Annotated in this window: 111 protein-coding genes and 2 riboswitches (2 of these 113 running past the window's edge); of the genes, 41 read left to right on the top strand and 70 right to left on the bottom strand. The window is 62.4% G+C overall.

The genetic code is table 11. The features are described 5' to 3' along the window. The 18 genes from era to AC0Z42_RS07885 all read right to left on the bottom strand — a co-directional run. Nucleotides 1-167, bottom strand: partial view of a GTPase Era gene (gene era / locus AC0Z42_RS07970; protein WP_485467689.1) — the start only. It extends 736 nt beyond the left edge of the window; 167 of the gene's 903 nt are visible here — the first part of the coding sequence; the start codon lies at nt 165-167; its stop codon lies beyond the left edge, outside the window. Further along, entirely contained in the window at nt 164-967 is an 804-nt protein-coding gene (rnc, locus tag AC0Z42_RS07965; RefSeq protein WP_485467688.1) for a ribonuclease III, read from the bottom strand. Before rnc ends, era begins: the two co-directional genes overlap by 4 nt. A 90-nt stretch (nt 968-1,057) precedes the next feature. After that, complete coding sequence (gene lepB / locus AC0Z42_RS07960; RefSeq protein WP_485467687.1) at nt 1,058-1,975, bottom strand: signal peptidase I; 918 nt, start codon at nt 1,973-1,975, stop codon at nt 1,058-1,060. A 3-nt stretch (nt 1,976-1,978) separates the two neighbouring features. Then, nucleotides 1,979-3,769, bottom strand: coding sequence for a translation elongation factor 4 (gene lepA, locus AC0Z42_RS07955; protein ID WP_485467686.1), 1,791 nt, complete (start codon nt 3,767-3,769; stop codon nt 1,979-1,981). Between the two features lie 261 nt (nt 3,770-4,030). Beyond that, on the bottom strand, nt 4,031-4,276 hold the full coding sequence (locus tag AC0Z42_RS07950; protein WP_485467685.1) for a glutaredoxin family protein: 246 nt from the start codon (nt 4,274-4,276) through the stop codon (nt 4,031-4,033). Between the two features lie 53 nt (nt 4,277-4,329). Next, complete coding sequence (locus AC0Z42_RS07945; protein WP_485467684.1) at nt 4,330-5,832, bottom strand: DegQ family serine endoprotease; 1,503 nt, start codon at nt 5,830-5,832, stop codon at nt 4,330-4,332. 213 nt (nt 5,833-6,045) lie between these two features. Then, the gene (locus AC0Z42_RS07940) at nt 6,046-6,366 is read right to left on the bottom strand and encodes a sigma-E factor negative regulatory protein (RefSeq protein WP_485467683.1); all 321 of its coding nucleotides are present in this window, start codon (nt 6,364-6,366) and stop codon (nt 6,046-6,048) included. Between the two features lie 61 nt (nt 6,367-6,427). After that, nucleotides 6,428-7,051: an RNA polymerase sigma factor RpoE gene (gene rpoE / locus AC0Z42_RS07935; protein WP_485467682.1), complete on the bottom strand. Its 624-nt coding sequence runs from the start codon at nt 7,049-7,051 to the stop codon at nt 6,428-6,430. Nucleotides 7,052-7,118: 67 nt separating this feature from the next. After that, nucleotides 7,119-7,574 carry a hypothetical protein gene (locus AC0Z42_RS07930; RefSeq protein ID WP_485467681.1) on the bottom strand — a complete coding sequence of 152 codons (456 nt, stop codon included), beginning with the start codon at nt 7,572-7,574 and terminating at the stop codon, nt 7,119-7,121. A gap of 134 nt (nt 7,575-7,708) precedes the next feature. After that, on the bottom strand, nt 7,709-8,959 hold the full coding sequence (gene fabF / locus AC0Z42_RS07925) for a beta-ketoacyl-ACP synthase II (protein WP_485467680.1): 1,251 nt from the start codon (nt 8,957-8,959) through the stop codon (nt 7,709-7,711). Between the two features lie 29 nt (nt 8,960-8,988). Beyond that, entirely contained in the window at nt 8,989-9,228 is a 240-nt protein-coding gene (acpP, locus tag AC0Z42_RS07920) for an acyl carrier protein (RefSeq protein ID WP_008449912.1), read from the bottom strand. 178 nt (nt 9,229-9,406) lie between these two features. Next, entirely contained in the window at nt 9,407-10,150 is a 744-nt protein-coding gene (gene fabG / locus AC0Z42_RS07915; RefSeq protein ID WP_485467679.1) for a 3-oxoacyl-ACP reductase FabG, read from the bottom strand. A gap of 55 nt (nt 10,151-10,205) precedes the next feature. Next, nucleotides 10,206-11,147, bottom strand: a complete 942-nt coding sequence (fabD, locus tag AC0Z42_RS07910; protein WP_485467678.1) for an ACP S-malonyltransferase — start codon at nt 11,145-11,147, stop codon at nt 10,206-10,208. Between the two features lie 31 nt (nt 11,148-11,178). Next, on the bottom strand, nt 11,179-12,177 hold the full coding sequence (locus AC0Z42_RS07905) for a beta-ketoacyl-ACP synthase III (protein ID WP_485467677.1): 999 nt from the start codon (nt 12,175-12,177) through the stop codon (nt 11,179-11,181). A 13-nt stretch (nt 12,178-12,190) separates the two neighbouring features. Beyond that, the gene (gene plsX, locus AC0Z42_RS07900; protein ID WP_485467676.1) at nt 12,191-13,258 is read right to left on the bottom strand and encodes a phosphate acyltransferase PlsX; all 1,068 of its coding nucleotides are present in this window, start codon (nt 13,256-13,258) and stop codon (nt 12,191-12,193) included. Between the two features lie 10 nt (nt 13,259-13,268). Continuing rightward, entirely contained in the window at nt 13,269-13,433 is a 165-nt protein-coding gene (locus AC0Z42_RS07895) for a hypothetical protein (RefSeq protein ID WP_485467675.1), read from the bottom strand. Between the two features lie 20 nt (nt 13,434-13,453). After that, nucleotides 13,454-13,636 carry a 50S ribosomal protein L32 gene (gene rpmF, locus AC0Z42_RS07890; protein WP_034749653.1) on the bottom strand — a complete coding sequence of 61 codons (183 nt, stop codon included), beginning with the start codon at nt 13,634-13,636 and terminating at the stop codon, nt 13,454-13,456. A 189-nt stretch (nt 13,637-13,825) separates the two neighbouring features. Beyond that, complete coding sequence (locus tag AC0Z42_RS07885; protein ID WP_485467836.1) at nt 13,826-14,323, bottom strand: YceD family protein; 498 nt, start codon at nt 14,321-14,323, stop codon at nt 13,826-13,828. Nucleotides 14,324-14,515: 192 nt separating this feature from the next. Between AC0Z42_RS07885 and AC0Z42_RS07880 the strand changes: the two genes are divergently transcribed. After that, nucleotides 14,516-15,124 carry a Maf-like protein gene (locus AC0Z42_RS07880; protein WP_485467674.1) on the top strand — a complete coding sequence of 203 codons (609 nt, stop codon included), beginning with the start codon at nt 14,516-14,518 and terminating at the stop codon, nt 15,122-15,124. A gap of 13 nt (nt 15,125-15,137) precedes the next feature. Next, a complete protein-coding gene (locus AC0Z42_RS07875) occupies nt 15,138-15,887 on the top strand; it encodes an SAM-dependent methyltransferase (RefSeq protein WP_485467673.1) in 750 nt (249 codons plus the stop codon). A 2-nt stretch (nt 15,888-15,889) separates the two neighbouring features. On the opposite strand, the gene AC0Z42_RS07870 is transcribed toward AC0Z42_RS07875, so the two are convergent. Beyond that, nucleotides 15,890-17,170: an EAL and HDOD domain-containing protein gene (locus AC0Z42_RS07870; RefSeq protein ID WP_485467672.1), complete on the bottom strand. Its 1,281-nt coding sequence runs from the start codon at nt 17,168-17,170 to the stop codon at nt 15,890-15,892. Between the two features lie 133 nt (nt 17,171-17,303). Continuing rightward, nucleotides 17,304-18,221 carry a 23S rRNA (adenine(2030)-N(6))-methyltransferase RlmJ gene (locus tag AC0Z42_RS07865; protein WP_485467671.1) on the bottom strand — a complete coding sequence of 306 codons (918 nt, stop codon included), beginning with the start codon at nt 18,219-18,221 and terminating at the stop codon, nt 17,304-17,306. A gap of 270 nt (nt 18,222-18,491) precedes the next feature. Between AC0Z42_RS07865 and AC0Z42_RS07860 the strand changes: the two genes are divergently transcribed. Further along, the gene (locus AC0Z42_RS07860) at nt 18,492-18,914 is read left to right on the top strand and encodes a thioredoxin family protein (RefSeq protein ID WP_485467670.1); all 423 of its coding nucleotides are present in this window, start codon (nt 18,492-18,494) and stop codon (nt 18,912-18,914) included. Nucleotides 18,915-18,920: 6 nt separating this feature from the next. Here AC0Z42_RS07860 and AC0Z42_RS07855 read toward each other — a convergent pair whose 3' ends face one another. Next, a complete protein-coding gene (locus AC0Z42_RS07855; protein ID WP_485467669.1) occupies nt 18,921-21,194 on the bottom strand; it encodes a xanthine dehydrogenase family protein molybdopterin-binding subunit in 2,274 nt (757 codons plus the stop codon). A gap of 31 nt (nt 21,195-21,225) precedes the next feature. After that, nucleotides 21,226-24,342, bottom strand: coding sequence for a bifunctional diguanylate cyclase/phosphodiesterase (locus tag AC0Z42_RS07850; protein ID WP_485467668.1), 3,117 nt, complete (start codon nt 24,340-24,342; stop codon nt 21,226-21,228). Between the two features lie 248 nt (nt 24,343-24,590). Between AC0Z42_RS07850 and AC0Z42_RS07845 the strand changes: the two genes are divergently transcribed. Beyond that, complete coding sequence (locus AC0Z42_RS07845) at nt 24,591-25,097, top strand: DUF1993 domain-containing protein (RefSeq protein ID WP_312434231.1); 507 nt, start codon at nt 24,591-24,593, stop codon at nt 25,095-25,097. 11 nt (nt 25,098-25,108) lie between these two features. On the opposite strand, the gene AC0Z42_RS07840 is transcribed toward AC0Z42_RS07845, so the two are convergent. Continuing rightward, nucleotides 25,109-25,300 (bottom strand): DUF1289 domain-containing protein, encoded by a 192-nt coding sequence (locus tag AC0Z42_RS07840; protein WP_485467667.1) that lies wholly within the window; start codon nt 25,298-25,300, stop codon nt 25,109-25,111. Between the two features lies 1 nt (nt 25,301). Then, nucleotides 25,302-25,874, bottom strand: coding sequence for a DUF1415 domain-containing protein (locus AC0Z42_RS07835; protein WP_485467666.1), 573 nt, complete (start codon nt 25,872-25,874; stop codon nt 25,302-25,304). Between the two features lie 317 nt (nt 25,875-26,191). On the opposite strand from AC0Z42_RS07835, the gene AC0Z42_RS07830 reads away from it, so the two are divergent. The 4 genes from AC0Z42_RS07830 to AC0Z42_RS07815 all read left to right on the top strand — a co-directional run bounded on the left by AC0Z42_RS07830 (nt 26,192) and on the right by AC0Z42_RS07815 (nt 30,366). After that, a complete protein-coding gene (locus AC0Z42_RS07830) occupies nt 26,192-27,604 on the top strand; it encodes a transglycosylase SLT domain-containing protein (protein WP_485467665.1) in 1,413 nt (470 codons plus the stop codon). Between the two features lie 202 nt (nt 27,605-27,806). After that, on the top strand, nt 27,807-28,085 hold the full coding sequence (locus AC0Z42_RS07825; protein WP_485467664.1) for a hypothetical protein: 279 nt from the start codon (nt 27,807-27,809) through the stop codon (nt 28,083-28,085). Between the two features lie 4 nt (nt 28,086-28,089). Next, nucleotides 28,090-28,611: a helix-turn-helix transcriptional regulator gene (locus AC0Z42_RS07820; protein WP_485467663.1), complete on the top strand. Its 522-nt coding sequence runs from the start codon at nt 28,090-28,092 to the stop codon at nt 28,609-28,611. Between the two features lie 348 nt (nt 28,612-28,959). Then, nucleotides 28,960-30,366 (top strand): DEAD/DEAH box helicase, encoded by a 1,407-nt coding sequence (locus AC0Z42_RS07815; RefSeq protein ID WP_485467662.1) that lies wholly within the window; start codon nt 28,960-28,962, stop codon nt 30,364-30,366. 86 nt (nt 30,367-30,452) lie between these two features. On the opposite strand, the gene AC0Z42_RS07810 is transcribed toward AC0Z42_RS07815, so the two are convergent. From AC0Z42_RS07810 to AC0Z42_RS07800, 3 genes are all read right to left on the bottom strand, one after another. Next, the gene (locus AC0Z42_RS07810; protein WP_485467661.1) at nt 30,453-30,911 is read right to left on the bottom strand and encodes an acyl-CoA thioesterase; all 459 of its coding nucleotides are present in this window, start codon (nt 30,909-30,911) and stop codon (nt 30,453-30,455) included. 85 nt (nt 30,912-30,996) lie between these two features. Beyond that, nucleotides 30,997-31,365 (bottom strand): hypothetical protein, encoded by a 369-nt coding sequence (locus tag AC0Z42_RS07805; protein WP_485467660.1) that lies wholly within the window; start codon nt 31,363-31,365, stop codon nt 30,997-30,999. Nucleotides 31,366-31,495: 130 nt separating this feature from the next. Then, a complete protein-coding gene (locus tag AC0Z42_RS07800) occupies nt 31,496-31,633 on the bottom strand; it encodes a hypothetical protein (protein WP_485467659.1) in 138 nt (45 codons plus the stop codon). A 455-nt stretch (nt 31,634-32,088) separates the two neighbouring features. On the opposite strand from AC0Z42_RS07800, the gene AC0Z42_RS07795 reads away from it, so the two are divergent. The 3 genes from AC0Z42_RS07795 to AC0Z42_RS07785 all read left to right on the top strand — a co-directional run bounded on the left by AC0Z42_RS07795 (nt 32,089) and on the right by AC0Z42_RS07785 (nt 35,600). Continuing rightward, on the top strand, nt 32,089-33,297 hold the full coding sequence (locus AC0Z42_RS07795) for a glycosyltransferase (protein ID WP_485467658.1): 1,209 nt from the start codon (nt 32,089-32,091) through the stop codon (nt 33,295-33,297). A gap of 221 nt (nt 33,298-33,518) precedes the next feature. After that, on the top strand, nt 33,519-34,505 hold the full coding sequence (locus AC0Z42_RS07790) for an EDSAP-1 family PEP-CTERM protein (protein ID WP_485467657.1): 987 nt from the start codon (nt 33,519-33,521) through the stop codon (nt 34,503-34,505). A 102-nt stretch (nt 34,506-34,607) separates the two neighbouring features. Further along, the gene (locus AC0Z42_RS07785; protein WP_485467656.1) at nt 34,608-35,600 is read left to right on the top strand and encodes an EDSAP-1 family PEP-CTERM protein; all 993 of its coding nucleotides are present in this window, start codon (nt 34,608-34,610) and stop codon (nt 35,598-35,600) included. Between the two features lie 16 nt (nt 35,601-35,616). Here AC0Z42_RS07785 and AC0Z42_RS07780 read toward each other — a convergent pair whose 3' ends face one another. The 6 genes from AC0Z42_RS07780 to AC0Z42_RS07755 form a co-directional block, all read right to left on the bottom strand. Further along, nucleotides 35,617-36,297, bottom strand: a complete 681-nt coding sequence (locus tag AC0Z42_RS07780; RefSeq protein ID WP_485467655.1) for an acyltransferase — start codon at nt 36,295-36,297, stop codon at nt 35,617-35,619. A gap of 2 nt (nt 36,298-36,299) precedes the next feature. Continuing rightward, a complete protein-coding gene (locus AC0Z42_RS07775) occupies nt 36,300-37,406 on the bottom strand; it encodes a nitroreductase family protein (RefSeq protein WP_485467654.1) in 1,107 nt (368 codons plus the stop codon). After that, entirely contained in the window at nt 37,406-38,275 is an 870-nt protein-coding gene (locus AC0Z42_RS07770) for a ThiF family adenylyltransferase (RefSeq protein ID WP_485467653.1), read from the bottom strand. The genes AC0Z42_RS07775 and AC0Z42_RS07770 overlap by 1 nt, the downstream gene beginning before the upstream one ends. A 104-nt stretch (nt 38,276-38,379) precedes the next feature. Then, entirely contained in the window at nt 38,380-39,921 is a 1,542-nt protein-coding gene (locus AC0Z42_RS07765) for a methyl-accepting chemotaxis protein (protein WP_485467652.1), read from the bottom strand. A 142-nt stretch (nt 39,922-40,063) separates the two neighbouring features. Continuing rightward, on the bottom strand, nt 40,064-40,261 hold the full coding sequence (locus AC0Z42_RS07760; RefSeq protein ID WP_308925517.1) for a hypothetical protein: 198 nt from the start codon (nt 40,259-40,261) through the stop codon (nt 40,064-40,066). 82 nt (nt 40,262-40,343) lie between these two features. Beyond that, the gene (locus AC0Z42_RS07755; protein WP_485467651.1) at nt 40,344-43,190 is read right to left on the bottom strand and encodes a M16 family metallopeptidase; all 2,847 of its coding nucleotides are present in this window, start codon (nt 43,188-43,190) and stop codon (nt 40,344-40,346) included. Between the two features lie 162 nt (nt 43,191-43,352). Then, a riboswitch (FMN riboswitch) is annotated at nt 43,353-43,503 on the top strand. 96 nt (nt 43,504-43,599) lie between these two features. Here AC0Z42_RS07755 and ribB point away from each other — a divergent pair. Continuing rightward, nucleotides 43,600-44,244: a 3,4-dihydroxy-2-butanone-4-phosphate synthase gene (ribB, locus tag AC0Z42_RS07750; RefSeq protein ID WP_485467650.1), complete on the top strand. Its 645-nt coding sequence runs from the start codon at nt 43,600-43,602 to the stop codon at nt 44,242-44,244. Between the two features lies 1 nt (nt 44,245). Here the strand turns inward: ribB and AC0Z42_RS07745 are convergent, their stop codons facing one another. Next, the gene (locus tag AC0Z42_RS07745; protein ID WP_485467649.1) at nt 44,246-45,616 is read right to left on the bottom strand and encodes an MFS transporter; all 1,371 of its coding nucleotides are present in this window, start codon (nt 45,614-45,616) and stop codon (nt 44,246-44,248) included. A 123-nt stretch (nt 45,617-45,739) separates the two neighbouring features. On the opposite strand from AC0Z42_RS07745, the gene AC0Z42_RS07740 reads away from it, so the two are divergent. The 5 genes from AC0Z42_RS07740 (at nt 45,740) to AC0Z42_RS07720 (ending at nt 50,583) form a co-directional block, all read left to right on the top strand. Further along, entirely contained in the window at nt 45,740-46,639 is a 900-nt protein-coding gene (locus tag AC0Z42_RS07740) for a LysR family transcriptional regulator (protein WP_485467648.1), read from the top strand. Then, nucleotides 46,636-47,454: an MlaE family ABC transporter permease gene (locus AC0Z42_RS07735; RefSeq protein ID WP_485467647.1), complete on the top strand. Its 819-nt coding sequence runs from the start codon at nt 46,636-46,638 to the stop codon at nt 47,452-47,454. The genes AC0Z42_RS07740 and AC0Z42_RS07735 overlap by 4 nt, the downstream gene beginning before the upstream one ends. 31 nt (nt 47,455-47,485) lie before the next feature. Beyond that, on the top strand, nt 47,486-48,496 hold the full coding sequence (locus tag AC0Z42_RS07730; protein WP_485467646.1) for an MlaD family protein: 1,011 nt from the start codon (nt 47,486-47,488) through the stop codon (nt 48,494-48,496). Between the two features lie 26 nt (nt 48,497-48,522). Beyond that, complete coding sequence (locus AC0Z42_RS07725) at nt 48,523-49,161, top strand: hypothetical protein (RefSeq protein WP_485467645.1); 639 nt, start codon at nt 48,523-48,525, stop codon at nt 49,159-49,161. Nucleotides 49,162-49,242: 81 nt separating this feature from the next. Next, nucleotides 49,243-50,583, top strand: coding sequence for an ATP-binding protein (locus AC0Z42_RS07720; RefSeq protein ID WP_485467644.1), 1,341 nt, complete (start codon nt 49,243-49,245; stop codon nt 50,581-50,583). Here the strand turns inward: AC0Z42_RS07720 and nosR are convergent. The 8 genes from nosR to AC0Z42_RS07680 form a co-directional block, all read right to left on the bottom strand. After that, the gene (gene nosR / locus AC0Z42_RS07715; RefSeq protein ID WP_485467643.1) at nt 50,559-51,869 is read right to left on the bottom strand and encodes a response regulator c-di-GMP phosphodiesterase, NosR family; all 1,311 of its coding nucleotides are present in this window, start codon (nt 51,867-51,869) and stop codon (nt 50,559-50,561) included. The genes AC0Z42_RS07720 and nosR overlap by 25 nt on opposite strands. Nucleotides 51,870-51,889: 20 nt before the next feature. Then, complete coding sequence (locus AC0Z42_RS07710) at nt 51,890-53,326, bottom strand: ATP-binding protein (RefSeq protein WP_485467642.1); 1,437 nt, start codon at nt 53,324-53,326, stop codon at nt 51,890-51,892. Nucleotides 53,327-53,348: 22 nt separating this feature from the next. Continuing rightward, nucleotides 53,349-54,182, bottom strand: coding sequence for an HDOD domain-containing protein (locus AC0Z42_RS07705; protein ID WP_485467641.1), 834 nt, complete (start codon nt 54,180-54,182; stop codon nt 53,349-53,351). Next, a complete protein-coding gene (locus AC0Z42_RS07700) occupies nt 54,179-54,511 on the bottom strand; it encodes a hypothetical protein (protein ID WP_485467640.1) in 333 nt (110 codons plus the stop codon). The genes AC0Z42_RS07705 and AC0Z42_RS07700 overlap by 4 nt, the downstream gene beginning before the upstream one ends. Then, nucleotides 54,508-55,380, bottom strand: a complete 873-nt coding sequence (locus AC0Z42_RS07695; RefSeq protein WP_485467639.1) for a response regulator — start codon at nt 55,378-55,380, stop codon at nt 54,508-54,510. Before AC0Z42_RS07695 ends, AC0Z42_RS07700 begins: the two co-directional genes overlap by 4 nt. Before the next feature lie 84 nt (nt 55,381-55,464). Next, on the bottom strand, nt 55,465-55,932 hold the full coding sequence (locus tag AC0Z42_RS07690; protein ID WP_485467638.1) for a hypothetical protein: 468 nt from the start codon (nt 55,930-55,932) through the stop codon (nt 55,465-55,467). 84 nt (nt 55,933-56,016) lie between these two features. Beyond that, nucleotides 56,017-57,270 carry a DEAD/DEAH box helicase gene (locus tag AC0Z42_RS07685; protein ID WP_485467637.1) on the bottom strand — a complete coding sequence of 418 codons (1,254 nt, stop codon included), beginning with the start codon at nt 57,268-57,270 and terminating at the stop codon, nt 56,017-56,019. A 47-nt stretch (nt 57,271-57,317) separates the two neighbouring features. Continuing rightward, nucleotides 57,318-58,376: an Lnb N-terminal periplasmic domain-containing protein gene (locus tag AC0Z42_RS07680; RefSeq protein WP_485467636.1), complete on the bottom strand. Its 1,059-nt coding sequence runs from the start codon at nt 58,374-58,376 to the stop codon at nt 57,318-57,320. A gap of 79 nt (nt 58,377-58,455) precedes the next feature. Here AC0Z42_RS07680 and AC0Z42_RS07675 point away from each other — a divergent pair, with 79 nt between their 5' ends. The 4 genes from AC0Z42_RS07675 to motA all read left to right on the top strand — a co-directional run bounded on the left by AC0Z42_RS07675 (nt 58,456) and on the right by motA (nt 60,829). Beyond that, nucleotides 58,456-58,773 (top strand): hypothetical protein, encoded by a 318-nt coding sequence (locus AC0Z42_RS07675; protein WP_485467635.1) that lies wholly within the window; start codon nt 58,456-58,458, stop codon nt 58,771-58,773. A 6-nt stretch (nt 58,774-58,779) separates the two neighbouring features. Beyond that, on the top strand, nt 58,780-59,463 hold the full coding sequence (locus AC0Z42_RS07670) for a hypothetical protein (protein WP_485467634.1): 684 nt from the start codon (nt 58,780-58,782) through the stop codon (nt 59,461-59,463). Between the two features lie 10 nt (nt 59,464-59,473). Further along, nucleotides 59,474-59,836: a glyoxalase superfamily protein gene (locus tag AC0Z42_RS07665; RefSeq protein WP_485467633.1), complete on the top strand. Its 363-nt coding sequence runs from the start codon at nt 59,474-59,476 to the stop codon at nt 59,834-59,836. A gap of 129 nt (nt 59,837-59,965) precedes the next feature. Continuing rightward, nucleotides 59,966-60,829 carry a flagellar motor stator protein MotA gene (gene motA, locus AC0Z42_RS07660; RefSeq protein WP_485467632.1) on the top strand — a complete coding sequence of 288 codons (864 nt, stop codon included), beginning with the start codon at nt 59,966-59,968 and terminating at the stop codon, nt 60,827-60,829. A gap of 10 nt (nt 60,830-60,839) precedes the next feature. Here the strand turns inward: motA and AC0Z42_RS07655 are convergent, their stop codons facing one another. Then, nucleotides 60,840-62,660, bottom strand: coding sequence for a DUF4153 domain-containing protein (locus tag AC0Z42_RS07655; protein ID WP_485467631.1), 1,821 nt, complete (start codon nt 62,658-62,660; stop codon nt 60,840-60,842). Nucleotides 62,661-62,711: 51 nt separating this feature from the next. Further along, entirely contained in the window at nt 62,712-63,122 is a 411-nt protein-coding gene (locus AC0Z42_RS07650; RefSeq protein ID WP_485467630.1) for a hypothetical protein, read from the bottom strand. 81 nt (nt 63,123-63,203) lie between these two features. On the opposite strand from AC0Z42_RS07650, the gene AC0Z42_RS07645 reads away from it, so the two are divergent. Continuing rightward, complete coding sequence (locus tag AC0Z42_RS07645; RefSeq protein ID WP_485467629.1) at nt 63,204-63,587, top strand: MerR family transcriptional regulator; 384 nt, start codon at nt 63,204-63,206, stop codon at nt 63,585-63,587. Further along, nucleotides 63,571-63,990, top strand: coding sequence for a DUF4952 domain-containing protein (locus AC0Z42_RS07640; RefSeq protein WP_485467628.1), 420 nt, complete (start codon nt 63,571-63,573; stop codon nt 63,988-63,990). Before AC0Z42_RS07645 ends, AC0Z42_RS07640 begins: the two co-directional genes overlap by 17 nt. 5 nt (nt 63,991-63,995) lie before the next feature. Here the strand turns inward: AC0Z42_RS07640 and rraA are convergent, their stop codons facing one another. The 7 genes from rraA to AC0Z42_RS07605 form a co-directional block, all read right to left on the bottom strand. Next, nucleotides 63,996-64,490, bottom strand: coding sequence for a ribonuclease E activity regulator RraA (gene rraA / locus AC0Z42_RS07635; protein ID WP_485467627.1), 495 nt, complete (start codon nt 64,488-64,490; stop codon nt 63,996-63,998). 156 nt (nt 64,491-64,646) lie between these two features. Further along, nucleotides 64,647-65,594 (bottom strand): ABC transporter permease, encoded by a 948-nt coding sequence (locus tag AC0Z42_RS07630; RefSeq protein WP_485467626.1) that lies wholly within the window; start codon nt 65,592-65,594, stop codon nt 64,647-64,649. A 44-nt stretch (nt 65,595-65,638) separates the two neighbouring features. Then, nucleotides 65,639-66,616 (bottom strand): ABC transporter permease, encoded by a 978-nt coding sequence (locus AC0Z42_RS07625; protein ID WP_485467625.1) that lies wholly within the window; start codon nt 66,614-66,616, stop codon nt 65,639-65,641. Nucleotides 66,617-66,624: 8 nt separating this feature from the next. Beyond that, on the bottom strand, nt 66,625-68,178 hold the full coding sequence (locus AC0Z42_RS07620) for a sugar ABC transporter ATP-binding protein (RefSeq protein ID WP_485467624.1): 1,554 nt from the start codon (nt 68,176-68,178) through the stop codon (nt 66,625-66,627). A 133-nt stretch (nt 68,179-68,311) separates the two neighbouring features. After that, nucleotides 68,312-69,310 (bottom strand): ABC transporter substrate-binding protein, encoded by a 999-nt coding sequence (locus tag AC0Z42_RS07615; RefSeq protein ID WP_485467623.1) that lies wholly within the window; start codon nt 69,308-69,310, stop codon nt 68,312-68,314. Nucleotides 69,311-69,510: 200 nt separating this feature from the next. Next, entirely contained in the window at nt 69,511-70,509 is a 999-nt protein-coding gene (locus tag AC0Z42_RS07610) for an IS1595 family transposase (protein ID WP_485467622.1), read from the bottom strand. Nucleotides 70,510-70,648: 139 nt separating this feature from the next. Continuing rightward, nucleotides 70,649-71,713 (bottom strand): LacI family DNA-binding transcriptional regulator, encoded by a 1,065-nt coding sequence (locus tag AC0Z42_RS07605; RefSeq protein WP_485467621.1) that lies wholly within the window; start codon nt 71,711-71,713, stop codon nt 70,649-70,651. 197 nt (nt 71,714-71,910) lie between these two features. Between AC0Z42_RS07605 and AC0Z42_RS07600 the strand changes: the two genes are divergently transcribed. Continuing rightward, nucleotides 71,911-72,705 carry a phytanoyl-CoA dioxygenase family protein gene (locus AC0Z42_RS07600; protein ID WP_485467620.1) on the top strand — a complete coding sequence of 265 codons (795 nt, stop codon included), beginning with the start codon at nt 71,911-71,913 and terminating at the stop codon, nt 72,703-72,705. A gap of 110 nt (nt 72,706-72,815) precedes the next feature. Further along, nucleotides 72,816-73,736: an SMP-30/gluconolactonase/LRE family protein gene (locus tag AC0Z42_RS07595; protein WP_485467619.1), complete on the top strand. Its 921-nt coding sequence runs from the start codon at nt 72,816-72,818 to the stop codon at nt 73,734-73,736. An 18-nt stretch (nt 73,737-73,754) separates the two neighbouring features. On the opposite strand, the gene AC0Z42_RS07590 is transcribed toward AC0Z42_RS07595, so the two are convergent. Beyond that, entirely contained in the window at nt 73,755-74,972 is a 1,218-nt protein-coding gene (locus AC0Z42_RS07590) for an MFS transporter (protein ID WP_485467618.1), read from the bottom strand. A 100-nt stretch (nt 74,973-75,072) separates the two neighbouring features. Between AC0Z42_RS07590 and AC0Z42_RS07585 the strand changes: the two genes are divergently transcribed. Continuing rightward, nucleotides 75,073-75,882, top strand: coding sequence for an AraC family transcriptional regulator (locus AC0Z42_RS07585; protein ID WP_485467617.1), 810 nt, complete (start codon nt 75,073-75,075; stop codon nt 75,880-75,882). A 39-nt stretch (nt 75,883-75,921) separates the two neighbouring features. On the opposite strand, the gene fliD is transcribed toward AC0Z42_RS07585, so the two are convergent. From fliD to radA, 3 genes are all read right to left on the bottom strand, one after another. Next, nucleotides 75,922-77,298: a flagellar filament capping protein FliD gene (gene fliD, locus AC0Z42_RS07580; RefSeq protein WP_485467616.1), complete on the bottom strand. Its 1,377-nt coding sequence runs from the start codon at nt 77,296-77,298 to the stop codon at nt 75,922-75,924. A gap of 181 nt (nt 77,299-77,479) precedes the next feature. Further along, complete coding sequence (locus tag AC0Z42_RS07575) at nt 77,480-77,800, bottom strand: PilZ domain-containing protein (protein ID WP_485467615.1); 321 nt, start codon at nt 77,798-77,800, stop codon at nt 77,480-77,482. A gap of 128 nt (nt 77,801-77,928) precedes the next feature. Continuing rightward, nucleotides 77,929-79,308 (bottom strand): DNA repair protein RadA, encoded by a 1,380-nt coding sequence (gene radA, locus AC0Z42_RS07570; RefSeq protein WP_308925494.1) that lies wholly within the window; start codon nt 79,306-79,308, stop codon nt 77,929-77,931. 271 nt (nt 79,309-79,579) lie between these two features. On the opposite strand from radA, the gene lplT reads away from it, so the two are divergent. Further along, complete coding sequence (lplT, locus tag AC0Z42_RS07565) at nt 79,580-80,842, top strand: lysophospholipid transporter LplT (RefSeq protein WP_485467614.1); 1,263 nt, start codon at nt 79,580-79,582, stop codon at nt 80,840-80,842. 2 nt (nt 80,843-80,844) lie between these two features. On the opposite strand, the gene AC0Z42_RS07560 is transcribed toward lplT, so the two are convergent. Genes AC0Z42_RS07560 through tsaB form a run of 4 tightly spaced genes read right to left on the bottom strand, consistent with a single transcriptional unit; the run spans nt 80,845 to nt 83,804 of the window. Next, the gene (locus AC0Z42_RS07560; RefSeq protein ID WP_485467613.1) at nt 80,845-81,780 is read right to left on the bottom strand and encodes a DUF1853 family protein; all 936 of its coding nucleotides are present in this window, start codon (nt 81,778-81,780) and stop codon (nt 80,845-80,847) included. Beyond that, nucleotides 81,764-82,627, bottom strand: coding sequence for a uracil-DNA glycosylase (locus AC0Z42_RS07555; RefSeq protein WP_485467612.1), 864 nt, complete (start codon nt 82,625-82,627; stop codon nt 81,764-81,766). Before AC0Z42_RS07555 ends, AC0Z42_RS07560 begins: the two co-directional genes overlap by 17 nt. After that, complete coding sequence (gene rimI / locus AC0Z42_RS07550; protein WP_485467611.1) at nt 82,624-83,097, bottom strand: ribosomal protein S18-alanine N-acetyltransferase; 474 nt, start codon at nt 83,095-83,097, stop codon at nt 82,624-82,626. The genes AC0Z42_RS07555 and rimI overlap by 4 nt, the downstream gene beginning before the upstream one ends. Further along, nucleotides 83,094-83,804 carry a tRNA (adenosine(37)-N6)-threonylcarbamoyltransferase complex dimerization subunit type 1 TsaB gene (tsaB, locus tag AC0Z42_RS07545; RefSeq protein WP_485467610.1) on the bottom strand — a complete coding sequence of 237 codons (711 nt, stop codon included), beginning with the start codon at nt 83,802-83,804 and terminating at the stop codon, nt 83,094-83,096. Before tsaB ends, rimI begins: the two co-directional genes overlap by 4 nt. Before the next feature lie 136 nt (nt 83,805-83,940). Between tsaB and dapC the strand changes: the two genes are divergently transcribed. The 8 genes from dapC to arfB all read left to right on the top strand — a co-directional run bounded on the left by dapC (nt 83,941) and on the right by arfB (nt 92,845). After that, entirely contained in the window at nt 83,941-85,170 is a 1,230-nt protein-coding gene (gene dapC / locus AC0Z42_RS07540) for a succinyldiaminopimelate transaminase (protein WP_485467609.1), read from the top strand. A 14-nt stretch (nt 85,171-85,184) separates the two neighbouring features. Continuing rightward, nucleotides 85,185-86,012: a 2,3,4,5-tetrahydropyridine-2,6-dicarboxylate N-succinyltransferase gene (gene dapD / locus AC0Z42_RS07535; protein ID WP_312434296.1), complete on the top strand. Its 828-nt coding sequence runs from the start codon at nt 85,185-85,187 to the stop codon at nt 86,010-86,012. A gap of 115 nt (nt 86,013-86,127) precedes the next feature. Further along, nucleotides 86,128-87,684, top strand: a complete 1,557-nt coding sequence (locus AC0Z42_RS07530) for an FAD-dependent monooxygenase (RefSeq protein ID WP_485467608.1) — start codon at nt 86,128-86,130, stop codon at nt 87,682-87,684. 127 nt (nt 87,685-87,811) lie between these two features. Continuing rightward, entirely contained in the window at nt 87,812-88,165 is a 354-nt protein-coding gene (locus tag AC0Z42_RS07525; RefSeq protein ID WP_485467607.1) for an ArsC family reductase, read from the top strand. A 3-nt stretch (nt 88,166-88,168) separates the two neighbouring features. After that, nucleotides 88,169-89,305: a succinyl-diaminopimelate desuccinylase gene (gene dapE, locus AC0Z42_RS07520; protein ID WP_485467606.1), complete on the top strand. Its 1,137-nt coding sequence runs from the start codon at nt 88,169-88,171 to the stop codon at nt 89,303-89,305. Nucleotides 89,306-89,359: 54 nt separating this feature from the next. Further along, entirely contained in the window at nt 89,360-90,247 is an 888-nt protein-coding gene (prmB, locus tag AC0Z42_RS07515) for a 50S ribosomal protein L3 N(5)-glutamine methyltransferase (RefSeq protein ID WP_485467605.1), read from the top strand. A gap of 71 nt (nt 90,248-90,318) precedes the next feature. After that, nucleotides 90,319-92,307, top strand: coding sequence for an ATP-binding cassette domain-containing protein (locus AC0Z42_RS07510; protein WP_485467604.1), 1,989 nt, complete (start codon nt 90,319-90,321; stop codon nt 92,305-92,307). 139 nt (nt 92,308-92,446) lie between these two features. Next, nucleotides 92,447-92,845, top strand: a complete 399-nt coding sequence (gene arfB, locus AC0Z42_RS07505; protein ID WP_485467603.1) for an alternative ribosome rescue aminoacyl-tRNA hydrolase ArfB — start codon at nt 92,447-92,449, stop codon at nt 92,843-92,845. Here arfB and AC0Z42_RS07500 read toward each other — a convergent pair. Beyond that, nucleotides 92,842-94,713 (bottom strand): flagellar assembly protein A, encoded by a 1,872-nt coding sequence (locus tag AC0Z42_RS07500; protein WP_485467602.1) that lies wholly within the window; start codon nt 94,711-94,713, stop codon nt 92,842-92,844. The genes arfB and AC0Z42_RS07500 overlap by 4 nt on opposite strands. 150 nt (nt 94,714-94,863) lie before the next feature. Further along, entirely contained in the window at nt 94,864-95,250 is a 387-nt protein-coding gene (locus AC0Z42_RS07495) for a hypothetical protein (RefSeq protein ID WP_485467601.1), read from the bottom strand. Nucleotides 95,251-95,481: 231 nt separating this feature from the next. On the opposite strand from AC0Z42_RS07495, the gene ompR reads away from it, so the two are divergent. Then, nucleotides 95,482-96,216: an osmolarity response regulator transcription factor OmpR gene (gene ompR / locus AC0Z42_RS07490; protein WP_485467835.1), complete on the top strand. Its 735-nt coding sequence runs from the start codon at nt 95,482-95,484 to the stop codon at nt 96,214-96,216. A gap of 16 nt (nt 96,217-96,232) precedes the next feature. After that, a complete protein-coding gene (locus tag AC0Z42_RS07485; protein ID WP_485467600.1) occupies nt 96,233-97,588 on the top strand; it encodes a sensor histidine kinase in 1,356 nt (451 codons plus the stop codon). On the opposite strand, the gene AC0Z42_RS07480 is transcribed toward AC0Z42_RS07485, so the two are convergent. Beyond that, the gene (locus AC0Z42_RS07480) at nt 97,569-98,045 is read right to left on the bottom strand and encodes an Imm26 family immunity protein (protein WP_485467599.1); all 477 of its coding nucleotides are present in this window, start codon (nt 98,043-98,045) and stop codon (nt 97,569-97,571) included. The two genes, AC0Z42_RS07485 and AC0Z42_RS07480, sit on opposite strands and share 20 nt — an antisense overlap. An 84-nt stretch (nt 98,046-98,129) precedes the next feature. Continuing rightward, entirely contained in the window at nt 98,130-98,435 is a 306-nt protein-coding gene (locus AC0Z42_RS07475) for a ferritin family protein (protein WP_485467598.1), read from the bottom strand. A gap of 131 nt (nt 98,436-98,566) precedes the next feature. On the opposite strand from AC0Z42_RS07475, the gene AC0Z42_RS07470 reads away from it, so the two are divergent. Continuing rightward, a complete protein-coding gene (locus AC0Z42_RS07470) occupies nt 98,567-99,724 on the top strand; it encodes an iron-containing alcohol dehydrogenase (protein ID WP_485467597.1) in 1,158 nt (385 codons plus the stop codon). A gap of 55 nt (nt 99,725-99,779) precedes the next feature. After that, nucleotides 99,780-99,877, top strand: a riboswitch (TPP riboswitch). Between the two features lie 85 nt (nt 99,878-99,962). Continuing rightward, nucleotides 99,963-102,128: a TonB-dependent siderophore receptor gene (locus AC0Z42_RS07465; protein WP_485467596.1), complete on the top strand. Its 2,166-nt coding sequence runs from the start codon at nt 99,963-99,965 to the stop codon at nt 102,126-102,128. Here the strand turns inward: AC0Z42_RS07465 and AC0Z42_RS07460 are convergent. The 3 genes from AC0Z42_RS07460 to AC0Z42_RS07450 form a co-directional block, all read right to left on the bottom strand. Beyond that, nucleotides 102,125-102,655 (bottom strand): AAA family ATPase, encoded by a 531-nt coding sequence (locus AC0Z42_RS07460; protein ID WP_485467595.1) that lies wholly within the window; start codon nt 102,653-102,655, stop codon nt 102,125-102,127. The two genes, AC0Z42_RS07465 and AC0Z42_RS07460, sit on opposite strands and share 4 nt — an antisense overlap. Further along, entirely contained in the window at nt 102,655-103,266 is a 612-nt protein-coding gene (pnuC, locus tag AC0Z42_RS07455; RefSeq protein ID WP_485467594.1) for a nicotinamide riboside transporter PnuC, read from the bottom strand. Before pnuC ends, AC0Z42_RS07460 begins: the two co-directional genes overlap by 1 nt. 95 nt (nt 103,267-103,361) lie before the next feature. Beyond that, on the bottom strand, nt 103,362-103,880 hold the full coding sequence (locus AC0Z42_RS07450) for a DUF2867 domain-containing protein (RefSeq protein WP_485467593.1): 519 nt from the start codon (nt 103,878-103,880) through the stop codon (nt 103,362-103,364). A 72-nt stretch (nt 103,881-103,952) separates the two neighbouring features. On the opposite strand from AC0Z42_RS07450, the gene AC0Z42_RS07445 reads away from it, so the two are divergent. Together AC0Z42_RS07445 and AC0Z42_RS07440 are read left to right on the top strand one after the other, a co-directional pair. Further along, nucleotides 103,953-104,579 (top strand): TetR/AcrR family transcriptional regulator, encoded by a 627-nt coding sequence (locus tag AC0Z42_RS07445; protein WP_485467592.1) that lies wholly within the window; start codon nt 103,953-103,955, stop codon nt 104,577-104,579. Then, on the top strand, nt 104,576-105,022 hold the full coding sequence (locus AC0Z42_RS07440) for a hypothetical protein (protein WP_485467591.1): 447 nt from the start codon (nt 104,576-104,578) through the stop codon (nt 105,020-105,022). Before AC0Z42_RS07445 ends, AC0Z42_RS07440 begins: the two co-directional genes overlap by 4 nt. A 100-nt stretch (nt 105,023-105,122) precedes the next feature. On the opposite strand, the gene AC0Z42_RS07435 is transcribed toward AC0Z42_RS07440, so the two are convergent. The 4 genes from AC0Z42_RS07435 to AC0Z42_RS07420 all read right to left on the bottom strand — a co-directional run. Next, nucleotides 105,123-105,920, bottom strand: a complete 798-nt coding sequence (locus AC0Z42_RS07435; protein WP_485467590.1) for a DUF6396 domain-containing protein — start codon at nt 105,918-105,920, stop codon at nt 105,123-105,125. A 111-nt stretch (nt 105,921-106,031) separates the two neighbouring features. Further along, entirely contained in the window at nt 106,032-108,197 is a 2,166-nt protein-coding gene (locus AC0Z42_RS07430; RefSeq protein ID WP_485467589.1) for a S46 family peptidase, read from the bottom strand. Nucleotides 108,198-108,284: 87 nt separating this feature from the next. Continuing rightward, entirely contained in the window at nt 108,285-110,417 is a 2,133-nt protein-coding gene (locus AC0Z42_RS07425) for a sensor histidine kinase (protein ID WP_485467588.1), read from the bottom strand. After that, a protein-coding gene (locus tag AC0Z42_RS07420; RefSeq protein WP_485467587.1) for a chemotaxis protein CheB crosses the window boundary here: on the bottom strand, nt 110,414-112,881 show its 3' portion. It continues 145 nt past the right edge of the window; the window shows 2,468 of its 2,613 coding nt (coding positions 146-2,613); the start codon falls outside the window, past its right edge — the gene reads right to left on this strand; its stop codon occupies nt 110,414-110,416. Before AC0Z42_RS07420 ends, AC0Z42_RS07425 begins: the two co-directional genes overlap by 4 nt.

Genomic DNA, 112,881 nt, shown 5'->3' with positions numbered 1-112,881 from the left:
GTCTGGATGCCGGTGATGCGGTGGCGCGTGGTTTGCGCCTTGCGCGAAGTGATGCTGACCTTCGCGCCGATCAGCACGTTCATCAGGGTCGATTTGCCCACGTTCGGGCGGCCCACGATGGCGATATAGCCGCAGCGGAAGTTGTCGGGCATTTTGGTGGCTGTCATGCTGGTGTCGATTTCTGTTGAGTGTGAGCGGCGACAGCGGTGTCGTCGCTCTGGATGGTGGCAATGCCGGCCAGCTTGAGCTGGGCGGCGCGCGGTTTGGGCTTGCGGCTGGCGGCAGGCGACTTCAGCAGCGCCTGCTCGGCCACCTCCAGCGCCAGTTTGGCGGCGGCTTGCTCACCGGCGCGGCGGCTTCCGCCACGACCGTAGACCTGAATATTCAATTTCGGCACCAGGCATTCGATCTCGAATTCCTGGCTGTGGGCGGCGCCGTGGGTAGCCACCACATTGTATTGTGGCAGCGAGATTTTTTTGCTCTGCAAAAATTCCTGCAGCAGCGTCTTGGCATCCTTGCCCAAGGTTTGCGGATCGACCGAGTCGAGGATGGGGATGTAAAAAGCGCGGATCACGGTGCTGGCGGCATCGAAACCGGTGTCGAGGAAAATTGCCCCCAGCAACGCTTCGAGGGTATCGGCCAGGATCGACGGACGGCGGAAGCCGCCCGACTTCAGTTCGCCTTCGCCCAGGCGCAGGAACTGCGACAGTTCCAGCTTTTGCGCGATTTCATACAGCGACTGCTGCTTGACCAGGTTGGCGCGCAGGCGCGACAGATCGCCCTCGTCGATGGCCTTGAAGCGCTCGTACAGGATCGAGGCGACCACGCAGTTGAGTATCGAGTCGCCGAGGAATTCCAGCCGCTCATTATGCAAACTGCTGTGGCTACGATGCGTCAAGGCTTGCTGCAACAGGCCAGCATCCTGGAACGTATAGCCTAGACGGGTTTGCAATAGCTGAAGATTCATTGTTGGTTCTGTGTCATCTGATTGAGTCGGCATGCCGGCGCGGGTATCGGGCGCACGGCATGCGGGTGGGCCCCGAAGGACCAGGACGGCTTAGTGGATGCCGCCCACGCGTTTCGGATTGCTGAAATTCATCCACACCAGGAAGGCCTTGCCGACGATGTTCTCGTTCGGCACGAAACCCCAGTAGCGGCTGTCCGCGCTATTGTCGCGGTTATCGCCCATCATGAAATAATTTCCTGCTGGTACTGTGCAGGTAAAGCCGTCTTCGTTATAGTCGCACGCATCCTTGTGCGGGAAGTCGTTCACCTGGCCCAGGTTCAGGGTCGGCGCCGGATCGTCGTTGAGGATGCGGTGGCTGACGCCCGTCAGGTTCTCTTCCAGCTGCTTGTGGTACACGGTGCTTTCGTCGTCGAGGTAGTCATCGAGCGGCGTGTAGGTGACCGGCTTGCCATTCACGGTCAGGCGCTTGTTGTCATAGGTGATTTTATCACCGGGCACGCCGATCACGCGCTTGATATAGTCCTGCGACATGTCCTTCGGATACTTGAACACCATCACATCGCCGCGCTGCGGGTCGTTCACTTCAATGATGCGCTTGTTGACGATCGGCAGACGGATGCCGTAGGTGAACTTGTTTACCAGGATCAGGTCGCCCACCAGCAAGGTCGGCACCATCGAGCTCGACGGGATCTTGAACGGCTCGTACAGGAACGAGCGCAGGCAGAACACCATCGCGATCACCGGGAAGAAGCTGCCCGAATACTCGACCCAGGTCGGCTGGCGCAGCAGCGCCGCTTCGATCGTGGCGCGGCTGCCGCCGTGCTCGGACTTGATGCCTTCGGCGGCCAGCTTGGACTGGCGCGCGTCGAAGTCAGCCAGCGCGCGGTCGGCCGCCAGGCGGCGCTGTTTCGACAGATAAAACACGTCCAGGCACCAGACAAAACCAGTGATGACCATCAACACGAACAAAATCAGCGCGAAATTTCCTAAAATCACTTGCAGGTTCATTGATTAACCGTCCACTTGTAAGATTGCCAGGAAGGCTTCTTGTGGAATCTCCACGGAACCCACTTGTTTCATGCGCTTCTTGCCGGCCTTTTGTTTTTCCAGCAATTTTTTCTTGCGGCTGATATCGCCGCCATAGCACTTGGCCAGCACGTTCTTGCGCAGCGCTTTCACGTTCTCGCGCGAAATGATGTTGGCGCCAATGGTGGCCTGGATGGCCACGTCGAACATCTGGCGCGGGATCAGTTCGCGCATCTTGGCGGCCACCTGGCGGCCACGGTACTGGCTGTTCGAACGGTGGACGATAATCGCCAGCGCATCGACTTTTTCGCTGTTGATCAGCATGTCGACCTTGACCACGTCGGCGGCGCGGTATTCCTTGAACTCGTAATCCATCGAGGCATAGCCGCGCGAAGTCGATTTCAGGCGGTCGAAGAAGTCCAGCACGATCTCGGCCATCGGCATTTCATAGATCAGCTTGACCTGGCGGCCGTGGTAGCTCATGTCCATCTGGATGCCGCGCTTGGCGATACACAGGGTGATCACCGAGCCCACGTATTCTTGTGGCATGTACAGGTTGACCGTGACGATAGGCTCGCGTACTTCCTCGATGCGCGACGGATCGGGCATCTTCGACGGATTGTCGACGTTGATCAGGCTGCCATCGCGCTGCACCACCTCGTACACCACCGTCGGCGCCGTGGTGATCAGGTCCATGTCGAATTCGCGCTCCAGGCGCTCCTGCACGATTTCCATGTGCAGCAGGCCCAGGAAGCCGCAGCGGAAGCCGAAGCCCAGCGCCTGTGACACTTCCGGCTCGTACATCAATGCGGCGTCGTTCAGTTTCAGTTTTTCCAGCGAGTCGCGCAGCGCATCGTACTGGTTCGCTTCGACCGGGAACAGGCCGGCAAACACTTGCGGCTGCACTTCCTTGAAGCCTGGCAATGGCTCGCTGGCAGGACGGCTGACCAGTGTGACGGTATCGCCCACCTTGGCCGCTTTGAGTTCCTTGATGCCGGCGATGATGAAGCCCACTTGCCCGGCCGACAATTGCGGCAAGGATTGCGAACGTGGCGAAAACACGCCGATGTCTTCCACCAGTTGCACCGAATCGGTGGCCATCAGGCGGATCTTGTCTTTCGGCTTCAGGGTGCCGTTGACCACGCGCACCAGCATTACCACGCCGACATAGGCGTCGTACCAGGAGTCGACGATCAGCGCCTGCAACGGCGCATCCGGGTCGCCCTTCGGTGGCGGCACCTTGACGATCAATTGCTCCAGTACATCGAGCACGCCAAAGCCGGTCTTGGCCGAGCAATGCACGGCGTCGCCGGCATCGATGCCGATCACGTCTTCGATCTCGGCAATCGCGTTCGGTGGATCGGCGTTCGGCAAGTCGATTTTATTCAGAACCGGCACCACTTCCACGCCCAGGTCCAGCGCCGTGTAGCAATTGGCGACGGTTTGCGCTTCCACGCCTTGCGAGGCGTCGACCACCAGCAATGCGCCTTCGCAGGCGGACAGCGAGCGCGACACTTCATAGCTGAAGTCGACGTGGCCGGGCGTATCGATCAGGTTCAGGTTGTAGATCTGGCCATCGCGTGCCTTGTAGTGCAGGGCCGCCGTTTGCGCCTTGATGGTAATGCCGCGTTCGCGCTCCAGATCCATCGAATCGAGCACCTGCGCCTCCATCTCGCGGTCGGACAAGCCGCCGCACAATTGAATGATGCGGTCAGCCAGGGTCGATTTACCGTGGTCAATATGGGCGATGATGGAGAAATTGCGTATGTTATTCATTAACTAATATGTGTGCGAGTGACAACACTGCTTAACAGGAATCAAGGGGATCATGCCCGGGCCAAACCCGGCACCCCGCTCATGATGAAAAAAGCGCTCCGGGCAGGACATTTGCATGTCCAGGCGAGCGCTTTTGAAGCGACATAAGCTGCTGCTGCGGACAGGAGCTTTTTCGACCTCCCCATTTTACCGGATTTCAGAGTAGAAAGCCCGTCTTTCAGCGGCCAGCTGCCGGGCAACGATGCAAATCAGCCATTAAATTCATGCCAGATGGCGGCGTACGGCGGCTTCATCAAGGAAATAATGGCATAGCTCGGGCTGCGCCAGGTCGCCGTACAGCACCGGCACCAGTTCGTCGAAACGCGCCAGCAACGACGGATCGGGCGACGCATCGATATCGATTACCTCGACCGTGAAGGGCTTTTCGGGGGTTTGCATGGCCTGCAGGGCCTCAAACATGTCCTGGCAAAGGTGGCAATAACTGCGGGAGTAGAGGGTGAAGTGCATGGCGGCGGGGATAGCGCGCCCCGGCCAACACCGGGACGCGAATGAAGGAACGATTACTTGGCAGATGGACGCAAAGGCACGAACTGCGTCGTCTCGCCGCGGCGCACCAGCAGTGCCGAGGCTTTCTTCGGATCGAGCTTGGCGACCAGCGCATTGAACTGCTTGGCGTCGCGCACGGCAACGTTGTTCAGTTGCAGGATCACGTCACCGGGCTGCAGGCCTGCTGCGGCAGCGACGCCATCGGCGTCATCGACCAGCACGCCCGCATCGATTTTGAGTTCCTGTTTTTTGGCGGCCGGTACGTCGCTGACCTTCAGGCCCAGCGCGTTGCTGGCTTGGGCTTCGGGCTGCTTGGGTGTCGCCTTGCCAGCGCTTTTCTCGCCTTCCAGCTCGGCTACCGTCACCGGCAGTTCCTGCTGCGCGCCCTTGCGCCAGACAGTGATGGTGGCCTTGCCGTTGACGGCCGAGCCGCCCACCAGGCGCGGCAGGTCGGAGGAGCGCTCGATCTGGGCACCATTGAATTTCAGGATAATGTCGCCCGGCTTGACACCGGCCTTGTCGGCCGGGCCACCGGACTCGACCATCGACACTTGCGCACCCTTGGCGTTTGGCAAGCCCAGCGATTCTGCCACTTCCTTGCTCACCTCGCCGATCTGCACGCCGATGCGCCCGCGTACCACCTTGCCGGTCTTTTTCAGCTGCTCGCCCACGCGCATGGCTTCATCGATGGGCACGGCAAACGAAATGCCGTTATAGGCGCCGGACAGGGTGGCGATCTGCGAGTTGATGCCGATCACTTCGCCCCGCAGATTGATCAGCGGGCCGCCCGAATTACCGGGATTGACGGCCACGTCGCTCTGGATCAGCGGCAAGTAGTCGCCCGTATCGCGCGACTTGGCCGAGATGATGCCGGCCGTCACCGTGTTTTCCAGGTTGAACGGCGAGCCGATGGCGATCACCCATTCGCCGACGCGGATCTTTTCCGAGTCGCCGATGGTCACGCGCGGCAGGTTGGCGCCTTCGATTTTCAGCAGGGCCACGTCGGTGCGTGCGTCGGCACCGATCACCTTGGCCTTGAATTCGCGCTTGTCGGTCAGCGTCACATAGACTTCGTCGGCGCCATCGACCACATGCGCATTGCTCAGCACATAGCCATCGGCGGAAATGATGAAGCCCGAGCCGACGCCGCGCTGCACCTCCTGCTCCTGCGGCGCGCGGCCTTTGCGCGGATCCTGCTGGCGCGGCGTGGGCATGGCGCCACCAAAGAAGCGGCGCAGGAATTCCTGCATTTCCTGCTCATCGCTGCCGCCGGCGGCGCCGCCGCCCATTTTCAGGCGTTCGGTGGTGCGGATATTGACGACGGCCGGACCGACGGCGTCGACCAGGTCTGCAAAATCAGGCAATTGGACAGAGCGCACGGCGGGTGCGGCGGCATGCGCCGGCGCGACGACGCCCAGCATGGCGGGCGCAAAGAAGACGCCAGCGGTCCCCAGACACAAGGCGGAAAGCGTCTTCGCTGAAAACGTTTTGCTGTGTTCACAAATATTTTTTTTCATGGAGTTATCTTTTCGAATGTTAGTCGGAGCTAGCTGCCTGCCTGACGCGCACGCCAGCGGCAACGATCACTGCCTTGCAAGGCTGCTCATGGCAAACCGTACAACAATATATCGCATAAGCAAGATATCGCTTGCAGGTAGTGTCAACCGTGCAGAAGGCAGGTGTCAAGAGGGAGTGGCCGGCATTAAGCCAGGCGTAAGCAGGCTGGCTGGCTAGCGCTGGGGAACGGCACCAGCGCCTGGCTGCTCGGTGACGGTGCCGCTGGCGACCGCCGCCGCCACCGGCGCCAGGGCCGGTGCGGACACAGTCTCGGCCGCCAGGCGGCTGGCCAGCCGGGCATCAAAGCCGGCGCTTGGAACAAGACCGTCCTGCCCGGCGCGCAGCGTCTCGCCGATCACCCGGTAGGCATGCCAGGCCTGCCGCCCTGCATCGGTGTCGAGCGCGGCAAAGGCCAGCTCGACTTCGCTGGCCGCCAGTTCGCCATCGGCCAAGGCCGAAATATGCTCTTGCAATCCTGGGTATGTGTCCATCATGGGTCCTGCCAAAGTAATGAAGTGCTGCGTAAAGTGGTACAGCTTGCTCATGGTCAATGCATTACCAGCGCTTGTCAATCGGCATGTCCAGCAAGGGTTTGAGTTTTTCCGCAATCACCTCGCGCGCCCGGAAGATACGGCTGCGCACGGTGCCGATCGGGCAAGCCATGATTTCCGAAATTTCTTCATAGCTCAGTCCTTCGATTTCGCGCAGTACGATGGCGGTGCGCAATTCGATCGGCAGCACATCCATGGCCGCGTTGACGGTGGCGGCGATCTGCTTGCTGGCAAGCACCGACTCAGGCGTGTTGTTGTCACGCAGCCGGCTGCCGTCATCAAACGACTCGGCCTGCTCGGCATCGGTCTCGCTGGACGTGGGCGTGCGCCTGCTCTGCGTGACCAGGTAGTTTTTTGCCGTATTGATGCCGATGCGATAGAGCCAGGTATAGAAGGCTGCGTCGCCGCGAAAATGCCGCAGCGCCCGATAGGCCTTGATAAAGGTTTCTTGCACCACATCCTCAGCCTCCGCCGGATCATGCACCAGCCGCGACACCAGCCGCATCAAACGCCGCTGGTATTTCGATACCAGCACGTCGAATGCCCGCCTGTCGCCAGCCTGGACCCGCTCGACCAATAATTGATCACCTTCGCGTTCTGTCCTCACGCCCTGTATCCCTGGTAGCATGCAGCGCGGGCGCCTGTATGGTTATAGAGTTGGCCCGCTGCAAGAAGTTCAGTATTTGCCGCACTTTTTATGACACCCTCCCCCGCGCCGCGATGGCGCGGCATGCCACGGCCAGTTCGCGGAACGCCAGCGTGGCCGGCAAAGCACGCTGGACTATCACGGTGACGCTGCGCCCCTCGTCACTGGCCAGGCGCAGCACCAGCAGCGCGGGCCATAAAGTCGAACCGGGCAGCAAGCGCAACGGTAGTGCGGCCGGCACCGGCTCGCCGCCATATTCATCATGTTCCGTCAGCCGAAACTGGCCGACCGGTGAAATATCAAGCGTGCGTGGCTTTCCGTTGCAACACGGTGCAGCGAGCAGCAACACGCCGCCAGCGACACTGGCCAGCGCGGCAGCCCAGCCCAGGGAGTAGGCACCCGTTGCCAGTGGCCAGGCCGCCAGCAAGGCGCAAAGACCCAGGCACGCTTGCAGCAGACGCAAACCGACAGGCGTGCGCAGGACAGCCGATATGGCAATCGACATAGATACTCAATGGGAAATATCAGGCGCGCCGGCACCATGCCGGGCAAATTCAGGCGCCAACGAACGTTGGCGCCGAATCAGCGCTCACTACGGTTTGACCGCAGCGAGCGCTAGAAAGTTCAAGCTGTTAGAGCTTATTTCGCTTTGCCGAAAACCAGCGTGCCATTCGTTCCGCCGAAGCCGAAGGAATTTTTCACTGCATAATCGATCTTCATGTCCCGTGCCGTATTGGCGCAGAAATCGAGATCGCAAGCCGGATCCTGGTTGAAGATGTTGATGGTCGGTGGCGACACCTGATGGTGGATCGCCAGGACCGTAAACACCGCTTCCAGACCGCCCGCACCGCCCAGCAAATGGCCGGTCATCGATTTGGTCGAGTTCACCACCAGGTTTTTCGCATGGTCGCCGAAGGTGCGCTTGATGCCCATCACTTCAGCCACGTCGCCTTGCGGGGTCGACGTGCCATGCGCGTTCAGGTATTGAATCTGGTCGGGGTTCAAGCCTGCGTTGTTAAGTGCCGCGATCACCGATTTGCTGCCGCCGCTACCATCCTCCAGCGGCGAGGTCATGTGATAAGCATCTGCGCTCATCCCGAAACCATGCACTTCGGCATAGATCTTGGCACCGCGGGCCACCGCGTGCTCGTACTCTTCCAGCACCATCACGCCGGCGCCTTCGCCCAGCACAAAACCGTCGCGGTCGGTATCCCACGGACGCGACGCCGTTGCCGGGTCATCGTTGCGGGTCGACAAGGCGCGTGCCGAGGCGAAACCGCCCAGGCCCAGCGGCGAAACGGTCGATTCGGCACCGCCGGCTATCATGACGTCGGCATCGCCGTACTCGATCATGCGCGCGGCTGCGCCGATGCTGTGCAAACCGGTAGTGCATGCCGTGACGATGGCCAGGTTCGGGCCTTTCAGACCATATTTGATCGAAAGGTTGCCAGAGATCATGTTGATGATCGAGGCAGGCACGAAAAAGGGCGAGATGCGGCGCGGGCCACGTTTTTCGTACTCGGACTTGGTTTCTTCAATCAGCGGCAAGCCACCGATGCCGGAGCCGATGATCACGCCGATACGCTCGGCGTTTTCTTCGGTGACCTCCAGGCCACAGTCCTGCATCGCCTGGATGCCGGCAGCCATGCCGTAATGGATGAAGGTATCCATATGGCGGGCTTCCTTACCGGAGATGTAATCTTCGATATTGAAACCTTTGACTTCACCGGCAAAATGCGTGGTGAATGGCTGCGCATCGAACTTGGTAATCGTGGCGATGCCCGATTTCCCTTCGATGATTGCGCTCCACGCCTCGGCAATAGTATTGCCGACAGGTGAAACGCAGCCCAGGCCGGTGACAACAACACGACGGTTTTTAGAACGGCTCAAGCGATTCTCCTGAAGTCGGTCAGACAGGCTTAGGCCTTGACGTGTGCAGTGGCGTAATCGATAGCCTGTTGCACGGTGGTGATTTTTTCAGCTTGTTCGTCAGGGATTTCCATTTCGAATTCGTCTTCCAGGGCCATCACCAGTTCCACGGTGTCCAGGGAATCGGCACCCAGGTCGTCGACGAAGGAGGATTCGATTTTGATGTCTGCTTCTGCAACGCCCAGTTGCTCAGCGACGATTTTCTTAACGCGTTGTTCGATATCCGACATGTTATGGCTCCAAAGTGTGTGTTACGGAAAGTGCGCGCATTTTATCAGGTTTGCGCGTCCGAATACTAATTTCGGTGTCTGCTGCTAATTCGACCGAAGCTGCTGCTAAAAGATGCGATTATAGACAAAAACAATCGTTGAATCACGCCACAAACGACTGTTTCGTCCAGCCCGCATCTCAATTCATGTACATGCCGCCATTCACGTGCAAGGTGGTGCCCGTGATATAGGCCGCTTGCGGCGACGCCAGGAAAGCCACGGCGGCGGCCACGTCTTCCGGCTTGCCCAGGCGCGACAGCGGAATTTGCGTCAGCAAGGCCGCGTGCTGCTCTTCGCTCAGCGCCTTGGTCATGTCGGTGTCGATAAAGCCGGGGGCGATGCAATTGACGGTAATGTTGCGGCTGCCGATTTCACGCGCCAGCGCGCGGCTCATGCCTTCCACGCCAGCCTTGGCCGCCGCGTAATTCATCTGGCCCGGATTGCCCGACGAGGCCACCACCGAGGTGATGTTGATGATACGCCCGGCCTTCGCTTTCATCATGCCGCGCAACACGGCGCGCGACAAGCGGCCAACGGCCGACAGATTGGTGGAGATCACGTTATCCCACTCTTCATCCTTCATGCGCATGGCCAACTGGTCTTGCGTGATGCCCGCATTGTTGACCAGGATCGACAGGCTGCCATAGGTTTTCTGCACTTCATCGACTACCGCTGCGCAGCGCGCCGCATCGGTCACGTTCAGGACCACGCCCTTGCCGGCCACGCCTTCGGCAGCCAGGTAATCGGTGATCGCCTGCGCGCCGGCGTCCGAGGTAGCGGTGCCGACCACGGTGGCGCCCTGCTTGCCCAGTTCGGTGGCGATGGCGCGGCCGATGCCGCGCGAGGCGCCCGTGACCAGCACGACTTGATTCGTTAAATTCATGAGTATCCTTAAAAATGGCTGGCGGCAGCGGAGCAAGCCCGCTGCCGCGTGCTGTTTATTTGAGCTGCGTCAAAATGCGGTCAAGCGATGCCTGGTCGACGATGGCGTCGCCCACCAGCACCGGATCGATGCGCTTGGCCAGGCCCATCAGGACCTTGCCCGGACCGCATTCGATCACCTGGGTGATGCCGTCCGCCGCGACCTTCTGCATGGTTTCCACCCAGCGCACGGGGCTCGCTGCCTGGCGCACCAGCGCATCCTTGATGCCAGCCGGATCGTTGACAATGGCAACATCGACGTTGTTGATCAGGGCGATCTGCGGCGCATTGAATTGCAGCTCGGCCATATAGTCGCGCAAGCGGTCCGAAGCGGGCTTCAGCAGCGAGGAATGGAATGGTGCCGATACCGGCAGCTTCATGGCGCGCTTGGCGCCCTTGGCCTTGGCCAGTTCGCAGGCGCGCTCGACCGCAGCCGTATGGCCGGCGATCACCACTTGCGCCGGCGCATTGAAGTTGACGGGCTCGACCACCAGGGCCGGGTTTTCGGCCACCGCTTCCGCACAGGCGGCGCGTACGTCGTCGTCCGACAGGCCCAGCACCACGGCCATCGTGCCCTGCCCGACCGGCACGGCTTCCTGCATCGCCTGGGCGCGGAAGCGCACCAACGGCACGGCGTCCTTGAAGGCGATCACGCCGGCGGCGACCAGTGCCGAATATTCGCCGAGGCTGTGGCCGGCGACAACGGTGGGCAGCGGGCCGCCGGCCGCCAGCCAGGCGCGGTAAAACGCCACGGCCGCCGTCAGCATGACAGGCTGGGTGTTGGTGGTCAGGTCCAGTTCTTCCTTCGGACCTTCGGCGATCAGCTTGCCCAGGTCGAACTGCAGCGCCTCGGACGCTTCGGCCACGGTCTGTGCCACTACCGGGTTGCCGGCGAAACCGTCGAGCATCGCGATCGCTTGCGAACCTTGACCTGGGAAAACAAATGCAAATTGTGTCATTGGGACTCCGTTTTTTTAATCGTGTTGCAGCTTACATGCGCGCCAGCACGGCGCCCCAGGTAAAGCCGCCGCCAACGCCTTCCATCATCACATTGTCGCCCTTTTTGACGCGGCCATCGCGCACGGCGATGTCGAGCGCCAGCGGGATCGAAGCGGCCGAGGTGTTGCCGTGCTGGTCGACGGTAACAACCATCTTTTCCAACGGCAAGCCGAGCTTCTTGGCGGTACTGTTCATGATGCGAATGTTGGCCTGGTGCGGGATCAGCCAGTCGATCTGGTCCTGTGTCATGTTGGCGTGTTCCAGGGCCTCATGCGCCACTTTTTCCAGTACCGACACGGCCAGCTTGAACACGGCCGGGCCATCCATGTACAGGAAGGCACTGCCGGCCAGGGCGCCGCCGGCCACGCTGCCCGGCACGCTGAGGATATTCGAATGACGACCGTCGGCATGCAGCTTGGTGGCCAGGATGCCAGGCTCTTCCGATGCCGTCAGCACAATCGCGCCGGCGCCGTCGCCGAACAGCACGCAGGTGCCGCGGTCCTCGAAATTGAGGATGCGCGAAAACACTTCGGCACCAATCACCAGCACGTTTTTATGCATGCCCGACTGGATGAAGCTGTCGGCGGTGGCGACCGCATAGACGAAGCCGCTGCAGACGGCCTGCACGTCGACCGCCGCGCAGTTGTTGGTGATGCCCAGCTTGTTTTGCACGATGCAGGCGGTGCTGGGGAAGCTGCCGAAAAAGTCGGGAGTCGAGCTGGCAACGATGATCAGGTCCAGCTCGTTGCCGTCGAGACCGGCCATCTCGAGCGCCTTTTTGGCCGCTTCGACACCGAGGTCCGAGGAATTTTGCATTGGTGCCGCGTAATGGCGCGCCGAGATGCCGCTGCGCGAGACGATCCATTCATCCGAGGTCTCGATGCCCTTGGCGGCGAGCTGTTCCGTCAGATCCTGGTTGGTCACGCGCTTCTCCGGCAGGTAGCTGCCGGTACCGATGATTTTGCTGTAGATTTTACGTACGATAGTCATGCGAACACATCCACTAAATGGTAGGGCTTGTCGATTGAGCGTCAGGCGCCACTGGCGTGCGCGGCATCAGCTCGGCGATCATGCTGGCCAGGTGGGCCTGCACGTCATTCTTTGCCGCTTCATAGGCGCGGCGCAAGGCCCATTCAAACGAATAGGCATCGGCGCCGCCATGGCTCTTGATGACCAGGCCACGCAAGCCCAGCAGGCTGGCGCCGTTATAACGCGAGGGATTCAGGCGGTTGGTGATGGCTTTCAGGGCACCGCGCGCGATCAGGGCACCCAACATGGTAACCGGGTTGCGCTTGAATTCCGAGGTCAGCACGTCTTTCATGAAACGCGCCAGGCCTTCGATGGCTTTCAGGGTAACGTTGCCGACAAAGCCGTCGCAGACGACGATATCGGTGGTGCCCTTGAAGATGTCATTGCCTTCCACGTTGCCGTAGAAGTTCAGCGCGCCGCGCTCGTGGTCGGCCTGCAGCAGCTTGGCGGTCAGCTTCACCACCTCATTGCCCTTGATGTCTTCCGTGCCGACGTTCAACAGGCCGATGGTCGGCCGTGCGATGTTTTCCATGGCCGACACCAGCACCGAGCCCATGATGGCGAACTGGTGCAAATGATGCGGCTCGCAATCGACGTTGGCGCCCAGGTCCAGCATGTAGGTCGGACCGTTCTTTTGATTGGGAAGGATGCTGCAGATGGCCGGGCGGTCGACGCCCGACATGGTTTTCAATACATAACGCGAGACGGCCATCAGGGCGCCGGTGTTGCCAGCGGAAACGCAGGCTTGCGCCGCGCCGCTCTTGACCTGCTCGATGGCCACGCGCATCGACGAATCCTTCTTGCGGCGCAGCGCCACTTCAAGCGGATCGTCCATGGTAACTTGTTCGGAAGCATGCAATATCGACAGGCGCGGATGCGTCTCTGCCTTGTGCTTTTTCAGCTCGGCACGGATCACGTCTTCCAATCCTACCAGGATCAGTTCGGCGTCAGGCTCGTGTTCAATAAAGGAAATTGCTGCGGGGATAGTAACTGAGGGACCGTGATCTCCGCCCATGCAGTCGATAGAAATTTTGATTGTCATTTGGTGTGATTCAGTACCGCTGCGGGCTTGCGGCAAGATGTGAATCGGACTGTTGCTGCAGGAACGCACAGGCCTGGTCAGCGTGATTCAAAATGACGGTGCGCAAGATGAATTGCAGCCGATAAAAAAGAAGAAGCGGCGCCACGCCGAAAAACCAACGCAACACCGCTTTCATCTTACCCAACAAAACGTCGATTACTCGTCGTTTTTGGTCTTCAACACTTTACGGCCACGATAGAAGCCGTTAGGGCTGATATGGTGACGCATGTGTGTTTCGCCGGTAACTGGCTCGACGCTCAATTGCGGCGCGACCAGGAAGTCGTGCGAACGGTGCATGCCGCGCTTGGAAGGGGTTTTCTTGTTCTGTTGAACTGCCATGATGACTCCTAATACATAAGTTCTAAAATTTTAGCACAATCGATTGGCAAATACATGCTAATCGAGTATCCCAGCGGCAAAGACCATCCGAAAACAGGCCGTACCGACATCGTTTATTTCATGCTACGTTTCACTACACATTGCCATACTCGATTACTACACGCGTTTGACACGTCTTTTACTTACTGCTTATTCTGGCTTCAAGTCTTTCAGTGCCGCAAACGGCGACTTCTTTTCAGTCTTGAGAGCATCGAGCTGCGCCGTATCGGGGCAGACGTCATGTTTGGGTACCTGCGGCAAGGCCAGCAAGGCTTCATCTTCGATCAGGGCCGCGGCATCCATGCTGCGGCTGCCGACGATCACGTCGATCGACTCATCGTCGATGATTTCTTCGATCTCGTCCGCATGCTCGTCATCCTTGCCGAGCATCAATACTGTCGAAGAATCGATATCGTAAGCAAACGGGGCCAGGCAGCGCTGGCATTCCAGCTGAACCGTGCCGTTGACCGACAAGGTCAGTTGCGGGTAGCCCAGCTTGCTGGTGCCGCCGACGATTTTCCAGGCGATCTCACCGGAAGTATCTGCGCAATCCTTGGTCAACCGGGTCATTTCAGCGACAGGAGTGACACCCTCGCGGCTCCCGCTGATACGACAAAAATCAAAGGCGTCGATCACAAAAGCATTCATTGGTAGAAAATTTCCCCGGAAAACCAGCGATGATAGCAGGGTTTTGAAGCCGGAGTCAAAGCCTGCTTGCATTTTTTTGATATCAAGCAGGCTACTGTCAGGCTGCGAAGGCGCGCCGCTGCAAGCAAGATTTGCCCGGCAGCGCTGCGGCAGACTACACTGGCGGCCTTGCCAGCCGCTTTCCAGATCCGAATGATACCAACTTCCACCCCATCGCGCTTGATACTTGCATCGAGTTCCGCCTACCGCAAGGAACTTTTATCGCGTTTGCGCCTGCCGTTCGAGGTGGCCGTGCCCGACCTCGATGAAAGCCCCCTGCCCCATGAAAGCCCCAGCGCCACCGCACTGCGCCTGGCGCGGGCCAAGGCGCAGGCCGTGCTCGACCGCTTTCCCGGCAGCCTGGTGATCGGCTCCGACCAGGTCGCCACACTGGACGGCGCGCAGATCGGCAAGCCGGGCAACCATGCCAACGCCCTGCGCCAGCTGCAAACCATGCGCGGGCGCGAGGTGATCTTCCATACGGCGCTGTGCCTGCTCGACGGCCGCCAGGCGGTCGCCACGGCGGAGGTAGAAGATATCCGGACCCTGGTCACCGTGCGCGACCTGCCGGACGCCGAGCTGGACGCGTATCTGCGCATCGAACAGCCGTACGACTGCGCCGGCAGCGCCAAGAACGAGGGGCTGGGCATCGCCATCCTTGAAAGCATCAACACCACCGATCCGACCGCCCTCACCGGCCTGCCGCTGATCGCCCTGACGGGCATGCTGCGCCGCGCGGGCGTGGCGTTTTTCACCATTTAAACCAGAACACACCATGACCGGCACTCTTTATCTGATCCCCAACCACCTTGGCTTGTCCGACGGCCCCGACGACGCGCTGGACCATATCATTCCCGAACGGGTGCGGCACATCACCTCGCAGCTCGATTATTTCGTCGCCGAAAACGCCAAGACGGCGCGCGCCTTTCTGAAACTGATCAACACAAAGCATCCGCTGGCAAAACCCTTGCAGGAAATCACCATTTCCGAGCTGAACGTGAATACCCCGGCCCAGGCGCTGGCCGGCCTGCTGGCGCCGCTGCTGGCCGGGCGCGACGCGGGCCTGGTGTCGGAAGCGGGCGTGCCGGCGGTGGCCGATCCCGGCGCCGACCTGGTGCGCCTGGCGCATCAGCACGGCGTCAAAGTGCGTCCGCTGGTGGGGCCATCGTCGATTTTGCTGGCGGTCATGGCAAGCGGCCTGAACGGCCAGAGCTTTGCCTTCAACGGCTATTTGCCGACCGACGCCGCGCTGCGCGCCAAGCGCATCAAGGAACTGGAAAGCCGTTCGCGCGCCGAAAAGCAGACCCAGCTGTTCATCGAAACGCCGTACCGCAACGCCGCCATGCTCGAAGCACTGGTGGCGCAATGCCAGCCGTCAACCCTGATCTGCGTGGCAACCGACCTCAGCCTGGATACGGAATCGATCCAGACACTGAATGGCGGGCAATGGAAAAAACAGCTGGCAGCCGGAAAGGCGCCGGACTTCCACAAGAAGCCGACCGTGTTCCTGCTGCTGGGGCAGTAAGACTAGTGTACCGTCCTTGAAATACCGTGCACATAATCGTTGACCCAGGCATAGGCGGCCAGCTGGATCGCCGTCAGCTCGTGCTCAGACAATTGCAAATGCGCCAGCATGGCGGCCATGGCCGGGCCGCCATCGGCTTGCTCGACTTGCTCGACCAGCGCCAGCATGCTGCCCAGTTCGCCATGACGAAACAGCAGCGCGTCGCTGACCTTGCTGTTCACGCGCACGCTGCTGACCACTTCGCTCATCTGCATGGAAAACAGCGTATCCATCAGTGACATGATGCCCACCGTAAAGCCGATATCGGCATATTGATGCTGGCCCGGCCGCAGCTTTTCGGTCATCAGTTCCAGCAGCTTGCCGCGCGTGGTGGCCAGTTGCAGCAAGGGAGAGGTGAACTGCGCCGAAGTGCCGGGCCGCACATACAGTAAAATCTGCAGCCAGCGCTGCAGCTGGCGCCGCCCCAGCAGCAACAAGGCCTGGCCCAGGGTGTCGATGCGCACGCCGGCGCTGACGGCAGGCGTATTGACCAGTCGCAACAGGTTCAGGCCGATCAGGGCGTCATGCTTGATGCAGCGCTCGAGCTCGCGGTTGTCGGCATTGGCTTGTATCAATTCGAGCAAATGCAGGATGGCCAGTTCCGAGGCCGACAAGCGCTTGCCGCTGAGAATCACGGGACGCGCAAAATAATAGCCCTGGAAAAAATCAAAGCCCAGCGCCAGACATTGCTCGAACTGGGCCACGGTTTCCACTTTTTCGGCCAGCAATTTTTTTCGCGACACGGCCAGCACCTGCGCCAGGCGCGGCAATTCGTCGGGCGTCAGCTGGGCGATATCGACCTTGATCACGTCGACCAGTGGCAGCAGTTGCTGCACGTCGGGCGTATCGAGCACCACATCGTCAAGCGCAAAGCGGAAACCGGCCTGGCGCAGCTCGCTGATACGGGCCAGCAGGGCCGGCGTCGGGCGCACCGTTTCCAGGATTTCCAGCACCACGCGGTGATGCGGCAAGAAGCCGATGAAGTCGCTCATCAGCGCCACCGCGTCGACATTGATGAAGGCCAGCTGCAAGCCCACCACCTTCTCCATGCCCAGCTCGGACGCATGGGCAATCACGGTGGCGGTGGCCGATACGGCGTCGCCGCTGATCACGGCCTGGTTTTCGGCGCTGCTGCGAAACAGCAATTCGTAGGCCACCAGGCGCTGGTCGCGGTTCAGGATGGGCTGGCGGGCAAGAAAGAAATCCTGCAGCGCGGGGTTGTCAGATTGCAAGTAATTAGTCATGGAACAGCCCACGAACAAGGGCCGCTTTCAGGCTGCGGCAGGGCCCGGGCCGGCGCCTGCCGACCCGCACCCAGTATAGCTCCAGCCTGTTATCTTGCCATGTACCGCAGCGCACGCAGTGCGCACATCAGGCTCAAACGCGGCGCGTACCGGTGTTCCTGACGCCGCCCTTGCCGGTTTCCAGCACGAATTTGGCGCCGTCGTCGCGGCCCAGCACCTTGACCAGGTAGGGCATCACTTCGCGCAGCATCGGTTCGAGCGTGTACGGCGGGTTGAGGATGAACATGCCGCTGCTGTGCAGGCCGAAGCCGTCCGGCGACGGCGTGTTGACTGTCAAGGTCACGTGCAGCCATTCGGTCGCCGGCAACTGCTTGAGCTTGTCGGCAAACTGGCGCGACTCCATGCGCTGCAGCACCGGGTACCAGACGGCGTAGATGCCGGACGGAAAACGCACCAGCGCATCGGCCAGGGTATCCTTGACCTTGCGGTAATCCATCTTGTCTTCGTACGGCGGGTCGATCAGCACCAGTGCGCGGCGCGATGGCGGCGGCAGCAGCGCTTTCAGGCTCTGGAAGCCGTCGGCCTTGGTGATGATCACGCGCTTGCCGCGTACGCTCGGGCGTTCGCCCTGGGCCTGCGCATGCGCTTCGACCTTGCGGAAATTATCGGCAAGAATCTTCGCATCGGCCGGATGCAGTTCGAACAGGCGCAAACGGTCTTGCTCGCGGCTGACCTGGTCGGCGCAGTAGGGCGAACCCGGGTAGTAGCGCATCTTGCCGCTCGGATTCATTTCCTTGATCAGTTTCAAGTACTCGGCCAGCGAGGCCGGCAGGTCGGTGCGGTCCCACAGCGGGGCGATGCCGGTTTCGTATTCGGCGTTTTTCGACGCATAGCCGCCGTCGAGCGCATACACGCCAGCGCCCGAATGGGTATCTATATAACTGTAGGCGGTATCTTTTTGATTCAGGTACTGCAACAACTGAATCTGCACATAATGCTTCAACACATCGGCGTGATTACCCGCATGAAAGGCGTGGCGGTAACTCAACATAAGCTGTCAATTCCATAAAATAAAGTGAAGGTGGGGCTGCGCTTACACCGGGCAGAGCATGGGAACAGACTGGAAGGGTCAGGCTGCCGGACCAGGAAACAGCATGGACCAGCGTAATCAGCGCGCAATTTACCGCATTATCCACTAGAAACCGCCTCGGCATCAAAAAACCGCTTCAACGGACTGGGCCGTTGCCAGGCCAGCTTGGTCCTGGCGCGGTAGAATACGCCCATCGGCGCGAGCGCCATCTGCCCACAATGCCACAACGACATGCATAGCCTGACCCTGACAACTGACAACCGCGCCGACATCGCTGCCACCCTGGCCGGCCCGCGCTGGATCGTCGCCTGCCTGTGCGCGCAATGGTGCGGCACCTGCACCACCTACCGCGCCACGTTCGAGGAACTGGCCGCGCGCCACCCCGACGCGGTGTTCGTGTGGGTCGATATCGAGGACCAGGCCGACGTGGTGGGCGAGCTCGACATTGAAAACTTCCCGACCCTGCTGATCCAGCAGGACGACCAGGTGGCGTTTTTTGGCACCGTGCTGCCCGACGGCGGCCTGGCGCACCGCATGGTGCAGGCGCAGCAAGCGCTCACGCCGGCCGAACTGGCGGCCTTGTCGCTCAGCAACGAGGAACGGCGCGGCTGGCAGCGCGACTGCAATCTGCGCACCATGCTGGCAGCGGCCTGAGGCTTTTCACCCCAGCCGCAAGGGCAGGCTGCGCAGCCGTTTTCCCGTCAGCTTAAACACCGCATTGGCCACTGCCGGCGCAATCGGTGGCGTGCCCGGCTCGCCCACGCCTTCCGGGTGCGCGGCGCTGGCGATGATGATGGTCTCGACGTGGGGCGCCTGGCCCATGCGCAGCACCGGGTAGTCGTGGAAGTTGCCCTGCTCTACCCTGCCGTCCTTGAAGGTGATCTCGCCGCCCAGCGCCGCCGACAGGCCGAACAGCACGCCCGATTCCATCTGCTGGGCGATGATATTGGGGTTGACGGCCAGGCCGCAATCGATGGCGCACACCACCCGGTGCACGCGGATCTCGCCGTTTTCCACCGACACCTGCGCCACTTGCGCCACGATGCTGCCGAACGACTGGTGCAGCGCCACGCCGTGCGCATGGCCGGGCGGCGCACTGCCGGCTCTGGCCACGGCGGCGTCCAATACGGCCAGGTGGCGCGGATGCTGTTGCAGCATGGCGCGCCGGCAGGCCACGCCATCCTGCCCTGCCGCATGCGCCAGCTCGTCGATAAAGCTTTCCTTGAAAAACGCATTGTGCGAGTGACCAACCGAACGCCAGTAGCCGACCGGCACGCTACTGTCGGCAATCACATGGGCGATGCGCTGGTTGGCAATCTCGTACGGCAGGTCGAATTCGCCTTCGGCGGTGGTCTTGTCGGGCCCCATGCCAGGCAGGCCGAAGTTGCGCTGCAAATACTGGTGCGTGATCGAGGCGCTGACCGATTTGTTGTCCCATGACGCGATGCGGCCCTGCGCGTCGAGCCGCGCGGAAAAACGCGCCAGCGCGGCCGGCCGGTACATATCGTGCGCGGTATCCTGCTCGCGCGTCCAGATCAGCTGTACCGGCGCGCCGCCGCACTGCAGCGCGATGGCCACCGCCTGCGCCACCATGTCCACTTCCAGGCGGCGGCCAAAGCCGCCACCGAGCAGCAGCACCTCGATGCTGACGTCGCGACTGGCCACGCCGGCCACCCTGGCCGCCACGTCGACGGCGATGCCCGGCGCCTGGGTCGAGAGCCACAGGTGCACCTTGCCGTCTTTTACCTGCGCGGTACAGTTGACCGGCTCCATCGCCGCATGCGCCAGGAACGGCGCGCGATATTCGGCGCTGACCTGCGTCAGCGCCTGCAGGTCAGCGCCGTCGACCTTGCCGCTGGCATGGTAGACATGGCCCGCTTCCGTATCGAGCAGGTGTGCAAAACCGGCATGCACATCACGGCTCGACAAGTTCGACTGTTCGCCGGCCTGCCACTGCGTCGGCAAGGCGGCTGCGGCCTGTCTGGCGCGCCACCATGTGTCGGCCACCACGGCCGCGCACGACAGCCGGTGCTGGCCCAGGACCGGCGTCAGGTCCAGTACTTTTTTCACGCCCGGCATGGCCAGCGCCACGCGCGCATCGAACGACGACAAGGTATCGCCCAGGCGGCGCGGCAGGTGCAGCGCCGCATACAGCATGCCGGCTGGCCGTGCATCGATGCCGAACACGGCGCTGCCATTGACTTTTGACGGCGTATCGCGACGCGCGGTGGCCTTGCCGATCAGCTTGAAGTCCAACGGCGATTTCAGCACCGGCGTGCCCGGGTCCAGCGCGCTGGCGCGTTGCGCCAGGCTGGTGTAGCTGGCGCGCCGGCCGTCAGGGTGCAGCACTTCACCATCCTGCGTGCGGCATTGCGCCGCCGGGGTTTGCCACTGCGCCGCAGCGGCCGCCACCAGCATGGCGCGCGCACAAGCACCCGCCTCGCGCATCGGTTGCCAGCCGTCCTTGACGCTGGACGAACCACCGGTGACGACCACGCCCAGTTCGCGCGCGGCCTTGGCCACCGTCCACTGCGCCAGTTTTTTGACACGGCCCTGGTCGTCCGGGTGAAACGGCAGGCTGTCGACCAGCATGGCGACATTGCCGAAGATCTTGTCGATGGGCGCTTGCACCAGGCTGATGGACGCCAAAGGCACGTCGAGCTCCTCGGCCACCAGCATCGCCAGCGCGGTATGTACGCCCTGCCCCATTTCGCTGCGCGGCATGGCCAGCAGCACGCTGCCGTCAGGCTGGATCGCCAGCCAGCCGTTCAGGGCCACGGCGCCATCCTTGACCGGCAAAGGGTCGCTGCCATGCAGGCGCTGGCGCGGCGGCAGCACGCCCCAGCCGACGACCAGCGCACCGACGCCGGCCACGCCCAGCCCCAGGCCTTTCAACAGGAAGCGTCGGCGCGAGGTCGGTAGGGTTGCAGCCATGGGATTCATCCAGTCAGGTTCCGCGCAGTGCTCAGTGATCGCGCCAGCGCTCGACTATATCCTGTGCCAGCACCGGCCGGCTATAAAAATAGCCTTGCGCCAGCCGGCAGCCATGGCGCAACAGGAAGGCGGCCTGCTCCTGCGTCTCCACGCCTTCGGCAATCACCGACAGCTGCATGCTCTTGCCCAGCTGGATAATGGCAATCGCGATGGCTTCGTCGTTGGCGTCGCGCGAGATGTCCTTGATGAAGGAGCGGTCGATTTTCAAGGTCTGCACCGGCAATTGCTTCAGGTAAGCGAGCGAGGAATAACCGGTGCCGAAGTCGTCGATGGCCAGGCCCACGCCGATGGCGTGCAGGTCGTTGATGTAGCCAAGCGCGTCGCCAGTGTTCATGATCACCGATTCCGTCACTTCCAGCTGCAGCCGCTGCGGCGCCAGCCCCGTTTCGCGCAGGATGTCGGCCACCACGCCGGCCATGCTGCCGCGCTCGAACTGCTTGACCGACAGGTTGACGGCCATCTTCGGCACATGCAGTCCCTGCGCCTGCCAGCGCATCATCTGGCGGCAGGCTTCGTCGAGCACCCATTTGCCCAGCTGGTTGATATAGCCGCTGTCCTCGGCCAGCGGAATGAAGCGGGCCGGCGCAATCAAGCCCAGTTCAGGGTGGTTCCAGCGCACCAGCGCCTCGACGCCGATCAAACGGCCTGTGTCGATTTCCACCTGCGGCTGGTAATTGAGGAAGATCTCGTTCTTTTCGATCGAGCGGCGCAAGAATGTTTCCAGGCGCAGCCGTTCGATCCCTTCGCCGGTCATCGACGGCGCATAGAAACGGTAACCGTTGCGCCCGCGCGCCTTGGCCTGGTACATGGCCACGTCGGCATTGCGGATCAACATGTTCAGGTCCTGCGCATCATCCGGGAACAGGCTCACGCCCACGCTGCAGGTGACGAACAACTCGTGGCTGGCTACCAGGAACGGCTGCTCGAACATGCTGACCAGTTTTTCCGCCACTTGGGTCGCGCCGTACTGGCCGCCGACGTTTTCCAGCAGCACGATGAATTCATCGCCGCCCAGGCGCGCCAGGGTATCGCCTTCGCGCAGCCGCGCCGACAGTTGCGCCGCCACCTGCTGCAGCAATTCATCGCCGATATGGTGGCCCAGGGTGTCGTTCACATTCTTGAAGCGGTCCAGGTCGATGAACAGGATGGCCAGCTGCTCGCCATCGCGCGTCGCGCGCAGCAGGGCGTGCTGCAAGCGGTCATGGAACAGCAGGCGGTTCGGCAGCGCCGTGAGCGGATCGTGGTGCGCCAGATGATCGAGCTTTTCCTGCGCCTGCTTGACCTGGGTGATATCGCTGCACACGCCGACGTAATGGGTGGTCAGTGCATGCGTGTCGCGCACCGCGCTGATGGTCAGCCATTCCAGGTATATCTCGCCATTCTTGCGCCGGCGCCATACCTCGCCGCGCCAGAAGCCGGTAGCGATCAGCTCATCCCACATGGCCTGGTAGAACGCTTCGTCGTGGCGTTCTGAGCGCGTCAGCGAAGAATGCTTGCCGATCGCTTCGGCCTCGGTATAGCCGGTGATCTGCGTGAAGGCGGGATTGACGGCAACGATCACGTCCTCGACATCGACCACCATCACGGCGTCGGCGATATGTTCGAGCACGGTGGCCGACAGGCGCAGCTTTTCCTCGGCTTCCTTGCGCGCGGTAATGTCGGCATAGACCCAGATGCTGCCTTCGCCGGGGCGCAGCGGATCGAGCGCGCAGCCGCTCACCAGCGCCCAGAACAGGCTGCCGTCCTGGCGCCGGTAGTGGCGTTCTTCGCTGAAGTCGCCGCCTTCCGCCAGTGCCGGATACTGGCGCTCGCCGGCTTTTTCGAAATCGTACAGGGTCGGAAACACGATGGCCGTCGAGCTGCCCGTCATGCCGTCATGACCATAGCCGAACAGCTCTTCGCAGCGGCGGTTGACGGAAACGATGCGGCGGTGACGCACGAACATCACGCCGAACATCACATTATCGAGAATCGCGCTTTGCTCGGTCAGCAGCGCCTCGATGCGCATTTCGTGGTGCTTGCGCTGGCTGATGTCGGCAATGATGCCGTCGACCCAGACCTGCCCTGCGCTGCCGGCCTGCGGCTGGCCATTTTCCGCCACCCAGCGCTCGGTGCCGGTGGCGTCGATGATGCGGTATTCCAGCGCATACGCGCGCATCTCGCCGACCGCCTGCTTGACAGCGCGGCGGTGCGTGCGGCGATCCTCCGGGCAGATCAGGTCGACCCAGGCATGGGTGTTGCCGCGCATCAATTGCACCGCCGTATAGCCGGCGATGTCTTCGATGGCGTCGCTGATGAACTCGATGGGTCCATCGGGACGATAGCGGAACACGGCGCCCGGCACTTGCGTGACGATGGTGCGGAAGCGCTCCTCGCGCTGGCCGACGTCTTCGAACAGCTGGCGGATAGCGGCGCGCATCTGTTCCAGCTGGGCGGCCAGCCGGCCCAGCTCATCGTTGCCGCCCGCTTCCAGGCGCGTATCGAAGTCGCCATGCGACAGGCGGTCGGAAAAACGCATCAGACGGCGCAGCGGCACCAGCAGGCGGCGGTTCATGAACAGCACGATCAGCGCCGTCGAGATGGCCAGCTGGGCGCCCAGCACGAACACATAGGCGATCTGCTTTTCGCGCAATTCCTGCTGGCTGCGCGCATCGTCCATTTCCACCACCACATGGCCGATGCGCTCGCCGCGCACGGCAATATCGCGTTCGGCGCGGTAGACATTGCCGACCGGGCGCTGCGGCGCCTGCAGGCGCATGAATTCGGTGTCGGCCTGGCCCACCACCTGCACCAGCAGCACGGCGCGGTCGCGCATCACCGATTCGACCAGCGACTGGGCCGATTCGGCATTCATGTTCCACAAGGACTCCTGCATGCCCAGCGCCAGGATATCGGCATTGCGCTGCAGCGCTTCATTGAGGCTGGTGCGCGCCGACTGGCGCTCGTGCACGCCGACCAGCAGATAGCTGCCGATCAGGGCCGGTATCACCAGCCCGCCCAGCACCACCAGCAGCAAAGCGCCATAGATCGAGGAGCCATACAGGGTGCGAAGGCTGGCCAGCCAGCGGCGATGGGGGGAATTAGCCATGCAGGCGCAGGCCAGGGTAAGTCTTGCAAACGGTCATCGGATGGTAGCGGGAGGTTACGGGAAGCGAACGGCGGGAGGAATTTTCCAAAGGCAATTATGCATGGAAAAAGCGCACAAAGTCACATCTGACGGCACAAGCGCCCGGAATATGTACCAGAAAACACACGCCGCGCCGACGTTTGCCTGCATGGCCAGCAGAAAAGACCGCGCCTTGCTATCATCGCGCCACTTTACCTAGAGGAACCACCATGACCTTCTCCATCCATTCCGCATCGATTCCCGTCTTCAAGCAAATCCTGGGCAGCCTGGCCGCCATCCTGGACAAGGCCGAAACGCATGCGCAAGACAAGAAAATCGATCCGAACGCGCTGCTGCAGTTCCGCCTGTTCCCGGACATGCTGCCGTTCGTGCGCCAGATCCAGATCGCCACCGATTTTGCCAAAGGCTGCGGCGCACGCCTGGCCGGCGTCGCCGTCCCTCCTTATGAAGATACGGAACAGAGCTTTGCCGAACTGAAGGCGCGCATCGTGAAAACCATTGCATTCCTGGAAAGCCTGCCGCAAGCGGACATCGAAGGCAGCGAAACGCGCGCCATTACCACTGGCAGCGGCGAGAAGACCAAGCACTTCACGGGCCAGACCTATCTGTTCCACTACGCGCTGCCGCATTTCTTCTTCCACGCCACCACCGCCTACGACATCCTGCGCCATAACGGTGTTGAAGTGGGCAAGAAAGATTTTATCGGCAGTTATTAATAGTAGAGGCGTCAGGTATTGCGGCGCGGGTAGCCCTGCGCCAATATCCGCACCCACACGGCTTCCTTCTGTTCCGGCGTCATCGACACCCAGTGCGCCACTTCCACCACGCTGCGGCCACAGCCGCGGCAGATTTCGTCAAAAGTGGTGGAACAGACGGCCACGCACGGCGTGTCGGGGCGCTCGGGCAACTCATCAGCCATCTCAAGCCACCTTCGCGATGCCGAGCTTTTCCCAGCCTTCCAGGCCCAGCTTTTCCAGGGTGGCGATATTCTTGTCGAAAATCTCGGACGCTTCCGGGAATGCTTCGACCGCGCGCTCGATACTGTCTTCGCGCAGCAGGTGCAGGGTCGGATAAGGCGAACGGTTGGTGAAGTTGCTGATATCGTCTTCGAACGTTTCGGCAAACTGGTAGTGCGGGTGGAAGCTGGCCACCTGCAACTCGCCGGCCAGGTGCATGTCTTCCACCGCCGCGTCGGCTACATCCAGAAATTCGTTGTAGTCGAGGAAATCATTCAGCGTGTACGGGTGGATCAGCAAGGTCGTGTCGATCTGCTCGGCACTGGTGTCGGCCAGGGTTTGCAGCTCGTCCATCAGCATCGCCAGCAGGTCTTCCGGATTGCTCGAATCGCACACGACATAGCGGATCTGTTTCTTCACGTGCACGGCCTTGGCAAACGGGCACAGATTCAGGCCGATCACGGCCTTTTCCAGCCAGTCGACGGTGTTGGCGATAATGACGGCGTGGTCGTCGTCGTGGCGTGGCGGGGTATTCATAAGCAGCACTCTCTATATCATGGGTGACCGGCAGGCACGGGCCGGCCAAAGCCAAATTGTACGCACTCTTTGCGCAGTCTCATACTTGGGTGCTGTCACGCTTGCGCCAAGCCATGGCCCAACTATGCTATAACAGCGGCCGAACACCCCATTGGGCAAATTTTATTGGTAATAATTGCATTATTTGCGAATGGAAACTTCCTTTCATGCTGTCATCAGGCTGACATAATTCTTGACTCCGGGATATGGATATACGTACACTCGCTGCTTGATCATGGGTCAGTCCGATGTTTCTTCGACGACAACAATGGAACACTATGCACGAAAACTCCTTTAAATCGACCGCGCTGGCGGCATTGGTCCTGGCCCTGGCGCCAGCCCTGAGCCAGGCGTACGAAGCCGGTGTTGAGAGCGATAACGCGCCAGTCGCCGCCACCGCAACGGCTTTGATTCCGATGACCGCCCAGGTCACGGCAAAACTCCCCACCCTCGACAACCGCCTGCAAAAGACCGATCGCCTGATGAAAAATCTCAGCGACAGTTCCGATCCGCTGCGCGAAGCCGATGTCTGGGGCCGCATCCGCAGCGGCTATGCGATTCCCGACCTGAACAACCAGCTGGTTGCCAACCACGTCAACTGGTACGCCACCCGCCCCGACCACCTGGCCCGCACCACGGCGCGCGCCTCGCGTTATATCTTCCACGTGGTGCAGGAACTGGAAAAGCGCGGCATGCCGACCGAACTGGCCTTGCTGCCGTTTATCGAGTCCGCCTTCAACCCGCAGGCCTTCTCCAGCGCCAGTGCAGCAGGCCTGTGGCAATTCGTGCCGGCCACCGGCCGCGATTTCAACCTCAAGCAAACCATGTTCAAGGACGACCGCCGCGGCGTGATCGCCTCGACCGATGCGGCGCTGACCTATCTGCAGCGCCTGTATGACATGTTTGGCGACTGGCAACTGGCGCTGGCCGCCTACAACTGGGGCGAAGGCTCGGTGCAGCGCGCCATCAAGAAAAACCAGTCGCTGGGCAAACCGACCGACTTCGAAAGCCTGGCCGACCTGATGCCGGCCGAAACCCGCAACTATGTACCCAAGCTGCAGGCGGTCAAGAACATCATCGCCAACCCGGCCCAGTATGGCCTGAGCCTGCCGGTGGTCGACAACCAGCCTTACTTCACGGCGATCGACAAGACCAGCGACATCGATATTACCGTCGCGGCCCAGCTGGCGGAACTGTCGACCGACGAATTCAAGGCCTTGAATCCGCAATTCAACCGCCCTGTGATCATCGGCGGCGAAAAGACCAAGATCCTGCTGCCGCAGGAAAACGCCGCCAAGTTCACCACCAATCTGGCGCAATGGGGCCATGCCCTGTCGAGCTGGACCACGCACAAGATCACCAATGCGCGTGAACGCATCGAAACGCTGGCGTCGAAATTCGGCACCACGGCCGACGTGCTGCGCCAGGCGAACAATATTCCCCAGCGCATGCGCCTGCGCGCCGGCTCGACCATCCTGGTGCCCAAGACCTCGGCAACGATGAACATGAACATCACCCAGGAAATCGCCGACAACGCCACCATGCTGTTCGAAGCGGATCGTCCGGAACGTGCATTGAAGAATGCCCGCCGCGCCGTCAAGGGTGGCAAGGTGCAGGCGGCGCCGATCTCGCTGGTCAAGCCGCGCATCCAGCGTGGCGGCGGCAACAGCCGTGCCAAGGCACGCCACTGACCCTGCTTGCTTTACCGCTGAAGCCACCGGCCGCCACAGCCTAGCTGTCGCGGCCGGTTTTGCATTGTCCACCCCATTTACATTTGGCGGCTTTTCGCAAGTGATGGCGGTCATTCCAGCAGTAGGCTGAGGCAGTGGCGGCCGGCATATCGCGGTTGTCACTTGACAACCACAATCATTTCGACTACCTTGGAGACATGCCATGGCGCGCTCCTCGCACCCCAAAAAGGACATCGAAGCAGCGCTGCGTCACGCGGAAAGCCAGGGCTGGCGCGTGGAGATGGGCGGCAGCCATGCCTGGGGCAAGATGTACTGCCCCTGGAACGATGCCGAATGCCGCTGCGGCGAGTTTTGCATCGCCTGCATCTGGAGCACGCCGAAAAACGCCACCAACCACGCGCGGGCGTTGCGCCGGGTAGTCGATCACTGTATCGCGCAAAAAGTGATCCTCGATATCATGTACAAGAAACCGCAAAGGTGAAAGCATGGACTATATCTTCACCCTCAAATACCGCTTGCCGGAGCAGGAAACCGACCTTGATGCGCTGGCCGAACGGCTGGGCAGCGGCGGCTGCGATGACGCCCTGCTGGGCCTGGGCCAGCCAGCCCGGCTGGCGCTGGAATTCACGCGCGACGCCGGCAGCGCCCGGCTAGCGTTGCTGAGCGCCATGGCCGACGTCAAGGCCGCCATTCCCGGCGCCACGCTGGTCGAGGCGGCGCCCGATTTCGTCGGCCTGAGTGACGTGGCGCACGTGCTGGGACTGACCCGGCAGAACATGCATAAGCTGATGAACAAATACCGCCACAGTTTCCCCGCCCCCGTGCACGAAGGCAGCACTTCCATCTGGCGCCTGGCGCAAGTTCTGTCCTGGCTGCAGGCCAAGGGCGGTTATGCGTTGGAAGACAGCCTGGTCGAACTGGCGCAGGCTACCATGCAGGTCAATCTCGCCAGGGATGCGGCAATCGCCTCTGCGTTGCCAGCCGATATCGTGGTCATGCTGCGCTAGTGCGGCTTTTTACTACAGGAATGACACAAATCCCGGTATCTGCCGCAGGCCTGTCCATTTAGAACGTGCAGAACCGTGGAAAATACGGTATAGTGTCGTTGTGCGCTGCAATATATTCCCTGCCGCAGCAAGATGCACTATAAATTTAGCAGCTTCGCAAGCCTTAGCGCATCCTCAGGATGCCGCTTATTAAAGCCCTCCCGCCTTGTGTGTCGCACCTGACACCGTCCCGGCGCAAAGCTTTTGTGCCGAAATTTCTTTTTAGTTGAGTCATTTCGTTTTGGTTGGCGTTGCTATTTTGCGTTCTGCTTTTTGCAAGAACGCTGATTTTCACGAAAGAAAAAAAGAATGACATTTGAATCCTTAGGCCTGCATCCGTCCATCATCGCCGCTCTGACCGAATCGGGCTATACCGCGCCAACCGCGGTACAGTTGCAAGCGATTCCTGCCGCGATCGAAGGCCGTGACCTGCTGGTCTCGTCGCAGACCGGTTCGGGCAAGACCGCAGCATTCATGCTGCCGTCGCTGCACAAACTGGCCAGCGCCGAACAAAGCGCCGCCGGCAAGACGCCGAACCAGGAAATGCAAGCTTCGCGCGCCCGTGGCGAGCGTCCACGCTTCAAGGCTGCCCAGCCAAAAATGCTGGTGCTGACCCCGACCCGCGAACTGGCCCTGCAGGTAACCACCAATACCGACAAATACAGCACCGGCATCCGCCGCATCAAGGCTGTGTCGATCCTGGGCGGCATGCCTTACCCGAAACAGATGCAATTGCTGGCCAAGAACCCGGAAATCCTGGTAGCTACCCCAGGCCGTCTGATCGACCACATGGATTCGGGCAAGATCGACTTCTCGCAACTGGAAATCCTGGTGCTGGACGAAGCTGACCGCATGCTGGACATGGGCTTTATCGACGACATCGAAAAAATCGTCGACGCCACGCCAGAAGGCCGCCAGACCATGCTGTTCTCGGCAACCCTGGATGGCGTCGTCGGCAACATGGCGCGCCGCATCACGAAAAACCCGCTGGTCATCCAGATCGCCGGTTCGTCGAACAAGCACGAAAACATCACCCAGCGCGTGCACTTCGTCGACGACCTGTCGCACAAGAATCGCCTGCTGGACCATCTGCTGCGCGATGAAACGCTGGACCAGGCTGTTGTGTTTACCGCTACCAAGCGTGACGCCGACACCATTGCCGACCGCCTGAACATCGCCGGTTTCTCGGCTGCCGCCTTGCACGGCGACATGCACCAGGGCGCGCGTAACCGCACCCTGGACGGCATGCGCCGCGGCCAGGTCAAGGTGCTGGTTGCCACCGACGTTGCCGCCCGCGGCATCGACGTGCCAACGATCACCCACGTGTTCAACTACGACCTGCCGAAGTTCCCGGAAGACTACGTCCACCGCATCGGCCGTACCGGCCGTGCTGGCCGCAATGGCCTGGCGATCTCGCTGGTGAACCACGCTGAAGGCATGAACGTCAAGCGCATCGAACGCTTCACCAAGCAATTGATCCCGGTCAATGTCATCGAAGGCTTCGAGCCGAAGAAAACCGCCTCGGCACCACGTTCGAGCGCGCGTCCAGGTGGCTGGAAACCAGGCGACAACCGTGGCGGCGCCAAGCCAGGCCAACGCACGTTCAGCAAGCCGGGCGCACCACGCAAGGATGGCGCACCGAGCACCGGTGGTGGCTACAAGGGTTCGAACCCGCGTACCACCGACGGCGCACGCCGCAGCTACGGCGACCGTTAATCACGGATCGCTCCAGCTTGGCTAGCGAGCACTGAAAACGGCCACCAGATCGCTCTGGTGGCCGTTTTTTCATGCCCGCGCAGTGTTTATTTCCTGGACACCTTCTGGCGCGACAGCTTGCGCAGCTTGGCCTGCTCGAAGCGCACCTTCTGCTCGTCCGTCTCCAGCGCCAACGGCGGTACCGCCACCGGCTTGCGGTTGGCGTCGACGGCCACCATGGTGAAATAACAGCTGTTGGCATGGCGCACCAGGCGCTGCTGGATGTTTTCCGTAACCACGCGAATCCCCACTTCCATCGAGGTAGTACCGGTGTAATTGATCGACGCCAGGAACGTCACCAGTTCGCCCACGTGGATCGGCTGCAGGAACATCACCTGGTCGACCGACAGGGTCACCACATAGCTGCCCGAATAGCGGCTGGCGCAGGCGTAGGCGACGCTGTCGAGGTATTTCAAAATGGTGCCGCCGTGTACGTTACCTGAAAAGTTGGCCATATCGGGCGTCATCAGGACCGTCATCGTCAGTTCGTGGGCCGACCAGTTCATCGCGCTGTCCAAAGTGTTCTCCAAGGGGAAGGTAAAAGGGATGGGGGATATGAAAACCGGCCCCAGGGGCCGGTGGTTGCAGGCCTTACAGGCCCAGCGTATCGATGTCGGCCAGCGAGTCGCGGCCCTTGTCGGAAATGTCGTGGCCTTCGCCATCGGTTCGTGCCACGATATGGGCCTTCTTGCCCAGGAAATACGCCACTTCGGTGTCGAGCTTGGCCAGTGGATCGGCCGCGACGGCGCGCAAGCCCATGATGCAGCGGCGCAGGAACAACAGCTCTTGCGCCTTGTCGGTGATGGACAGACGGCCATCCCTGGCATAGCTGAGCAGCTTCAGGCCGGACAGGCGCTTGGCATTGCGGGCAACGCAAGCGCTCGGGCGCTCGGTCTTGATGCCGCGTGCGACCTGCTCCAGCGCGTCATATTCATCGGTAGTTAATTTCTCGTTCTTCATTGCGTTTCCATAAAAGGCCAGGTGTTCGGCCCCCATGGTACGCGCCCCGCTGCGCATCGGCAACAGGCAAGGTGATTCAGTGGCCGCGCGCACTGCGCCTGGCCAGCTGAAATGGCATCAAGGCGAGGTGTTATTTTAAGGTACGCAACAGCAGCCAGGCCAGGCCGCAACCGGCCACGGCGCCCGTCAAGGCCAGCGCCAGCAAGCTTTTGCTGTCGAGCACAGGGCGGCGGCCCAGGTAGATTTTGTTATGCAGGGAATTGCCCATGATGGTCTCCTGTAGCAGAATTATTGTGATGTCTCATTATAAGAACAGAATCGTGACGCCCGCGTGACACACGGCAGTTCGCCACTGTTTTGTATGCACAAGCGTGCGCTTTGCGGCGTCTGTGTTGTTTTATTGGCGCGACATGCATCACGCCGCATCGCCATCAGTGCATCTTGACTGGCGGCTGCGGCGGAGTGGGTTCTTCAATCGGCACCGGATCGATGTCGGGCATTTTTTCCGGTGGCGGCGTCAAAGGGTCACCTTCCGGTGGCGGAACACTGTCCGGTTCAGGGGTGCTGTGGGCATGGAAATGAGGGTGTTGGTTTAAAGGGTACATGGTTTTCCTCCTTGTCCACCACTGTAGCGCAGGCCGGAAAATCCTGGCGCGCAAAGCGCAGCGGGAACCAATCTGTATCCTGTTGCTCTAACAGTGCATCCCGGCAAACGGAGCACCGATGCATCGCAAGAAAATTCTCTTTGTCGCCGAGGCCGTCACCCTGGCCCATGTAGGCCGTCCGCTGACCTTGGCGCAGGGCCTGGACCATGCGCACTACGAGGTGCATTTCGCCTGTGCCGATGGCTACGACTTCTGCTTTCAGGATAGCTCGTTGCAGCGCTGGCGCATCCACAGCATCACATCGCGGCAATTCCTGCAGGCCCTGGCGCAAGGCAAGCCCGTGTATGACGAAACCACCTTGCAGGCCTATGTGGACGACGACCTGCGCCTGCTCGATGCGGTGCGGCCCGATCTGGTGATCGGCGACTTTCGCCTGTCGCTGTCGGTCAGCGCCCGGCTGCGCCAGATTCCCTACATTACCATCACCAATGCTTATTGGAGTCCCCATGTGCGCCAGCATTACACGGTGCCCAGCCTGCCGCTGACGCGCATTCTGCCGGTCTGGCTGGCCAATCCCCTGTTCCGTTTGATACGCCCGCTGGCTTTTGCCAGCCATGCCGTGCCCCTGAACCGCGTGCGCCGCCGCCATGGCCTGCCCTCGCTGGGCAGCGACTTGCGCCGCATCTATACCGATGCCGACCAGACCCTCTACGCTGATATACCGCAGCTGTTTCCGCCGCTGGCCATGCCCGCCCATCACGGCTACCTGGGCGCCGTCGTCTGGGCGCCACCGATGGCGCTGCCGCCGTGGTGGCAAGGGCCGGAACTGGACCAGGGCAAGCCCTTGCTGTACGTCACACTGGGCAGCTCCGGCCAGTCGCAACTGCTGCCACGCGTGCTGCATGCGCTGTCGGCCTTGCCGGTCACCGTGATGGCCGCCACCGCCGGCACCATCGAACTGGGTAGCGTGCCGCCGAACGCCCGTGTGGCGCCCTTCCTGCCCGGCGACGCAGCGGCGCGGCGCGCCAGCCTGGTGATCTGCAATGGCGGCAGCCCCACCAGCCAGCAAGCGCTGACGGCGGGCGTGCCGGTGATCGGCATCGCCGGCAACCTCGATCAATTCCTCAATATGCACGGCATCTTCGCGGCCGGCGCCGGCCAGTTGCTGCGCGCCGACCGCTACAACGACGATGCCTTGCGCCAGGCCGTCATGCACTTGCTCGACGACAAGCAAGCCCGGCAGGCAGCACAGCAATTGGCGGCCGCCTTCGGCGCCTGTTCGCCGCATGCATGCCTGCAGGAGCGCATGCGCATCCTGCTTCCCTGACCTGGCTGGCTGGCTGGCTGGCTGGCTGGCAGCAGCGTCGGCATTTTTTACAGCCGACCGCACAAACCTTGCCACGTCTCAACAACGATATCGCAAGTGCTTGATTTACAAGTACAAACCACACTTGGCATGAAAGTCGCTATGGAAGGCTCATGAGCACCTGCCCGCAGGACTCAAACCAGACTTCCCTCTTGTCCACTCCATGCTGTGAGGTAACCCAAATGAAACTATCTCAACTGAAATTGCTCCCGGCCGCAGCGGCGCTGGCCATGCTGTGTGCGGCTGGCGGCGCGCAGGCAGGCGCTTACGGCTATTCCTACGACAACATCTTCGGCCTGACCATCACCAATCCGACCGGTGTCGTCACCGTGGCCAGCACCACCAATATCTCGCGCAGCACCTCCACCCTGAACGGCGTGAGCGTCATCAATGGTGGCTCCGGCAGCCTCGATTCACCGCAATCGGGCGTCGGCGCCGTCACCAATGGCGAGAACAACTTCACCCAGCAAGGTCCGACCGGCACCTATGCGCGTGGCGACGCGCAGATCGTCAGCACCCAGTTCCCGCCCTTCCCTGTCGGCGCGACCAGTACCCAGGCCACCAACGTCGCGGAGGCGCATCTCGACACGGCCGGCACCGCCGACGCCTCGGGCCGCAACGGTTCGACCACCGGTTTTTCCGTCGTCTTCGTGGTCGGTTCGCCAACGGCCAACCTCGCCTTCAACTTCCTCGCCAATCCTTTCATGCAAGTGTTCCTGAACAACGATGTGGGGCTGGGCTCGTCGTCGACGGCCAATCTGGTGGTGACCTTCAGCATCACCAATGCGACGGGCGCCACCGTGTTCAACTGGGCGCCGGACGGTACGGTCGGCTCCGGCATCTCGGGCGGCACGGAGACGGCCGATGGCGCCAACCTGAACACCAATCTGTCGACCAACTTCCTCACGCGGGGCAACCTGTTTACCTACGACCCCACCGGTTGCGGCACACCGACCGGCACCGGCATCGGCACGGCTTGCGGCGGCACCTTCACGGCGCTGACCAACGCCCTGGCGGCAGGCAGCTATACCTTGACCCTCAATGCGGTGGAAAGCGTTGACCTGGTGAAAGTGGCGGCCGTGCCGGAACCGGGCACGCTGGCCTTGCTGGGCCTGGGCCTGGCCGGCCTGTGCTATGCCAGCCGCCGCAAAATCACTGCCGCAACTTGACTGCGGCAATAAAGGGCGAGGACTTCCTCGCCCTTTTGTCGGCTTTTTTTACAAGCGCACCTGGTCCCCGGGCGCTGCACGAGCAACATGATGAGGATTTCCATGACACTGCTTTCCCGCACGCTTTTACCCGCCGCCCTGAGCCTCGCGGGCCTGTTGATGGCAGGCGCCAGCGGTGGCGCGCAAGCTTCGGCCTACGCTTATTCCTACAATAATATTTTCGGCCTGACCGTCAGCAATCCGACCGGGTCCATCTCGGTGGCGGGCAATACCGACATTTCACGCTCCACCGCCACGCTCAATGGCAACAGCATCATCCGTGGAGGCAATGGCTTTGTCGATGCCCCGCAATCGGCATTGGGCGCGGTGACCATGGGACAAAACAATTTTACGCAGCAAGGCCTGGGCAATGCCTCGTATTCGCGCGGCGATGCGCAGATCATCAGCTCACAGATACCGCCGTTTCCGGCAGGCGCGACCAGCACCCACTCCGTCAACGCCGCCGAAGCTTTTTTGTTCGATAACGGCAGCGCCGACGCTTCGGGGCGCAACGGCTCGAACACCGGTCTGTCGGTCAATCTGGTGGTCGGTGCGCCGGGCGCCACCATCCTGTTCAACTTCCAGGCGGCGCCGTTCATGCAAGCGTATCTCGATGCGCTGGCCGGGCCCGCTTCCGCATCGAACAGCAATATGTCGGTCAGTTTTACCATCACCAACTCGGTAGGGCAAAACGTCTTCAACTGGTCGCCCGACGGTACCGTCGGTTCCGGCATTTTTGGCGGCACGGAACTGGCCGACGCCGCCGACCTCAATATCAGCTATTCGGCCAATACTGTCACCGCCGGCAATATGCTCACTTACGACCCGCTGGGCTGCGGCGCGCCGACGGGCAATGGCGGCGGCACCAGTTGTGGCGGCGCCTACACGGCGCTGACGGAGAACTTGGTGGCAGGCAACTATACCCTGACCTTGAACACCGTCAACAGCGCCGACCTGAACATCGTGCCGCGCGTGGTGCAGGTCAGCGAACCGGGAACGCTGGCCTTGCTGGGGCTGGGCCTGCTGGGCCTGTGCCTGCGCCTTCGAGGACAGTGACCGTACCGCGCCAGCCTCACGCCGCTGTGCCGGCGGTCTTTCTTTTGAGCGAGCGCGCCGGTATGCCACCCCATATTTCACCAGCGCCCACCACGCTGCCCTTGGTCAGCACGGCACCGACCGAAATGATGGCGCCGTCGCCAATGCGCGTGCCAGCCATGATGACCGCATGCGCGCCGATGGTTACGCCGCTGCCGATCACCACCGGCAGCAATTCGAGCCGCTCGCCTTCGATCACATGGGCAAATACCACCGCATCGTGGCCGACGATGCTGTCGCTGCCGATCGTCGTCAACGGTGGATCGAGCAGCGCACCAGCGCTGTAGGTATTGCTCCCCAGCCTGGCACCGAGCGCCAGGTAGACCAGGCGCAACAGGGGCAAGGGCAGGAAATGCGTGCGAATCAGGGAATTGAACAGCAGCAAATAAAACAGGATGTTCAGGTTGGCCGCAAATTCGGCGCGCGAACCGGGCGCGGCGGCGCCTTCGCGCAGCGGCAGCACACGCAGGCACAGCCGGTAAATCGCAAACGCGAACAGATAGATCAGCAGCACGGCGGCAAACACCACGGCGACACCGCGAAACTCGCCCAGCGGCAATAACCCCAGCAGCCATACCGCGCTGGCAATGCCCAGTAGCAGGATTAATGCCAGCAGGCACAGGAACACCACGATTTCTTTGCCACCAATCTTGCGCATGCTTACTCCCCCACCCCAGGCCCAGGCGCCACGATCAGCTCCTGCAATGGCCGCCGAAGCGAACGCGCCAGAGCCGGCGCACCGGCGCCGATACGGCCCAAAAAAAACGCCCGTTCGGCATGTTCCTCGCCAAGCAAGGTGCGGGTTTGCACGGCCAGCTCCTGCGCGAGCTCGTGCAAGCCTTCGGTACGCGAGAACAGGCGCCGCTCGCGCACATAGCGGGCAAAGATCAGCGGCGTCAGTTCCGGCTGCATCTGCAATCCCAGCTCGGTGGCCGTCAGCCAGAAGCGCTGCATGGCGCGCCCGGCGGCCACGTAATCGTCGATATGGCGTGGCGGCGACTCGGCCAGCAGCACGAAATGCGCGGCGCAGTACCAGCCGGGCAGCAAGTCCATCTGCAGCCGCGGCGCCACAGTGCCGGCCAGCCAGGTATTGAAAAAATCCACCCGGCGCCAGCTGCGCATGATCCAGCGCATCAGTTTCGCCGTCATGGCATCGACGCCGAGCGCCTGGTCAGGCATGCGGTCGACGCTGTAGCGGGCATTCCATTCGATCACGTCGCAGTGCACCTGGTGCGCCTCGGGCATGATCAGGCGCAACCGGGCATTGTTGAACATCAGCCGTGCGGCGGCGAAGCGCGTGCGCGGGCCTTCCAGCCACAGCACGCCAAAGCCGGCGGGCAGGCTGGCCGCCAGTGCCGCCTTTTCGCTGACGCGCAGGCTGCGCGTGCTGAGCTTGCGACGCTGCACCGTGCGCTGCGGCAGGAACGCCGCCAGCGGATCGGGCGCCAGGCCAGGCGCATCGACAAACGCCACCTCAAAGGTGGGCAAATGCTCGGGCATGCCGGCGCGCCGCAGGGCTTGCATGCGCAGGCCATGGCGGCTGGCCGCCAGCGCCAGGCTCTCGAGCAGCGCACCGAGCGACAACTGGCTGGGATGGCCGTCAAGGTCGTACACGCAATGCTCGCGCGTATCGAAACCATGCACCACCACCTGGCGCGCGCCGCATACCTCGAAGCGCCATGGCTGGGTGTTGTCGCCACTGGGCGCCCAGCGCGCCTGTTCGAGGATGTCTTCCAGCACGGCGTCGATCGGGAAGGTAATTGCCATCAGCCGCCCTTCCCGGCGCGGCGCCGCTTGATGATGGCCATCGCCAGGCGCTGCAAGGGGTGGCGGTTGCCGCCCGGACGCCAGGTATGCACCATCTTGTTGCGGTAGGCATCGAAATGCATGCCGTGCGGCGCGGCCATCACCTTGCCGCGCCCCAGCAGGATCTTCAGCGCCTCGGTGGCCGCCGCACCCGCGCACAACTGGCAACCCATGATGGTCGATGGCCCGCGTTGCTCCTTGAGGTTGATGGCGGACGGGTCTACCAGGTAGGGGCCGTGCAGGCCGGCCGGTGCCAGCCCCACCAGGAAACGCAGCGCCTTTTCATCGTCCGGCCGGTCGCCCCAGCCAAAGTAGTCTTCAAACGTCATTTTGCCTGGCAGGAAGCTGAGCACGGCCGTCCCCATGCCCAGCGGCGCAGCGGTGATCGATGGAATGCCCAATTGCGCACACATGGCAAAGGTTGCCTGGCGCGCGGAAAAGGCAAAGAAATCGAGGCCGTCTACATACAGGTCGACGCCATCGAAGAAATCGGCCAGGTTGCCGTCATTGATACCTTCCGGGAACTGCCTGATCTCCAGTTCGGGATTGATGTCGCGCGCCATGCGCGCCAGCACGTCCACCTTGGGCTGGCTCAGGGTCGACACCATGGCGCCGGCCTGACGGTTGAAATTGGCAATATCGAAAGTGTCGAAATCAGCGATATGAAACGCGCCGATGCCCAGCCGCGCCAGCGTCAACAGGTGCACCCCGCCGACGCCGCCCATGCCGGCAATCGCCACCCGCTTGCCGCGCAAGCTGTCCTGTTCCGCCCGGGTGACCCATCCGAGGTTGCGGGCAAATGCCGCGTGATAAGAAAAACCGTCTGCCATGCTTACCTTTCTTGATGTCCCGCAAATACATGCTCAAGGACCAAGAAAGTTTTGACAAACGTTCAGCTAAAAAGTTCCGGAAAACACAGAAAAATCAGGGCAGCTTAGCGCAGCAGGCGCGACGACGCGTCTACCTTGAACACACTGACCAGTTGCGCCAGCCCGGCCGCCTGCTGATTCATGGCCTGCGCTGCCGCCGACGCCTGCTCCACCAGCGCCGAATTTTGCTGGGTCATGTTGTCCATCTCGACGATCGCATGGTTGATCTGCTCGATGCCGCTGCTTTGCTCGCTGCTGGCCGAGGAAATCTCGGCCACGATATCGGTGACCTGCTGCACGCTGGTGACCACCCTGGCCATGGTTTCACCGGCCAACGCCACCAGCTTTTCACCGGCACCGACCTGCTCGGCGGAACTGTCGATCAGTTGCTTGATCTCCCTGGCGGCCTGGCTGGACCGCTGCGCCAGGTTGCGCACCTCGCTGGCGACCACGGCAAACCCCCTGCCCTGTTCGCCAGCGCGCGCCGCCTCCACGGCCGCGTTCAAGGCCAGGATATTGGTCTGGAAGGCGATGCCGTCGATCACGCTGATGATGTCGCCGATTTTCTTCGACGAGGCGTTGATGGCGCCCATGGTCTCGACCACCTGGCCCACCACGCCGCCGGCCTGGCTGGCCACTTGCGAGGCGGAAATGGCCAGCTGGTTGGCCTGGCGCGCATTGTCCGCATTCTGGCGCACGGTCGAGGTCATCTCTTCCATCGTCGAGGCGGTCTCTTCCAGCGAACCGGCCTGCTGCTCCGTGCGCGCCGACAAATCCTGGTTGCCGGAGGCAATTTCACCGGATGCGGCCGAGATCGACTCGGCATCGTTGCGCACCTGGCTGACCAGGTGGGCCAGCTTGTCGCGCATGGCCTTGATTGCCATTAACAAACTATCGGTGTCGCCGGCGCGCGTGTGCACCGGCGTGGTCAGGTCGCCGCCGGCAATTTGCGCGACGATGCCGGCAGCATAGTCGGGTTCGCCACCGAGCTGGCCCAATATGCGGCGCAGCATCAGCGCCGCCAGCGCACCCACCACCAGCATCAGCGCCACGCCGATCACCAGCAGCACCCGCGCCTGGGCCCAGAACCTGGTATTGATGTCGTCGATATAGGTGCCGGTGCCGATCAGCCAGTCCCACGGCGCGAACTTGATCACCGCATACATTTTCGCCACCGGCTCGGTCACGCCCGGGCGGGTACCATCGGCCTGCACCACGCCGATACGGTGCTGCGCAAGCGCGGCGCGATAGCGATCACCGGACTCCTTCATGTTTTTTTGCGGCACGCCGATGCGCGACGCCTTCGGATGCACATACAGCAAATCGGTGCTGTAGTCGCGCACGAAATAATACATCTCGTCCTTGACGAAGCTGCCCACGGCCAGCTTGGCCTGCTGCTGGGCCTGCTCACGCGTCAGCTTGCCCGATTGCTCCAGCGCGTAGGCTTTTTCCACCGCAGCGTTGGCCAGTTCGACCAGCACCGTCAGTTGCCCGACGCGCTCGTCCATCATGGTCTGGCGCAACGAGTAAAGGGAGAAGGAAGCGATCAGGACTATGCCGAGCAAGGTGCTGAAACATAGGGAAAGGATGCGTGAACGGAGTGTCATGGACTGTGCTTGCAAAATGAGGAAATTGCTCAATAAAAACATTTTCAGAAAAGCAAAACGGGCGGCGCTACCGGGCTGGTGCCCGGCAGGCACCGCCCGCAATGGTTGCTACTGAAGCAGGCCTCGCGTTGAGGCTTATTCTTCAGGCCAACGCTTCCTTGGCCGCCTCTTCCGGCGTCAGGCCATCGTAGAACTGGTCGGTAAACCACTCGACCTGCTCTTCGATATGCTCCTGCGCCTGTTCCACCGTGGCGCCGCCTGCGACTAAAAAGCCTTCGACTTCGATACACCAGTTAATCAATTCCAGGGTTTCCGGATCGAGTTCTTCTTTCTTGGCCATCTTGCGCTTTCTGAGAGTTCGTTTGCCATCACATCGGCAGGCGCCAGTTTACCATTTCCGGCCGCACCCGCGGCAGCTGCCATCATTTGCTGTTGTTGAGCGCCACCTTTTTCTGTTCCGGGTACAACACCACCTGTACATAATTGTCCATGTTCAGGTAGCGCTGGGCGGCCTCTTTCACCGCTTGCGGCGTGATGGCGCGCACACGCTGCTCGAAGCGCAGTATCTGCGCCGGATCACGGCCCTGGGTTACCGAGCCCATCAGCTGGCTCATCCAGTAGTTGTTTTCCCGCATGGCCTTCTGCTGGCGCGTGATCCAGTTCAGCTTGACCTTTTCCAGGTCCGCCGCACTCGGCCCATCCTTTTTCATCTTGCTCATTTCAGCAAACGCAGCACCGATCACCTTGTCGACGTTTTCCGGCCCGGTCGGCAGCGACAGTGCCACCGAATAATGGCCATACGGATGCTGGCCCATCGATGTTTCAAAACCGCCGCCGTAGATCATGCTCATCTTTTCGCGCAGCACTTCGATCACCTTCAGGTTCAGCACTTCGCCAAGCGCCTGCAAGATCAGCTTCTGCTCGTCCGAATACGCCACATCGCCCGTAAATGTGATGGAAATATTGCTTTTCGGTTCGCTACCCATATAGACGGCTTTTTTCACCACACCCTGCACCGGCCGCATGCCCACGTCGCGGTAGGCGTGCGGCAGCTCGGTCACCGGCAAGGCGCCCAGGTAGCCGGCGATCAGCGGCTTGATCTTGTCCAGCTCGAAGCTGCCGGTGAAAATGAACGTCATGTCGCGCGCGCTGGAAAAGCGCTGGCGGAAGATGTCCAGCGAACGGTCGAGGCTGACCTTGTCAAAATCGGCCACGCGCGGCACGCCGTCGACGCGCGGATTGTCGCCAAACATGGTGTGCTGCACGGCGTCATAAAACACCGCGTCGGGCTGGGCCAGGCTGTTTTTCGCCAGGTCCTGCTGCTTGCCGATATATGACTGGAACAGGTCGGCATCCTTGCGCGTATCGTGCATGTACAAATACACCAGTTGCAGCATGGATTCAACATCGGCGCTGCTCGACGAACCGCCAAAGCCTTCGCTCAGCTCGCCCAGCGAGGCGCCCACGTTGACGGTCTTGCCGGCAACGATTTTCTGCAGGTCCAGCGGTGCCAGGTCCTTCAAGCCCATGCTGCCGACGACGGCGCTGGCATAGCGGGCGTTATAGATATCGGCGTCGCCATACAGCGACTGGCCGCCGAAGCGGGTGGCGCCCATCAGTACCTGGTCGTTCTTGAAATCGGTGGGTTTCAGCAAGACGCGCACGCCATTGCCCAGGGTCAGTTCCGTCACGCCGATGGCGCTGTTGAGCTTCTCGCTGACGATAGTGCCGCCGGCCGGCGGGCCATCCATCAGGCTGCCGGCCACCATCTTTTCGGTGTGCGGCTCGACCTTTTGCTGCTCGGCGCGGGCGACAGCATCGAGCAACTGCTGCTGGCTCGGCACATTCGCTGCTTCGGCCTTGGCTTCGGCGCCCATGAACACCACCAGTTTCTTTTGCTGCTCGGGGATGACTTTCGCCACCGTTTCGTTAATTTCCTGCAAGCTCACTTGCGGCAGCAATTCACGTGCATACATCAGCTCGTTGCTGATGCCGGGGATCGCTTCCTGCTCCAGGAAGTTGCGCGAATACTCGGCCACGAAGCCGGCCGAATCGGATTTGTCGCGCTCGTTATAGGCGCGTTCATAATTGCGCAGCATGTTCTTGCGTGCACGGTCGAGCTCGTCCTGGCTGAAGCCGAAGCGGCGCGCCCGTTCGTCTTCGCGCACCAGCGCATCGACGGCCGGCTGCACGCCGCCCTTGCCCAGCAAGGCGTAGGCGCTGAACGATTCATAGCCACGCACCAGCTTGCCCATGCTGCTGCCACCCTGGATGAACGGCGGGTTGGCCTGCTGCGTCAGTTCCTGCATGCGCGCGCTGAGCATCTGGCCATACAGGTTTTCTATCATCTGGCGACGGTAGTCGGCAATCGTCACCGGTTCCTGCGCCGGGCGGATCGGATAGCGGATGAACACGCTGTCGTCGGACGCTTCCTTGTCGGTAATCACCAGCGCTTCCGTCTGCGAGCGCTGCGGCACTTCCGCATACAGGCGCGGACGCGGCTGTGGCGGATTCTTGAGCTTGCCAAAATGTTGCTGGATCAGTTTTTCAGCCTGCTTCGGCTCGATGTCGCCAACCACCATCACGGCCATCAGGTCGGGCCGGTACCAGTCCTTGTAGAAGCGCTTGATGGTGTCGGGCTTGAAGGTTTTCAGTATTTCTTCCTTGCCGATCGGCATGCGCTCGGCATAGCGCGAACCGTTCAGCAGTTTCGGGTACAGCACCTTGTTCATGCGGTCGCTGGCGCCTTTGCCCAGGCGCGCCTCTTCGAGCACGATGCCGCGCTCGCTGTCGATATCAGCCGGATTGAATTTCAGGCCATGGGCCCAGTCTTCCAGCACCAGGAAACCTTTTTCCAGGTTGCCTTTTTTGGTGGTGGGAATCGGCAGCACGTAGACGGTTTCATCGAAGCTGGTATAGGCGTTCAGGTCGGCGCCGAACTTGACGCCGATCGATTGCAGGTAGGAAATGAGTTCATTGCGCTTGAAATGCGTCGAACCGTTGAAGGCCATGTGTTCGGTGAAATGGGCCAGGCCTTGCTGGTCATCGTCTTCCAGGATCGAGCCGGCTTTCACGACCAGGCGCAATTCGACTTTCTGCGCGGGGCGGGCATTTTTCTTGATGTAATAAGTCAGGCCGTTCGGCAGTTTGCCCATGGTCACTTCGGGTGCCACCGGCAGCGGATCGCTCAACCGCAGTTCGGCTTGTGCCAGGGAAGCGCAGGCCAGCAGCACGGCGCCCGAGATCAGGCGTAATTTACTCAGCTTCATGTGTTCTCATAGGGTAGATGCAACAAGCATACCCTACACCGAATTGCCGGCAGCCCTATTAAAAATAGCTTAGAGGACATAGTGCGATACAAACGGCAAGCTCCGCCTGCATGTCTGAATTATGCTAAAGTATTGCCGCCGGTCATGTGGACCGGCACAACAATACGTCTTCGGGGCGGGGTGCGATTCCCCACCGGCGGTAAGACCGGCAACGGTCAAGCCCGCGAGCGCTTTTCAGGCATCGCCTGAGAAGGTCAGCAGATCTGGTGTGACTCCAGAGCCGACGGTATAGTCCGGATGAAAGAAGATGTGCGTCAGACCAGAGATCCGATCGCCTTGCGCGATACGGCCTGCTGCGCCTGTGCGCTTGCCCTGCAGCGTTTTTCGCCTGTGCGAGGAGCGTTTCACCATGTTAGTCAACAGCTACACCGTCCATTCCCAGGACCTTGAAGGTCGCATGCAATCTGCCCTGGCCGCCATGCGCGCCGGCGTACCGGTCATCCTGCTCGACGATTTCGACCGCGAAAACGAAGCCGACCTGATCGTCTCGGCAGAAAAACTGACGAACGAAACCATGGCCCTCTTGATCCGCGAATGCAGCGGCATCGTCTGCCTGTGCCTGCCGGCAGAGACCGTGGCAAAGCTGGAACTGCCACCGATGTCGCCAGACAACGGCAGCCGCTACGGCACGCCATTTACCGTCTCGATCGAAGCGCGCGATGGCGTCACCACCGGCGTGTCGGCGGCCGACCGCGTCACCACCATCCGCGCCGCCATTGCGCCAGATGCAACGCCAGCGGACCTGGTGCGCCCGGGCCATGTATTCCCGCTGCGCGCCGCACCCGGCGGCGTACTGGAGCGCCGCGGCCATACGGAAGGCTCGGTCGACCTGTCGCGCATGGCGGGCTTGAGCCCTGCCGCGGTACTGTGCGAACTGATGAACCCGGACGGCACCATGATGCGCGGCGACGATATCGAACGCTTTGCCGAGCTGCATGGCATGCCGATACTGACCATCGAAGAGATGGTCGAATGGCGCAGCAAGCAGATGTAAATCAGGCAGGCTGCGCCTGGGGCAAGCGCACGTGCCTGTACACCAGGCCGGCCGCCAGCCCATACGCCAGCGCCATGATGGCGTAGGCCAGCGGCAGTCGCTGCGGCCAGCTTGGGGTCATGTGCAGGATGCTGCCGACCAGCGCCACGCCCACCAGCGCGCCGATCTGGCGGTTGGCGTTCAATGCCGCCGCCGCGCTGTTCGCATGCTGCTTGCCGGCCACCCGCATCACGGTGGCCGTCATGGCGGGTATCGCAATGCCGATCGCCACGTTCATGATGCCGGTGCCCAGCGCCAGCAGCGCATAGGGCGTGCCGGGGCGCAAGCCCATCAGCACCAGCGCCATCACGCTGGCCGTCGACAAGCCGGCCAGCATCGGCAAACGCGTGCCATGGCGCGCGGCAATCGCGCCCGCCAAAAAATTTCCCACCGTATAGGCCGCCATCATCGGCAGCAACAGCAAACCCGAGCGCAAGGCATCGGCGCCGCCCGCCTGCTGCACGAACAGGCTCAACAGGAACAGTTGGCCGAACACGCAGAAGTTGATCAGGAAGCCCACGCCATTGGCCGCGCCAAAGCTGCTGCTGTGAAACAGCGCGCGTGGCAGCAGCGGATGGCTGCCCTGGCGCTCACGGTGCAGCAACAGCATGGCGGACAGCAGCGCCAGCGCACCAGCGGCCAGCACCAGCGGCGACAGCCAGCCCAGCACCGGCCCTTCGATCAGCACGAAACTGAGGCCGGCCAGCGCCGCCACGCCCAGCGCATGGCTCAGCAGTGACAAGTCGCGCGGCTGGCGCGCCGGTGCGCGCAAGAGCAGCTGCGCCAGCACGATGGCCAGCACGCCCAACGGCACATTGACCCAGAACACGCTGCGCCAGCCGAACTGGTGCACCAGTACGCCACCGATCAGCGGCCCCGACGCGCCAGCCACGCCCACCAGCGCCGACCATACGCCCAGCATGCGCGTGCGCACCTGCTCGTCGTCAAAGCTGTGCGTCAGCAGGCTCAATGAACTGGGCATGAACAGCGCCGCGCCGGCGCCCTGCAGCAGCCGCGCAGCTGTCAAAAAAGCGCCATCGGGCGCCGCGCCGCACAGCACCGAGCCGACGATAAACACGCCCAAACCAGCCTGGTACACGGCTTTCGGGCCGTAGCGGTCGGCCAGCGCACCGCCGGCCAGCAGCAGCGCGGCAAATGTCAACGTGTAGCCGTCGACCACCCAGACCAGGCCGCTGAGCGGAATCGAAAGATCACGGGCGATATCGGACAGCGCCACATTGACGGCGGTAACGTCGATCATGGCCATCACGAAGCCGAAAGCGAGCGTCAGCAGGACCAGGAAATTGCCGGGACGGCGAGAGGCGCAAGACATGATCTTTCCTTGAAACAGTCATCAGGACGGTGATTGTAGGAGTGTTGCGCGATGCGGTAAATATGCATACACTCGGCACTGCGATGCAAAAATGCATCAAGCAATTATCGGAGACACACGGGCATGGACTGGGACAACGCGCGCATCTTCCTGGCGATCGGCCGCGCCGGCACCCTGCGCGGCGCGGCCGCCCTGCTGCGCATCGACCAGGCCACGTGCGGGCGCCGCCTGGCGGCGCTGGAAACCTCCTTGGGCGCGCGCCTGTTCCTGCGCACGCCGTCGGGCTATGTGGCCACGCCGGCGGGCGAACTGGCGCTGGCCGCAGCCGAAGCGATGGAGCGCGCGGCCGACCAGTTGCAGCGCGAAATGCAGGGCGTCGACAACCGCCTGTCGGGCCTGGTGCGGGTCGCCACCACCGACAGCATGGCCAGCCATTTCGTGATCGCCGCCATGCAGCGCCTGCATGCGGCCCACCCCGACATCCGCATCGTGCTGCAGGTGGCGCCGCAGCTGGCCAGCCTGACCCGGCGCGAGGCGGACCTGGCCGTGCGCGCCGTACGCCCGCTGGCCCCCGACCTGATTTCGCGCCACCTGGTGCGGCGCAGCCTGGGCCTGTATGCCTCGCCAGCTTACCTGACCGAGCGCGGCGAGCCGCAGCGCGGCACGGCGCTGGCTGGCCACGACATCGTGATTTATCACCAGTCGATCACCGCGCGCCACGCCGACAGGATCGCCGGCGAACCGGTGGCCAATGCGCGCGTGGCGATGGAAGTCAATAGCGCCATGATGCTGCAGGAAGCGGCGCGCGCCGGCATCGGCATCGCCGAACTGGCGGTGCACCTGGGCGAGATCGACCCGCAACTGGTGCGTATCTGGCCGGACCGCGCGGAACCGTATGACGTCTGGCTGGTGATGCATGAAGACCTGTCGCGCTCGGCGCGCGTGCGCGCGGCGGCCGACGCCATCATCGCCAGCGTAGGGAACGCAAAGCCGGACGCCGGCAATGATAAGATGCCACGATGACAGCTTCTGCCTCCGCCTCCATTATCATCCGCCTGCGCCGCCTGAACCGGGTCGCCGCAGCCTGGATCATCAGCTGGTGGCGTCTGCTGCAGTTCTCGACCCTGGTTTTTTCGCTGGCGCTGTCGCCATCGAGCTACAACCGGCAAAACCGCCCCATCCTGGCGCACCGACTGGTCAGCAATACCGCGCCCAACCTGGTGTGGTTCAGCGTTGCCTGCGCGCTGGTCAGCCTGGTGCTGATCCGCATCGTGGTGGTCAGCGCGCAAAGCTATGGCCTGTCGCGCTATGCGCTGGAAATGGTGGTCCGCGTGCTGGTGCTCGAACTGATCCCGCTCACCGCCGCCCTGTTCGTGGCGCTGCGCCTGACCCTGCCCGACGGCATCGCGTTTGCGCAGATGCGTTCGAACGGACTGCTCGACAAGCTGCAACAGCAGGGCACGGACCTGCTGCGCGGCGAGTATTTTCCACGCGTGATGTCTGGCATTTTCGCCGTCTGGATGCTGGCCATTGCCAGCTGCGTCAGTTCGCTGATCCTCGCCTATCTCACCATTTACGGTTTCACGCCATGGGCACTGCAGGGCTATACGCGGGTAGTGGGGCAGATATTCAATCCGGCCGTGGTGCTGATACTGATGCTCAAGGTAGTGTTCTTCAGTTTTGCCGTGGCCCTGATCCCGCTGTCGTCGTCCTACTACCCGCTTGAAACCCACCGCCGCCAGCGTTTGTTTGCCGCGCACGGCCTGTCCGAAATGCTGCGTTTGTTTTCCGTCATCCTGCTGGTCGAAGTGGCCTCGCTGATGGGAAATTACTACTGATGCCCCCTACCTTTATGCCGAGCCCGAAGCCATGAGCACTCCCTCCAGTCCAGACCAGACCGACATCACGGCGCCCGAAGCGGCCCTGCCCGCGCCGCCGCCAGTGCGCCATGCCGAACTGAAAGCGGCCATCCTGCTCGTGTCGATGTTCGTGCTGATCGTCGGCTCGGTGCTGTACCTGATGTATGCGCGCGGCGCGTTCGAAGCGACGCAGACGCTGGTGCTGGCCACCGATGATTCCGACGGCGTGGTGGTCGGCGCCGACCTGACCTTTTCAGGTTTTCCCATCGGCCGCGTGCAGCGCATCGAACTGGCGCCCGATGGAAAGGCACGCGTGATCGTCGACGTGCCGAAAAAAGACGCGCACTGGCTGCGTACCAGCAGCATATTTACCCTGGAACGCGGCATCGTCGGCGGCGCCAAGCTGCGCGCCTACAGCGGCATCCTGACCGATCCGCCCTTGCCCGACGATGCCACGCGCGACCTGCTGGTAGGCGACATGGCGGCCGAAATCCCGCGCCTGCTGGCCGCCGCCAAGGACCTGCTGGCGAACCTGGGCAACCTGACCGGCACCGATTCGGCGCTGGACACCACCATGCGCAACGTACAGACGGTGACGGGCAAACTCAGTGGCCCGGGCGGCGCGATGGGCCTCTTGACGGGCGACGACAAGCAATCAAGGCTCTTGATCGAGCGCGCCAACGCGCTGCTGGTCACGGCCGACCAACTGGCGCGCCGCACCGATGGCCTGGTCAACCATGCAGACCGACGGGTGTTCGGCGAACAGGGCGTGATGAGCGACGCGCAGGCCACCATCGTGCAGCTGAACGCACTCCTGGCAGACACCCGCAACAGCTTGAAAAAAGTCGACGCCGTGCTGGTTGAAGCGCAGGCGGTGGGCGCCAACGCCAAGGCCGCCACGGCAGACCTGGGCCCGCTGCGCGCCGACGTGGAAAGCAACCTGCGCAAGGTCGAGCAGCTGGTCAATGAAATCAACCGCAAATGGCCGTTCAAGCGCAATCCGGAGATCACCCTGCCATGAGAATAATCGCCCCACTCGGCGCCACGATGCTTTTTAGCTTATTGGCCGCCTGCTTCAGCGGCCCGCCCGTGCCGGACTGGAAAATGAATGCGCAAAGTTCGATCGAACGTTTTGAAGCGGCTTACCTGACCGGCAGGACGCTGGTGGAACAGACGGAATTCCAGCGTGCGCGCGGCCAGGTGGCGGGCACCGGCAAGATCGACCTGGTCGCCAGGATTGAGCTGCTGCGCTGCGCCACCCGCGTGGCCAGCCTGGCGTTCGAGGCCTGCCCGGGGTTTGAAGCCTTGAAGGAAGACGCCAGCGCGGCTGACCGCGCGTATGCGGCTTACCTGGCGGGTACCACAGTGGCCGATACGGCGCTGCTGCCGGAAACGCAGCGCGCGGTAGCCGCCGCCACCTCGGACACCCAGGCGGCCAGCGCCGCAGCCGCCGTCCAGGAACCGCTGGGCAAACTGGTGGCGGCCGGCGTGCTGCTGCGCGCCAACCGCGCCACGCCCGAGCTGCTCGACATGGCCGTCACGACCGCTTCGGACCAGGGCTGGCGCCGCCCGCTGCTGGCCTGGCTGGGGGTGCAGCGCCTGCGCGCGGAGCAAGCCGGTGAGGCGCAGGAAGCGCAGCGCATCGCGCGCCGCATGGCGTTGGTCGGCGAGCCGCCAGCACCATAAATAGCCATGCCGGGCGCATCGGCTTCGGGCATAATCGGAGGCAGGCCGATATCGCGGCCACAGACGCAGCGAGGTGCGGCAATGCAGTTCGAAGACTTCAGCTTTCCCAGCGCCGTGGCGCCGGCCGCCAGCGCGGCACCGGGCGCAAGCCACGGGCGTCTGCAGTACCTGCTCGACAACACGCCGTCCATCATCTATTGCACCGTGCCGAGCGGCGACTTCAAGATGACCTTTGTCAGCAACAACGCCTTGAACGTGCTGGGCTACCATCCCGACGAAATGGTCGCCGATCCCAACTTCTGGTTCGACCATATCCATCCCGACGACGCAGCAGGAATTTTTTCCAGCCTGGCACAGATTTTCGTGCAAGGCGCACGCGCCTACGAATACCGCTTCCGCGTGCGCGACGACAGCTATCTGTGGATGCACGACAGCCTGCGCCTGATACGCGACGAGCACGGCGTGCCGTACGAGGTGATCGGCTCATTGACCGACATTACCGAGCGCAAGCGCATGGAAGCGATGCTGGAGGCGCGCGGCGAGGAGCAGCGCCGCCTGATCACCCAGCTGCGGGAGGCGCACGACCAGCTGCTGCAGGCTGAAAAAATGGCCTCCATCGGCCAGCTCGCCGCCGGCATCGCGCATGAGATCAACAACCCGGTCGGCTTCGTGCAATCAAACATGAGCTCGCTGCAAGCCTATGTCGCCACGCTGTTCGACGTGATCGTCCAGTACGAAGCGGCGATGCGCCAGTCGCCCGATAGCGTGGCGCTGGAGGCGCGCGTCGCACAGGTCAACCAGCAGGCCGACCTGGCCTATCTGCAGTCGGACATGGCCGACCTGCTGGGCGAATCGATGGATGGGCTGAAACGGGTACGCGACATCGTGCAGGCGCTGAAGGATTTTTCGCATGTGGGCGAAACCGACTGGCAGGTCGCCAATCTGCATGCCGGCCTGGACAGCACGCTCAATATCGTCGGCAACGAATTGAAGTACAAGGCGCGCATCGACAAGCAGTACGGCCAGTTGCCGCCGATCGAGTGCCTGGCCTCGCAATTGAACCAGGTCTTCATGAACCTGCTGGTAAACGCCGGCCAGGCCATCACCGGCGACGGCGTGATCAGCATCCGCACCGGCCACCTTGACGGCTGGGTATGGGTGGAAATCGGCGACACCGGCGCCGGCATTGCACCGGAACATCTGCACCGCATCTTCGAGCCGTTCTTCACCACCAAGGCCGTCGGCAGCGGCACCGGCCTGGGCTTGTCGCTGTCGTACGGCATCGTCATGAAGCATGGCGGGCGCATCGAGGTAGCGTCGGAACCGGGGCGCGGCACGCGCTTTACCGTGCACCTGCCGGTGGCGCCACCAGCGGCAAGGCTGACCGCAGCGCCGGCTCAGCCCGCCGTGGGGGGCAGATAGACACGAATGGCGAGGCGTCCGCCATTCTTGCCTTCGAAATCGAGCAGCTGGGCAATCACGCGCGCCGTCAGCACATGTTCGCCGGCCAGCAGCATCAGGCCATCTCGGCTGATCAGGTCGCGCGACAGCACCATCCCCGGCGCCAGCTCGCCCGACAGCACGGCCATGTCGCGCGGCGGCGTCTGCGTCTGGTCCATGAGGCTGCGAAAAGCGGCCACCACCGCCGGATCATAACGCTTGCCGCTGCTGTCATGGATCAGGGTGCGCGCTTCGTCGGCGCGCAGGCTGCGCTGCACCATGGCGCCGATCTGCAGGCCGTCATAGTCCGAAGCCAGCGCCAGGATGCGCGCGCCCAGCGGAATGGCCAGCCCCGCCAGGGCGTCGGGAAAGCCGGCACCGTCGAAGCGTTCGAGCTGCGAGCGCAGGATGACCGACACGGGCCGCAGCTCATCGAGCGCCATCAGCAACTGCTCGGCGCGCAGCGGATGCTTGCGAAAGGTGGCCAGCTGCTCGCCATTCCAGGCGCTGGCCGGCAGTTCCAGCAAGTCGTCACTCAGGCTGAGCTTGCCGATATCCTTGAGCAATGCCGCGATGAACACGTCGCGCACCTCCTGCGCTTCCAGGCCCAGCGCCTGGGCCAGCTTGCGCGACAGCTCGGCCACCCGGCGCGCATGGCCGGCCAACTTGCCGCCACGCATCTCGATCAGATTGGAAAACACCTTGATGGTGGTCACAAAAGTGGCTTTGAGCTTGTCATTGGCCGTCTGCAGCTCGTCATGCGACAGCTTGAGCTGACGCGTGCGCACGGCCACTTTTTCTTCCAGGCTGGCGTTGAGCAGCAGCAGCTGGGCGTTCTGGCTGGCCGTGAGCGCTTCCAGGCGCAGCTTGTCCTGCTCCAGCGCGCGCCGCTCAAGCGCATGGCGCACTACCAGCACGATGTCGTTCTCGTCCCACGGCTTGGTCACGTAGCGGTAGATTTCGCCGTGGTTGATGGCGTCGAGAATCGACTGAATATCGGCATAGCCGGTCAGCAGCAGGCGCATGGTGCCGGGCCAGCGCTGGCGCACCTGGGCCAGGAACTGCGCACCGTCCATCTGCGGCATGCGCAAGTCGGAAATGACCAGGTCCACCGCCTCGCTTTCCAGCACGGCCAGGCCAGCGGCACCGCTGTCGGCCGTCAGCATGCGGTAGCCATGCGGGCGAAACAGGCGCCGCAGGGCCGACAGGATATTCGGTTCGTCATCGACGCACAAAATGGTCGGCGGCGTGGTGGCAATGCTTGTCATGGGTAGTTGTCCGGTGGAAATCATGGCACCGCCAGCGGCGCCTGGCGCACGGGCAGCGTGATGCGAAACGTGGTGCCGCTGCCGACCACGCTGTGCACCTCGATGCGTCCGTGGTGCTTTTGCACGGTCGTGTAGGCCAGCGACAGCCCCAGGCCCGTGCCCTGGCCAACGGCCTTGGTGGTGAAAAAAGGGTCGAAAATGCGCGACAGATGCTCGGGCGCGATGCCGCCGCCCGTATCCTCGACCTCGATCCAGACTTCGTTGTCGTTCGCGCTGCCGGTGCGCAGCGTGATGCGTCCGCGCTCTTCGCCCATGGCGTGGGCCGCATTGACGACCAGATTCATGATCACCTGGTTCAGCTCCGAGGGCTGGCATTCGATATCGGGCATGTCGCCGTATTGCTTGATCACGTCGGCTTTGTACTTGACCTCGTTGTTGACGATGTTGAGCGTGGTGTCGATCCCCTGGCGCAGATCGGCCCAGACCCATTCCTGCAGCGCGTCGGAGCGCGAAAAATCCTTCAGGTCCTGCACGATGCGGCGCACGCGCACGATGCCCTCTTTCGATTCGCCCATCAGCTGGCCGATGTCGGTGCGCAGGAACGCCAGGTCGATCTGCTCGCGCAAGGCGCAAAGACGCTGCGCCACCGCAGGCGTGGCGATGTCGGCCTCGGCCTGTTCATAGGCGTCGAGCATGGTGAACAGGTCGGCCAGGTAGCCTTCGAGCGCGCCGAAATTGGAAAACACATAGCCGATCGGGTTGTTGATCTCGTGCGCCACGCCGGCGGCCAGCTGGCCGATCGAGGCGAGCTTTTCCGACTGCAGCAGTTTTTGCTGGGCCAGCGACAGCTTGTCGTTCAGTTCGCTCAAGGCCAGGTTACGCTCGCGCAATGCCAGCTCGGCGATTTCGCGCTGGCCGATATCGTCGGCCAGGCGCTCGTTCATCTCGGCCAGCTGCGCCGTGCGCCTGGCCACCAGGTTTTCCAGGTTATCGTGGGCGCGGCGCAGGGCGCTTTCGGCATTGCGCCGCTCGGTCACGTCGCGCAGCGTTTCGATCGCGCCGACCAGGCGCCCCTGGCGGTCGCGCAGCGGCGCCGCCGTGAAGTGCAGCCAGTGACCGCTGGCGCCAATATTGGGAAAGAAATCCTCGGCCTCGTAGGCGCCCGGGATCACCGACGAGGGCTTGAGCTTGCCCTGATACAAGCCTTGCACGCCCAGCGCGATATCGCCCGCCACCAGCAAGTCGGCCAGGCAGGCACGCGGCTTGCGATAAAACGCCTTCCAGTGCTCGCGCGTGCCGACCATCGCGGCGGCAGAATAGCCCAGCAACTGTTCGCAGGCACTGTTCCAGTGCGTCACCACATGGTCGGTATCGATGGCAAAGGTGGCCACCGGATGGCCGTCGAAGAACGCCGACAGGGCCGCGCCGGGAAAGATCGTGTCATCGTCTGGTCTCATGGTTCCCCTTTCAATACCGGCGTCACGCCAGCATGATGCGCGACATTTCATCGAAAGTGCGCTCGGCCTGCCGCAGCAGCGCAAACCAGTGCGCCTCGTCCAGCGCCACCAGGCGCCAGGCAGGCGACAGCGGCGGCACCAGCGCCGCCTCGATACCCGCCAGGTCCAGCGCGTGGGCAACGGCATTGGCCATGTGCACCAGCAGCGGCAGCCCGACTTCATCAAGGCGTTCGACTGCATGCTGGTCGGCAACCGCCTGCTGTATCGCGGCAGGAAACTTCCACCAGGCGGCCAGCGCGCTGCCCACCTGCGCATGGTCGATGGCGAGCACGGCAAGTTCAGCGTCGATCATCTGGCAATCATGGTGCTGACGATAGCTGCGCACCAGTGCATGCTGGTCGGGAAAGCGCGTGGCCAGCACCAGCGTACCGAGGTCGTGCAGCAGGCCCGCCGTGAAGGCTGTTTCCGGGTTGACCCCCATGTGTGGCGCCAGTAGCCGGGCCACCACGGCGGTAGCGAGCGAATGGCGCCAGAAACCCTGGAAGTCGAAACCGGCCACGGGTGCGAAGCTGCCCATCAGCGCACACGCCGTGACGACCGTACGGATACTGTGAAAACCGAGCACGGAAACGGCCTGGGCGATGCTGGTCACTTCCGACTGCATGCCGTAGAACGACGAATTGGCGATGCGCAGGGTCTTGGCCGCCATCGCCTGGTCCAGTTCGATCTTGTGCGCCAGCACATGCACATCGATATCCTGCTGCTCCATGCTCGACAGCAATTCCAGCACCACCGCCGGCAGCGACGGCAGTTCCTGGATCTGCCGGATGACATGCTCAAGGATCAACGGTGTCATACGCCGTCGCCCTGCCGGTAACGCTGCAGCAAGGCCAGCAGACCGGCGCCGGCGGCGTCGGGCGGCGTGCCGCGGAACAGGATGGCCAAGCGTTCGAGCTGGCGTTGGTGTGCGGCAGCGGCGTGCGCCAGCTCGGCTGCATCACTCACAGGGGCGGCGGCAATCCAGCAGCTTTCGACGCCGCGCCTGCGCAAGGCAGCCAGGCTGGCCGCCGTCAGCACGGCGCCCTGCGCCAGCAGCACGGTGCCACTGGCGTCGCTGAGGGCGCGCGCCAGGATGGCGCCCTCCTGCACTTGCTGCAGCGGCAATTCGCGTTCTTCCCCGTTCATGGCGGTGCTCCGGCACGCGACAGTGTCACCAGGCTGCCGCGCGAGCGCGAGCGCGCGCCCATCGCGTGCAGCGCCACCGCGTAAGCCTCGCCGCCGATAACGATCAGGTGCTGCGCACCGGCACGCGATTCAAACAGCCCAGGCAAGGCGAGCGCCGCTTCGCTGCCCAGGAGCGTAGCGCCATGCTCGAACAACTGCGCGGCGGCGGCATTGATAAAAGCGACCATGCCATCCTCGTCGAGCCCCAGCACGGGTAGCGGCAGGAACTGCAGCACCTCGCGGGCGATGCCCAGGCTGACTTCGTCGCGGCTGATCTGATGCTGCTGCTGGCACAGCAAGGCCTGCATGGCGTCATTGACAACGGCCAGCGCAAGATTGGCCTCGTGTAGCTGCTCATGCAGGCGCACGTTATCGTCGTCGATGCTTTTCAGGCGGAATGCTTCGGCGATATGGCCGCGCAATTGCTGGTCGTCCCACGGTTTGGTCAGGAATTTGAAGATGGCGCCTTCGTTGACGGCGTCCGTCACGGCCTGGAGTTCCGTGTAGCCCGACAGCATGATGCGCATGGTCTGCGGATATAGCAGCCTGGCGTTGCGCAAAAAATCGGCGCCCAGCATGCCCGGCATGCGCTGGTCCGACACGATCACATCGACCGCATGGGCAGCCAGCAGATCGAGTCCCTCCTGTCCACTGGAGGCAGTCAGGATATGGTATGCGTCGCGCCGCAGCAGGCGCTTGAGCGACGCAAGAATATTTTGCTCGTCGTCGACCAGCAGCAAGGTGCGCCGAGGCGCGTCCAGCCCTTCCGGCGCATGGTGCACATTCATCGGACCATCCTGTCGTCGCGACAGCGACATCAGAGCTTGCATGTAGGGAACTGCCGCGCATGGCATGCCTGCGCAACAATCTGCTTGCCTGAAATTATACGGCTAAATATTCCGTTTTAGCATGTATTACATGCGCGCCGGACATGGCATGTCGCGGTAGAAAACAAAGCCGCCGACGCCGATGGTTTTCGTCTCGGCTTTCACGCTGTAGACCAGTGTATTCTTGTTGGCCTCCACGCGCAGCAGATTCTTGTGCAGCGATGCGTTGGCATGCGCGCTGGCCAGATTCGGCCAAGGCTGCAATTGAAGGTGTAATTCGGCCGCAGCGGAATCATACGACCAGCGGCCCGGATTGAAGAAGGCAAAGCCGCCGTCGAAGCGCAAGCGGCCATCCTTGAACTGGGTCAGGCAGATGCCGGGAAACTCGCCGGGCGGGTTGTACCAGGTGGCGGCCACTTCGCCGCTTTCCGGCGCGGCCTTGCCCGGCATCTGCAAGCCAGGCTTGCCCGCGCCCTGCCCCATCATGCCGGTGCAGCCGGCCAGCAGGGCCAGGGAAGAGAGCATCGCTGCCGTTGTCATCGTTTTGCTGTGCATGTCCGTCCCGTGGTGATATTGCTAAACAGCAATCTTAGACCGGCACAGCCGGCGGTTCAAGCGGACACCGCACATAAGCGACAATTAGTTTTCGGCTGCAGCCTTGGCCGCCGCTTCACGCAATTTGTCCTTCTTGCTCTTGCGCGCGCCCTTCACCCCGCCGTTGACGGTGTCGGTCACGGCGCTCACCGGCGTGGCCAGCTCGGTCGGCTCGAAGCCGGCCACCACTTCGCGCACGATGCGCAGGTCGTTGCGGTTTTCGATCAGGCGGAAATGCGCTTCCGTGTCGGCCGTGATGAAACTGACCGCCATGCCGCTTTCGCCGGCGCGGCCGGTGCGGCCGATGCGGTGCGTGTAGTCGACGGCCGACCGCGGCAAATCGTAATTGACGACGGCCGGCAGGCCGGCGATATCGATGCCGCGCGCGGCCACGTCGGTGGCGACCAGCACCTGCAGGCGGCCCGCCTTGAAGTCGGCCAGCAACTGGCTGCGCGTGCCCTGGCTGAATTCACCGTGAAAAGCGCCCACGTGCAGGCCGGCACGCTGCAGCTTGTCGGCCACGTGTTCGGCCGCATACTTGGTGGCGACAAACACCAGCACCCGCTCCCACTGGTGCTGCAAAATCAGATAGCGCAGCAGTTGGGTGCGACGCGGCACATCGACCGTGACCGCGCGCTGCACGATATCGGGCTTGTCCTGCGGCTCGGACGCCACTTCGATGCGCACCGGGTCGACCAGCAGACTGCCGGCCAGCGCCTGTACGCTGTCGGGGAAAGTGGCCGAGAAAAACAGGTTCTGGCGTTTCGCCGGCAGCAGCGCCAGCACGGCGTTGATCTCGTCGGCAAAGCCCATGTCGAGCAGGCGGTCCGCTTCGTCCAGCACGAACAGCGAGACGCCAGCCAGCTTGACAGCATTGTGCTTGACCAGGTCCAGCAGCCGGCCCGGCGTGGCAACCACGATATCGGCGCCGCCGCGCAAGTCCATCATCTGCGGATTGATCGAGACACCGCCGAACAGCACGGCAATCTTCAGTTTGACGGGCAAGGGCTTGGCCAGCGCATGCACGGTCTGCCCCACTTGCGCGGCCAGTTCGCGCGTGGGCACCAGGATCAGCGCGCGCACCTGGCGCGGGCCGGCGCTTGGGGCCATCAGCGCCTGCAGCAGCGGCAGCGCATAGGCGGCCGTCTTGCCGGAACCGGTCTGGGCGGCGCCCAACACATCGCTGCCGCGCAGGATGGCGGGGATGGCCTGCGCCTGGATCGCGGTGGGCGCGGCGTAGCCGGCCTTGTCGACGGCGCGCAGCAGTGAGGGAATCAGACCCAACGAGGAAAATGGCATGGCGGGCCTTCTTGTATTCTTGAAAAGGCGCCAGTATAAAGCAATGCTTACTGCTTGGGCATTTGCCTGACTGGCTGGCCGGCTGCATCGTAGCCCGGCATGCCGCGCCGGATCGCATGCGAAAAGTCGGGGTCGTCATTGGCGGCCCGCGCACGCGCCGTAATATGGCCGCCATCGCGCAACTGCTGGAAGGTCAAGCCCGGTACCAGCGCGCGCACGTCGAACAGGTAGCGGTCCAGGTAGCCCGACGCCAGCAGCCGGTAGTCGAACGGCAGGCCCGGCACGATGCGGCGCGCCATCTCGAACACGATGGTGGTGCAGTTGGCGGTGAGCGTGTTGTAGAACTGCGGCTTGCGCTTCAGCTCATCGGCTTCGTCCAGGTAGGCCAGGAACAGCGAGCGCATGGCGGCGCGCGGCATCATCACGCGGTACAGATGGATATCCTCGCCGCGCGCGTTGGTGCGTACGCGCACGATATCGCGCTCGTCGGCGGCGATCAGGCTGGTTTCGAAATGCTTGAAAAAGCCGCCGATGGCGGAAAAGCTCTCGCCCTTCTCTTTCCTGATCTCGATCGAAAAGGTGAGAAAACGGCCATCGGCAAAGCCGAACGACACCAGGGTATGAGCGATCAACGGCCCGGTCCAGTACGACAGCGCCGTATCGACCGTGCGAAGCTCGTCGAGGTTGTAGCTGCGCTGTTCCCACTTGACGGTGTAATCGTCGTCGCTGCGCCAGTCGAAATTGCGCACATTATCCAAGGTCACCACACTGCCCTTGACGCTGCCCGTCACATTCTTCGCCACATCGTCGGCCCAAGTACGGTCCTGCATTGGTGCGATCAGGCTCCACCACAGCAGCAGCAAGATGAAGCCGCCCGCATACGGCAACAAGGCGCGCGCGGCGCCGCGCGTCCACCACAGCGCGATGCTGCCGACGCCGAGCGCCGCCCACAGCACGGCGCCGATGGTTTGCGCCGCCACGCCGCCGGCCAGCTGGTACCACAGCGCCAGCGCGCCCCACAGGGCACTCAGGAGAATAACAAGGGAAGCGGCCAGTTTGCCGATGGTGACCAGCACGGAGCTGGCGCGAGGTGATAGGAATGTCATGCCTGGATTATAGAGCCAAGCAAGTATTTCGAACCGCCCGATGCCGAAACGGAAAATTATTTGCTTGATAATTATTTTCATGAGAGCATTCCGCCATGCTGGCCGGATAGGCAGGCCAGCACTATTCACAGTCACTCAAACCAGGATACAAGCAATGGACAATACCTCCGCCAGCATTCTCATTTCGTTTTTACCATTGATACTGATGTCACTGGTGATGGCAATCGCCGCCAATTTGCTTGCCAAGGAAAAAGGCCGCAGTGTCACCAAATGGACCATCCTCGCCTTGATACCTATCGTCAACTTCGGGTGCATCTGGTTTTTTATCGGCGCGACCAATCTGAATACGGAACGCAAGCTTGACGAGATACTCAAACGGCTTGATCAGAAAATTTGAGCGCCAATGACTTCTCACGCAAACCTGACAAACTTCAACCACAGAAAATGCCGCCGCGTCGGACAAGCACTGATTGACGGGCCAAGCGCCCTCTTCCCGCCGCCGTCCATTGATGATTACGGATGGCTGGAAGCGGAGTTTTATCTGTCGATCAAATGGCCCGGCTTCCAGCAATACGAATCCTTGCAAGTTTTCTGCGACGATTCCATGAACCGGGAAGAAAATTTCCTGCCACCGATGATGCGGCGGTGCGTGTGGCATCGCGCTGCGGACATGCACAAGCCGGGTCCATGGCCAACGGCGACAGTCGAGATCGGCTACATTCGTGATCATGCCCGCATGGATGCCTTGCTGTGGCAGATACAGGGCAAGCTCGCTTGTCTGCCGTTTGCGCAAGTAGGGCTATCGCTGCAACGCGATGTCGCCGAAATAGTAGATGACCAAACGGAGCCGGAATGCCGCATCCGGGCGCGCAACGGCGTGCAATCGATTAATTACTGGTCGGTGCAGGTGCCGGCGGCAACGCTGGGGTTTTCGTATCGCCAGCTCCACGCCGACCTGCTGGCCGAGTTCGAACCCATCTCGCCAGAAGGATGGCGCGAGCATCATGATCGCGATTTGCGTGGCGAGCCCCAGTCCGGATGGAAATGCGAACCGGGATTTCGTCCAGCCGATACACCACTACCTTGAAAGCACGCCCATGCACGCCCCCATCCCCATCCTGCGCAGCTTTTCGGAAACCAAGGCGCGCGAATTTTATGTCGATTTTCTCGGTTTCGAGGTTGACTGGGAACATCGTTTCGATCCCACTGCACCGCTCTACATGCAGTTGCAGCGCGGTGAACTAGTCTTGCATTTGTCCGAACATCATGGCGACGCCACGCCGGGCGCCGCGCTGCTGATCCCGGTCGACGATATCGCCGCCCTGCAGGCCGAGTTGCTGGCGAAGGACTATCCCTATGCGCGCCCCGGCGTGCGCGACGAGGACTGGGGCCGCATCATGGAAGTGGCTGACCCGTTCGGCAACAAGCTGCGTTTCTGGCAACGACTGGCGGAATCTTGATGATTGCCGGCAAAAACTGTGCATATTGATCAAATTCCTGTGGCCGCAGCGCCCAGGCCATGCATTTACGGCGGCTGAATCGGGTTACACTACAATATTGCGTAATAGCAATTTTATGGGGAGTGCCTGGTGCTGGTCATACTTGGATTTATCGTCGTGCTGTTTTCCGTCTTTGGCGGCTTTGCCCTGCAGGGCGGGCATCTGGCGGCGCTGTTCCAGCCGCTGGAACTGTTGATGATCGGCGGCGCGGCGCTGGGGACTTTTTTTGTCGGCAATGATGCCAAGGCGATCCGCGCCACGTTTGCCGCCATGCCGACCCTGTTTCATACCGCGCAGTACACCAAGTCGCGCTATCTGGAACTGATGGGGCTGATGTACGACGTGCTGAGCAAGGTCAGGAAGGAAGGCCTGATGTCGATCGAGGACGATGTCGACGATCCTTACCGCAGCCCGGTATTCACCAAGTACCCATACACGCTCGGCGACGAACATTTGCTGGAATTCATTACCGACTATCTGCGCCTGATGGTGTCGGGCAATATGGACGCCTACCAGATCGAAAACCTGATGGACAACGAAATGGAAACCCATCACGAAGACGCGGAAATGCCGATCCAGACGATCTCGCAACTGGCCGACGCCATGCCCGCCTTCGGCATCGTGGCCGCCGTGATGGGGGTGGTGCATACCATGGCCTCGGTCGGCCTGCCGCCGGCCGAGCTTGGCGTGCTGATCGCGCAGGCGCTGGTGGGCACCTTTATCGGCATCTTGCTGGCATATGGCTTTATCGCGCCACTGGCCAGCCTGCTGCGCCGCAAGCACCATGAAACCGCCAAGATGTACCAGTGCGTGAAAGTGACCCTGCTGGCCAGCCTGAACGGCTACGCGCCGGCCTTGGCAGTCGAGTTCGGCCGCAAGGTGATTTCGGCCACCGAGCGCCCGTCCTTCAGCGAACTGGAAAGCCACGTGCGCCAGGTCAAGACGCGCAACTGAGATAGGGCGGTCACTGCTGCGGGCAGCTGACCTCCTCTTCGTTATACAAGCTCATCGGCACGCGCTGGCCGTCGACTTCCAGCTCGCGCACCTTCGGCGGCACCAGCGAAAACTCGCCGGCCTGCAGCTTTTCACGCAGCGGCTGGCAGCGCAGCGTGTCGCCCGGAATCTGGCCGCGCGCATACCAGCCGCCGTCTTCCTTTTCCGCCAGCAAGACCGAGGTGGCGCGTGGATCATTGCTGATCAACAGCACTTCCTGGCGGCCATCGCCGTCGAAATCGAGCACATAGGCATCGCATAACTGCCCTGCCCGCTTCAGGCAGGCCGGCAGGCGCCAGCTTGGGCCGGCCTGGCTCCAGTCCTGCTGCAAGAAGCTGTTGGGCAACTTGATCGTGGCCGGGCGCACGATCAGGTTGATCGCCACATCGCTGAGCGCCCCCGTGTCATCGAAACGGTTCTCGCGCTGCAGCATGGCCTCGGCGCGCGCGCGAATGATGGCCGCCTCCGGGCCCTTGCGATACTTGAGTTCCTGCAAGGCCGCCTGGCCATAGCGGGCGCCCTGGAAACGCAGGTACTCGAAATCAAACTTGTCGGCGCCGACCTTGCCGCTATCCAAACGCGCCATCTGGCTGGCCACCGACAGGCGGGCCGGGTCCATCAGCGGCGACAGCAGCGCCAGCATCACCAGCAAGCTGATAAAGGCGGTGCCCACGTTGACATTGGCGATCCAGTTCAGCCAGTCGCCATACTTGCTGGCGGCCCAGGCATAGCCGACCGCGTAGCAGCTGGCAATCAGCAGGCACGCCGCCGCAGTCAGGCGCTCGGCTGTCCAGCCGTGCGCCATCACGCGCAAGGTCAGCGCATAGATGGCGATGCCGACCAGCCACGGCAACAGCAGGCACGACAGGCGCGTGCCGAAGCGGATGCCGCGCGCCACGCCCAGGCCCGCTTCGCCATTCTGGAAGGCCGCATTGATCAGCACCACCAGCAGGCCGGCCATGCCCAGCAGCACGGAGGCTGCATGGCGCGTGGCCCACAACCGCTCGAAGCCGATAAACGGCAGGGTCAGCAGGAAGCCGGCCACCAGCACGGCGGCGATCGGCATCAGCCACGACAGCAGCACCAGCAGCAAGGTGCGGATGCCGCGCACGATGGACGGGCGCACATCGGTGATATGGATCGCAAACGAGAACGCAAAGCACAGCACGGGTATCACGAACCAGGGCTGGGCCAGCAGCTTTTTCAGGAAGTTCAGCTTGATCAGCAGGAACAACTGCCCGCCCAGCCACAGCACCAGCACCAGCACGGCCACGAACAGCAGCGAAAACAGCAGCTGGATGCCGAGCTTCCAGGCAATTTCAAAATAGGTGGCATAGCTGGCCAGGCGGCGGCCATCCTGTGCGCTGGCCAGCACCAGCGCGTGGGCAATATAGAAGCCCACCACGCAACCGCCGAACAGCTGGAGCGACAGCACGCGCAGCGGCGCACCGGGCTTGTAGTTACCCCATATAAAATGCTCGGCGCCGCGCGACACGTCATGCAGCGCCAGCACTGTCAACACCAGCGCCGCGCCCGCCATCCACAGCCCGATGCGGCGCAGCGACAGATGGCCCAGGCTGGACACCAGCAGCACCGGCAGCAGCAAGCCCATCAGCATCAGCGGCGCCAGCAAGTATGGCTCGGTGGCGGGCCATGCATTGGCTTGCGCGGCGCTGTACAGCCAGTACAGCAGCAGGCCTTGCAGCAAGCCCGCGACCAGGCGCGTGACGGCGATGCGCGGCGCCACCACCGGATCGAGTAAAACAGTCGGGTTGCCAGTCGCGGCTTGCATGGGTGTCCTTTATGGTCTGATGCGCTATCGTCCGGGCATTATTGCATTTCGTTATGCCTGCCTCAAGCCGGATACGCGCAGCGGCAGGCTTTGCGCCAGCCCCCAGGCCAGCTCCGGCACGATGAACAGCCACAGCACCGGCTCCCCGGTAACCAGCAGCGCCCAACCCATCCACAAGGAAAACAGATAGCGGGCGGCGGCATCGTAACGGCCGAAGCGCGGCTGCGGGTCAACGATGCGCAGCACCGACCAGACCAGCACCACGCTGCCCAGCAGGCAGCCGATCAGCAGATGAAACGGCGCGAACACCGGCAAGGGCGCGCCGCCGAGCCGCACATTCACCGTGCTCAATTGTTCGCGCAGCAGCAGCAAGCTCCACGGCGTGGCGAATGCCCCCGTCATCAGCACATCATAGATGGCGCTGGCGCGTACCAGGCGGCGAAAAGCGGGAATCGGGAACATGGGCAAACTCCTGTCAAATAAAGACGCTCATGCTAAAGCGTGGAGTACACTCCAGGGTCAAGCACTTTAACGGAGAAGTCCATGCGGATTGGTGACATGGCACAGGCCACGGGATTGAGCCGCGATACCCTGCGCTTCTATGAGAAACGCGGTTTGCTGCGCGCGCGGCGCGGCGCCAACAACTACCGCGACTACCCGCCTGACGCGGTCGCCTGGCTGCGCTACCTGCGCACGGCGCAGGAACTCGGTTTTACCCTGGCGGAAATCGAGGCCGACATGCCACTGCTGGCGGCACCGGATGCGCCGGAAACGGCAGCGCTGCTGCGCGCGGCGCTGTCCAATAAACTGGCGGACATCGATGCGCGCATCGCCGGCCTGTCGCAGCTGCGCGCGGAACTGGCGCGGCGCCTGGAGACGCAGATGCAATCGTGTCCGCTGCGGGGAGCACATGATGCAGCTGCTTAAGCTCTTGCCACTGCTATTGCTGCTGGCGGCAGGCACCGTGAAAGCCGAGCTGGCCTGCGGCGACTTGCTGGCAAACCTGAAGCAGAAACCCGCCTACCTGGTCTATCAAGGCTGCAAGCAGGAAATGGCGCTGCAGGACCAGCCCTTTGTCGCACGCTACCGGGTCGAAGGCAAACAGGCACAGCAGGCAGAAGCGTATCTGCGCCGCAGCTACGGCTTGCCCGAACTGAAACGCTATTGCTGCATGTGGGACAGTACGCCGCATTTCTGGCGCGACCGCCGCAGCGGCATCGGCTATATGCTGGTGATGGCTTCGGGCGAAACGCAAGTACGCACGCGTGAAGCGTGGCCGCAGATCGAGCATTTCGAACTTAAAGTCAGCGCTTACGCACAAGACCCGTGAAGCTGTCAGTCCAGTTCGTGGCTGGCCACCAGCACGCCGTCGGCATCGGCATAGATCCAGTCGCCCGGTGACACCGCCACGCCGCTGATCTGCACGCGCACGTCGCGCTGGCCGGCGCCGGTCTTGCCGCTTTTGCGCGGATGCGTGGCCAGCGCCCGCACGCCGATCTGGCAGACATTGATTTCATCGCAGTCGCGGATGCAGCCATCGACCACGATGCCGGCCCAGCCATTGTGCTCGGCCAGCGCGCCCAGCTGGCCACCGACCAGCGCGCAGCGCAGGCTGGCGCCACCATCGATTACCAGCACCTGGCCCTTCCCCGGCATTTCCAGGGTGCTGCGCACCAGGGCGTTGTCTTCGTGCACTTTCAAGGTGGTGGCCGGGCCGCAGAAACGCGCTTTCTGGCCGAACGATCGATACACGGGCGGCAAGACGGCCAAGGTGCCGTCTTCCAGCATGGAGGCATAATCGTCGCACAGGTCGGTGGTGGCAAAAGTCATGGCAGCTCCGGAGTCGTTGCGGTTAGTCATGATTCTATGCCTTTTGCAGCGCCACGGCGCGTGTTTTTCTTCCACCCCCACGCCGGTCAACACGAATACCAGCGCCGGCCGCCTGCCATCCATCAGCGAGCCTGGAGTGCGTTGCAAGACAGGGGCTCACGACGCTGGCCTGGGTCCGGCCAGCCGCGCCTGCATCAAGATGACCACCAGCAGGAAGGCGCCGCGTATCACCGCCTGCCAGTAGACGCTCAGGTTGATCACCCCCAGGCCGTTCTCGAAGTTGAGCAGGTTGAAAATCAGTCCCAGCAGCAGCGCGCCCATCACCGTCGAGACGACCGAGCCGACGCCGCCGCTGAGCAAGGTGCCGCCCAGCACGACGGCGGAAATCGCCACCAGGTCCCAGCCCATGCCTTCGTTCGGCTGGCCTGCCGCGAACTGCGCCGCCAGGATTGCGCCGGCCAGGCCGGCCAGCAGGCCGCTCAGCGTATAGACTTCGATCAGGGTGCGTTCGACATTCAGGCCCATCATGCGCGCCGCTTCGGCGCTGCCGCCGACAGCCAGCGTGCGCTGGCCAAAGCCGCTGTAGCGCAGCGCGACGGCGGCGCCGATGAACACCAGCAGCGCGATCAGGAACGGAATCGGCATGCCCCACAAGTCGCCCTGGCCAAATTGCGTAAACCAGGTTTCCCACGAGACATCGACCGGTTGGTTGTCGGCCAGTCGCAGCGCCAGACCATAGGCACCCAGGCTGGTCGCCAGCGTGACGATAAACGGCTGCAAGCGCATGTGCGCGATGATCAGGCCGTTGACCAGGCCGCACAGGCCGCCGGCCAGTACGCCAGCACCGATCGCCAGCAGCGGCGACTGGCCGGAAAAAAGCGCCGAAACGACGCTCGACAAAGCGGCCACCTTGCCGACGGACAGGTCAATGCCGCCGGTGATGATGACGAAGGCCATGCCGATGGCGACCAGCACGAACATCGCGTTGTAGCGCAAAAAGGAGAACAGGTTATAGGCACCGGCGAAGTTTTCATAGCGCATGGCGCCAAAGGCGACCAGCGCCAGCAAAACAGACAGGATGGCGATATTTTTTTTCGCTTGCATGGTCGGACTTTCAAAAGCGGACAAAGGGGAGCGCCTGCTGACCATCAGTGGCGCCGCTGCAGGTAGACCGCCAGCACGATAATGGCCGACTTGACCACCAGCGCGCTGGCATCCGTCACACCGTGCGCCAGCAGCGTGTAGCGCACCAACTGGATGAACATGGCGCCGGCCAGCGTGCCGGAAATACTGGCGTGGCCGCCACTCAGCAGCGTGCCGCCGACAGCGACGGCGGCGATCGCTTCGAGTTCGACGCCGGCACCGACCAGGTTGGCGTCGGACGACGAATTGATGGCCACGGCGACCAGTCCGGCCAGTCCCGCCAGCACACCGCTGAGGGCGTACACGGCCAGCTTGACGCGCTGCACCGGCACGCCGGCCAGCCGCGCGGCGCGCTCGTTGCCGCCGACGGCCAGGATCTGGCGACCGAACAGCGTGGCGCGCAGCACCCACGCCACGACGGCCACCAGCACCAGCATCAGCACGACCTGCACCGGCACGCCGAGCACGCGGCCGGTGCCTATCCACTGGAAGCCGGGGTTGCTGAAAGTTTGCAACTGGCCGTTGGTCATCACTTGGGCGATGCCGCGCCCGGCGATGTACAGCACCAGCGTTGCGACGATGGCCTGGATGCGCCAGCGCGTCACCAGCCAGCCGTTGAACAAGCCGCACAGCGTCGCCGCCAGCAGTGGCATCACAAACGCGGCCAGCAACCCGGCCGGGCCAGCGACGTGCAGGAACAGCAGCGGCGCCAGCGTGCCGGCGATCGCCATCAGCGAGCCAACCGACAGGTCGATGCCGCCGGTGGCGACCACCAGCGTCATGCCGAGCGCGACAATGACGATGGTCGCCACCTGTGTCAGGTTGACGTTAAATGTCTGCAGCGACAGGAAATTGCTCGTGAAGGCGATATTAAACAGCAGCAGCGCCGCCAGCGCGAGCCAGACGCGCGGCACGCGCGCCAGCGCGCCAGCCAGCCTGGCCGGCGAGGAACGGGACCCGGTGGCCGGAATGGGTGTGGTCATGGTGGCAGTTACCTTGTTGTCAAATCGTGCTCGTTGGTGGGCTGGTGCGCCATCGCTGTCATGATGGACGCCTCGCTGATCTGCGCGCCGCGCAGTTCGTGCGTCGTGGCGCCGTCGCTGATGACGATGACCCGGTCGGCAGCCGCGACCAGTTCTTCCAGTTCCGACGCCGTCATCAGCATCGCCATGCCATCGCGCGCCAGTTCGTTGATCAGGCCGAGGATTTCAGCCTTGGCGCCGACGTCGATGCCGCGCGTCGGTTCGTCCAGCAGCAGCAGTTTCGGGTTGGTGCACAGCCAGCGCGCCAGCAAGACCTTTTGCTGGTTGCCGCCCGATAGTTCGCGGATCGGCTGGTCCGGGTGCGCGATCTTGATGCCGAGCCGCTGTATGAAGCGGCCGACGATTTCCTCCTGCCTGGCACGGTCGATCACGCCGTAGCGGCACAGCGCCGGATACAGCACCAGGCTGAGGTTTTCGCGCACCGACATGCCCGGTATGATGCCTTCGGCCTTGCGGTCTTCGGGCAGATAGGCGATGCCGGCGCGGATCGCGTCGAGCGGCGTGCGCAGCACGACGTCGCGGCCGTCGATGCGCAACGCGCGCCGCGCGCTCGGATCGGCGCCGAACAGCGCGCGCATCAACTCGGTGCGCCCGGCGCCCAGCAAGCCCGCCAGGCCGACTTTTTCGCCGCGCCGCACCGACAGGCTGGCGTCGCGTACTTTTGGCGGCGCGCTGACGCCTTCGGCTTCCAGGAACGGCGCGCCGGCCGGCGCCGCCTGCGCCTGCGTGGCGTCGGCGGCCGGCAGCAGCACCTGTTCCAGCGCGCGTCCGAGCATGGTGGTGATCAGGTCGATCTTCGACATGTCGCGCATCGGGCTGTCGGCGACGGTGCTGCCGTCGCGCATGATGGTAACGTGGTCGCAGACGGCGTACAGTTCGTCGAGCCGGTGGCTGACGAAGATAATGGAGCGGCCTTCGGCCTTCAGCTGGCGGATCACGCCGAACAGCCGTTCGGCCTCGCGGTCGTCGAGCGACGACGTCGATTCGTCGAGGATCAGCAGGCGCGCATCGACCGAGACGGCGCGCGCCATCGCCACCATTTGCTGGGTCGCCGTGCTGCATTCCATGACTGGCTTGCGCACGTCGACATCGACGCCGAAGCCGGCCATCAATCGCGTCGCCTCGTGCCGGGCATGGCGCCAGTCGATCAGGCCGAAGCGCCGCGGCTCGCGGCCGAGAAAGATGTTTTCGGTGATCGAGCGGTAAGGCACCAGGTTGATTTCCTGGTAAATCGTACTGATGCCGGCCGCGCGCGCCTGCTTGGGCGTCGAAAAATGCGCTTGGGCGCCTTCGAACAGGATATCGCCGCTGTCGCGCTGATACGCGCCGGTCAGGATCTTGATCAGCGTCGACTTGCCAGCGCCGTTCTGGCCGATCAGCGCGTGCACCTGCGCATGTCCGACTTCCAGGCTGGCGTCGCTGAGCGCCGCGATATGGTTGAATTTCTTGCAGATGCGCTGCATCTGCAGCACAGGGCCGCCTGTGGCGCCGACTGTATGCATGGCTTGTCTCCTGATATTTCCCGGCGTGCTCTGGCGTCGGCCTGGGCCGCGCCGGGCGCTCTGCTGGCGCCGTGTCCGGGAGGGTGCCGGCCTTGCAGCCGGCGCTTGCTGCACGCTGGCAGCGACAGCTTGATCAATAGGCGTTCGCCATGCTCGACTGGGCGTTCGACTTGTCATACAGCGCGTCGTTGACCTTGACCCATGGTTCGATCTTTTCACCCTTGGCCGAGCGCTGCGCGGTCTGGCAGGCCAGCGGTCCGAAGAACGGACTCGATTGCACCGTCGCGCCCATCTTGCCGGCGGCGATCAGTTGCAGCGCATCGCGGGTGCCGTCAACGCTGACGACGATGACGTCCTTGCCGGGCTTTTTGCCGGCCGCTTCAAGCGCGACGATGGCACCGACCGCCATTTCATCGTTGTGCGCATACACGGCCGTCACATCGGGGTGCGCCTGCAGCAGCGTTTCAGCCACCTGGCGACCCTTGTCGCGGTTGAATTCGCCGTTTTGCGACGCCACGATCTTCATGCCCGGCTGGGTCTTGATCAATTCGTCGAAGCCGCGTTTGCGGTCGTTGGCCGGCGACGAACCTGTAGTGCCTTCGAGTTCGATGATGGTGGCCTTGCCGCCGGTTTTCTCGATCAGCCATTTGGCCGCACGCCGGCCCTGGTCGACAAAGTCGGAACCGATAAAGGTGAGGTAGTCGCGGCCGGCCCTGACGACTTTCTGGTCGACGTTGCGGTCGACCAGTATCAGTGGAATTTTGGCGCGCTTGGCTTTCATGACGGCCGGGATCAGCGGCTTTTCCTCACGCGGCGGCAGCACGATCAAATCCACTTTCTGGGCGATCAGGTTGTCGACGTCGGATACCTGCTTGGCGGCCGAACTGCCCGCGTCGGTGACGATCAGATCCCAGTTACATTTCGCCGCAATGTCGCGCATGCTCTGCGTTTCGGCGATGCGCCACGGGTTATTGTTTTCGGACTGTGCAAAGCCGACCTTGTAGCGTGCCTTTTGCTGCACCTGCGGTGCTGCGTCGCTTGCCTGCGCCGTGTGCGCGCCGCAGGCTGCTGCCAGAGCCAGGGCGGCATGCAAGGTGGTCTTTGTCAGGATGCTGGCGGGATTGCTGCGCATAGTGTTCTCCATAGTCTCTTTTATATGCCTCAAGGGCGTGGTTGTTCATCCGGCGCCAGCAAGGTGGCTGGATGACAGGGCCATTTTTTCACCATTAATAAATTTAGTCAACGTGAATTAATATTATTACTAAAAATGATTAACCTGCAGGCGAGGCGTGGCCGTGCGCCTGCCTGGCGCCGGCATGGCAAACAAAAAGGCTATGTCACCATCAAATGTGGGAACGACCCCAACGTGGCCCTGAGCAAGCTTTCGGGGGACAATATTCTCCTGGCGTCGAGTATCCAGCGCCAGCCCAGGTAGTTGGACAGATAGCGCGTCGCGACGCCATGAAAGGCGCGCAGCCAGCCACGCAGCCGGCTGTGGTACGCGTTGACGTTCTGCACATGCACCGTGCCGCGCACACGGATGCCGGCCCGCAAGTTGACGGCTTCATGCAAAATGCCGATCTCCCTGGCAAACACCGGATAGGCCGGATGGCCATCGCTGACCAATAAAATGTCGCGGTCGATCACCGCTGGCAGGCAGGCGTGCAGTTTTGCCTTGGTCAGCTGGCCAAGACCAGTGACGAAATCGACGGTTTGTCCCGTGCGGTCACGCGCCACCAGAACACACACCTGCTGATTGGAAATGCCAGGTTTGCCTGCGCGGCCAGCGCGCTTGCGTGCCGGACGCGTCAGGTGCCGTGAACCTTTTTGCGACTCCAGCACATACATCTCGTCGGCCTCGGTGATGCCGTGCAGGCAACGCGGCCGGTCGGTCCTGGCGAGCGCAAGAAAACGATGGCGCCAGCGAAAACTGGTGTTGCGATGAATAGTCACTTGCGCGGCGGCCTTGCGCACCGAAAACGAATTGAGCAAACAATCCGCATAGGCCAGCCATCGTTCCTTGTGGTGCAAATAGGCCAGCCATCGTTCCTTGTGGTGCAAATAGGCCAGCGGCGTGCCTGTCAAGGCATTGAAAGTTTTGCCACAAGGAACACAGCGATAGCGTTGCAGGCCATGGGCCTGGCCGTGGCGGTGGAAATGTATCGACTGACAGACGGGGCAATGCAGTTGCGCCTGCACTGTCTGCTCAATCAGCGCTGCCGCCGCCTCCTGCGGCGCGCTACTGCGCAACAAGTTGCTGCTGGCAATACGCTGGCGATGCGATAGCAGTGAAAATTGTTTGGCGAAAATCTGCCACTGGGCTGTGTCCATGATCGGCTCCTGGAAGGAAATACCTGATCAGTTAGACAGCAGCAACTGCTTGGCGTTCCCACTGCTTTCGATGACATAGCCAACAAAAACAACGAAGAGTGGAGGTTGGTGCGGTGCGGCCTTGGGCGGCCGCGCCGGATCAGGCGGCCGCTTGCGCAGCGACCGAGTCACGTTCGACCAGCGGGCATTCCATTTTGATCGATGGGCGGCGCAGCTTGCGCGTGGCGCCGGCCGCTTGCGGCTCGCGCGCCTGTTCGATCAGCGTTTCGGCGGCCCAGCGGCCCATTTCATAGTTCGGCAGCAATACCGTGGTCAGCGCCGGCCGCGTGTAACGGGCAATTTCCTGATCGTCGTAGCCCATGATCGACAAGTCCTGCGGCACGCGCAGCCCCAGGTGCTGGGCGGCCTCGATCGCGCCCAGCGCCATCAGGTCGCTGGCGCAATAGATGGCGCTGGGCGGGTTGGCCCCGGTCAGCAGTGACGTAGCCTGGGTGAAGCCGGTGCCGAACAGCCAGTCGCCGTCGCGCACCAGCGCCTGGTCGAACGGGATGTCGGCCGTCGCCAGCGCCTGGCGATAGCCCTTGTAGCGGTTTTGCGCCGCATCCATCCACGGCTCGCCATTGATGAAACCGATACGCCGGTGGCCGGCATCGATCAGAAACTGGGTCGCGCTATGGCCGCCGACCAGGTCGCCCGGCACCACCGACGCATAACTGCGGTCCGTGCTGTAGCAGTTCAGCAACACCGTCGGGGCGCTGCGCAGTAACGCCGGCACCTCGACGGCGCGAGTGAAAATCGTCGAATAAATCACGCCCAGCACGGCCGGATTGTGCAGCATGCGCTGCAACACCGCCGTTTCCATATCCGCATTGCTGCGCGTGGCAAACACCGACACCAGGCAGCCCTGGTCCCATGCCAGGTCCTTGGCGCCGTCTATGCTCTGCACCGGATGCGGGCTGGTCGAGATCTCGTCGACCAGATAGACGATCAGATTGCGTTCCTGCTGGCCGCCCGCGCCGCGCCGCCAGGCGTTGACCGGATAACCGAGTTCGGCGGCGATCTTCAGCACATTGTCGCGCGTCTGGACAGACACCTTGGCGCCACTCATGTGGTTGAGCACCAGCGAGACGGTCGATTGCGACACGCCGGCCCGCGTGGCGATATCGGTCATGGTAGGCCGGCGAAGGGGAGTCTTGTCTGTCATGTACCGCTTTTCTCTGGTGGCGTGGGATCAGGTGTCAGGAAGATCATTATCCCCGATACGGCGCATTGCCGCAATGACAGGTAATAATATTACCAAATAACTTGACTTGGATTTGGCGCAAATGCACACTATAAAAAGGCAAGGCTGCGCCGTGCAGGCCTGCGCCGCACAGACCATAAACGAGACAAGGAATAGTGATGAGCCGTTATTCGACACAACAGCACCAGGAACTGGCCGATGAATTCAACCGCGAAGGCATCATCATCTTGCGCGGGCATTTCAGCGCCACCGTCCTGCAGGCCTGGGCGCAGGCATTCGCGCCACTGCTGGCCACCCATGTTGCAGAACTGGCCGACAGCAGCCGCGGCGCGCACCGCCACTACGTCACGCTGCCGTTGACGGGCGTATTTGCCGATGAAGCAATTTTCAACGACGACGACATTCTCGCCATCGTTGAAAAAGTGGCGGGTCCGGACCCGGTGATGTGCCAGTTTGCCAGCGATACCCCGATGCTCGGTTCGGATTACCAGGCGCTGCACCGCGATACGCCGGCGCTGTTTCCGGAAGCAGGCTTCGAGACGCCGTCGTTCCAGCTGGCGGTCAACTTCCCGCTGTGCGACGTGACGCTGCAAAACGGTCCGTTCGAGACCACCCGCGGCACCCACCGCATGCTGCGCGACGAGGCGTTTGCCAAGGTCGACTCGGACGACATTGCTGTCGAGGCGGTGCCGATGCAACTGGGCGACGTGATGATACGCGACGTGCGCGCCTTGCATCGCGGTACGCCAAACCGCAGCCCCGTCCCGCGCCCGATGGTGGTAATCGGCTACAGCCGCAGCTGGATGTTGCGCCCGGAGGTGCATATCGACGTCCCGCAAGCGACCTGGGACGCTTTGTCGCCGAGGGCGCGCCAGTTGCTGCGTTTTAATCCTGTGGTGCAGGAAATCACGGCCGGCAAAAAAGAAGAAACGTATAAAACATTCATGTATTGACCGGACCCGGCCGCAGCATTACCTTCGCTGGCGGGTGCCGCCAGCGGGTGCTTGCCATTGCGCACCGGATGGCTTACCCTGACCGCGATCGCGGCTTTGACACTTTCCAGATGACCCACATTCTTTACCCGCAGCACCTGACCATCTCGGACGACCGCTTTCGCCAGCTGGTCCTGCCCAATTCGCCGCTGCAGCAGCTCCATACCGGCAGCTTGTGGACCGAGGGGCCGGTCTGGTTCGGCGACCATGGCTGCCTGCTGTGGAGCGATATTCCCAACAACCGCATTTTGCGCTACAGCGAGGCTGGCATCAGCGTGTTTCGCCAGCCGTCCAATTTCGCCAATGGCAACACGCGCGACCTGCAGGGAAGGTTGCTCAGCTGTGAGCACGGCAGCCGCAGCGTCACGCGCACCGAACATGACGGCCGCATCACCGTTGTGGCCGACCGGATCGGCGCAAAACGCCTCAATTCGCCAAACGATATCGTGGTCAAGTCGGATGGCACGATCTGGTTCAGCGACCCCAGCTACGGTATCGACAACGACTATGAAGGTTATGTTGCGCCGCCCGAATATGACGGCTGCCACCTGTTTTGCTTCGATCCGCGCGACGGCTCGCTGCGCTCGGCAGCCACCGATTTCCAGCGCCCGAACGGCCTGGCCTTTGCGCCGGATGAACGTACGCTGTACGTCGTCGATACCGGCGGCACCCACATGGCGGACGGCGCGCACCATATCCGCGCGCTGCAGGTGTCCAGCGAGAACCGGATCGGCGCCAGCAGCCTGTTTGCCGACGTCAGTCCAGGCTTTCCGGACGGCTTGCGTCTCGATTGCCGCGGCAATATCTGGACCAGCGCCGGCGACGGCGTGCATTGCTACGCAGCCGACGGCACGCTGCTCGGCAAGATACTGGTGCCGGAGGTGGTATCGAATGTCTGCTTCGGCGGCGCGCGGCGCAACCGCCTGTTCATTACGGCCTCGACGTCACTGTACGCGGTGTATCTGAATATCGCCGGCGCAACCTGGCCCTGACGGTTGTGCCGCGCCCTATTACGCCTTTTGCAGCGCCACGGCGCGCGTTTTTCCACCGACCCCGACCGCCGTGGCAATCGCCAGCGCCTGGAATACGCCAATGAACACGAATACCAGCGCCGGCCGGTCGCCATCCATCAAGGCGCCGAACAGCAGCGGCCCCACGGCCAGGCCGCTGTCGAGGCCCGAATACACCACGCCATACACGCGGCCGGTGGCGTTCGGCGGCGCCGCTGCGCGTATCATCAGGTCGCGCGACGGCCCCGCCACGCCAGAGGTCAGGCCGATGGCGCCCATCAGCACCACCGCGCCCCAGGCCGGCACCAGATTCATGCCCAGCAACACGGCCAGCAGGGCCGCCGCCGAAAAGGCGATCGCCACGTTGCGGTCCGGATGGCTGCTGCGCGCGCCCACCACGCCGCCGGCCGCCATGCCGACCGCCGAGGCCAGCATGTAGGCCGTATAGGCGCTGGTGGCCAGCGCCAGGCTCATGCCATACAGTTTCACCAGCGCCACGCTGGCAAAACTCTGGATACCACCCAAGGCAATGGCGGTAATGAAGAAGAAGGCAAAGCACATCCATACGGCCGGCAGGCGCAAAAACGACAGCGTGCCTTCGGCCGGCGCGGCGCCTTTGGCCGCCACGCTCTTGAGCGGCTCGGGACGGATCGCATGGCGGTTCAGGAACAGGATCAGCAGCACGCCGAACGGCAGCACGGAAGCGCTCATCAAGGCCACCCGCCAGTCATAGTGGGTGGCCACATACGTCATGAACAGCGGCGCCAGCGCCCAGCCGATATTGCCGCTGATGCCATGCATGGAAAAGCCGTAAGCCACCCGCGCCGGCGAGACGCGCTGGTTCAGGATGGTGTAATCGGCCGGGTGAAACACGCTGTTGCCGGTGCCAGCCAGCATTGCGCCCAGCATCAGTTGCGTATAGCTGTGCGCCTGGGCCAGCGCCAGCGCCGATACGCCCAGCAGGAACACGCCGGCAAACAACACGGCGCGCGCGCCGAAACGGTCAACCACGAAGCCGGCCAGCGCCTGGCCCACGCCGGAGATAATGAAAAACACCGTCATCAAGAGGCCCAGTTCGGCATAGCTCAGGTTGAAGGCGGGTTTGAGCCAGACGAACAATGCCGCCAGGATCAAATGGTAAAAATGCGATACGCCGTGCGCCAGGCCCACCAGGCCGATCACGCGCGCGTCGCTGCGCAAGGTGCTTGTTGCCATCATGTCATCCCCTGATTTATACTTGTCAGCTTGCAGTGTATGCAATTTACTATCGCCTGTTTTCCGATAGAATGACATTCTTTATCGATTTCCTGCCAAGCTGATGGCCGTTCCCATTTTTCGCCATACCCGCATGTGTCCGCCACGCGAAGCGCCCAGCGCGGCCATCCCCGTGACCATGATCGCGCGCGACCTGCAGCCCGACGAATTCCTGCTGCCGCACAGCCACCCCTGGGGCCAGGTCACGCTGGCGCTCGAAGGCGTGCTGCGCATTACCGCGCTGAGCAGCAGCTGGATCTTGCCGCCGATGCGCGCCATCTGGATTGCGCCGAACGTGGAACACGAGGTGACGATGCTCGAGAAAACCAGGCTGCGCCCGCTGTGCGTGCTGGCCGAGCGCGCGCCGTTTGCCGGCCGCGACTGCAAGGTGCTGGAAGTGTCAGGCCTGCTGCGCCAGCTGATCATGGCGCTCGAGCAACTCGATCCGGGCCAGGAACCGGCGCGCGAAGCGCTGCTGGCCGAGCTGATCCTGGATGAATTGAAACGCTCGAGCACGCGCCCCATCCGCGTGCCGCTGCCGACCGACAAGCGCTTGAAAACCCTGTGCGCCAGCTTGATCGACCAGCCCGGCTCGAACCAGACACTGGAGCACTGGGCGCACGTGGTGGGCGCCTCGGAACGCACCCTGGCGCGGCTGTTCGAACGGGAACTGGGACTGAGTTTTGGCCAGTGGCGCCAGCAGGTGCGCCTGGCCCACGCGGCGCCGCTGATCGCGCGTGGCGTGCCGCTGTCGCAGGTGGCCGAAGAACTGGGCTATGCCAGCCAGTCGGCATTTTCGGCGATGTTCAAGAAAACCTTCGGCAGTTCGCCGTCGGCGTTTTTTGCGGATCGGGGTCAGACCCGCCGGGTCTGACCCCAGCCCTTGCAGTTGGGGTTGGAGTTAAATAATTACTTACGCCAGAAAATCGAACAGCGAACTTTTACCGGTATAGCCGGGCAGCACCGAACCGATGCCCATCTGCTCCTGTGCCGAATACAGTTTCACCAGCGCTTCGGCCTGCGCCGTCAATGCCTTGGCCAGTTCGGTCTTCTTGGTGTTCAGGCTGGTGATTTCCTTGCCCACTGTTTGCACTTCCTTGGTGATCAGGCTGCTGGTACCGGTCAGCTCGCCGATCTTGCTGCCAAACTGATCGGCAACGCCTTTGCCGTTATTGGTAAACAGCTTGCTGACGGCATCGGGATCGGCCTCGATGGCGGACTTGAGTTTCTTTTCGTCCAGCACCAGTTCGCCGCTCTTGCCCAGGGTCACGCCAGCACTGGCCAGCACCGATACCGGCACGCCATTGCTGGCCGTGCGCAGCACCTGCGACATTTGCGTGCTGACCTGTTTTAGCGCTGTATCGTATTTCAGGTCGCCCTCTTGCAGGCTATGTATCTTGGCGTTCAGTTCGTTATACGCCGTGACAAAGCTGGACACATTGCTGGCGATCTGGCTGCTGTCCTTGGCCACCACCAGATTGGTCTCGCCCTTGGCTTTCAGCTCGACCATCACGCCGTCGATGGCGCTGCTCAAGGTATTGCTGGCGCTTTTGACTTCCTTGCCGGCCACGGTGGCCAGCGCATCCTGCGCGGCCGTGGTCTGCTGCATGCCCTTGCTGGCGCTGGGCGAGTAGGTCAGCAGATTGCTGATGGCCGCGTCGCCCGTCACGCTGATGCGCATGCTGTTGTCGGCACCGCTCTTGCCATTCAGGGTCAGCGTATAACCATCTTCGCCCTTAATCACGCTGGCATCGACACCGGCTTTTTTCAACGCGGCGGCGATGCCGTCCAGGGTATTGTTGCTGCTATCGATATCGAGCGTGATGGCCTTGCCGTCGCCGGCGGAAAACTGCTTGCCGTCAACGCTGCCCAGTTCGATCCTGATCTGCGCCGTGGCGCCCGTGCCGATCGCCGTATTCGACGCTTTTTGCGCGGCAGTGGCCAGGGTCTGGCCCTGCGCCAGTTGCTGGACATTGATGGCGTAACTGCCACTGACGGCCTTGTCATTGGTGCTGGCCGCCACCACGCCGGCCGTGCTGGAAGTGGCCGAAGTGGCCAGGCCGCTGCCGGCCATGTTCTGTGCCACGCCCTGGAACTTGGCCAGCGCCGATTGCAACTGGCCCAGCGCCGACAATTTGGTCTGGTCGCGCGTCAGGTTGTTATTGAGTTTGGTGACGCCGGTATTTTGCGACAGCATCTGCTTCTCGACCTTGGCATACACTTCGGCCGAGGGCGCCGTCTGGGTGGCCGTATTGGTGTAGGCCTTGCTGGCGATGGTCGAACTGAACATGATGGATTTCCCGTCTGATGTGATTCACAACACACGGTACCACTGCTGACCGCGCGCCAGGCCAGAGACCAGGCACGGCGCACATGGCGCGGCGGCATCCGGTCTTCTGATTGCTCATTATGCAGCATTGGCGGAATATTAAAACAGCGAACAGAGCCGTTTTTGCCGCACTGCACGTATTTTAACGCATGAACTTGGAGATGGCGCTGGTGACGGCCATATCGAGCCGCATGAAGGTCAGGCCCACCTTGAAGCCGGCGCTGCTGAAGATGCAATGCGAAACGGTGGCGTGCGCTTCGATGATATTGGCCTTGCCATCAAAAAACAATTCAAACAATACCTTGCCCTGCTTGCCGGCCTGCACCGGTTCAGCCACCACGGCCGACATGCCGCCGGGTCCAACGTCGATGGTGCGCGCCGCCACCGGGCCGGCGCCGTCCATGATTAACATTGCCTTGGCGCGCAAGATCTTGCGCGCGCTTTGCCTTTGCTCTACTGACACTGTATACGCTCTTCAAGAAGTTCATTCAACGCGCCATGATGGCGCGTCTCGATAGGGCGAATATTATAGTTCTAAATAGAAATTTCGTTTAGTCCAGCATAAAATTATCAGTTTGACCACTGCACTATTTATTCGTGATCGCGCAGTTTATTGAACGCCTCGTCGATGCGTTCGACGGCAATCACTTTGATACCCTCTATCGCCTGCTTGGGCAAATTCGATTTCGGGATCATGGCCAGCGTAAAGCCCAGCTTGGCCGCTTCGCGCAGGCGCTCCTGGCCACGCGGTGCCGGGCGGATTTCACCAGCCAGCCCCACTTCGCCAAACACCACCAGGCCACGCGGCAGTGGCTTGTTGCGCATCGACGAATTAATCGCCAGCAAAACAGCCAGATCGGCCGCCGGTTCCGTGATTTTCACACCGCCGACCGCGTTGATGAAGACGTCCTGGTCAAAGGCGGCGATGCCCGCATGGCGATGCGCCACCGCCAGCAGCATGGCCAGGCGGTTTTGTTCCAGGCCCACGGAAAGCCTGCGCGCGTTCGGCAGATGGCTGGTATCGACCAGCGCCTGGATTTCCACCAGCAAGGGGCGCGTGCCTTCCTGCGTCACCATCACGCACGAGCCCGGCACTTGGTTGTCGTGCTGCGACAGGAACAGGGCCGAGGGATTCGACACGCCTTTCAAGCCTTTTTCCGTCATGGCAAACACGCCCAGCTCATTGACGGCGCCGAAGCGGTTCTTGATGGCGCGCACCAGGCGAAAACTGGAATGGGCGTCGCCTTCGAAATACAGCACCGTGTCGACGATATGCTCGAGCACGCGCGGACCGGCCAATGCGCCCTCTTTCGTCACGTGGCCAACCAGGATGATGGTGACGCCGGTCTGCTTGGCCGCACGCGTGAGCTGGGCCGCGCATTCGCGCACCTGCGCCACCGAGCCGGGCGCCGAACTGAGCGCATCGGAGTACACCGTCTGAATCGAATCGATCACCACCACCTCGGGTTTCAGATCGTTCAAGGTAGACAGGATTTTTTCCAGCTGGATCTCGGCCTGCAACTTGAGTTCCTTGGCATCGATCACCAGGCGTTTGGCGCGCAAGGCGATCTGCGCGCCCGATTCTTCGCCACTGACATACAGCACCCGCTTGTGGTGCGACATATTGGCCAGCGCCTGCAGCAGCAGGGTCGACTTGCCGATGCCGGGGTCGCCGCCGATCAGCACCACGCCACCGGCTACCATGCCGCCGCCGAGCACGCGGTCGAACTCCTCGATGCCGGTGCCGAAACGGGGCACGTCGATGGCGTCGATATCATCGAGCGACAGCACCGGCGCCGTCTGCGCCAGCGACATGTGCTGCGGATTGGAATAGCGGTTGTTGCCGGGCGCCGCATCGGCCACCGTCTCGACCATGGTGTTCCATTGATTGCAGGAGGTGCACTGCCCCATCCATTTATTGCTGATGGCGCCGCAGTCGCTGCAGGTGTAATTGGTCTTGGCTTTGGCCATGGTGGGATCCGCTTTAAAATAACTGGTTATATATACAGTATATACAATCGCCGCGACGGCGTCACGCGGCACGCACCGGCCGGTGCACCTCGAACCGCACTCGACACGACTGACACCATTTATAAAATATTCATGAATATATGCATTTTTACCATGGCAAAGGATTTAATTGAGACTTGAACAACTCCAGTAAAACGGACCCGTCCAAACTTGGGGGTTGCCGTTTTTTCGTGGTATAAAGCAAGCCAGATATGATTTCAGGCAATCCAGAATGAATCGTGGTTTTTATACCATCATGGCAGCGCAGTTCTTTTCCTCGCTGGCAGATAACGCCCTTTTTTTTGTCGCCGTCGATTTATTGGTGTCCATGAACTCCCCGGCGTGGATCACGCCGCTGCTGAAATTATCGTTCGTGCTGTTCTATGTATTGCTGGCTGCCTTTGTCGGCGCCTTCGCCGATTCCCTGCCAAAAGGCAAGGTCATGTTCATCGCCAACATGGTCAAGATCTTCGGCTGCGCCCTGGTCTTCTTCCACGTCCATCCGCTGCTGGCCTATGCCGTGGTCGGCTTCGGCGCCGCCGTCTATTCGCCGGCCAAGTACGGCATCCTGACCGAATTGCTGCCGCCGGAAAAACTGGTGGCGGCAAATGGCTGGATCGAGGGGCTGACCGTCACTTCCATCATTCTCGGCACCGTGATGGGCGGCGCCCTGGTCAGCGGCCATGTGTCGGACATGCTGCTGTCGTTCGACTTTCCGCTGATCGATACGGGCATCAGCAACAAGAGCGAAGCGGCGTTGTGCGTGGTGGTCGGCATTTATATCCTGGCAACCCTGGCCAACCTGAAAATCCCGGACACCGGCTGCAAGTATGCGCACCAGGAACGCAATCCTGTCAAACTGATCAGCGATTTTGCCAATTGCTACAGTATCCTGTGGAAAGACAAGCTGGGCCAGATCACCTTGGCCGTGACGACGCTGTTCTGGGGCGCCGGCGCCACCTTGCAGCTGATCGTGCTGGAATGGGCAAAGCAGTCGCTGAACATGCCGTTCGACAAAGCTACCAGCCTGGTCGGCGTGGTCGCCATCGGCGTGGCTGCCGGCGCCATCCTGTCGGCGCGCTTCATTCCGCTGCGCAAATCGCTGACCGTGATACCGCTGGGTATCGCCATGGGCGTGATCGTCATGATGATGACGCAAGTGCATTCCGTGTGGATAGCCTACCCGCTGTTGATACTGATCGGCGCGCTGTCGGGCTTTTTCGTGGTGCCGATGAATGCGCTGCTACAACATCGCGGCCATGTGCTGATGAGTGCGGGGCACTCGATCGCGGTGCAGAACTTTAATGAAAACCTGTCGATCCTGACCATGCTGGCCGTGTATTCCATCATGATCCGCTTGCACCTGCCGCTGAACATCATCATCACCGTGTTCGGCCTGTTTGTGGCCGGCACCATGTACATGATCATGCGCAAGCACAAGCTGAACCAGGCCGAGCATGACAATCTGTCGCTGATTGGCGAGCAGAAGCATTAAGGTCAAGCCGGCAATACACCTTCGATGCGCCGCGCAGCTGCCTGCTGCGTCCAGTCATCGGGCACGACAAAACCACGCGCCGTTTCCACTTCCCAGCCATCGACTTGCTCGACGGCTGCGACCAGCACCGGTTGCGCCTCATCGGCCAGCCTGGCCTGCAAGCTGACAATATCGAATACTTCCACGTCGCGCCCCTTGAACGGCGCCAGCCATTGCAGCTTGGGCAGGATGACGTAGCGCCCGCCCTGCACTTGCCCTGCCGTGCACCAGAAACCGTGATTGTGATCGTGGGAAATTCCGTCCATTTCCCGCATTTCGCCATGCTCGTAAAACAGCCAGCCTTTGACCAGCGCCTGGGCACGATCGACAGGCTGCGACAGCAGCGTCACTGCAGCCGGATGCGCGGACAGCGCCAGTTGCTTGTCGAGAATCTTGCGCATTTTCAGGCCCAGCGTATCGGCCAGGTTGGGACCGATCAGATGGTGGAACACGCCAGCGTCCGGCCCGCCTTCGAGTAAATAGAACTTGGTGGCAAATTCCCAGTGCAGCAGTTGATCATCGCGTTTGAGCAGGAAATCGAATTCGCCCACCGTGTCGTTGCGGTTGACCTGCACCTGCAAGCCGTGGGCGTGCAGAAGGCCATGCTGCTCAAAATAAAAGGCCAGCAGCTTTTCGGCGTACAGGCCCAGGCGGGAATAGAATTTCGTGCCCAGCGCGCAATCGAGCGGCGCCGGGTCCGCCTGCAGCGCGTCGAGCCAGGCGGCAACATCGCTGGTGACCGGCGCCAGCGTGGCGATCTGCCCGCCCCAGTGCACGCTGGCGGGATCAAGCAGGTCGGGCGCATCGAGCAGCCAGGCCAATGCCCGCACATGGGGCCGGGTCAAGTGCCCCCAGCGGCGCTCGAAGCGCCGCTGGTAGTGATCAGGTTCGTGCGGCATGCGTGCCGGTGGCCAGGCACAGGTCGGCCCAGGCGCGCGCCTTGGCCTTGCCGGTCTCGTCCTGCAGCAGCAGGTCGGGGTGGAAGGTGGCCACCACAGTGGCGCTGCCCAGCTGGCGCAGCTTGCCGCGCACCGGTTTTTCGCCAGCGATGATGCCGGCGGCGGCCATCTGCCCCAGGGTAACGATGGTGCGCGGCTGCAGCAGCGCCAGTTCGCGCTCGAAATACGGCCGGCAGGCGGCCGACTCGGCCTCGCTCGGCAAACGTTCCTGGCCGCTGTCGTCGAGCGGACGGCATTTCAGCAGATGCGTGATGTAAACATTCTTGTTGGCGTCAAGCTGCATGGCTTTCAGCATATTGTCCAGCAATGCGCCCGGCTCGCCGCCCAGCGCGCGCCCTTCGCGTTCTTCGCTGCGCGACGGGCTGCTGGCGGCCATCAGCCACTCGGCCTGGCGGTCGCCACGGCCCAACACCACGCCCTTGCGCGTCTTGCACAGGTCGCAGCGGGTGCATTTGGCCACCGCGGCAGCAAGGCCTTCCCAGTCCATGGCGGCGATGTCAAGGTCGCTCACCTGTCTGGCCGGCGGCGGCGCCGGTGCGTCGTCGAACCAGGCGGTCGAGCTGTCTTCGGTGACGGCGACAGGTTCCGGCGCAGGGGAAGGTGCGGCAACCACGACTGGCGGCGCAATCTCGGCCACCGGTTCGGGCTCGGGTTCGGGTTCCCGCTCTGCAAGCGCCACCGGAGCTTGCATCACGATTTCTTCGGCAACCGGCTGCACCGCTTCCTGGCGCAAGCGCCATAGCGGGCCGACGCCCATCTCATCCAGAAATACGTCGCTGCGGTTCATAAGGTATGGCGCATGACGATGGCGTCCTCACGTTGTCCATTGCTGGCCGGGTAATACCCTTTGCGCCGGCCGATCTGCTCAAAGCCGTAGCGCTGGTAAATATCGAGCGCGCGCGTGTTCGATGGCCGCACTTCCAGCAGCATCGACACCATGCCATGCTGGCGCGCGCAGGCGCAGGCCTGGTCCAGCAGGCAGCGGCCCAGGCCCTGGCCCTGGATGGCGCCGTCGACGGCCACGTTCAGCAGATGCGCTTCATCGACCACCAGCATCAGCACGTAATAACCAAGCAAGGCGCCGTCAGGGCCGCGCAGCACCCAGGCCGGGTAATCGCTGTGCAGCGAATCGACGAAATTGCCTGGCGTCCAGGGATGCGGATAGACGCGCTGCTCCAGCGCCGCCACCTCCGGCACATCGCTTGCCAGCATGGGCCGGTAATCGAGGCGCAAAAGGTCCCACAAGCCCTGGCTCATTGCGCCGCCTTCTCTTCCTTTTCCTGTTGCATCACCAGCCGCTCGGCGCTGGTATAAGCGATCTTGTTGCGCAGATACAGCGGCTGCGCTTCGGCGGCGGTCACAACATTGCCAGCGGCAAAGGCGACGCGCGCCAGCTGCGCGATTTGCACCGCATGCGGCATGATGGCGGCATCGGCCCCGGCGGCGCAGGGCAATCCCGCCAGCGCTTCCGCATAGGCGGCAAAACCATTGCCGCAGGCGCTCACATCGCCTTGCGGCGCCACGCCGGCAGGCGCGCTCAGCACTGGCGGCACGACGGTTTTCACGCCATCGGTCATATCATATTGAGCCCAATACACTTCGCCCATGCGGGCGTCGAGCACGGCCAGCACCTGCTGCGCGCCATGTGCCTGCTGGCAGGCCAGCGCCATGGCATCTAACGTCACGACCGGCACTACCGGCAACCTGGCGCCAAAGGCAAGACCCTGGGCGATGCCGCACGCCGTGCGCACGCCGGTAAACGAGCCGGGACCGGAACCGTAGGCGATGGCGTCGCACTCGGCCAGGGTCACGCCGGCTTCGGCCAGCAATTCCTGCACCATCGGCAGGATCGATTGTGAATGGGTACGCACGCCCGACGACGAGCGTGACAGGACAACATCGCCGCGCAGCAAGGCGCACGATGCGAGTTCGGAAGAAGTTTCAAGGGCAAGTATGGTAGACATGGCGCGTATTTTACCCTGCCGCGCCAGCGCCGGGCATGCGGAACAGTCAGGGCGGCTATAATGGAATGCTTGACCGCTGTCATTTTTGCAGCGAGCACGTTGTCCACATCACCCTACTCTTGCCCTGGTCCGCTCCGTGAATCCACTTCTTGCCAAACTGCAACCATATCCCTTTGAAAAGCTGCGCCAGCTGTTTGCCGGTGTTGCCGTCACTCCTGATTACACGCCCATCAGCCTGGGCATGGGCGAGCCGAAGCATCCAACGCCAGCCTTTATCGAGCAGGCGCTGATCGACAATATTGGCGGACTGGCCAGCTATCCGACCACCATCGGCTCGGAAGCATTGCGCAGTGCGATTGCCGGCTGGCTCGAACGCCGCTATGATATTCCCGCGCTGAACCCGGCCACGCAGATCCTGCCCGTCAACGGTTCGCGCGAGGCGCTGTTTGCGCTGGCGCAGACCGTGATCGATCCCAAGGCCGGCTCGCTGGTGATCAGCCCGAACCCGTTCTACCAGATCTATGAAGGCGCGGCCTACCTGGCTGGCGCCGAGCCGTATTTCGTCAATTCCGATCCGGCGCGCAATTTCGGTTGCGACTACGACAGCGTGCCCGCCGCCGTCTGGGAAAAAGTCAAGCTGCTGTTCCTGTGTTCACCCGGCAACCCGACCGGCGCGGTGCTGACCCTGACCGACTGGGAACACCTGTTCGCCCTGTCCGAGCGCTACGACTTCGTGATTGCCGCCGACGAGTGCTATTCCGAGATCTACCATGGCGACAACGCGCCGCTGGGCGCGCTGCAGGCGGCGCACATGCTGGGCTTGTCCAGCGTAGAGCGCCCGTACGCGCGCCTGGTGGTGTTTTCCAGCCTGTCGAAACGCTCCAACGTGCCCGGCATGCGCTCGGGTTTTGTTGCCGGCGACGCTGAAGTGCTGAAAAAATTCCTGCTTTACCGAACCTACCACGGCGGCGCCATGAGCCCTGCCGTGCAGGCGGCCTCGATTGCGGCCTGGAACGACGAAACCCATGTCGAGGAAAATCGCGCAAAGTACCGCGCCAAGTTTGACGCCATCACCCCGCTGCTGCAAACGGTGATGGACGTGCAACTGCCCGACGCCGGCTTTTACCTGTGGGCCGACGTCAGCCGTACCGGATTGAGCGACACCGAGTTCGCACAGCGCCTGTACGCCGAATATAATGTGACGGTATTGCCTGGCAGTTACCTCGCGCGCGACGCGCACGGCATCAATCCGGGCCGCAATCGCATCCGCATGGCCCTGGTGGCCGAAACGGCCGAAGGGCTTGAAGCGGCCCAGCGCATAGTAAAATTCTGCCAGCAGCTTACCGCATCCGCAACAACCAACTGAACTGACTGAACATCATGAGCCAACAACTGCAAAACATCATCGACCAGGCCTGGGAAAACCGTGCCGAGATCAATCCGCGCAACGGCGCGGCCGAACTGCGTGACGCCGTCGGCCACGTCATCAATGGCCTGGACAACGGCAGCATCCGCGTGGCCGAAAAAACCAGCGGCGACTGGGTTGTCAACCAGTGGGTCAAGAAAGCCGTGCTGCTGTCGTTCCGCCTGGAAGACAACATCGTCCTGCCATCCGATGGCACGATGCAGTTCTACGACAAGGTACCGACCAAGTTCGCCAACTACACCGCCGAAGACTTCGCCAAGGGCGGCTTCCGCGTGGTGCCGCCGGCGGTTGCCCGCCGTGGTTCGTTTATCGCCAAGAACGTCGTGCTGATGCCGTCGTACGTCAACATCGGCGCCTACGTCGATGAAGGCGCCATGGTCGACACCTGGGCCACCGTCGGCTCCTGCGCCCAGATCGGCAAGAATGTCCACCTGTCCGGCGGCGTCGGCATCGGCGGCGTGCTCGAACCCATGCAGGCAAACCCGACCATTATCGAAGACAACTGCTTTATCGGCGCCCGTTCGGAAATCGTCGAAGGCGTGATCGTCGAAGAAAACTCGGTCATCTCGATGGGCGTGTATATCGGCCAGTCGACCAAGATCTATGACCGCGCCACCGGCGAAGTGACCTACGGCCGCGTGCCTGCCGGCTCCGTCGTGGTATCGGGCAACCTGCCTTCGGAAGACGGCAAGTACTCGCTGTACTGCGCCGTGATCGTCAAGCGCGTCGACGCCAAAACCCGTGCAAAAACAGGCATCAACGAGTTGCTGCGCGGTATCTGATGGCGGCGCCGCAAGGCGTTTGAGCTGAACCGAAAAAGTCCCGCCGCGTGCGGGACTTTTTCATGGCCGCGCGTTTTTGCTGTGCTGCTGAAAAAGCTGTCCTATACTGGACAGCATGAATACTTCACAGGTGCTGATCGTCGGCGCCGGCCCGACCGGCCTCATGCTTGCCTTGCGGCTGGCCCGCCACGGCGTGGCGTTTCGCATTATCGACAGCAACAGCGGCCCGGGCGAGGCGTCGCGCGCCATGGCCGTGCATGCGCGCACGCTGGAGTTCTATCAGCAGATGGGCTTTGCAGACGAGCTGGTCGCGCTGGGCATCAAAATACAGGCCATGCACGTGCACGAGGCCGGCCGCGAACTGGCCAGCCTGCCCCTGGGCGAGATCGGCAGCGGACTCAGTCCCTACCCTTTCGTGTTGAGCCTGCCGCAGGATGAACATGAACTGTTTTTGATCGGCAAGCTGGCGCGGGTCCATGTCGAGGTCGAATGGAATACCACCCTGGAAAACTGGGTGCAGGTCGACAGTGAAGTGCAGGCAACCTTGTCGAAAAACGGCCAGCGCCAGCACGGCGTGTTCGACTACCTGTGCGGCTGCGACGGCGCGCGCAGCACCGTGCGCAGCATTGCCGGCATCGACTTTTCCGGCGGCACCTATGACCACCGCTATTACGTGGCCGACGCCGAAGTGACCGGCCACAATACCGACCTGCATGCACACCTGGGCGCCAACACTTTTGCGCTGATGCTGCCGGTGCGCACCAGCGGCATGCAGCGCCTGATCGGCATCCTGCCCGACCGCCCCGATGACGCGCCCGCGCCCGTATTCGACGATATACGCGGCGAGGTAGAAAGCCTGCTGAACATCCAGATCCATCAGGTCAACTGGTTTTCCACCTACCGCGTGCATCACCGCGTGGCCGCGAAGTTTCGCCGGCGCCGCTGCTTCCTGCTCGGCGATGCGGCCCATGTGCACAGCCCGGTCGGCGGCCAGGGCATGAATACCGGCATCGGCGACGCCGTCAACCTGGCCTGGAAACTGGCAAAAAAACTGCAGGGCAAGGCCGGCGACGGCCTGCTCGATACCTATGAAAGCGAGCGCATCGGTTTTGCCCGCAGCCTGGTGGCCACCACCGACCGCGCCTTTCGCGCCATCGTCGCGCAGGGCGTGGGCGGGCGTTTGCTGCGCCGCTGGCTGGTGCCGCATGCGCTGCCCTACCTGTCCGGCTTCCAGCGTGCGCGCCGGCTGCTGTTCAAGACGGTGTCGCAAATCCAGGTCCGCTACGAAGACAGCGCGCTGTCGGGCGGCCATGCCGAGCACCTGCGCGGTGGCGACCGGCTGCCATGGCTGTTTGACGGCATGCAAGACAATTTCATCGCCCTGCGCAGCATGGACTGGCAATTGCATATCTATGGCGAGCCGGCACCCGAGTTGCTGCACGAGGCGCTTGCCCTGAAGCTGCCCGTGCATTGCTACACCTTCAATGCCGCCGCCAAACAGGCGGGCCTGGGCCGCGATTGCGCCTACCTGGTGCGTCCCGACGGCCATATTGCGCTGGCGCTGCACCTGCAAGAGAGCGGCGCCATGCGCGCGCTGGCCTTGCGGCTGGGACTCGATTTCAGCACCTCAAGCGAGGTCAAGATGGCGTCATCACGCAACGACTATCCTTGACAGCAGCCGTGTTGCAGCGCCGCATCGCCGCGCAACGACTGTATAATGACGGCCAACCCCGCGAACTTGCTTATGCGCAATCGTGGCGATCAAGCAATCCGCAGTCCATCTCCTGACCCGACCCACTATGACGATCACACTCTACGGCATCCCCAACTGCGATACCGTCAAAAAAGCCCGCACCTGGCTCGATAGCCATCAGCACGCCTTCAACTTTCACGACTTCAAGAAACAAGGCCTGGAACGGGCCACGGTCGAGCAATGGCTGACGCAGTTGCCGTGGGACGTGCTGGTCAACAAGAAGGGCACCACCTGGCGCGCCCTGTCCGACGAGCGCAAGGCGAGCATTGTCGACGCGGCCAGCGCGCTTGAGCTGATGCTGGAAAACCCGTCGATCATCAAGCGCCCGGTGCTGGACCGCGATGGCCAGTTCAGCGTGGCCTTTTCCGATGCGCAATACACCACCCTTTTCCCTGTCTGATCCATGACTGCTTCGAAAACCCTTGCCCTGACCGAAAAACTGATCGCCCTGTCATCGGTCACGCCTGACGACAAGGGCTGCCAGCAGCACCTGATCGACCTGCTGACGCCGCTCGGTTTCGTCTGTGAGACGATTATCTCTAACCAGGTGACCAATCTGTGGGCGCGCCGTGGCACCACCTCGCCCGTGTTCGTGTTTGCCGGCCATACCGACGTGGTGCCGACCGGCCCGGCCGAGCAGTGGGCCTCGGCGCCGTTCATTCCCACCCAGCGCGACGGCAAGCTGTATGGCCGTGGCGCGGCCGACATGAAGACCTCGATCGCGGCGATGGTGGTGGCCTGCGAGGAATTTATCGCGGCAACACCTGATCACACGGGTTCGATCGCGTTCCTGATCACCAGCGACGAGGAAGGCCCGGCTACGGACGGTACCGTGATCGTCTGCGAGCAATTGAAGGCCCGTGGCGAAACGATCGATTACTGCCTGGTGGGCGAACCGACCTCGAGCGCGCAGCTGGGCGACATGATCAAGAACGGCCGGCGCGGCTCGCTGTCCGGCAGGCTCACCGTACAGGGTATCCAGGGCCATATTGCTTACCCACACCTGGCGAAAAATCCGATCCACGTGGCGGCGCAGGCGATTGCCGACCTGGTGGCCGAACAGTGGGACGAAGGCAACGAGTATTACCTGCCCACTTCGTGGCAGATGTCCAACATCAATGCCGGCACTGGCGCCAACAACGTGATTCCGGGCGCGATGGTGATCGACTTCAATTTCCGCTTTTCCACCGCCAGCACCGCCGAAGGGCTGCAGCAGCGCGTGCACGCCATTCTCGACAAATACGACTTCCAGTACCAGCTCGACTGGACCCTGAGCGGCCAGCCCTTCCTCACGCCGCGCGGCACGCTTTCCGACGCGCTGTCCGCCGCGATCCTCGAAGAAACCGGCATCAGCACCGAATTGTCGACCACCGGCGGCACCTCCGATGGCCGGTTTATCGCGCAGATCTGCCCTCAAGTGATAGAATTCGGGCCGCCCAATGCAAGTATCCACAAGATCGACGAGCACATCGAACTGCGCCATATCGATCCTTTGACGAATATTTACCGGCGCACGCTGGAGCATTTGCTGCCCGCCTGACTCAACACCGAGGCCCGTCAAGGCGGGCCAGAACACCGTCTTTTCGAGAATGCCATGACCCCGAATCCGTTTACCACGCCACGCGACCTGCTGCGCTACGCCACCACCCGTTTCAACACCGCCAAGCTGTTTTTCGGCCATGGCAGCGCCGAAGCCTTCGACGAAGCAGCCTACCTGATCCTGCATACGCTGAAGCTGCCGCTCGACAAGCTCGAACCATTCCTCGACGCCAAGCTCTTGCCGTCGGAAGTGGCCGCCGTGATGAACGTGATCGACCGCCGCAGCATCGACCGCGTGCCGGCCGCCTACATCACGCGCGAAGCGTGGCTGGGCACCTATAACTTCTACGTCGACGAACGCGTGATCGTGCCGCGCTCGTTTATCGCCGAACTGATCCCCGAATACTTTTCGCCATGGGTGCCGGAACCGGAGTCGGTGGAAAACATTCTCGAGCTGTGCACCGGTTCGGGCTGCCTGTCGATCATGATGGCCGACGCCTTCCCGAACGCCACGGTCGATGCGGTTGATATTTCCGCCGATGCGCTGGCCGTGGCCAAGCGCAACGTTGACACGTATAAACTGGCCGAGCGCGTCAATCTGATCGAGTCCGACCTGTACGCCAACGTGCCGGCCAAGAAATACAACCTGATCGTCAGCAATCCGCCGTATGTCAACTCCGCATCGATGAAGGCCCTGCCACAGGAATACCTGGCCGAACCGCAAATCGCACTCGACGGCGGCAGCGACGGCATGGACCTGGTGCGCAAGATCATCGCCGGCGCGGCCGAACGCCTGACCGATGACGGCATCCTGATGATCGAAATCGGCAATGAGCGCGAATACGCGGAAGCGGCCTTCGGCGAACTGGGCCTGACCTGGCTGACGACCAGTGCCGGCGACGACATGGTGTTTTTGCTCACGGCTGAGCAACTGAAACTATAAGCTAACGACGACGCAATTAAATTCCGGGGTCAGACCCGCCGGGTCTGACCCCAGCCTTCACAAAGAAAAAAATGATACGTTTCCTACAAGTAAGCCTGATGCGCGGCATCAAACCGTTGCTCGAACAAGTCGACGTCACCCTCAACCCGGGCGACAAGATCGGCCTGATCGGCGCCAATGGCGCGGGCAAATCGAGTTTGTTCGCGATGATGCGCGGCGAGCTGCACCCTGACCAGGGCGAGATCGATTTCCCGGCCAAATGGCGCGTGGCTTACGTGGCGCAGGAAACCCCGCCGCTGGACCGCGCCGCGCTCGACTACGCGATCGACGGCGACGCCACCTTGCGCAAACTCGAAGCCGAACTGGCGCATCTTGAAGCGCAACCTGAAACCACCGAAAACGGCATCGCCATCGGCAATATGTACAGCGCGCTGGCCGACGCCGACGCCTACACGGTGCAGTCGCGCGGCGAGCAGTTGTTGCTGGGCCTGGGCTTTACGCTGGACCAGATGCAGCAGCCGGTAGCGAGCTTCTCCGGTGGCTGGCGCATGCGATTGAACCTGGCGCAGGCGCTGATGTGCCCGTCCGACCTGCTGCTGCTCGATGAACCGACCAATCACCTGGATCTGGACGCCATCATCTGGCTGGAAGACTGGCTGAAGCGCTATGCCGGCACCCTGCTGATCATTTCCCACGATCGCGACTTCCTCGACGAAGTGGTCAACGTGGTGGTGCATATCGACGAGCGCAAGCTGAAACGCTATTCGGGCAACTACTCGAGCTTCGAGCGCCAGCGCGCAGCGCAGATGATCCTGGCCGCCGGCGCGCTGGAAAAGCAGCAGCGCAAGCGCGCCCACCTGGAGTCGTTCGTGAACCGCTTCAAGGCGCAGGCTTCCAAGGCCCGCCAGGCGCAAAGCCGCATGAAGGCGCTGGCCAAGATGGAGGAGCTGGCACCACTGCGCGCCGCCGCCGAATTCTCGTTCGAGTTCCGCGAGCCCTTGAGCGCACCGAACCCGCTGCTGGTGATGGAAGACGTCGATGCGGGCTACAAGATCGAAAACGAGGCGACCGGCGAAATCACCCACAAGACCATCGTCAACGGCATCAAGTTCTCGCTGCAGATCGGCCAGCGCATCGGCCTCCTGGGCCAGAACGGCGCCGGCAAATCGACGCTGATCAAGACCATCGCCGGCGAACTGATGCCGTTGACCGGTGACGCCACCATGGGCAAGGGCCTCAATATCGGCTACTTCGCCCAGCACCAGGTGGAAATGCTGCGCCATGACGAGTCGCCGCTGTGGCACTTGTCGAAGATCGCGCCGACCACGCGCGAGCAGGAGCTGCGCAACTTCCTCGGCGGCTTCAACTTCCCCGGCAATATGGTGACCGCCTCGATCGCGCCGTTCTCGGGCGGCGAAAAAGCGCGCCTGGCATTGGCGCTGATCGTCTGGCAACGGCCGAACTTGCTGCTGCTCGATGAACCGACCAACCATTTGGATCTGGAAACGCGTGAAGCGCTGACCGAAGCGCTGGCCCAGTTCGAAGGCACTTTGGTGGTGGTATCGCACGATCGCCACCTGCTGCGCGCCACCACCGACGAATTCATCATCGTTGCCGACGGCAAGCTGCAACCGTTCGACGGCGACCTGGACGACTACAAGGACTGGCTGTTCAAGACCAAGCTGGGCAAGGGCACCGACGTGCTGCCGGCGGCCGGCAAGGCCAACAAGACCGATTTCCCGGTAGTGTCGCCAGTGGTGGCCGCGGCGCCAGCGGCCCCCGTGCGCGACAAGCGCAAGGAAGCCGAAGAGCGCCAGAAAACGGCTGCCCTGCGCAAACCGATCGAAAACAAGATCAAGCGCCAGGAAGAGCAGATCGCCAAGCGCAATGCGCAAAAGGCGGAAACCGACGCCAAGCTGGGCGAACCGACCATCTATGACGCCGCCAACAAGGCCAAGCTGAAGCAGTTGCTGGCCGACCAGAGCTTCTTTAGCAAGGACCTGGCGCAACTGGAAGCGGAATGGCTGGAGTTGCAGGATCAGCTCGAAAAACTGGGCTAAAAGGCAGTACGACACAAGATGAAAAACGGCTCGCGGGCCGTTTTTTTCGTCACCAGCATCGGTTCACAGTTGGCGCACCAGCGTATCGGCACCGCCATCCTCGCTTACAATAAGCGCATCATTGTTCCCCAGGCCGGCCATGCAACATCTCGTCAACCCCGCCGAAGTCGAATTGTCCGCCATCCGCGCCCAGGGGCCGGGCGGGCAAAACGTCAACAAGGTGTCCAGCGCCATCCATTTGCGCTTTGCCATCGCCGCCTCGTCGCTGCCGGACGCGTACAAGGAACGGTTGCTGGCCCTGCGCGACAGCCGCATCAGCAAGGATGGCGTACTGGTGCTGAAGGCGCAGCAAGCGCGCAGCCAGGAACAGAACAAGGAAGAAGCCTTGCGCCGGCTGCAGGAAATCATCGACAGCGTGAGCTTTTTGCCGGCCGTGCGGCGCGCCACCAAACCGACGCGCAGTTCGCAGCGGCGGCGCCTGGACAGCAAGAGCACGCACAGCGTGCTCAAGCAGTCGCGCGGCAAGGTGAGGGACTAAATAGTATCGAGTGGTGGCGGCGTATAGGTCCAGTCCACGCTGCCGCTGCTGTCGGCAAACACCATCTGCGTGGCGGGCACGGCGCTGTGCAGCATGGCCTTGATTTCCTTCGGACCCAGGTCGTAAACTTTGTTCTGTCCGGGCGGCACCACCATCGAGCGCACGATGGTGTCGCCATCGACCAGGCCCAGCACGCAGCGCGACTGGCCGGCGGTTGCCGCGCGCTGCGAGCGGCCTTCTTCGGCCAGCGCCAGCATCTGCGCCTGCAGGATTTCCGACTGTTTCACTTCCACCCGCAGCCGCGCCACTTCCTTGAGCACGGGCGCGATGCGGGCCGCCAGCTTCTCGTACGGCGCCTGCTGGGCCGGCTGCAACACCAGTTCGCCGCGCCGCAACTGGCCGGCCAGGGTCAGGTAGCTGCGCACTTCGGGCAGTTGCGCGATGGCGTCGATTTCCTGCTGGCGCTTGCGCTGCATTTGCCCGTACTGCGCCGCGCGGGCGACGCTGTCGGTGATTTTCTGTTCCAGCAGGGACAAGTCCGGCACCAGCGGAAAGGCGCGCATTTCGATCTGCTTGCGCGACCCGGCGCTGCCGATGCGGATGGTGCGCGCCGCCACCGCGCAGCCGAGCGCCATCTCGATGACGACTTCGTCGGCAATGATGTCGCAATTGCTGGCATGTTCGATCACCACGCGGGTACCCGAAATGACGCAGCTTTCGGCACGCGCAAGCCGCACTTCGCCGTTGCGCGTCTGTACCACCGCGCCGGACGCCACGCCATCGACGCGGATATCGCCCTGCTCGCTGACCGCCATGCCGCCGACCAAGTTGCTGTGCAGCACGATGGTGCCGCCCTGCGAATGCAGGCGGCCATACACATGGCCGTGGATGGTGATGTCGCTGCCGTCGAGCTGGCGCTGCTCCTGCACCTCGCCATACTCTTCATAGGCGGCGCGCAGCTTCAGATTACCCGTGGTGCGGCTGCTGACGCCTTCGCGGCTGACGATCTTGTTACCGATGGAAATCTTGCCCTGCTCATCGATATTCAGATACCCTTCCAGCGCCGCCACCAGAAATTCGCCATCGCTGTAGCGTTCGACCATGGTGCCCTCGCCGGCCACCGTGGCCAGCTCGACTTCCAGCGGCGGCGGTGGCGCCAGCACGGCGCCATCGAGCGCATAGCCAGGCAGGCCGGGCACCGACGGCAGCTTGTACAGCAGACGAGCATGCTTCTTGACTTGCGGGAAACGATTCTTGAAACTGAGCAGGTCGAGCCGGCCATTCGAGCGCTCGCGCGGCGCGTCGTTGCGGTGGATGCCTTGCGACACTTCCACCAGTTGCGCATCGCGCCCCGGCTGCGGCTGCAAGGCGCGCGCCACCGTGATGCGCTCGGCCTTGCCTGAGGCGATCATGGCGCGCACGACGCCGCTGTCGATGCCGTAATACACGCCCTTGTGCCATAGCGCGGCCACCATCTCGTCGAAATCGCGCGCCACCGGCACCCGGCTGTCCTCGCTCGACGGCACGGCTTCGAAATAGCAATCGGCCGCCTCGGCGCCGACCTTGATATGCTCGTACAGCTCGCGCCGCAGCGGCTCGAATGGCGCCACGCTGGCGGCGATACGCACCACGGCTTCGCCTTTGGGAGCGGTGCGCGGCGCCGGTGCGTGGTACAAGGTCATCAGGAAAAGAGGATAGTCGATGCCGGCGAGCAGCATGCCGGACTGGAACAGCTGGTTGACGGCAAAACGCAGCTGTTCCGGCGCCAGCGACAAGTCAAAAAACACCCCTTCCTTGCGCTGCAGCAGGCCAGGCGCAAGGCTGCCAGCCTGGCTGGTGCCAGGCACCGGTGTCTCTTCATTACTCACTGCATCCCCCGATAGCGAAACTGATCACATTGCATTGGAACAATATCACGGGGAAGCCCGGCGTGCATGCCGGGCGGGGCGGGGAAACACAAAAAACTTCAGATGCAATCGATAGCTGGCGGCAGGCGGCAGGCAGCGCGCCAGCCTGGCTCAGCGGCGCGGTGGATTCGAATAGATATCCTGGCCCACTTCGTTGATCTGGCGGCGCAGGTCGCGGCGCTCGTCGGGGGTCATGCGGCCGGTGCGGCGTGCGGCATCGGCGCCTTCGCCATTGCGGCGCTGCTCTTCCACGCGGGTGTCGAAACTGCGTGCGTCACGCTGTTCGCGGAGTCGGTTATCATTGCTGCGCTGGTTCTGTTCGAAGCGCTGCGATTGCATCTGCTGCGGCTCGTCACGGCGCGGTTGCGGCTGCGACTGTGCCTGGGCAACGCCACAGGCCAGCAGCGCGCACAGCACGAACGAAGACAGCACATGCACGGCAGGTGCGGACGAAGATGCGCTGGGAGCGGTGTGAATTTTTTGGCTGACGATATTCATTGAGTTCCTCTTCCGCGATGCCGTATAAACATAAAGCTGAATTCCACTGTGGCCCCAGTGTATGATGCTTCACACGGTGCAGTAAGAGTAATTGGGTAAAGTTTGTAACAGTATGTAATGGGTCGCGCCAGCGACTTGCTCATGCTGCGCCAAGCGTTACTATAGCAACTAATAGACGATAACACGACACCCCAAATGACCACAACCTCCACTTCCGGCAGCAATACAACAATGCAAAACATCCACGGCCACCAGGCGAAGATCATGGTGGTCGATGACGATGTACGCTTGCGCGACCTGCTGCGCCGCTACCTGACCGAACAGGGCTTCAATGTCTTCACGGCCGAGAGCGCTACCGCCATGAACAAACTGTGGCTGCGCGAACGCTATGACCTGCTGGTGCTCGACCTGATGCTGCCTGGCGAAGATGGCCTGTCGATCTGCCGCCGCCTGCGCGGCGCCGGCGACCTGACGCCGATCATCATGCTGACGGCCAAGGGCGAAGACGTGGATCGCATTGTCGGCCTGGAAATGGGCGCCGATGATTACTTGCCGAAACCGTTCAATCCACGCGAACTGGTAGCGCGCATCGGCGCCGTATTGCGCCGCAAGGGTCCCGATGAAATTCCGGGCGCGCCGTCGGAAACGCCGCAAACCTTCGAGTTCGGCGACTTCGTGCTGGACCTGGGCACCCGCACCTTGAAAAAGAGCGGCGAAACAGTGCCGCTGACCACCGGCGAATTTTCGGTGCTGAAAGTGTTTGCCCGCCATGCACGCCAGCCGCTGTCGCGTGAAAAACTGATGGAACTGGCGCGCGGGCGCGAATACGAAGTATTCGACCGCAGCCTGGACGTGCAGATCTCGCGCCTGCGCAAGCTGATCGAACCAGACCCGTCGAGCCCGCTTTTCATCCAGACCGTGTGGGGCCTGGGTTATGTTTTCATTCCGGACGGACAGCCGCGCTGATCGCTGGCGAGGCTAGATGAAACTTGTTCCCCAACTCAGCCTGGCACGGCTGAAAAGCGGCCTGTTCTGGCGCACGTTTTTGCTGCTGGGTACTTTGACCACCGTCAGCATGATCGCCTGGATCGGCATGATTTCCGTAATCCAGCGCGAACCGCAGGCGCAGCAGATCTCGGCCCAGATCATTTCCGTGGTCACCATCACGCATGCGGCGCTGACCCACTCGGCGCCCGAGCTGCGCCGCGAGCTGCTGTTCGACCTGGTCAGCAACGAAGGCATCCGCATCTTCCCGCTGGAGGAAGACGACCGCATCGATCCGCCGCCCGACAACTATTTGATGCCCGACATCGAGGCGCTGGTGAAAGCCAAGCTGAGCAACGACACGCGCTTTTCCGCGCGGGTCAACGGCGTGGCCGGCTTCTGGGTCAGCTTCAAGATCGACGACGACGAGTACTGGCTGATGCTGGACCGCGAACGGCTGCGCGGCCTGACCGGCTTCCAGTGGCTGGGCTGGGCCAGCCTGGTATCGTTGCTTTCGCTGATCGGCGCGGCGATTATTTCCAGCCTGATCAATCTGCCGCTGTCGCGTTTGACGGTGGCCGCGCGCGCGATTGCGCAAGGCAAGCAGCCGGCGCCGCTGCCGGAAAAAGGCCCGATTGAAATCATCGAGGCCAACCGCAGCTTCAACCAGATGGTCGACGATCTGCGCCAGGTGGAGTCGGACCGCGCCGTGATCCTGGCCGGCATCTCGCACGACCTGCGCACGCCGCTGGCGCGCATGCAGCTGGAAGTGGAAATGGCCAACCTGTCCGACGAGGCACGGGAAGGCATCCAGTCCGATATCGGCCAGATGGACGACATCATCGGCCAGTTCCTCGACTACGCCAAGCCGACCGAGGCGTCGAGCTTCACCGACGTCGACATGAGCGGCCTCCTGGGCGACCTGGCGCGCGAAGCGATGCGCCTGCCCGACGTGAAAATCACCGCCGCGATCGCCGACGACGCCCATGTGATGGGCAACCCGACCGACTTGCGGCGCGTGCTGAACAACCTGATCGAAAATGCGCGCCGCTATGGCAAGACACCGGGCGGCGAATTCACCGAGATCGACGTCAGTTGCCAGCTCAAGGGCAGCGGCAGCACCCGGCGCGTGATCGTCGACGTGCAGGACCACGGCCCCGGCGTGCCATCAGAAAAGATCGAGCAGATGCTCAAACCGTTCACCCGCCTCGACACGGCGCGCGGCCAGGCCAACGGCGCCGGGTTGGGATTGGCCATCGTCGACCGGGTGCTGCTGCGCCATGGCGCCGAGCTGCAGGTACGCAACCGCAGCGGTGGCGGGCTGGCGTTCCAGATCAGTTTGCCGGCGGCGTGAGCAGCAACTTGCTCATCAACAGTTCCGTCGCCCCATAGCCATACAGCGAATCGCTTTCCAGGCCCGGCGTATCGAAAGGCACGGATTCTTCGCGGTCCAGCTTGGCGGGATCAAAGTCGGCATAGGTGGCGCGCCAGGCGCGCTGCAGGGACTCGTTGCGGCGGATAAACGAGGGCATCGGCCACTCATCGCGCTGCCAGTGTTCGCTGTCGCCCAGCATCGGCCAGCGTTCGTTCAGCAAGGCCATGTCGCCGGTACGCAAACGGCGCACGGCCTGTTCGGGCCGCAGTGCATCGAGTTCATCGAGCGACGGCAGCACGTCGCGTTTCGGGCCGAACATATAGGCCAGCATGATGCGGCCGGCAGGCGCCCTGCGTGCCACCACGCCGACCGCATGCCCTCCACCCTGCAAGGGCACGGCAAACCAGCTGCCTTCGCGGTATGGTAAAGACTTCATCAATGTATGCTCCCAAAATCGTATTCGGGACGCAGTCTACGCGAGCCACCGCTTGCATGGCGCATGGTACGCAGCGAGACAGGCTTATTGCACCTTCTCGTCGTAATGGAACTGCGCCACGATCGGTCCCGCCTTGAACAGCGCTTCCTTCAGCTCCTTGTCCAGCCGCGCGTCGCGGCGGCGCATCCATTCGAACAGCATGGCCGCTTCGCGCCGGCTAGTGTCGCCCGCATGCGCCAGCACGCGGCGCAGCTCGGGGTCGGTGCAGGCCTCGAAACGCTGGCTGTTGACGTCCAGCGCCTGCAGCGCGGCGACCAGAGCGCCAATGGCGCGGTGCATGTCCAGCGCGGTGGCCGGCAAGCCGGATTCTTCCAGGGGTAAATGAGACATGCGGTTTCCTTTGTAGGCATCGGTATGCGCTGCATTTTCCACCGCGCGCGCGAAAATCTCAAGCGGCAAACACGCGTGCGGCCATCATCGTCCATAATCAGGCCTCGATACCCATCAGCACCAGGAGAGCCATGTTCAATTTCGACTTCTACAACCCGACGCAAATCCTGTTCGGCCAGGGCCAGATCGCCGCCATCGGCAAGCTGATCCCGCCACAGGCCAAAGTGCTGATGACCTATGGCGGCGGCAGCATCAAGCAGAACGGCGTCTACGATGAAGTGCGCGCCGCGCTGACCGGCCACACCGTGCTTGAATTTGCCGGCATCGAACCGAACCCCAGCTATGAAACCCTGATGCAGGCCGTGGCGCTGGTAAAAAGCGAGGGCATCGACTTCCTGCTCGGCGTCGGTGGCGGCTCGGTAGTCGACGGCACCAAGTTCATCGCAGCGGCCGCCCTGCGCGACGGCGAAGCGTGGGACATCCTGGAAAAAGGCGGCAAGATCATCGACGCCGCCCTGCCCTTCGGCACCGTGCTGACCCTGCCCGCCACCGGCTCCGAAATGAACGGCTCGGCCGTCATCACGCGCAAGGCCACCCAGGAAAAACGCTCGTTCATGAGCCGCAAGGTGTATCCGAAATTTTCCGTGCTCGATCCGTCGAAAACGTTTACCCTGCCGCTGCGCCAGGTCGGCAACGGCGTAGTCGATGCCTTCGCCCACGTGATGGAGCAATACCTGACGGCTCCCGTCAACGCTTCGGTGCAGGACCGCTTTGCCGAAGGCATTCTGTTGACCCTGATCGAGGAAGGCCCGAAGGCGCTGTCGCATCCGGACGACTACGACGTGCGCGCCAACGTGATGTGGTGCGCCACCCTGGCCCTGAACGGCATGATCGGCGTGGGCGTGCCGCAGGACTGGTCGACGCACGCGATCGGCCACGAACTGACGGCCTTGTACGAACTCGACCATGCACAGACGCTGGCCGTGATCCTGCCCAGCATGTTGCGCGTGCGCAAGCAGGCCAAGCGCGCCAAGCTGCTGCAATACGCAGCCCGCGTGTGGGGCCTGGACGGCGGCGACGAGGACGGCCGCATCGAAACGGCAATCGCGCGCACCGAATATTTCTTCCGCCATATGGGCGTCAAGACGCGTCTGGCCGACCATGGCCTCGGTCACGACAGCGTCGACGCGGTCATTGCCGCACTGGAAGCGCACGGCATGACGGCGCTCGGCGAACACGGCGAAGTCACCCTGGCCGTCAGCCGCAAGGTACTGGAACTGAGCCTGTAGACTGTTGTAAAACCGCCAGCCTGGCAGACAGCGGGCGGCGGTTCATGTTAAGCTATCAATTCGCTAGGGGTCCTGGAGCAGTCATCCGGGTGAGAGATACCCTTCGTACCTGATCTGGATAATGCCAGCGAAGGAAAGCGCAAAGTACCTCCCTCCTTTGATAGCTCCTGCGTTGGCGCCAGCCGAACAAGCAGCCTGCCGTTCTCTTCCCGATGAGCGGCTTGAACCACGAGCAATCATGTCCACACCGAATCTGTCTGTCTCCGTTTTGACCCTGGCCATCGCGCAAGCGTTTGCCACGTCGGCGTATGCCGCGCCCGACTTTGCTTCTGACGCCACCGAGGCCGTTGATGGCCCTTCCAGCATGGCCGAAGTAATCGTTACCGCCAGCAAGGTACCCAACGCGAAACGCGCCGCCGTCGGCGGTTTTTCCGACGCCCCGCTGCTGCAGACGCCCGCCGCCGTCACCGTCATCTCGCAACAAACCATGCAGGACCTGCAGATCCGCAATACCAGCGACGCCGTGCGCCTGGACGCCAGCATCAACGACGCCTACAACGCGGTCGGCTATGCCGAACAGTTCTCGATCCGCGGCTTCAAGCTCGACAATAACTCCAGCTACCGCAAGGACGGCATCGCGATTCCCGGCGACACGCAAATTCCGCTGGAAAACAAGGAACGCATCGAAGTATTGAAAGGCCTGGCCGGGGTGCAGGCCGGCATGGCGGCGCCGGGCGGCGTGATCGACTTCATTGTCAAGCGCCCTACCGCGACTGCCTTGCGCACCGTCACCGTCGAAGCGCGCGAGCGCGGCACGCTGTATGGCGCGGTGGACTTGGGCGGGCGCCTGGAAGACCCGCGCTTCGGCTACCGCATCAACGTCGCCGCCGAGCGTCTGCGCTCGCAGATAAAGGGTGCCGACGGCAACCGCAAATTCATTTCCGGCGCGTTTGACTGGCAAATTTCGCCGCAGGCGCTGCTGCAGTTTGATGCCGACTACCAGGACAAATCGCAGATCACCGCACCGGGCTTCCAGCTGCTGAACAACAGCACCCTGCCGACCGGCGTCAGTGCCGACACCCTGCTCAACCTGCAACCGTGGACGCGCCCGGTGGACACCATTACCAGCAACATCGGCCTGCGCTTCCAGTATGCGTTCGACGACAACTGGCACGCCACCGTCAGCGCCAACCAGCACTCGTTCAAGCGCGACGACTATACGGCGTTTCCATATGGCTGCAGCGCGCAGGATCTGTACCCGGGCTTCTGCGGCAATGGCGACTATGATGTGTACGACTACCGCAGCCTGGGCGAAACCAAGAAGCCACTCAGCGCGCAAGCCATGATCCAGGGCAAATTTGCCACCGGCAGCGTGCGCCATGAATTGACGGCGGGCGTGGCCACCTTCCACCGCAAGGACCGCGCCGGCCGCTATGTGTATGACTACGCCGGCACCAGCAATATCTACCACCCCGTCATCGTCGACATCTCGAACGGCGTGCAAGGCCCGGTGCGCGAGACGCGCAACGACAAGGAAAACTCGGTCTTCGTGCAGGACATCCTGACCCTGTCGCCGAACTGGAAGCTGCATGCGGGCTTGCGCCATATCGATGTCGATGGCTTCCAATATGTGCTGAAAGCCGACCCGAGCGTGGCCGAAGTGCGCGCCAAGCACGCCTTCCTGTTGCCCAACGTGGCGCTGGTGTACAACCCGCTTGAGAACGTGGCCGTCTACGGCGCCTACTCGCAGGGCATGGAACACGGCGGCACGGCCGACCGCAAGGCGGCCAACGCAAATGAAGAATTGTCGCCGAGCCGCTCGAAACAGATCGAGTTTGGCGTGAAAGCCGACGTCACGCCGGATTTGATGGTCGCCGCCAGCCTGTTCCAGATCCGCAAGGGCCTGGAATTCCAGAACGCCAATAACTTTTTCGTGCGCGCCGGCCAGGCCCAGCACCGGGGCCTGGAACTGTCGGCGCAAGGCAGGGCCAGCAGCGACCTGAACATCGGCGTATCGATCACGGCCTTGAACAGCCAGCAGTCGAACACCGGCGAAGCCTCGCTCGACGGCAAGCGCGTGCCGAACGTGCCGGCCCTGAAAAGCGCCGTCAACCTCGACTACCGCGTGCCGCAGGTGGCCGGCCTGTCTGTCAACGGCAGCTGGGAGTATTCGGGCAAAAAAGCATTCGAGTTCAACAACAACACCTTTGTACCGTCGTATCACGTGGCCAACCTGGGCGCCGCTTACGTCACGCGCCTGGCCGGCAAGCAGGCCGTGCTGCGCGCCAGCGTCAACAATGTATTCGACAAGTTCTACTGGCGTGACGTCACACCGGAGTCCGACGGCTATCTGTTCCCGGGCGCCAGCCGCACGCTGAAAGTGTCGGCGCAGTTCGACTTTTAAGCGCTGGCCAGCAGCGCATCGAGCAGCGGCATGGTTTGCGCCATGCGCTGCCCAAGCTGCCCGTGCAGAATGTGATGGGGGATATGGCGCGCCGCCAGTTCGTCCAGCAACTGCCGGTAAATCAGCTGGCGCACGGCTTCGGACTCGCGCTGCAGCCCGTCCGCCACCCATGGCGTATCGGGCGCCGTCACCAGGGTCAGGTCATAGTGCGTGCCGGCAGCGAGCGCCGCCAGTGGCGCGTCTTCGCCGCCAAAATAATGGCGGCTGTACAGCACCGTCATCAACGGCGTGGTGTCGCACACCAGCACGCCGCGCGCCGATGCACTCGCTTCACGCTCGCGCGCGACCTGGGTGCTGGCAATCAAAAACTGATCGCCAGCCACCGGCACCCTGCCCTTTGTTTCGACAAATTCGCGCAGATATTCGGGCACCCAGACGGTGCCCAGGCGTTCGGCCAGTGCCGCCGCCAACGTTGACTTGCCTGACGACTCCGCACCCAGGATGGCAACCCGCAACAGGGCAGCCATCACTTCAGGACCATCGCGTCAGGCGCGGCCGGCGCCGCTTTTTTCCAGGCCAGCAAGCCGATCGTCGCCATCACCACGAACACCGCATACAGGATGGCCGTCAAGGTCAGGTCCTTGTAGACATACAAGCCCACATACAGGATATCGACCACGATCCAGACGATCCAGTTTTCGATCTTCTTGCGCGACAACAGCAACTGGCCCAGCAGGCTGCCGGCCGTCAGGAAACCATCGGCGTGCGGCACATCGGTGTCGGTGGAGGTCAGCAGCCAGGAAATGATCAGGAAACCGATCAGCCAAGCGGCGCCACTGCCCAGCCAGCCGCGCGGCGTGAGCCAGGTAACGGGCAAGGCCGGCGTGCCGCTTTTCGGGTGCAGCCAGTGATACCAGCCCCAGGCGGAGATCGCAATGAACAGCAGCTGCAGCGCCATGTCGCCATACAGGCGCGACTCGAAAAACACAAAACCATAGGCGGCCGACGAGATGATCGCAAACAGCCAGGCCCAGTGGTTCTGCCGGATGTTCAGTGCAACCGTGATCAAGGCCAGGACAAAGGAAATCAGTTCGAGCGGCGTGGTGGCAAAACCCAGCAGGAGTAGCGTATCGTTCATGAGCTTGGAAAAGAGGCGGAGGGAGGGGACGCAAAAGCTGGTGGCGCAGTATGCAATACCAGGCTTGAATAAGCAAGAATCCCCCTTTGCCGGACCTACAGAAAGCCGCCGCGCGCCGCCCGCGTCAGCGTGTACCGCACGATCAGCTTGTGGAAGGGGCGTATCAGCATGATATAGGCCCGCCCTACCCTGTTATGGCAGTGCACGGCGCTGGCGAGGGTGATGCTGCCGTGCGGGCCGCCGTCCTTGCTGCGCAGCATCGACAGCCTGAAATCGAGATGGCTGTCATCTTCGCCAACGATAATCTCATTGTCCGTGACGCCATAGATGCGAAAGATCCCGACCCGCCCGCCGCCGCCATTGCTCAGCTGCTTCACGGTCTTGATGCCAAAGCGCGCCACGATGGCGTCGCGCAGCACCATCAGCGACTTTGCCCAGCCCGGCTGGCTGCCCAGCACTATGCGCGCCAGGCTTTCCATGTCCATGCTGGCCGCTTGCCCATTCGGCAAGGCGACGGCATACGCGTCGGCCAGGTCGCTGCCCTGGTACAGCGGCGCGATGGCCGCCTGCGGCGGCAAGTCCACTTTGCGCGCCTGGATGGTGACTGCTTGCATGTCGGCCTCATGTTTTCAGTGATAACATGGCTATCATACACATGAATCAGACAATGTAAACAGCGATAACATATGCCCATAGCCAGCAACAACTACCACCATGGCAACCTGCGCGAGACCCTGGTCGCCGCCACCATCGCCCAGCTGGCGCAGCAGAACGACGCCGCGATCTCGCTGCGCGAACTGGCGCGCGCGGTGGGCGTGTCGATCGCCGCGGTGTACCGCCACTTTGCCAGCAAGGAAGCGCTGCTGGCCGAGGTGGCGGCCGCCGGCTTTGCCGCGCTTCAACGCAAATGGGATGCGGAACTGCCGCCCGAAGGCAGCCTGCCGGCCGCCGAGCGCTTTCAGCTGCTGGGCCAGCAATATATCGAATTTGCGCTGGCCTCCCCGGCCCACTACCGGCTGATGTTCGAGCACCAGGACGTACGCCAGTTCCCGGTGTTGCTGGAAGCGGCGCACACCTGCTTCGCCTACGTGCTGCAAACGGCTGGCGCGGCCGTGCGCGAGGCCGGCGTCGACATGCGCTGGCAACGCGCCGCCGCCAGCGCCGGCTGGTCGCTGGGCCATGGTTACGTAATGCTGCTGCTGAGCGGACGACTGGAGATGATCGATGGCGGCAAGGAACTGTCGCCGGCGCTGGTGCCACGCTTTTTCCAGTTGCCGGTGGAAGCGTTGCAGCAGAAGGAGCGCCAGCCATGAGGGACAGGTTGAACGACATCAAATGGTTCAGCGCGCTCGGCACGTTTCAAGCCCTGCCAGGACAGATGGCACTGCCCGGCCTGCATGCCTGGAACGGCGCCCGCATGGACTGGCTGCCCACCTCGCGCGACCAGCCCGATCCGATTCATGGCGGAGCGCTGCTGACTCTGCTGAAACAGGATGGCATCCCTTATGTGCAGGATGTGATGGCGAACTACAAGCTGGCTCTGCACTCCTTGCGCTCCGTGCCGGAGCGCCTGATCAGCGTGGGCGCGCACGACTACACGCCGGCCGCCATCGGCGCAGCCCTGTATTGCGTGCGCATGGCCAGCCTTGAAATGCTGGCGCAGCGGCAAGGCTTCTGGTGCGATGCGCTGGGCATCTACCAGCAAGGTTACTGGCCCTGTGGCCGGCTGGCCGACGGCACTTTGGTGGTGTACTGAGCTTGTGTGACAAGAAGATTAGCCAGGCGAGGCGTCCTCACGCGGTAACTATCCTGGACTGATTCCTGCCCATTGCGTGCTCCATCGTTGCAACATTGCCTTATCCAACACCAGGAATCGAGGCATCCATCAAATGCCACGTCACGTCGCCATCCGGCAAATCGAGCAGCCAGTCGCGGCGCGGCTGCGGAAATGACGCGCCCTGGTTCAGCCAAACCTGGCGCCAGTACTGGTTGACGATCGCCTGCAGCGGATGGTCGGCTGACACCCACGGTTGCCAGACGCCGCTGGCCGGACAGGCTTGGCCGCAAGCGCAGCTCAACATACGCTCAGGCCGCGCCACCTCGCGCAGCAAGCCGCGCGCGGCGCGCGGTTCCACGGCGCCATGGTTATGCCGTATCGTCAGGCACTGCTCCCACGTCACGCCGCCATAATGGCTCTTGCCATCGGCATCGATCACGCTGAAATGGCGGAACTCTTCGCCTTCAAGAAACAGCCGGGCCGGCTCCGTCAAACCCTGCCCTTGGACGGGTTGCCAGTAGGCGGAAAATGGTGCGGTGGGCGCATCGCTGTGCAAGCCGGTGGGCCGCAGCACATAGTCGGCGGCCAGGAAATACGGCTCCATGGAAAGCGCGGCGGCGTTTGGCTGCGCGATGGCTGGCGGCGGGCGAACGCCCATGGCGGCGTCGAGCAGGCTCTTTCGTTCACCATCCCACGGCGGTAGATCGGCCGGCGGCAGTGGCAGGATTTTATCGAGATTTGGGAAGCGGCGATTGGGGTTGAAGGCGAGGGCACGACTTAGTACGCCATAACGTTCTGCTCGCGCTTTATCAATATACGGAACCACCATGTTTGCAAGATCTAATGGATCTCCGAACTCAATCTGAAGTTTGGTCATGCTAACCATGGCGAACGCCGGCATATTGAGGGAACACAAACTAGTTGCCCAGACGCAAAAAAGCCGCATCGGCCGGGCGGCGGATGCGGCTTGCAGAGCAGCGAATAAATATTACTTCTTCGCTGCCTTATTGGACTGCGCTGGCTTCGGATACTTGATGGTCATTTCCGCCAGCAGGTTGTCGGCATGGTCGACTTCCTTCATCACCCACAGCATGTAGCGGATATCGAGGTGGATCGCGCGCGTAATCGCCGTGTCGAAGTACCAGTCCTTGGTGATCGATTCATAGGTCGAATCGAAGTTCAGGCCGATCAGTTCGCCACGCTTGTTCATCACGGCCGAACCGGAATTGCCGCCGGTGGTGTCGGCGCTGGTCAGGAAGTTGACCGGCACGGTACCCAGTACCGGGTCGCGGAACTGGCCATAGCGTTTTTCCTTGACCGCGTCGAGCAGGCCTTGCGGTGCCTCGAACGGCGCCTTGCCGGTGACTTTTTCCACAATCCCTTCGACGGTGGTAAACGGTCCCTTGGAGAGGCCATCGCGCGGCGAGTATGGCGAGACGGTGCCGTAGGTAACGCGCAGGGTCGAGTTGGCATCCGGGTAGACCGGCTTGCCTTGCGACTGTTTCCAGGCGATTACCGCTTGCATGTATTGCGGAATCACGCGTTCGAGGTTGCCGTCGATTTCCTTGCGACGCTCTTCCAGCGAAGCGGCCACCGGCTGCAGTTTGATGGCCAGTTGCACGAAGGCGTCGTCGGACTGTTCGAACGCCGCCTGGTCTTTTTCCAGCCAGGCCAGGCGCTTGGCGGTGTCGGCCAGTTGCGTCTTCGTGTACAGGGCGGCCACCGCGCTTGGCGCCGGCAGCAGCGCGTCCAGGCCTTGCGGATGGCTCTTCGCGGCCAGCGCGGCATAGCGCTTCAGGCCCGCTTCAAAGCGCGCCTGGTCGACCTTGTTGACGTACGACTGTTCCAGGCGCGCCAGGCGGGCCTTGATAAAGGCCAGGTCGCGCTGCTGGTAGCCCGATTCACGCTCGGCGTCCGGCTTTTTCGCTTCCTGCGCGTAGCGGTACAGCGAGCGCGCACTTTTCAGCAAATCGCTGTTGGTAGCCACCGACCAGGCAAACTCTTCGTCGCTCAAGGCCATGTCGCTGGCGATCGCCGCGTCCAGCTCGGCCAGCAAGGTCGGCGAAACGTTCGGCTGCTTGGCGTACCATGCGCGGAAGTCGGCATCCTGTACGTCCTTGATCGCGGCGATGTCCTTGCGCGCGAAACCGTCGAGCAGGCCCTGGGTTTTCTTCAGCACGTTGTTGATGCTTTTGACGACGCTGGCGTAGCGCACGGCGGCGGCGGCGTCACCCTTGGTGGCGTCGGCCATCACGGCGAGATCCGCCTGCAGTTCGCTGACTTTGAGCGGGAAGGCCGAATCGCGCGCATAGCGGATTTCGGAAGGCAGCTTGTAGCGGCTGGTGCGTCCCGGATAGCCGGCCAGCAGGATGCCGTCGCCGTTCTTGATGCCTTCGGCCGATACCACCAGGAAGTCCTTCGACTGGTACGGCACGTTGTCCGGCGACGGATCGGCCGGGCGACCGTCCTTGCCGACGTAGGCGCGCAGGAACGAATAGTCGCCCGTGTGGCGCGGCCATTCGTAGTTATCGATGTCGCCGCCGAAGTTGCCGATCTTGTCCGACGGCGCGTACACCAGGCGCACGTCGCGTATCATCATCTGGCGGATGCGGTAGTACTCGAGGCCGCGGTGGAAGGCAGGCACCGAGCAGCGGTACATCTTGTCGGTCTCGCATTCGGCGATCAGGTCCTTGACGCGTTTTTCCACTGCCTCATGGCGTTCGCGGCCACTCATTTGCGCCGTCAGGCCTTTCAGCACGCGGTCGCTGACGTTTTCCACCTTGTCGGTGACATACACCAGGCTGTTCGGGCCGCCCGGCAGCTCGGCCGCGCGGGTCTTGGCCAGGAAGCCATCGGTGATGTAATTGTGTTCGGGGGTCGAATTGCGCTGCACCGCGCCATAGGCGCAATGGTGGTTCGTCACCACCAGGCCGGCGTTCGATACAAAGGCGGCCGAACAGCCACCCAGCGAGACGATGGCGCTCATCGGATGCTTGCTCAAATCGGCCAGCTTTTCAGCAGGGATCTCGATGCCGACGCGTTTGAGTTCGGCTTTCAGCTGCGGCAGTTGGTGTGGTTGCCACTGCCCTTCGTCGGCTTGTACGCCGGCGAACGCGCCCATCAGGGCGACTGGTAACACGATAGTCTTGAACAAGGTATGCCCTCCATAAAAAGCAGGCGAAAGTATAGCCTGTCCAGAGGGCATGAGTCGGCAAAAAATTACTTCACTGTATTTTTTACATCATCCCATTCCCGTGTGCGGCACCTGCAGCGGCACTTGCAGCCACAGGCGGCAGCCGCTTCCCGACGGCGGCGCGCCGATCTCGAGCTGGCCGTCGAGCGCGCGCACCCGTTCGCGGATGCCGATCAGGCCGAAACACTGCTTCTTGCGCTGCTGCTGGGCGGTAATACCGACACCGTTGTCGCTGATGCTCACATACAAGGCGCGCGCGTCCGAATGAAATTCCAGTTCGACCGCACTGGCCTGGGCATGGCGCATGACGTTGCTGAGCGCTTCTTGCACGATGCGAAACAGTGCAATCTCGATCTGGCTGCCGATGGCGGCAAACAGCGCTTCGTCGCGGATCTGCAACTGGCAGGCAATGCCGCTACGCTTGCGAAAGTCACCCACCTGCCATTCGATGGCTGCCTGCAGCCCCAGGTCCAGTGCCATCGGCCGCAATTCGTTCATGATCCCGCGCACGCTTTTGATCGTCTTGTCGATATTGTCCAGCACCGCCGCAACGCGGCCATGCAGGCGCGGATGCGCGTTTTGCGTGCGCGCGCTGAGCATGGAAATATCGATGTGCAGCGCCAGCAGGTTTTGCCCCAGCTCGTCGTGGATATCGCGTGAAATACGCTTGCGCTCGTCTTCCTTGACCGTTTCCAGGTGCAGCGCCAGCTGGCGCATCTGCGCATGCGACTGGCGCAGCGCACTGTCCATCAGCTTGCGTTCGGTGATGTCGGTATGCGCCACCACCACACGCAGCGGACCCTCGCCGCGAAAGCGGCTGACCTTGGCCAGCGACCAGTGTGCACCGGTCTGCGTGATGAATTCGTATTCGAGCGCAAAGGCATCGGCGTCACCGGCGATCACCGTGCGGATGCCGGCAGCGAGCTCGCGCCCGGCGCCACGTTGCCAGCGCGGATCGTTCTCGCAAAACTGCAAGTACGGCAACTCGCCCGGCGCATGGCCGGAAAACTGCATGCAGGCCTGGTTGGCATGCACCAGGGTGCCGTGCTGGTCCAGCACCAGCACCCGGTCGGACAAGGAATCGATGGTGGCATGGAAAAAACGTTCGGCGTCGCGCAAGGCTTGCTGCGCCAGTTCGCGCTGGTGCACTTCCTGCTGCAAATGCTGGTTGGCGCGCAACAGTTCGGCAGTACGGTCGATTACGCGCTGGTCGAGCTCGCGATGCAGTTCGCGCAAGGACGCTTCGGCCAGCTTGCGCTCGGTGATATCGGAAAACACACCGACGAAATGGGTGGTGGCGCCGTCCTGGGCGCGCATCGGCGTGATCGACAGCGACTCGACGAAGCGTTCGCCATTCTTGCGCCGGTTAACCAGTTCACCATACCAGCTGCCGTCGCGGCGCAGGCTGTCCCACATGGCCGCATAGAACTGTGGCTGGTGGGTGCCGGCGCCAAGAAAAGAAGGATCGCGTCCGATCGCTTCCTCGGCCAGGTAGCCGGTAATGGCGGTGAAAGCGGGGTTGACGGAAATGATGCGGTTGCTGCCGTCGGTCACCATCACGCCTTCGCGGATGGTATCGAGGATAACAAAGGCGCGCCGCAGGGCCGATTCGCGCGCCAGTTCGTCACCGAGGTCGGTCACCAGCATGCGCACGCTGGCGCTGCCCGCATCAAGATTGGCTTCGATGCGCACGAAATCAGCGACTGCGCCGCCTTCGCGCCGGAACAGCGGCGCTTCGAACACCTGGCGCGTACCGCTGTCGAAGACGGCGTCGAGAAAGCAGCGGAAACCGCCTTGCGCCTCGGGTGCAATGAATTGCTCGAAGCGCCGCGCCAGCAAATGCTGTTTCTCGCGCCGCAGCAAATTGCTGGCAGCGACGTTGGCGCGCGTGATCACGCCATCACGGCTCAGGGAAAAATAGCTGACCGGTGCCTCTTCGTAAAGCTGGGCGTACCGGTCGCGGCTGCTTTCAGTTTCGCTGCGCAGTTGCTCCAGTTCGGCCAGGGCGGTGTTCTGCATCTGCAGTTCGATCTGGCTGACCTGCAGTTCGTGCAGCTGGCGCAGCATGTCTTCGTTCGACAACGGCCGCAGCAACGGCGCCTGCGCCGCCAGTTGCTCGGCCTGGTCGCGCATGCGCACGCTGAACGGGTCGTCGTCGCTGACCTTGCCCGGCTTGCTCACGGTACGCTCCCGCCGGGCTCCTTGTCGGCCGCGCTACCGGACTGCATCTGGCGCAACTGGGCTTCCAGCAACTTCGATTCGGTAATGTTAATGAAGGTCACCACCACGCCGTCGATCACGTTGTCGATGGTGCGGTAAGGCATGATGCGCACGTTGTACCAGCGCCCGGTCTTGGTCGGTACCTGGCGCTCGGAAAACACCAGGCTGCGTATCACTTCCAGCGCATCGCCTTCCAGGCCGGGGTAGTCGAGGTCGTTGACGATATCGCTGAGCGGACGGCGCAGGTCGGTCTGGATCAGCTTGTAGATTTGCGTGGCTGGCGCCGTGAAGCGGCGGATGCGCAAGGCGCTGTCGAGGAAAATGGTGGCAATATCGGTGCTGTTGAGCAGGTTCTTCATGTCGCTGTTGACCAGCGACAGGTCGTCCACCTTGGACTGCAGCTCGGCATTGACGGTGTACAGTTCTTCGTTCAGCGACTGCATCTCTTCTTTTGACGTGGTCAGTTCCTCGTTGGTCGATTGCAGCTCTTCATTGGTCGACTGCAATTCTTCATTGGCCGACTTCAGCTCTTCGCGCGAGGTCTGCATTTCGTCGCGCACGGCCTGGATTTCATTGCGCGCCTGCGCCAGTTGTTGCTCCAGTTCCAGCACCTTGGGATTGGGCGACCTGCCACGGCGCGCTTCGGCCACCAATGGCACGCTGGAAAAGGTAATGAATACCATGCCACTGAGCGATTCAGGCTGGCTCAGCGCTTCGGCCGTCAGATCCACGCCCAGCGACTGGCCCGCATGGTCCTTGACCACCAGCCCCTTCAGGCGCACCACCCCTTCGCTTTGCAACGCCTGCTTGATCAGGCCAGGCAACTCATAGCGCAAACCATCGCGCGCCATGGCGTGAATATTCCAGTTGGCCTTGCCGGCCGCCGGCTCCAGGAAGGCCCCCGTACGGCCATTGATAAACAGGATATCGCCGTCCTGGTTCAGCAACGCTGCCGCCGGTGAATATTTCTGGAGCAATAACTGCTCTACATGGGATTGTATCTTTCCGGGCATGCTGGCTTCTCTCGTGTCGCTGGTTGTAGGGGGGGAGGCCAACGACACCTTGGTCGGGAAATACGTTGGCAAGCGCTGGCGCGCCAGGTTGTCGAGGCGGCGATACAGCCGGGTCGAGGTGGTCAGGGGGGCGAACAGCTCGGAGAAGTGGCCAGGCGTATCGGCGCTGCCCAGCAGCAAAAGGCCGTCGCGGTTCAGCGCATAGTGAAACAGCGGGATCAGACGCTGCTGCAGCTTGGCGTTCAGGTAGATCAGCAGGTTGCGGCAGCATAGAATGTCGAGCTTGGTAAATGGCGGATCCGAAATGATGTTTTGCTGGGCAAAAATGATCATGTTGCGTATCTCTTTTTTGATACAGTAATCGTTCTTGTCCGGCACGAAAAACCGCTGCATGCGCTCGGCCGACACGTCGCTGCTGATACTGTCGGGAAAACGCCCCTGGCGCGCGCGGTCGATGGCGTCGGCCGACAGGTCGGTGGCGAAGATCTGCAGGCTGTATTTCGAGGGCGGATTGATGCTGGCCACCACCTCATGGAACACCATCGCCAAAGAATAGGCTTCCTCGCCCGTCGAGCAGGCCGGAATCCAGGCCTTGAAGGCGCGCCCGTCAGGATTTGCCGCCAACAATTGCGGCAAGGCCACCATCTTCAGGTATTCCCACACTTTCTGATCACGGAAAAAGCTCGTCACGCCGATCAGCAATTCCTTGAATAATAAATCGATCTCGCCCGGGTTGTCGCGCAAATACGGCACATAGGCGTCCATCGAGGTGATCTGGTACAAGCTCATGCGCCGTTCGATGCGCCGCAGCACGGTATTGATCTTGTAGTCGGTAAAACTGTTGCCAGTGTGCTCGGACAGCAGGCTGACGATTTCGTGCAGCGAATTGCGCCCGTTCGGCTCGCGTCCGGGCAAGCTCAAAAAGCTGCTGCGAAACAGATAGTTGATGATCTTTTCCGGCATTTTTTCCGGATAATCGACCAGGTCCACCGCCTCGGCTGCAATGGCGCTTTGCGGCATCATGTCGAACTTGGCCGTATCGGGATGCTGGGCCAGGGTCAGGCCGCCGACCTGCTTGATCGCCTGCGTGCCACGCGTGCCATCGCTGCCCATGCCGGAAAACACCACGCCGACAGCCAGTTCGCCCACTTCGGACGCCAGCTCTTCGAAAAACATGTCGATCGGCAGGCGGTGGCCGCGTGGCTGCAGCGGTTCGCTGAGCACGAAGCGGCTCCTCGACAGGCCCAGGTCGGCATTCGAAGGGATCACATAAATATGATCGGCCCGCAATTGCATCTGGTGCGTGATTTCCGTGACCGGAATGCTGGTGGCGCGCTGCAGCAATTCCGGCAGCATGGCTTTTTGCGTAGGATCGAGATGCTGGATGACGACAAAAGCCAGCCCGCTTTCCT

Source organism: Janthinobacterium sp. 1L-D-8-B-C4 (assembly GCF_057291295.1).
This window is presented reverse-complemented; position numbering and strand designations above follow the sequence as displayed.

Coding starts and splice junctions, on each gene's coding strand:
- AC0Z42_RS07815 (WP_485467662.1), top strand. CDS start 28,960: ATGACATTTGAATCCTTAGGCCTGCATCCGTCCATCATCGCCGCTCTG.
- AC0Z42_RS07870 (WP_485467672.1), bottom strand. CDS start 17,170: ATGACTAATTACTTGCAATCTGACAACCCCGCGCTGCAGGATTTCTTT.
- AC0Z42_RS07665 (WP_485467633.1), top strand. CDS start 59,474: ATGCACGCCCCCATCCCCATCCTGCGCAGCTTTTCGGAAACCAAGGCG.
- dapD (WP_312434296.1), top strand. CDS start 85,185: ATGAGCCAACAACTGCAAAACATCATCGACCAGGCCTGGGAAAACCGT.
- AC0Z42_RS07875 (WP_485467673.1), top strand. CDS start 15,138: ATGACCGGCACTCTTTATCTGATCCCCAACCACCTTGGCTTGTCCGAC.
- AC0Z42_RS07860 (WP_485467670.1), top strand. CDS start 18,492: ATGCATAGCCTGACCCTGACAACTGACAACCGCGCCGACATCGCTGCC.
- nosR (WP_485467643.1), bottom strand. CDS start 51,869: ATGACAAGCATTGCCACCACGCCGCCGACCATTTTGTGCGTCGATGAC.
- AC0Z42_RS07465 (WP_485467596.1), top strand. CDS start 99,963: ATGTCCACACCGAATCTGTCTGTCTCCGTTTTGACCCTGGCCATCGCG.
- AC0Z42_RS07470 (WP_485467597.1), top strand. CDS start 98,567: ATGTTCAATTTCGACTTCTACAACCCGACGCAAATCCTGTTCGGCCAG.
- AC0Z42_RS07705 (WP_485467641.1), bottom strand. CDS start 54,182: ATGACACCGTTGATCCTTGAGCATGTCATCCGGCAGATCCAGGAACTG.
- AC0Z42_RS07690 (WP_485467638.1), bottom strand. CDS start 55,932: ATGCACAGCAAAACGATGACAACGGCAGCGATGCTCTCTTCCCTGGCC.
- lepB (WP_485467687.1), bottom strand. CDS start 1,975: ATGAACCTGCAAGTGATTTTAGGAAATTTCGCGCTGATTTTGTTCGTG.
- fabD (WP_485467678.1), bottom strand. CDS start 11,147: ATGACACAATTTGCATTTGTTTTCCCAGGTCAAGGTTCGCAAGCGATC.
- rpoE (WP_485467682.1), bottom strand. CDS start 7,051: ATGCTACCAGGGATACAGGGCGTGAGGACAGAACGCGAAGGTGATCAA.
- acpP (WP_008449912.1), bottom strand. CDS start 9,228: ATGTCGGATATCGAACAACGCGTTAAGAAAATCGTCGCTGAGCAACTG.
- AC0Z42_RS07880 (WP_485467674.1), top strand. CDS start 14,516: ATGATACCAACTTCCACCCCATCGCGCTTGATACTTGCATCGAGTTCC.
- AC0Z42_RS07440 (WP_485467591.1), top strand. CDS start 104,576: ATGAGGGACAGGTTGAACGACATCAAATGGTTCAGCGCGCTCGGCACG.
- AC0Z42_RS07790 (WP_485467657.1), top strand. CDS start 33,519: ATGAAACTATCTCAACTGAAATTGCTCCCGGCCGCAGCGGCGCTGGCC.
- ribB (WP_485467650.1), top strand. CDS start 43,600: ATGTTAGTCAACAGCTACACCGTCCATTCCCAGGACCTTGAAGGTCGC.
- lplT (WP_485467614.1), top strand. CDS start 79,580: ATGAATCGTGGTTTTTATACCATCATGGCAGCGCAGTTCTTTTCCTCG.
- rnc (WP_485467688.1), bottom strand. CDS start 967: ATGAATCTTCAGCTATTGCAAACCCGTCTAGGCTATACGTTCCAGGAT.
- AC0Z42_RS07615 (WP_485467623.1), bottom strand. CDS start 69,310: ATGCGCAGCAATCCCGCCAGCATCCTGACAAAGACCACCTTGCATGCC.
- AC0Z42_RS07930 (WP_485467681.1), bottom strand. CDS start 7,574: ATGTCGATTGCCATATCGGCTGTCCTGCGCACGCCTGTCGGTTTGCGT.
- AC0Z42_RS07850 (WP_485467668.1), bottom strand. CDS start 24,342: ATGGCTAATTCCCCCCATCGCCGCTGGCTGGCCAGCCTTCGCACCCTG.
- AC0Z42_RS07685 (WP_485467637.1), bottom strand. CDS start 57,270: ATGCCATTTTCCTCGTTGGGTCTGATTCCCTCACTGCTGCGCGCCGTC.
- AC0Z42_RS07650 (WP_485467630.1), bottom strand. CDS start 63,122: ATGTTCCCGATTCCCGCTTTTCGCCGCCTGGTACGCGCCAGCGCCATC.
- AC0Z42_RS07855 (WP_485467669.1), bottom strand. CDS start 21,194: ATGGCTGCAACCCTACCGACCTCGCGCCGACGCTTCCTGTTGAAAGGC.
- AC0Z42_RS07605 (WP_485467621.1), bottom strand. CDS start 71,713: ATGACAGACAAGACTCCCCTTCGCCGGCCTACCATGACCGATATCGCC.
- AC0Z42_RS07805 (WP_485467660.1), bottom strand. CDS start 31,365: ATGAAGAACGAGAAATTAACTACCGATGAATATGACGCGCTGGAGCAG.
- AC0Z42_RS07785 (WP_485467656.1), top strand. CDS start 34,608: ATGACACTGCTTTCCCGCACGCTTTTACCCGCCGCCCTGAGCCTCGCG.
- AC0Z42_RS07755 (WP_485467651.1), bottom strand. CDS start 43,190: ATGAAGCTGAGTAAATTACGCCTGATCTCGGGCGCCGTGCTGCTGGCC.
- AC0Z42_RS07740 (WP_485467648.1), top strand. CDS start 45,740: ATGGACTGGGACAACGCGCGCATCTTCCTGGCGATCGGCCGCGCCGGC.
- plsX (WP_485467676.1), bottom strand. CDS start 13,258: ATGACAATCAAAATTTCTATCGACTGCATGGGCGGAGATCACGGTCCC.
- AC0Z42_RS07435 (WP_485467590.1), bottom strand. CDS start 105,920: ATGACCAAACTTCAGATTGAGTTCGGAGATCCATTAGATCTTGCAAAC.
- AC0Z42_RS07695 (WP_485467639.1), bottom strand. CDS start 55,380: ATGCAAGCTCTGATGTCGCTGTCGCGACGACAGGATGGTCCGATGAAT.
- AC0Z42_RS07610 (WP_485467622.1), bottom strand. CDS start 70,509: ATGGACACAGCCCAGTGGCAGATTTTCGCCAAACAATTTTCACTGCTA.
- AC0Z42_RS07625 (WP_485467625.1), bottom strand. CDS start 66,616: ATGACCACACCCATTCCGGCCACCGGGTCCCGTTCCTCGCCGGCCAGG.
- AC0Z42_RS07800 (WP_485467659.1), bottom strand. CDS start 31,633: ATGGGCAATTCCCTGCATAACAAAATCTACCTGGGCCGCCGCCCTGTG.
- AC0Z42_RS07950 (WP_485467685.1), bottom strand. CDS start 4,276: ATGCACTTCACCCTCTACTCCCGCAGTTATTGCCACCTTTGCCAGGAC.
- AC0Z42_RS07640 (WP_485467628.1), top strand. CDS start 63,571: ATGATGCAGCTGCTTAAGCTCTTGCCACTGCTATTGCTGCTGGCGGCA.
- AC0Z42_RS07530 (WP_485467608.1), top strand. CDS start 86,128: ATGAATACTTCACAGGTGCTGATCGTCGGCGCCGGCCCGACCGGCCTC.
- AC0Z42_RS07795 (WP_485467658.1), top strand. CDS start 32,089: ATGCATCGCAAGAAAATTCTCTTTGTCGCCGAGGCCGTCACCCTGGCC.
- AC0Z42_RS07620 (WP_485467624.1), bottom strand. CDS start 68,178: ATGCATACAGTCGGCGCCACAGGCGGCCCTGTGCTGCAGATGCAGCGC.
- AC0Z42_RS07710 (WP_485467642.1), bottom strand. CDS start 53,326: ATGAGACCAGACGATGACACGATCTTTCCCGGCGCGGCCCTGTCGGCG.
- AC0Z42_RS07495 (WP_485467601.1), bottom strand. CDS start 95,250: ATGAATATCGTCAGCCAAAAAATTCACACCGCTCCCAGCGCATCTTCG.
- AC0Z42_RS07655 (WP_485467631.1), bottom strand. CDS start 62,660: ATGCAAGCCGCGACTGGCAACCCGACTGTTTTACTCGATCCGGTGGTG.
- AC0Z42_RS07820 (WP_485467663.1), top strand. CDS start 28,090: ATGGACTATATCTTCACCCTCAAATACCGCTTGCCGGAGCAGGAAACC.
- AC0Z42_RS07670 (WP_485467634.1), top strand. CDS start 58,780: ATGACTTCTCACGCAAACCTGACAAACTTCAACCACAGAAAATGCCGC.
- AC0Z42_RS07895 (WP_485467675.1), bottom strand. CDS start 13,433: ATGAAAGCGGTGTTGCGTTGGTTTTTCGGCGTGGCGCCGCTTCTTCTT.
- AC0Z42_RS07485 (WP_485467600.1), top strand. CDS start 96,233: ATGAAACTTGTTCCCCAACTCAGCCTGGCACGGCTGAAAAGCGGCCTG.
- AC0Z42_RS07775 (WP_485467654.1), bottom strand. CDS start 37,406: ATGGCAATTACCTTCCCGATCGACGCCGTGCTGGAAGACATCCTCGAA.
- AC0Z42_RS07835 (WP_485467666.1), bottom strand. CDS start 25,874: ATGAATACCCCGCCACGCCACGACGACGACCACGCCGTCATTATCGCC.
- AC0Z42_RS07445 (WP_485467592.1), top strand. CDS start 103,953: ATGCCCATAGCCAGCAACAACTACCACCATGGCAACCTGCGCGAGACC.
- AC0Z42_RS07555 (WP_485467612.1), bottom strand. CDS start 82,627: ATGAACCGCAGCGACGTATTTCTGGATGAGATGGGCGTCGGCCCGCTA.
- radA (WP_308925494.1), bottom strand. CDS start 79,308: ATGGCCAAAGCCAAGACCAATTACACCTGCAGCGACTGCGGCGCCATC.
- fabG (WP_485467679.1), bottom strand. CDS start 10,150: ATGAATTTAACGAATCAAGTCGTGCTGGTCACGGGCGCCTCGCGCGGC.
- AC0Z42_RS07680 (WP_485467636.1), bottom strand. CDS start 58,376: ATGACATTCCTATCACCTCGCGCCAGCTCCGTGCTGGTCACCATCGGC.
- AC0Z42_RS07720 (WP_485467644.1), top strand. CDS start 49,243: ATGCAGTTCGAAGACTTCAGCTTTCCCAGCGCCGTGGCGCCGGCCGCC.
- AC0Z42_RS07905 (WP_485467677.1), bottom strand. CDS start 12,177: ATGACTATCGTACGTAAAATCTACAGCAAAATCATCGGTACCGGCAGC.
- AC0Z42_RS07745 (WP_485467649.1), bottom strand. CDS start 45,616: ATGTCTTGCGCCTCTCGCCGTCCCGGCAATTTCCTGGTCCTGCTGACG.
- AC0Z42_RS07760 (WP_308925517.1), bottom strand. CDS start 40,261: ATGGCCAAGAAAGAAGAACTCGATCCGGAAACCCTGGAATTGATTAAC.
- AC0Z42_RS07730 (WP_485467646.1), top strand. CDS start 47,486: ATGAGCACTCCCTCCAGTCCAGACCAGACCGACATCACGGCGCCCGAA.
- ompR (WP_485467835.1), top strand. CDS start 95,482: ATGCAAAACATCCACGGCCACCAGGCGAAGATCATGGTGGTCGATGAC.
- rraA (WP_485467627.1), bottom strand. CDS start 64,490: ATGACTTTTGCCACCACCGACCTGTGCGACGATTATGCCTCCATGCTG.
- AC0Z42_RS07560 (WP_485467613.1), bottom strand. CDS start 81,780: ATGCCGCACGAACCTGATCACTACCAGCGGCGCTTCGAGCGCCGCTGG.
- lepA (WP_485467686.1), bottom strand. CDS start 3,769: ATGAATAACATACGCAATTTCTCCATCATCGCCCATATTGACCACGGT.
- AC0Z42_RS07945 (WP_485467684.1), bottom strand. CDS start 5,832: ATGAAAAAAAATATTTGTGAACACAGCAAAACGTTTTCAGCGAAGACG.
- AC0Z42_RS07450 (WP_485467593.1), bottom strand. CDS start 103,880: ATGCAAGCAGTCACCATCCAGGCGCGCAAAGTGGACTTGCCGCCGCAG.
- AC0Z42_RS07510 (WP_485467604.1), top strand. CDS start 90,319: ATGATACGTTTCCTACAAGTAAGCCTGATGCGCGGCATCAAACCGTTG.
- rimI (WP_485467611.1), bottom strand. CDS start 83,097: ATGAGCCAGGGCTTGTGGGACCTTTTGCGCCTCGATTACCGGCCCATG.
- tsaB (WP_485467610.1), bottom strand. CDS start 83,804: ATGTCTACCATACTTGCCCTTGAAACTTCTTCCGAACTCGCATCGTGC.
- AC0Z42_RS07885 (WP_485467836.1), bottom strand. CDS start 14,323: ATGAATGCTTTTGTGATCGACGCCTTTGATTTTTGTCGTATCAGCGGG.
- AC0Z42_RS07770 (WP_485467653.1), bottom strand. CDS start 38,275: ATGGCAGACGGTTTTTCTTATCACGCGGCATTTGCCCGCAACCTCGGA.
- AC0Z42_RS07475 (WP_485467598.1), bottom strand. CDS start 98,435: ATGTCTCATTTACCCCTGGAAGAATCCGGCTTGCCGGCCACCGCGCTG.
- AC0Z42_RS07460 (WP_485467595.1), bottom strand. CDS start 102,655: ATGGCTGCCCTGTTGCGGGTTGCCATCCTGGGTGCGGAGTCGTCAGGC.
- AC0Z42_RS07940 (WP_485467683.1), bottom strand. CDS start 6,366: ATGATGGACACATACCCAGGATTGCAAGAGCATATTTCGGCCTTGGCC.
- AC0Z42_RS07645 (WP_485467629.1), top strand. CDS start 63,204: ATGCGGATTGGTGACATGGCACAGGCCACGGGATTGAGCCGCGATACC.
- AC0Z42_RS07735 (WP_485467647.1), top strand. CDS start 46,636: ATGACAGCTTCTGCCTCCGCCTCCATTATCATCCGCCTGCGCCGCCTG.
- dapE (WP_485467606.1), top strand. CDS start 88,169: ATGACTGCTTCGAAAACCCTTGCCCTGACCGAAAAACTGATCGCCCTG.
- AC0Z42_RS07845 (WP_312434231.1), top strand. CDS start 24,591: ATGACCTTCTCCATCCATTCCGCATCGATTCCCGTCTTCAAGCAAATC.
- AC0Z42_RS07675 (WP_485467635.1), top strand. CDS start 58,456: ATGAGAGCATTCCGCCATGCTGGCCGGATAGGCAGGCCAGCACTATTC.
- arfB (WP_485467603.1), top strand. CDS start 92,447: ATGCAACATCTCGTCAACCCCGCCGAAGTCGAATTGTCCGCCATCCGC.
- fliD (WP_485467616.1), bottom strand. CDS start 77,298: ATGTTCAGTTCGACCATCGCCAGCAAGGCCTACACCAATACGGCCACC.
- AC0Z42_RS07780 (WP_485467655.1), bottom strand. CDS start 36,297: ATGCGCAAGATTGGTGGCAAAGAAATCGTGGTGTTCCTGTGCCTGCTG.
- AC0Z42_RS07840 (WP_485467667.1), bottom strand. CDS start 25,300: ATGGCTGATGAGTTGCCCGAGCGCCCCGACACGCCGTGCGTGGCCGTC.
- AC0Z42_RS07585 (WP_485467617.1), top strand. CDS start 75,073: ATGGCCGTTCCCATTTTTCGCCATACCCGCATGTGTCCGCCACGCGAA.
- AC0Z42_RS07810 (WP_485467661.1), bottom strand. CDS start 30,911: ATGAACTGGTCGGCCCACGAACTGACGATGACGGTCCTGATGACGCCC.
- rpmF (WP_034749653.1), bottom strand. CDS start 13,636: ATGGCAGTTCAACAGAACAAGAAAACCCCTTCCAAGCGCGGCATGCAC.
- pnuC (WP_485467594.1), bottom strand. CDS start 103,266: ATGAACGATACGCTACTCCTGCTGGGTTTTGCCACCACGCCGCTCGAA.
- AC0Z42_RS07525 (WP_485467607.1), top strand. CDS start 87,812: ATGACGATCACACTCTACGGCATCCCCAACTGCGATACCGTCAAAAAA.
- AC0Z42_RS07825 (WP_485467664.1), top strand. CDS start 27,807: ATGGCGCGCTCCTCGCACCCCAAAAAGGACATCGAAGCAGCGCTGCGT.
- AC0Z42_RS07480 (WP_485467599.1), bottom strand. CDS start 98,045: ATGAAGTCTTTACCATACCGCGAAGGCAGCTGGTTTGCCGTGCCCTTG.
- AC0Z42_RS07600 (WP_485467620.1), top strand. CDS start 71,911: ATGAGCCGTTATTCGACACAACAGCACCAGGAACTGGCCGATGAATTC.
- AC0Z42_RS07765 (WP_485467652.1), bottom strand. CDS start 39,921: ATGACACTCCGTTCACGCATCCTTTCCCTATGTTTCAGCACCTTGCTC.
- AC0Z42_RS07700 (WP_485467640.1), bottom strand. CDS start 54,511: ATGAACGGGGAAGAACGCGAATTGCCGCTGCAGCAAGTGCAGGAGGGC.
- AC0Z42_RS07830 (WP_485467665.1), top strand. CDS start 26,192: ATGCACGAAAACTCCTTTAAATCGACCGCGCTGGCGGCATTGGTCCTG.
- AC0Z42_RS07590 (WP_485467618.1), bottom strand. CDS start 74,972: ATGATGGCAACAAGCACCTTGCGCAGCGACGCGCGCGTGATCGGCCTG.
- AC0Z42_RS07630 (WP_485467626.1), bottom strand. CDS start 65,594: ATGCAAGCGAAAAAAAATATCGCCATCCTGTCTGTTTTGCTGGCGCTG.
- AC0Z42_RS07865 (WP_485467671.1), bottom strand. CDS start 18,221: ATGTTGAGTTACCGCCACGCCTTTCATGCGGGTAATCACGCCGATGTG.
- prmB (WP_485467605.1), top strand. CDS start 89,360: ATGACCCCGAATCCGTTTACCACGCCACGCGACCTGCTGCGCTACGCC.
- AC0Z42_RS07595 (WP_485467619.1), top strand. CDS start 72,816: ATGACCCACATTCTTTACCCGCAGCACCTGACCATCTCGGACGACCGC.
- AC0Z42_RS07725 (WP_485467645.1), top strand. CDS start 48,523: ATGCTTTTTAGCTTATTGGCCGCCTGCTTCAGCGGCCCGCCCGTGCCG.